Source organism: Paenibacillus favisporus, from assembly GCF_040545415.1.
GTDB lineage: Bacteria > Bacillota > Bacilli > Paenibacillales > Paenibacillaceae > Paenibacillus_AQ > Paenibacillus_AQ favisporus.
Window position 1 is genome coordinate 230686 of record NZ_JBEPLV010000001.1, and the last position, 115343, is coordinate 346028.

Sequence of the window (115343 nt, forward strand, 5' to 3'; positions counted from 1 at the left end):
GCGCTTCCTATTATCTGATCGGGGGGCTTCTCAGTAAGTACAAGCGGGTGACGCTCGGTTATCCGGGGGGTGATAATTTCGTGGAGCGGCCCATTGACCAGCATATGAAAATATTCAAGGCGTTCGGGGCGGACGTGACCCTGGAAGAGAAGCAGTACACGGTATCGGCGGAAAAGCTCACGGGCACCGACTTTTGCTTCGATCTGCTGACATCCGGCGCAACGATCAATGCGGTGCTGCTCGCTTCGTTGGCGGCCGGAATAACCCATCTGCACAACTGTGCGACGGATCCGGAAGTGGTGGACGTCTGCCAGCTGCTGAACCGGATGGGAGCTGACATCACCGGAGCCGGCACGGACACGATCCGTATACGCGGCGTGAAGTCTCTGACAGGATGCCGGTATCGGGTGATCCCCGACCGTCTCATTGCGGGGGCGTTTATGATGACGGTGGGCATTACGGGCGGCACGCTGACCCTGAAGCAGGTCATTCCCGAGCATGTGCGGTCCATCATGGCCAAGCTGAGCGAAATTGGCATTGAATTTGAAAGCGGGAACGATTACATCATCGCCAGCAGCCAGGGGAAAATCAAACCGACGCGGGTACGGACGGGCATGTATCCCGTGTTCAACTCCGACATGCAGCAGCCGATTACGAGCCTGCTCCTGAAGGCGCCGGGCTACAGTGCCGTCAGGGAAAAGGTGTACCCGTACCGTTTCAGCCATGTCGCCCAATTAAACCGGCTTGGCGCCGATATCCAGGCGAAGAACGGCTATGCCATCATTAAAGGCGGCAGACCGCTGCACGGCGGCTACGCCCATGCGACCGATGTCCGGGCGGGAACCTGCCTGATCATGGCCGGCCTGCAGTCGGAGCAGGCGACGCGAATCACGGGCATCGAGCATATTGAGCGCGGCTATGAGGACGCGGTGCATTTGTTCGGCCAGGCGGGGATCGGGCTGGTGATCCACGAAGGCGAACCCGCTCCGGACGGCACCGAATATACGACAACGGCGTGATCGCCGGCCGGCTGCTTAGGGCTGTTTTAGCTTACGTGTTCTTGACGGCAAACAGCCCCCAAACCGGAAGAACGGCAGCGGGGGCTATTTTCGTTTTGTTTTATGATTTGGATCAATCTTATACGAGACATAAAACGCTTCTACCCGTCAATCGCTTTAGTCGAGGCCTGCTGAGCGGACAGGCTCCCGAAACGCTGGGACCAGTAGGCGAGGCCCATCGTCAGCAGCAGGAATAGCCCTGTAATGAGGAACACGGTATGAATGCTGAACACGCCGCTGATCGCGCCGCCCGCAAGCGGTCCCAGCATGCCGCCGAGCTGGTTCGCGGTCTGGTTGAGGCTGAAGGCCCTTCCGCGGAATTCGCTTGGCGTAGACCGGACGACAAGACCGTTCAGCGCCGGGAACACGGCGCAGAAGAAGCAGCCGTACAGGAAGCGGACGACCGAGAACGCCCAAATGTTATGAAACGGGATCTGGAGCAGCGAACCTATGCCTCCGGCGAACAAGCCGATCATCAGTATTTTCTGGAACCCGACCTTGTCGGCCAGCTTGCCCCAGCGCGGGGCGAAGATGATGCTGGCGATCCCGACGAGCGAGAAGATGAAGCCCGCCAGGATGGACGCATCCGATGCCGAGTGGCCGATCTCCACAATATAGAGGGAGAGCACCGGCTCGATGGTCATGACCGAGAACTGCGTCACCATGGTGAGCACCAGGACGATCATCAGCATTTTGTTGACGGCGGCCTGCTTCAGCGTGTTAAACACCGAAAGCTTGCCTTTGCTCGGGACGAATTTTTCCTCTTTGACGTAAAAGATAACGAGCAGCGTGGCCAGAAAGCACAGCACGCCCGCGCTGCCGAAGGCCAGCCGGTTGTCGAACACCTTGGAGAGCACGCCGCCGAGCAGGGGCCCCATAATGCTGCCCGTCGCCGTGGCCGTGGACATGGTGGACAGCGCGTAGCCGACCCTTTTCTCCGGGGTGTTGGTACCGACGATCGCAATGGCTCCCGGAATAAACCCGGAGAGAAGCCCCTGTAAAATACGCAGGATGAGCAGCTGCACCGGATGTGTGACAAACGCCGTCAGCAAATAAATGATGCACAGCACAAAACCTGCGCGGATGATCATCGGCTTGCGGCCGTATTTGTCGCCGACGGATCCCCAGAACGGAGATGAAAGCGCTCCCGCAAAAAACGCTGCGCTGAACAGCAGACCGGACCACATCTCAATGTTTTTGGTGACACCGATTTCAATCAGAAACAAGGGAAGAAAGGGTACCACCATCGAGAAGCTTGAGGACACGATCAGCGAGCCGAACCATAAAACCCATAGATTTTTCTTCCAGCTTTCCATAGACGTCATCTCCTGTTAAACCTAGTATACAGCACATGGGGTGTCCACTTGCTTCATGAGGCTGCTTCGAACATGGCTGTCCGTGCTATATAAAAGAGCAAAAGGCGCGCCGCTATGGCGTTGTCAGCTCTGTACGCGTATCGAAAGAAAATTTAAAAGTCCTGATCAGCTTGGGAGCTGCTCAGGACTTTTCCATTTCATCGTATGGATAGCGCTCCCTTAGGCTTGTGCACTGAGAGCGTTAAGTTTTTTCGCCAGGCGGGACTTCTTGCGGCTGGCTGCGTTCTTGTGGATCAGGCCTTTAGTTACGGCTTTGTCCAGTTTTTGGGATGCAGCTTGAACAGCAGCTTTAGCAGCTTCGACTTCATTATTCGTCAGCGCAGAATCGGCAGCCTTCACAGCTGTACGAAGCGCGGATTTTTGGGAAGCATTAAGCGCACGGCGTTTGTCGCTTGTTTTCACGCGTTTAACGGCGGATTTAATGTTTGGCATTGCATTCACCTCCTGTAAGGCATTCGAATAGCTCGAAATGATTCACAACTTAAAATAGTTTAGCATGGGGTACTCTAAAAAGCAATACTATCATCGCGTTCCAAAGGTTTGGATTTTAAGAGGCACATGGATCGGCGGCGTATGAACGGTGTCCGGTGTAAAAAGGTTGTGCATAAACTGGACGCCGCTCCCGCAAACTATCCATAACAAGCCAAAGGAGGCAGATGTATATGGAGTTGGATTTGCAGCGCTATTCCGTGCGGACCGACCTGGCGGTCGACGCCAGGGAAATGGCGGGCCATGCCGGACCGATCCCGGGGGTCGATGAAGAGATTACGGAGAAGGACGGCATCAAGATTACCCGCCTTAACGTGCTGAATGAGGCCGGTTCCCAGGCCATCGGCCGCGTCAAAGGGCATTACGTTACCTTGGAGGTTCCTGGACTCCGCAACGGGGACACGAAGCTGCAGGAGCAAGTGGCTGAGGCCTTCGCCCGCGAGTTTGAGGATTTCCTGGCGCTGATCGGGATTCAGAAGAAACAGACGGTTCTGATCGTCGGGCTTGGCAACTGGAATGTGACGCCCGATTCGCTGGGGCCGCTTGTGGTGGAGAACGTCCTCGTCACCCGGCAGTATTTTCAGCTGATGCCGGACCAGGTGGCCCCGGGATACCGGGAAATCAGCGCCATCGCTCCGGGGGTGCTTGGGCTGACGGGGATCGAGTCCAGTGAGATCGTGCAGGGTATCGTGGAACGGACGAAGCCGGATCTGATCATCGCGATCGACGCGCTGGCATCCAAATCGCTGGAGCGCGTCAACACGACGATCCAGATTGCTGATATCGGCATCCATCCCGGCTCTGGCATCGGCAACAAGCGCCGCGGCCTCACCAAGGAAGTGCTTGGCGTTCCGGTTGTTGCCATCGGCGTGCCGACCGTATGCTACGCTTCGACGATTGTGAACAATGTCATGGAAATGATGAAGAATCATTTCGGCCAGGAGACGAACCAGACCCGGCAAATTATGGGGATGCTGGACGATATCAACGAGCAGGAGCGCCTCGCCCTGGTCAAGGAAGTGCTCGAACCGCTCGGCCATGATCTGATCGTCACGCCGAAAGAGATTGACGAATTTATCGAAGATATCGCCAATATTGTCGCGAGCGGTTTGAACGCCGCCCTGCATGACGCGGTAGACCCCGGAAACACGGGAGCCTACACCCACTAGGAGGTGCAGCTCCTCCTCTCTCTTCTATCATAAATGAGGAAGCCCGAATCTATCGGGCTTTCTTTTTTTGGTTCTATCGAATCTCTCCGACTCATAGAGTTGAAGTATAAGAGATTTCAGGAGGACAACAGAATGAAGAGGAATGGTTTTCAGCTTTGGAATATCGGCAAATGGAGAGCCAGACTGCTGTATTTTCTGTCTATGGGACGTACCTTTGTGCTGCTGGTGGTCGGATCGCTGCTGTTTTTCTTACTTCTGGGACTGGGAGGGATGGCCGAGCAGAAAATCAACGATTCTCCGGTTTCTTCTATGAAAGGATTCGCCGGCTCCGTATCAAGCAATTTCTTCATTGATATGTTAGGCATGGAACTGCCCCACCTGAATAAAGAAAAAGGGAGCTCGACTTTCTCCGGGGAAAACATGACGACATTCGTATTCCAGATGCTGACCAGCGTCAACCCTAAGGATCCGAAAAGTCTGCTGGCCCGGGAAATGCCGGGCATGGGGGCGAACGATCCGGTGCTGCTGAGGCATTCGGCAGGCAATGACAACGTCGTCCCTCCCGAAGATTATAATCCGCCTGCGGAAACGGCGGGACAAACGGATGCGGCCGGACAAAGCCATAACGCTTCAGCCGATCCCCAGAAGAACGGTGCAGGTCAGGCCGAAACCGATCCCGGAAAGGTCACCGACTCCGGCAAGGGCTCAGACAAGCAGCAGGATACGCCGTCCGGTCAGGAACCGGACGCCGGCGGCAAGAAAGGTGCCGGAGAAGGAACGCCTTCCAAGGACAATGGAGATACGGGAGAATCTTCGGCGGTGGACTCCAAGAACAAATCGATTCTGATCTATCACTCCCATCCGAGAGAAGCATACAACCCGCTGCTGGGTAAAACCAGCGACAACCCCAGCTCTACGTCTCCGTCGCAAAACGTTATGCTGGTCGGAAGCTATGTGGCGAAGAAGCTGGAGCAGCTCGGCATCGGCACCGCCCATTCGGAGCAGGATTACATGACGACGGTGGCCGACTATAACTATAACTTTTCCTATAAATATTCCCGCGAGACGGTGAAGGCTGCGATGAGCCAGAACAGCGGCATGAAATACCTGATCGACATTCACCGGGATTCTCAAGGGCACAGCCGGACGACGAAAGACATTAACGGCAAAAGCTACGCGCAGGTCTTCTTCATCATCGGGCACGGCAACAAAAACTGGCGCAAAAACGAAGCCTTCGCCAATTCCATCCATGAACGGCTGGAAAAAGCCTATCCCGGATTGTCCCGCGGCATTTGGGGGAAAGATTCCTCCATGGGCAACGGGGAATATAACCAGTCGCTGTCGGAGAACAGCATTTTGATCGAGGTCGGCGGGATCGACAGCACCGATGCGGAGCTGAAGCGGACGTCGGAAGTATTGGCACAGACGATCGCCGACGTCTATTACGCGGATCAAAAGGCGGAAAAGGCCAGCACCGATCAAACGGCTCCCGCCAAGAAAGATAATAAAAGCTGATAAAGCAATGAGCCGAGGGAGGTATGATCATGTCAAAATGGGCTAAAAAAGTGTGCGTGCTTGGAATTTGGGCAGGCATCGGCGTTCTCGTCGGCATGCAGCTGGCCAGTCCGGATGCTCCGGCGCCCGCGCCGCAGGCGCAGACGGCGGCTGCCGCCGTGCAGGCCGGGCCGCAGCAGGGAGCTTCTACGCAGCAGCAGCGACAGCCTTCCCAGCCGCGCCAAAGCTCGAACCGGTTCAAGGCGGCGGACGAGCAGCCGCAGCAGGAACAGGTCGAGGTCCAGGACTGGCATGAGAAGACCCCCGAGCAGCTGCTGGTGGACCAGGGCGGCACGCCGACAGTCGACGTGCTGGCGGATAAGACGGCAGGCCTGCTGCAGGAGCTGTCCCAAAAGGGAATCCGCCTCGTTGTCTCCCTCTTCAGCAACGTGACGGAATAATGCGGCAGGTGGGATTGCTGGCCTTTCCTCCAACTGTTATAATGAATTGATTACACATCAGGCTGTTTTTGGGGGTAAGGCATGACAGACGTACAAGCAAGGCAAAAGAACATTCGAAATTTCTCCATTATCGCCCATATAGACCATGGCAAGTCGACGCTTGCGGACCGTATTCTTGAATATACGGGCGCCCTCACTTCGCGCGAAATGCAGGATCAGGTGCTGGACCAGATGGATCTCGAACGCGAGCGCGGGATTACCATCAAGCTTCAGGCCGTTCACCTGACTTATCGCGCCGATGACGGCGAGGAATATTTGCTGAACCTGATCGATACTCCCGGACACGTCGACTTTACGTATGAAGTTTCCCGAAGCCTGGCCGCCTGCGAAGGCGCGCTGCTGGTGGTGGACGCCGCCCAGGGAATCGAAGCGCAGACGCTGGCCAACGTCTATTTGGCACTGGATAACAACCTGGAGATTCTTCCGGTCATTAACAAAATCGACCTGCCGAGCGCCGATCCGGACCGCGTGAAGCAGGAAATTGAAGACGTTATCGGTCTGGACGCAAGCGACGCCGTTCTCGCCTCGGCGAAGGCCGGCATCGGCATCAAGGAAATTTTGGAGCAGATCGTCCAGCAGGTACCGCCGCCAAACGGTGATCCGGACCAGCCGCTGAAGGCGCTCATTTTTGACTCGCATTATGATCCTTACAAAGGCGTTATCGTGTATGTGCGCGTCATTGACGGCAGCATCAAAGCGGGCTCGAAAATCAAGATGATGGCTACGGACAAGACGTTCGAGGTCATCGAAGTCGGCGCGTTTAAACCGCGGATGACGATCGTGGACGAGCTTAGGGTCGGCGATGTCGGCTTTATCGTAGCGGGCATTAAGCACGTGGGTGATACCCGGGTCGGCGATACGGTCACCGATGCCAAAAATCCGACACTCGAGGCGCTGCCCGGCTACCGTAAAATCAACCCGATGGTATACTGCGGTTTGTACCCGATCGAGACGTCCGATTACAACGACCTGCGAGAGGCGCTGGAGAAGCTGCAGCTGAACGACGCTTCGCTGAGCTTCGAGCCGGAGACGTCGAGCGCGCTCGGCTTCGGCTTCCGCTGCGGCTTCCTCGGGCTGCTTCATATGGAGATTATCCAGGAGCGGATCGAACGCGAATTCAACATCCCGCTCATTACGACGGCGCCGAGCGTTATTTACCGCATCACGCTGACGAACGGCGACACGATCGAAATCGACAACCCGTCCAACTATCCGGAAATCGGGAAAATCGAATACGTCGAGGAGCCGTACGTCAAGGCGGCCATCATCGTGCCGAACGATTATGTGGGCACCATCATGGAGCTGTGCCAGAGCAAACGCGGCGAATTCGTCAACATGGAGTACCTGGATACGACCCGGGTTACGATCACGTACGAAATTCCGCTGTCCGAAATCGTGTATGACTTCTTCGATCAGCTGAAGTCCGGCACGAAGGGCTATGCTTCCTTTGATTACGAGCTTTCCGGCTACCGCCGCTCCAACCTCGTGAAGATGGACATCCTGCTGAACGGGGAGCAGGTCGACGCACTCTCCTTCATCGTGCACCGCGACCGCGCATACCACCGCGGACGCGGCATCTGCGAGAAGCTGCGCGAGCTCATTCCGCGGCAAATGTTCGAGGTGCCGATCCAGGCTTCGGTCGGGACGAAGGTCGTCGCCCGCGAGACGGTCAAGGCGATGCGCAAGAACGTCCTCGCCAAGTGTTACGGCGGCGATATTTCGCGGAAGCGGAAGCTTCTCGAGAAGCAGAAGGAAGGCAAGAAGCGCATGAAGCAGGTTGGCAGCGTCGAAGTGCCGCAGGAAGCCTTTATGGCTGTCCTGAAAATCGACGACAACTAGTCAGTTTTTACCAAGCTTATAGAGTACATTGGACCATTCCACGGGAGAGCCGCTGCGGCTTTCCCTTTCTAAATATAAGGAGGGAATTTGCGATGGCGATGTTGAATCCGCAAGGGACGCCAAGAGTTAAGTATCAGGGGAACCGTAAACCCCAAGCGGTTTATCTGCACATTCCCTTTTGCACGAATAAATGCTTTTACTGCGATTTCAACTCCTATGTGCTGAAGAACCAGCCGGTGATGGATTATTTGCAGGGGCTGGAGCGGGAAATGGAACGAACCGTCAAAGAGGTTCCTCCCGGTAAAATAACGAGCATTTTCGTCGGCGGGGGAACCCCGACCGTGCTGAAGCCGGACGAAATGGAGTATTTCCTGAAGACGGTCAAGACGTATTTTCCAGACTGGTCGGAAGATATTGAATTTTCGATGGAGGCCAATCCAGGAACAACCGACCTCGAGAAGCTGGCCGTGATGAAAGCAGGCGGCGTTAACCGCGTAAGCTTCGGCGTACAGGCGTTTCAAAACGAGCTGCTGAGCGGCATCGGGCGTATCCATGATACGGATGATGTGTACCAGAGCCTGGAGAACGCGCGCAAAGCCGGCTTTGACAACATGTCGATCGACCTGATGTTCGGCCTGCCGAACCAGACGGTGGACATGCTGGCGGAGAGCGTGAGCAAGGCGCTTGCGCTGAATCTGCCGCACTATTCGATCTACAGCCTGAAGGTTGAGGAGAACACCCTTTTCCATACGATGTACCAGAAGAATCAACTGCCGCTGCCCAATGAGGACGACGAGCTGAAGATGTATTTGCTGCTGATGGAGAAAATGAAGGAAGCGGGTTACGAGCAGTACGAAATCAGCAACTTTGCGAAGCCCGGATTCCACAGCCGCCACAATATGGCCTACTGGCTGAACGAAGATTATTACGGCCTCGGCGCGGGTGCCCACGGGTATGTCGGCGGCATGCGGCATATGAATATCAAAGGGGTTAATCCGTATACGGAAGCGACCAAAGAGGGACTGCCGAGATTGGAAAGCTTCGAGGTGCCCCGGGAAGAGGCGATGGAGGATTTCCTCATGGTCGGCCTGCGTGTCTTGAAGGGAGTGTCCCGGACGCATTTCGAAGAGCAGTTCGGCGTATCGATGGAAGACATGTTTGCCAAACCGCTGCATAAAATGCTGAATGCGGGGCTGCTCGAGGAGACGGGCGACGGGTACCGCCTCAGCGAACGGGGAATCCTGTTCGGCAACGACGTTTTCGGAGAATTTATAGGCTCGCTCACCGCAAAATAACCGCTTGAACTTCTATGCGTGTTGTTGTATATTTATTCATATCGTTGACAGCACGTGTGAGGGGGAATGGCGATGCCGGCGGTAGTTATTTGCCGTAAAGCGGTGCCAGAAGACGTAGAACCGCTTTTCGAAATGATCGATGGTTATGCACAGAAGGGGATCATGCTGCCGCGCTCTCGCAAAGTGCTTGAGAAGCAGCTGGACCAGTTTGTCGTGGCCGAGGCGGACGGGAAAGTGATCGGCTGCGGCTCGCTCTGCCAGTTGGGCGCAGACCTGGTGGAGATCCGCTCCTTGGGAATTGCGGAAGGGCACAAGGGGATGGGAATCGGCTCCAAACTGGTGAGCAAGCTCACGGAAGAGGCGAGAAGACAAGGCATTCCTAAAATAATGGCCCTGACGTACGAAGTATCGTTTTTTCTGAAAAACGGATTTTCGGTTGTGGAAAAAGAGATTTTTCCCGAGAAGGTTTGGACCGATTGCGTGAACTGCGCCAAGCAGCATGCATGCGATGAAATAGCTGTTCTTAAGATGCTGAACTGACTTGACAATGCTCATGTCAGTTTGGTATTTTTGTATTAACGGTTAGCACTCATCTCTTTAGAGTGCTAACGATGCTCGAAATAAAGGTCACCAAGGGGGGAATGGTATGCTTACCGAACGTCAAAGAATGATACTGAATGCCATTGTGGACGACTATATTCGCTCCGCTGAACCCGTAGGCTCCCGCAGCATTTCGAAACGAGGCGATGTCGGCTACAGTCCGGCGACGATCCGCAACGAAATGGCTGATCTGGAAGAGCTGGGCTTTTTGGAACAGCCCCATACTTCGGCCGGCCGCATTCCATCTCATAAAGGTTACCGGTATTATGTCGATCATCTGGATCCGGCCTATTCGGCGCCTCCGGGGGAAATCCGGCTGCTCCGCAAGTTTTTTGCCGAGAAGCTCAGCGCGATGGAGCAGGTGATCCAGCATGCAGCCATGATACTATCCCATATGACGAATTACACTTCCATCCTGCTTGGACCGGAAGTTTTTCATACTTCACTGCGGCATTTTCAGCTGCTTCCGCTTAACGAGGAAACCGCCGTCGCGATTATCGTGACGAGCACGGGACAGGTGGAGAACAAGACGGTCCAGCTTCCGCCGGACGTACCGGTCTCCGAGATCGAGAAAGTCGTCAACCTGCTGAACAGCAAGCTGATGAATGTACCTATATATAAGCTGAAGACAAGATTATATACAGAACTCGGCCAGGAGATGGAGCGACATATTTCCAACTATGAAGAAATCATGAAAGTGCTGGACAGCATATTCCTGGACGGTGAGGCCGACCATCAGCGCCTGTATTTGAGTGGAACGACCAACATGCTGACCCAGCCGGAGTTCAAGGATGTCGATAAAGTGAAGACGATCCTGGACCTGCTCGAAGAGACGCCGACGCTTACGAAGATGATGGCACCCCAGGATGGGGGCGGCATTCAGGTGCGGATCGGCACGGAGAACGACCATGAGGCGTTTGCCAACTGCAGCCTGATCACGGCGACTTACTCGCTTGAAGGGGAAGCGCTCGGCACCATCGGCATTTTGGGGCCTACCCGGATGGAATACGCAAGGGTCATGAGCATTTTGAACATATTGTCCAAGGATCTGACGGCCATGCTGTCACACTGGTATAAATAAGGGGGAGAGGACGGATGAGTCAAGGCCAGCAGCCGGTTCGCGAGGGTGAAGAACGCTACGCAGCCCTGCTTAACAACAGCAATGCGGTCCGTGCCATCACCTCTGCGGTGGAAGGGACGCTCGGCCCCAAGGGGCTGGACGTCATGCTGGTCGGCTCCCGCGGGGAAGTCATTATTACCAATGACGGCGTGACGATCCTCGACAAAATGGACGTAACGCATCCCGCCGCCAGATTGCTGATCCAGGTGGCCCGCAGCCAGCAGAAGCAGGTCGGTGACGGAACGACGACGGCAACGGTGCTCGCGGGAGCGTTGGTGCAGGAAGGCGTTGCGCAAATCGTGAGAGGTGTCCCTGCTTCCAAAGTGGTTGCCGGTATGCAGCAGGGCATTCGCATGGCGGTGGAAGCGCTGCGGCGCCGAACCCGCGTTATTGAAGGGCTGGACGATCCGCTGCTTGCCAAGGCGGCTTATGTCGCCGGACGCGAGCGCGAGGATATCGTCCGCCTTGTCATGGAAGCCGCTTCGAAGGTGGGGACCCGGAAGCTGAGGGAACCCGGCTATTTGCTAGCCGATGCGGTTACCGCCCACGAGAAAGGCGATAATGAAGTATATGAAGGCATTCTTTTGAAGCAGAAGCCGCTTCATTCGCATGATAGACCCGTGCTGAAGAACACGAAGATCCTCGTCCTGCACGACGCGCTCGAGCCGGAGACGCTGGATGAAGAGGTTCTGACGACGGAAGCCGGCTTTGCCCGGTACATGGAGCTGCGCGACCGCTTTAGCAGCGAGCTTCACGTGCTGGCCGACCTCGGGGTGGGGCTTGTTCTGCTGGAACGGGGAATCCATCCCGATGCCGAGCAGTTCTGCATGGACCACGGCATCATGGTGGTGCCGCGCGTGAGCCGCAGCGACCTGCTGCGCGTCAGCGAGATGACAGGGGCGGTGCCCATGCGGCGTACCGCCTTACATAAGGAGCGCGATTCGCTTGCCAAGCTTCTGGGGAATTCCCCCTATGTGGCTTATGACGAAAGGCTGGAACGCGTGCGGGTCAGCAGCGGCGGGCAGGAGCGCGAGCCGTTTGTCACGCTGATCGTCGGGGCGAGCACCGCGGAAGTCGTCGGGGAGTCCGCCCGGATTGCCGCGGATGCGGCCTCGGCTGTACAAGCCGCCGTTTCCGGCGGAGTGCTTCCCGGTGGAGGTACTGCCGAGCTGGCCGTCTCCTACGAGCTGGAGCATCAGCGGGAGGCGGTGAAGGGCATGGAAGCCTTCGGCATTGCCGCCGTGGCGGCGGCGCTGCGCAAGCCCATGGCGCAAATTTTGCTGAACGCCGGCTACAACCCGCTGGAGAAGATGGAAGAGGCGCGTGCCGCCCAGCTTGCGGAAGACTCCGACTCCATGGGCATCGACTGCGATACCGGGCTCGTCATTCGCTATGAGGAGCGGGGGATCGTCGATCCGGCCCTGGTGAAGATTCATGGGCTGGAGGCCGCGGGTGAGGTGGCGGCTGCCGTGCTCCGCATTCACAATGTCATCAAAATGAGAGGCTATGGCGGTCAGGACGAAGATTGAGTTCTTCGGGACCGCATGAACCGATGAACAAAAGCATGATCAGTTTACCAAGGAGGTGAAGACATCTTGAAAGAAAACCAACCATTTCAAGACAGTGAAAACGAATTGAACCAACAAACCAATGAAGAAGTGAATGAACATACAGCCGAGGCGGAGGCTAGCCAAGCTGGCGAGACAGTTTCGGAGGATGCTTCTGAAGGGACGGCTGCGGAGAATGAAGCATTGGACCCTGCTGCTCTGAAGAGCGAAGTGGAGCGTCTGCAGGGGCTGGCTGACGATTATCAGCAGCGTGCCATCCGTACGCAGGCCGACTTCGACAATTTCCGCAAACGGACCCAGAAGGAAAAAGAGGACCTGGCTAAGTATGCATCCACTAAACTGGTGACCGAGCTGCTGCCTGTCGTGGATAATTTCGAACGGGCTCTCGCCGCTGCCGGCGAAGGCAGCGAAATGGAGTCCTTTACGAAAGGCGTAAGCATGATTTTCCGCCAATTGGAAGGCGTGCTTCAAGCGGAAGGGCTGCAGGCTATGGTTACCGTCGGCGAGCCGTTTAATCCGGAATATCATCAAGCCATCATGCAGGTGGAAAGCGATGAATACGAGGAAGGCATCGTCGTTGAGGAAGTGCAAAAAGGCTATATGCTGAAGGACAAAGTGCTTCGTCCAGCCATGGTTAAAGTCAGCATGTAAATCCCTGCTGTTTAACATATAAGTATTGATCCACCATTTCTTTTATCCCAGAGGAGGAAACCATACATGAGTAAAGTTATCGGTATTGACCTTGGTACGACTAACTCCTGCGTTGCCGTCATGGAAGGCGGCGAGGCTGTCGTTATCCCGAATCCGGAAGGCGCGCGTACGACCCCTTCGGTTGTCGGCTTCAAGAAAGACGGCGAGCGCATCGTCGGCGAAACGGCAAAGCGCCAGGCCATTACGAACCCTGACCGTACCATCATTTCGATCAAACGCCACATGGGTACAAACCATAAGGAAACGATTGACGGCAAAGAGTTTACGCCTCAGGAAATTTCCGCAATGATTCTGCAAAAGCTGAAATCCGATGCCGAGGCTTATTTGGGCCAACCGGTAACCCAAGCGGTTATTACGGTTCCGGCATACTTTAATGACAGCCAGCGCCAAGCGACCAAAGACGCCGGTAAAATCGCCGGTCTGGAAGTGCTGCGGATCGTCAACGAGCCGACGGCTGCGGCTCTCGCTTACGGTCTGGAAAAAGCGGAAGATCAAACGATCCTCGTATACGACCTTGGCGGCGGTACGTTCGACGTTTCGATCCTGGAGCTTGGCGACGGCTTCTTCGAAGTTAAAGCGACGAGCGGGGACAACCACCTCGGCGGCGACGACTTCGACCAAGTGATCATCGATTACCTCGTAAGCGAATTTAAGAAGGACCAAGGCATCGACCTGAGCAAGGACAAAGCGGCAGTTCAACGTCTGAAAGACGCTGCGGAAAAAGCGAAAAAGGAACTGTCCGGCGTTCTGACGACAACGATTTCCCTGCCGTTTATTACGGTTGTGGACGGCGTACCTCAGCACTTGGAGGTTAACCTGACCCGTGCCAAATTCGAAGAGCTGTCTGCCGACCTGGTGGAACGCACTCTTGGACCAACCCGTCAAGCGCTCAGCGATGCGGGCATGAGCTCTAGCGACATTGACAAGATCGTCCTTGTCGGCGGTTCCACGCGGATTCCGGCCGTACAGGAAGCGATCAAGCGTCTGACCGGCAAAGAGCCTCATAAAGGCGTTAACCCGGACGAAGTGGTTGCCCTCGGTGCAGCGGTGCAAGCCGGCGTGCTGACAGGCGACGTCAAAGACGTCGTGCTTCTCGACGTCACTCCTCTCTCCCTCGGTATCGAAACCGCAGGTGGCGTATTTACGAAAATGATCGAGCGCAACACGACGATCCCAACCAGCAAATCGCAAATTTTCTCGACGTATGCGGATAACCAGCCAAGCGTTGAAATCCACGTACTGCAGGGCGAACGCCAAATGGCGGCGGGCAACAAAACGCTCGGACGCTTTATCCTGGGCGACATTCCGCCAGCACCTCGCGGCGTACCGCAAATCGAAGTTACATTCGACATCGACGCCAACGGTATCGTGAACGTATCGGCTACCGATAAAGGAACGAACAAAACGCAGAAGATTACGATTACGTCTTCGAGCGGTCTCAGCGACGAAGAAGTGGAACGTATGATGAAGGACGCTGAGGCACATGCCGAGGAAGACCGTCAGCGTAAAGAACTGATCGAAGCGAAGAACAACGCCGACCAGCTCGTGTACTCCACCGAAAAAACGATTAAGGACCTTGGCGACAAAGTGGACGCTTCCGAAGTCGAAAAAGCCAATGCTGCGAAGGACAAAGTCAAAGCGGCCATCGACTCCGACGACCTGGAGCAGATCAAATCCGCTACCGAAGAGCTGACCGAAATCGTGCAGCAGCTGTCTGTGAAGCTGTATGAGCAGGCTGCTCAAGCGCAGCAGGCTCAAGGCGGCGAAGGCAATGCCGACGGCGCAGCAGGCTCCGCGAAGAAGGACAATGTCGTTGACGCGGACTATGAGGTTGTTGACGAGGACAAAAATCAAGGTTAACCTATAGAAAGTTATGTTCAGGAATAGGGAAGTCAAAGCCGGGGCATCCCGCTGCTTTGGCTTTCCTTTTGTCCATGAACCGGAGCATGACTGAAATATTGGGGGTGGAAGAGTGGCTGAAAAGCGTGACTATTATGAAGTCCTGGGCGTCGGCAAGGACGCTTCGGATGATGATATCAAAAAAGCTTACCGGAAGCTGGCCAGGCAGTATCACCCGGACGTGAACAAGGCGGATGACGCCGAGGCCAAGTTCAAAGAGGTCAAGGAAGCCTATGATGTGCTCAGCGACGGGCAGAAGCGTGCAACCTACGACCAGTACGGCCATATCGATCCGAACCAGGGCATGGGCGGAGGATTCTCCGGTGCGGACTTCGGCGGCATCGGCGATATCTTCGACATGTTCTTCGGGGGCGGAGGACGCCGTGACCCGAACGCGCCGCAGCGGGGGAACGACCTGCAGTATACGATGACGATTGAGTTCAAGGAAGCGGTATTCGGCAAGGAATCGGATATTACCATTCCTAGAACCGAAAACTGTGACACTTGCCACGGCTCGGGAGCCAAACCGGGAACGAAGCCGCAAACCTGTTCCGTCTGCCACGGCAGCGGGCAGCAGGAAGTCGTCCAGAACACGCCGTTCGGACGGATGGTCAACCGTCGTACCTGCTCCAACTGTAACGGTACGGGTCAAATCATCAAGGACAAATGTACGACCTGTCACGGCAGCGGCAAAGTGAAAAAGCAGCGCAAAATTCACGTGCGCATTCCTGCGGGCGTGGACGACGGCGCACAGCTGCGCATGACCGGCGAAGGGGAAGGCGGTCTGCGGGGCGGCCCGTCGGGCGACCTGTACATCGTCATCCGCGTGAAGCCTCACGACTTCTTCGAGCGGGAAGGCGACGATATTTACTGCGAGGTTCCGCTCACGTTTGCCCAGGCGGCGCTTGGCGACGAGATCGAGATCCCGACGCTGACCGAGAAGGTCAAGCTGAAAATTCCTGCCGGTACGCAAACGGGTACGTTCTTCCGGCTCAAAGGCAAAGGCGTTCCGCGTCTGCGCGGCATCGGACAGGGCGACCAGCACGTGAAGGTCGTCGTCGTTACGCCTAGCAAGCTCAGTGACGAGCAGAAGGACCTGCTGCGCCAGTTTGCCTCCATGGACGGCGAGCAGACGCATGAGCAGGAGCAGTCTTTTTTTGACCGCATGAAAAAAGCGTTCCGCGGGGAGTAACCGCGCAATTGCAGTATATAGGTAAGACGTCTTCCGATAACCTTCAGGAAGATGGATCGTATTTAGAAAGTCCGGCCGTGGCGGCCGGGCTTTTTTTGCATGCAAACCTATAGACGTTTCCAGTTCCCGGCCCGGTTGTTTCCTGCGCATAAAAGGGACCGTGCTTGCACAGCCTAAAACCGCACGTGATAAGCCGTAAACGCTTAATCCATATAAAAAGCAGGTGAAGCAAGTGTCTGAAAAGAGCATTCTGGCCTATTTTAAAAGTCCGGAAGAAGCCGAGGGCGTTGCCAAAAAGCTGCGCGCTTTGCGGGTGGTGGACCTGTCCATCGACCGCTTCAGCCGGTTTCCGGGGGCTTCGATGTACAGCACCGGCCCATTTACGGGGGGTATGCCCAGCCTGACGTCTGTGACCTATGGCACAACATACAGCGATAAGGATGTCTCCATTCTGGCCGCAGCCGATCCGTCCGCAAGCGGGATGAGCGACGGCGGACAGGGAGGACCGACCGGCCGGGATATCATTCTGAGCGTTGTGGTCGAGGAAGAATCGTTCGAGAAGGCAAGGAGAATCGTCGAGGAAGCCGGCGGCTTCGTCTAGGCGCGAAAGTGGGATCGTAACATTTTCTAAGGTGAATAGATCGTTCAAGGAAAGGATGGGAGCTTGATGGCTAGCCGCGATAAAAAAGGCAAAATCATGACCAAGACGGAAAAAATCAAGGAACTGATGTCGATGAAAAACGAGGACGTCGAGTTCTCAGGCGTACTGGCCGATGCGGACGATGTGGAAGCGCTCCGCCGCAGCGAGGAGGCTGACGAGCGTCAGCTCCGCAAAATGGATACCGGCTGGACGGATGAAGATTAAGAATGCATAAAACCGTGGGGAAGCGCGATGCGAACCTGCGGTTTTTTTGTTAGCGGGGGGCCCTAAATTTTGTACTCGGCCGCCGATGTATAGTACAATGGTACTTATGCATAGGTCGAGGAGGAATTTAACGAATTATGTTATGGCATGAATTTACAATACATACCACGGAAGAAGCCGTGGAAATGATTTCAAATTTTTTGCATGAGGCCGGCGCGGGCGGTGTATCCATCGAAGAGTCGGGAACCCTGAACAAGAAACGGGATACGTCGTTCGGGCAATGGTACGAGATGCCTCTCAACGATATTCCGGAGGGACAGGCCGAAATCAAAGGTTATTTTTCCGAGGAGTCCCCTGTGGAGCAGATCATTGCCGAGGTTAAGGAACGGATTGGGCAGCTGAATGAGTACGGAATCGACACGGGAGAGCTGCGCTATGAGCTCAAGACAGTGGATGAGGACGATTGGGCTACCGCCTGGAAAGCTTACTTTAAACCGCTGAAGGTATCGGAGCGGCTGACGATCAAGCCGACCTGGGAGGACTACACGCCGGCGAGCGAGGCGGAGAAAATCATCGAGCTCGATCCCGGAATGGCGTTCGGTACAGGAACCCATCCGACAACGGCGCTCTGCCTGCGCACGCTGGAGAAGGTCATCCAGGGCGAGGAGGAAGTCATCGACGTCGGAACGGGATCGGGTATTTTGGCCATTGGAGCCGTCCTGCTCGGCGCGAAGCATGTGCTTGCACTGGACCTGGATCCGGTGGCGGTGTCGAGCGCCAAGGAAAACAGCCAATTGAACGGCATGCTGGACCATCAGATTACGGTCAAGGAAAGCGATCTGCTGTCCCTGTTAAGCGGTGATCAGCGCGAAGATCTGGGCGTTACCTTGCCGGTCCAAGTGATCGTCGCCAACATTTTGGCCGAAATCATTCTGCTCTTTATCGACGACGTGTACCGTGCGCTCGAGCCGGGAGGAGTCTACATCGCCTCAGGCATCTACAAAAATAAGGAAGACGTCGTTCAGCAGGCGCTGAAGGACTCCGGGTTTGAGATCGAGGACGTTTGCCGTGACGAAGACTGGGTAGCCTTTGTCGCGAGAAAGAGGTCGTGATGGATTTTCTGAACAATATTCTCAGGTTTCCGCTGGAAGAGCTTCCGTTCGTCCTGATCGTGCTGGTGATCGCCTTTACGGTGCATGAATTTTCGCATGCGTATTTTGCCTATAAATTTGGAGATCCTACAGCCAAACTGCTGGGCAGGGTAACGCTGAATCCGGCGGTTCACTTCGATTTTCTCGGCGTCCTGCTGCTGGTGATTGCAGGGTTTGGCTGGGCCAGACCGGTCCCGGTCAACCGCGACAACTTCAAAAATCCCCGCCTTATGGGCGTGGTCGTGTCGGCGGCGGGGCCGCTGAGCAACTTCGTTCTGGGTATCATCGGGGCGTTTGTTTACGCCCTCCTGATCGCCACAGGGGTGCTGGACGGGATTACGAACGAAAGGCTGCTGTTCGCGATCACGACGTTTTTGCGCTATTTCTGCTTTATGAACTTTTTCCTGTTCTTATTCAACCTTATCCCGCTTCCGCCGCTGGACGGATACCGCATCGTCGAAGATATCGTTCCGCCTCGGTTACGGATGAAGCTGCAGCAGTTTGAGCAGTGGTCCATCTTTATTTTCCTGCTGATTCTGTTCATTCCGGTGCTGCAGATGTATACAATCAGTCCGCTATATATGTGGGCTAACAGCATCAACTACCAGTTCGTGTTCTCCTTCCTGAAATTGTTCGGCGTGTCGATATAATCGGAGCGGGAATGCGAACGTTCGAGGCCGTATTCGCTTGTTGAATAGGGTCTGGTCATGCGAACCTAAAAGTTGTATGATGAAGTTTGTGATTTTGGAAATAGGATGTTGATAAAGGTGCAGAGATATTTTGTGTCACAGGAGCAGTTTAAAGGCGATACCGTCGAGATTACCGGTGAGGATGCACGGCATATCGCCAAGGTTATGCGCAGCAAAGAAGGGGACACCTTTATCGTCAGCGACGGCCGCGAGCGGGAAGCGCTGGTGGAAATCCGGTCGATCGACCAGGGGGTTGTCACCACCGCTGTCGTCGAGATGCTGGCGATGACCCAGGAGCCGTCGGTTAAAGTCACCATTGCGCAGAGCCTCCCTAAAGGAGACAAGATGGAGACGGTGATCCAGAAATGCACCGAGATCGGTGCGGCTGCATTTGTTCCTTTTTTGTCGGAGCGAACCATCGTGCAGTACGATGCCAAGAAGGAAGAGAAGCGCATCGTCCGCTGGAGCAAAATCGCCAAAGAGGCGGCAGAACAGAGCCACCGCAACCGGGTACCCGAGGTCGGTTATCCGATCCATTGGAAAAACCTGCTGGCTTCGTTTTCGTCGTATGATGCGGTATATTTCTGTTATGAGAAAGAACACGGTCTTCAGCTGCGGGATGCAGTGAAGCCTTGGATAGAGAAGACCGGCGCTGCCGCAGACCAGCAGGTGCTTCTGATCGTGGGGCCGGAAGGCGGCTTCAGCGAAGAGGAGTGCCGGGCGGCGGAGGAAGCCGGCGCGGTCAGCATCGGCCTGGGACGGAGAATCCTGCGCTGCGAGACGGCGGGTATGGTTGCCCTGGCCTGCATACTTTATGAATCCGGAGAAATGGGGGGAGCTTGAACATGCCATCCGTTGCATTTTATACGTTGGGCTGTAAAGTGAATTTTTACGATACAGAGGCCATTTGGCAGCTGTTTAAAAATGAAGGCTACGAGCAGGTGGATTTCGAACAAAACGCAGACGTTTATTTAATTAATACCTGCACCGTAACCAATACAGGCGATAAGAAGAGCCGGCAGATCATCCGCCGGGCCGTGCGCCAAAATCCGGAAGCGATCGTTGCCGTGACAGGCTGCTATGCGCAGACCTCGCCGGCCGAAATTTTGGACATTCCCGGGGTTGATCTCGTCATCGGGAACCAGGACCGAGACAAAATCATTCCGTACGTGAATCAAATCCGCCAGTCCCGCGAGCCGATCAATGCGGTCCGCAACATTATGAAGACGCGCGTATTTGAAGAAATGGACGTTCCTGATTTTGCCGACAGAACCCGGGCGTTTCTGAAAATCCAGGACGGCTGCAACAACTTCTGCACGTTCTGCATCATCCCATGGTCGCGCGGGCTTTCACGCAGCCGGGATCCGAAGAGCATCGTGAACCAGGCGCATCAGCTGGTGGAAGCGGGATACAAGGAAATCGTCCTGACCGGCATCCATACCGGCGGCTACGGCGACGACCTGGACAGCTACCGCCTGTCGGACCTGCTGTGGGATCTCGACAAAGTGGACGGGCTGGAGCGCGTCCGCATCAGCTCCATCGAGGCAAGTCAAATCGACGAGCGGATGCTCGACGTGCTGAACCGTTCCTCGAAAATGTGCCGCCACCTGCACATTCCGCTGCAAGCGGGGGATGACACCGTGCTCAAGCGGATGCGCCGCAAGTATACGACAGAAGAGTTTTACAACAAAATGCAGCTGATCCGCCAAGCGATGCCGGATGTCGGTATTACGACGGACGTTATCGTCGGGTTCCCGGGCGAAACGGACGAAATGTTCCGGAACGGCTATGAGCTGATGAAGGCGATCGGGTTCTCGGAAATGCACGTCTTCCCGTATTCCCAGCGGAACGGCACGCCGGCCGCGCGGATGACCGACCAGGTGAGCGAGGAAGTGAAGCATGCGCGGGTGCGCGAATTAATTGCGCTGTCCGAGCAGATGCAGCTGGCGTATGCCCAAAAATTCGTCGGCCAGGTGCTGGACGTCATTCCGGAAGGCACTTCCAAAGGAACCCATGGTCCGGGCAAAATGCACGGCTTCAGCGATAACTATCTGCAGCTGATCTTTGACGGTCCGGAAGACCTGCAAGGCAAGCTGTGCCGCGTTAAGTTGACCAAAGCCGGCGTTCACGAGTGCGAAGGCCAGCTGGTGCGTGTGCTGGACGAAAGACCGGGACAAGCGGTTTAATTTGTATATAGCAAGGTCCCTGTGCATTGCGGGATCTTGGGCGAATGGCAAGGATTTCATTTCCGGCAGCATCGGAGGTGAAATCCTTGTTTGTACTATGGCATGAGGAGGAGGAGCGGGTGATGAGGAAGGAAATATCGGCAGGAGGCGTCGTGTTCCGCAGCATCGGCGGCCGGCTGGAGATTCAGCTGATTCTGGACCGCTACGGCAAAATTTCGATGGCCAAAGGCAAAATGGAGCCGGGCGAAACCGTTGAGCAGACCGCGCTGCGCGAAATCGAGGAAGAGACGGGCATTATCGGCAGCATCATTTCCCCCGTGGACATCATTAAGTATACGTACAACCATCCGATTCATGGCCAGGTTCAAAAAGAAGTCCATTATTACCTGGTGGAGGCGGTCGGCGGATCGCATCGGCCTCAGGTGGAGGAGATCAGCGGTGTGGCCTGGTATGAGCCGCGAGAGGCATGGCTCCGGCAGGATCAGAACGGGTATGATAATAACGACCGGATCGTGCGGAAAGGGCTGTCCCTGCTCGGCATCGAGGTTTAAGACTTATCTTAGGTCTGCCTAAGGAACTGTCCTCCTACCAAGCGCTTAAGGGTGAACTATATACTCAGGCGTGTGCGGCTTTTTTCCAGATCGGCAGGTAGCATAGAGGCAGAGCGGCCAGGGAGCTGATCACATTAAACAGCGTCTGCGCGTGGGCGATTTGCGCGCCTTCACTGCCGGTGATGGCCGCCACGGCCCAGTGCAGCTGCGGAATCAAGGGCATGAAGACGAGGGCTCCGCCGACGTTCAGAACCACATGGGTCCAGGCGACAAACCGGCCAGAGGCCGTGCTGCCGATGGAGGCGAGAACCGCGGTCACGCAGGTGCCGACGTTCGCGCCGAGCACGATGGCGATGCCGACGTCGACCGGCAGTGTTCCCGAGGAGGCCAGCGCGATCGCCAGGCCGATGACGGCGGCGCTGCTGTGCATCAGGGCGGTCAGTACCGCGCCGGCGGCAATGCCCCACCATACGCTGTCGGCTGCGCGGTCCAGGAACCAGCCGAACAGACCGGACTGCTCGAGGGCCGGACCTATCTTTTGCATGACGCGGATGCCCAGCATGACCAGGGCAAAGCCGGCGATGGCCAGCGACAGAAACTGGACGGGCATCATCAGGTGCTGAATACGGCGGATTCCCGGCGGGGAACTCTCGCTGAAAATGACGGCGGCCGCCCACACGATCAGGGAGACGGTCAAGAGCGGCAGGGCGATCCGTCCGATCTGCAGGCCGATCAGCTCGGTGGTCAGGCAGGTGCCGATGTTGCTGCCGAGTATAATGCCGAGGGTGCGTTCGTACGTCAGCAGCCCGGCATTGACCAGGCCCATCGTAATGACGGTGACGGCGGTGCTGCTCTGCAGGACGGCCGTGATGCCGGTGCTGAAAAGGAGCCCCTTCAGCGGCGAAGCGGTAGCCTTTTGCAGGAAGGCGGACAGGAGGGGGCCTGCCCATTTGCCGAGGGCAGCCTCCATTACCTTCATGCCGGCCATAAAAATAACAAACCCGTACACGACGGGAAACACGACAGTTTGAAACACGCGGTAAGTCCTCCTTGGGGTTGTTTATGGAGTCGACCATAGTTACGTATATGTCCAACCATGGACAACCATGACACCAAGAGGGCGGCTGCGGCCGGGGACTTGCCGGAATCCATATATCCATTTTTGAAACGTTGAAGGAGTGAATCGATTGGCATCGGTCGTATTAGAGCGCAGCCGGAAGAAGCGGCTGGAACAGGGGCATCCCTGGATTTACAACAATGAAATTGCCTCGGTGGAGGGCAGCCCGGAGCCGGGCGACCTCGTGAATGTGGTCAATCATCAAGGGCGGTACCTGGCCACGGGCTATTACAATCCGGCCTCGCAAATTACGGTCCGGGTCATCTCGTACCATCCCGTCGAGACGATGGACCGTGCCTTCTTTGCCGAACGCTTCCGCGGCTGCCTTGAGCACCGGGAGCGTTTCCTGAAAGGAGATAATGCTTACCGCCTTGTGTATGGGGAAGCGGATTTTCTTCCCGGGCTGATCGTAGACCGCTTCGGCGATGTGCTGGTCGTGCAGCTGCTGACGCTGGGCATGGACGTGCACCGTGCGGACATCGTCGACGCGCTGGTCGAGGTGCTGAGCCCGCAGGGAATCTATGAACGCAGCGACGTTCCCGTACGCGAGCTGGAAGGGCTTGAGCAGACCAAGGGACCGCTGTACGGGGAATGCCCGCGCCATGTGACCGTGACGGAGAACGGTCTGTTCGTGAAGGTCGACATTGAAGAAGGCCAGAAAACGGGCTATTTCTTCGACCAGCGGGAAAACCGGGCTTCGATCGCTCCGCTGATGACCGGCTGGGGAGGCCGCAGCGGGATTACGCTGCAGGAAGTAGAGCAGGACGGAGAGCGCGTCAGCCTTCCGGTGAACAAAAGCGGCAAAGTCGTCACCTTCCCTTATTGGGACGGGGCCACAGTGCTGGAATGCTTTTCGCATACGGGGAGCTTCACGCTGAACGCCTGCAAGTACGGAGCCAAGAAGGTCACCTGTCTCGATATTTCCCAACACGCAATTGAGAGCGCCAGGGAAAACGTCGTGCTGAACGGCTTTGAGGACCGCGTGGAATTTGTTGTCGCTGACGCCTTCCAATATTTGCGTGATCAGGTCAAAGGTGTGGAGGAACGGCGGCAGCGGGCCGCAGGGAACGAGGAGAAGGTCGATACCTCGAAGAAAATGACCGCAGGGGGCGGCCGGACGTGGGACGTCGTTATTTTGGACCCGCCGGCTTTTGCCAAGACGAAAAGCGCCGTGAAGGGCGCCTGCCGCGGCTATAAGGATATCAACCTGCACGGCATGAAGCTGGTGAACGAGGGAGGATACCTCGTCACGGCCAGCTGCTCGTACCATATGCGCCCGGACCTGTTCCTGGCCACGATCCAGGAAGCGGCAGCCGATGCCGGCAAAATTTTGCGCCTGATCGAATGGCGTGCGGCCGGCAAGGACCACCCGCAAATTCTCGGCGTCGATGAAGGCCACTACCTCAAGTTCGCCGTATTTGAAGTTCGCAGCAGGGCTTAACTTTGATCTTGAACCAAACCTTTCCGTGATGGACGGAAAGGTTTTTTTGTTTTCGCGGGCGGCAAGCTCATCTGAAAAAGAAGCAAGCGTAACCTTCGGGGGATTGTTAGCGTCTAGGAAGTAAGACGTTCCAAAAAAAGGGATTCAGCATACGACGGGGTGACGTAATGAAAAAAGCAATCATCGCATTAACCTTACTGATGATGTTACCAATCGCTGCCTCAGGCTGCACCTCACCCGCTGCCAACCATTCGGAAGGGTGCTGCGCAAACCCGGTTAGCCAAACGGCGCTGGGGCAATATCGGGACGCTGCAGGCTTTTCGAATTTAGAACAGAAAGCTATCGATCCGATCGGGGTGCGGGAGCCGTTCTATGGCGTGCGCCTTCTGAACCGGGACGGAACGACCGTTCAGGAGTGGCCGCTAGATTCCTTAGCATCGTATCAACCCGTTTGGGACGATGAGGAGGAGCATGGGCCCGGGATGCTGGTGTACAGCTTGAGTGGCAGGCTGCCTTTGATTCTGCAGCAGAACGGTTCGTTAAGCGTGCTATCCCACCCGAAATGGGCGCCGCCTAAGGTAGAGTTTACGAACGACTTTGGGCTGAATGTTCAATATGCGGACCGGCTTGCCAAGCACGAGATCTATGCCGTCAATGGCCATTTGAAGCTGTACCGGGTAAATACCCGATCCGGAGCGGCTCAGGAGCTGTACGAGTCCGCCCGCCCGGTCTACGGTATAGCCGCATCACCTGACAACGACCGAGTGGCGCTTCTGGTCGCTTCGGACGACACGTTTGGTCCGGATGCCGACTTGATTGTGCTGGACCGGGACGGGAACAAGCTGCTCCACCGCCCGAGAGCGAGCTATTTGTCACACAGCGACGGATTCCTGTTTATTTATCCTTTAGCCTGGAACGATAACGAGACCGTTACGGTCCCTGTTGACGGATATAAGGAGGGCCGAACCCGTGGCGTTCTTCATATCCGTCTGAACCGGGAGGGGGCGTCCTACGAAGCCGATCCAAAGCTGCCGGCCGCGGCCAGGCGAATATTAGCTCAGCACGCAAGGATCGCAAAGGAAACGGACATCACCAGCTTTACCGTCGCATCCGGGATTTCCTCCGGTTTGTATGCGGTCCAACTGGCCAATCGCGACGTATGGATTGTCGATATTTTGAAAGGGAAGGCGCTCAAGGCCGGCGTCGGCTATCCGCTGCGCTGGACGAAGGATAACCGGCTGTGGCTGGCGGCCAACCGCTCGGAGCTGCCGGTCTATTACAGCGGTATGTAATATGCCATGCGAGGCAAAATGATGATGCATTCGATGTCTCACGTATGATTTGGGCAACCGCCGAGACTAAAGCAAAAATCCCTTCTCGCTGAATGCGAAAAGGGATTTTTGAATTTTTTACCCAGGCTATATAAACAGTGTGCTTTTTTCAATTCCAAGGCTAAAGCTCTCGTTTTGTCCGGGTTACTATCATTCCTGCTTATAGCGATGGACCAGCTTGTCCCGGTGTGAAGCAAAAATGTCCTCCAGTCCGATGTCGTATTTGTTAGCGATCACAATCAGATTCCCCAGCACGTCGCCAAGTTCTTCCACAAGCTCCTGCTTATGCTCGTCATACGTACCCACGGCCTCATCCGGCCGGTCCCGGCCGATTTCAAGCGCCCGAATCGCCCGGGCCACTTCGCCGGTCTCCTCCGCCAAAAAGCCGATCCGGATAAAGATATCGAGCTCCGACCAGCCCCGTTGTTCATAATACTCCTTGACCCACTGCTGAAATGCGTTCACATCCACAGTTTCCGCCTCCTCTTGCAATTCATGTTCTAGTGATAGGCACTTCTATAAGTATAAGGGATGGAGGCAAGAGGGTGGCGCGTTATTCAAAGGCTGGATTGAGGGCAAAAACCATGATTTACATTTTGGTACACATTAAATAGACTGAAAAAATATGGACAGGAAGGGAAGCCGAACGTTATGCCGAGGAGAACTAATATACAAAGCCAATAGGCTGCCAGGAGATCACATGGAACGGCCGGTAATTTCAGGGTTGGACGCCATGATCGTTTCCGCCGCGCGCCACACCTCCGGCAAAAAGTCGATGACCGCAGCGGCACGCACGCTGAAGTCCTGGACGGTGTGAAAGCCGAGATCGGCCAGAAATGCTTCCAGACCGGGGGCAAGCTCCTTTTGCACATTCGGATCGCTGTCTGCGGCGAGAATTTTGTGGCAGCGCGCGAAGGTGGCGCCCATCCAAAACACCGCCTCTCGATGGAGTCCTTGTTCAATTAACGTTATGCTCCCGTCGATGGCGATCGGGCGGGAAACCGGAGAAATGTCGCTGCTGAAGAAAAAGGGCGTTTTGGCGGCGGCAGCCGCGGTATCGAAGGTCCGCTCGAGCGACCTGACATGCTGCATCGCCCGCTCCGGCTCCAAATCGGCACAGCCGAGATGGCGAAGCAGCTCGGGGTACAGCGAGCTCAGCCCGTAATCTTCCAATACGCCGCGGACGGCTGCGTAACGGAGCCGCACCGTCGGGTTTTTCAGGGCGGCGAGCAGCAGCACATGCGTGGTGATGCCCGTAGGGAAGAGCCAGGATGTGAACAAGTCATGCAGCGGCAGGGACAAGTCGAGGCCGAGCAGAGACCGCTTGATTTGCTGCAGGACGTTTTCGCACCGCTGTCGCACCCAGACCTCATCGGCAAAATGCCGGGATACTTCTGAATACAGGCGATGCAAATGGCCATGGGGATCGGAGATGATCGTATTCACCCGGAACGGGCCTGCCAGATGGTGCGAGACGAGCACCTTTTGCACCGAGGATAGCTCGGATAGGGAGATGTAAGAGCCTTCGATCAGGGTATCCCGATATATGAACTTACCCGGTTTTAACGGCGGCTCCGCCAGTTCGGACACGACCATCACGTCGATATCGGAGCTTGGAGACATCGGGGCATCTTCCGGCATTCCGATCGTGGAACCCGTGAAATAAGCGCCTATAAATCCTTTTTCCTTTGAGGCTTGGTGCAACACCCAGTCCGCTGCAGCGGCTCTTGCTGAACCGACCGTCCCGGGCTGATTTTCAGACGAACTTGAACAATCCTTGATATCCACCGTATTTCCTCCCTTTGCCTTAAAGTGGGAACGTCCTCATTATAGAATGTCAGGTGAAAAATGGTAGACTGTTTGTTTTTGGAAATATGAGCTATAATAGCAATATAAGGAGCCGAAAGGCTCCTTTTTTCGTTGGATTCCGGCTTACGGGCCGCAGAAGGACAAGGGGTTGACATGAAACCAAAAGGTTTCGTATAATCCATGTGAAACCAATTGGTTTCGCATTCGAATGTAAACCGGGTTTATTGACTGCAAATGGAGGTACTTATACATGGAAAACTCAACAAACAATGCTTTGCCTGATATTCGCCACACCGGCGTATTCCAGGCTCCGATTCGGAAAGTGTGGGAGGCGGTGGCGACTCCCGAAGGGCTGTCCGCCTGGTTCATGCCCAATGACATGCAGCCCGTCGTAGGCCACGAATTTCACATTAATGCCGGTCCGTACGGCATGTCGCCGTGCAAGGTGACCGAAGTGGATCCGCCGCACCGGCTTGCGTTCCGCTGGGGCAAGGACTGGACGCTTGCTTTCGAACTGAAGGAGCTGGACGGCAAAACGGAAGTAACGCTCATCCACTCCGGCTGGAGCGCGGACCAAGTGACCGAGTTCAACCAGCCGCACACGATCGTGCGCGAGACGATGGACCAAGGCTGGGCCGGACTCCACCAGAAGCTGGGCAGATACGTCGAGGCGTAAGCATGACGGCGACTGCGTCCAAGCACGACGTGTTCCAGGCCGTGGCCGACCCGACCCGGCGCCAGCTGCTGAAGCTGCTGTCCGATCAGGAGATGCCCGTAACGGTTCTCAGCAGCCATTTTCCGATGAGCCGGACGGCGGTTTCCAAGCATCTGCGGATTCTGTCGGAGGCAGGACTGGTGAAGGAAAGGAAGGTCGGCCGCGAGACGAGGTACCGGCTGGATCCGGGGCCCTTGCAGGAGCTCAAGGATTGGTACTCCTATTTTGAACGCTTTTGGGAGAACAAGATGGCGGCCCTGCAGCACTTCGTGGAGTCGGATGGTTCCGAACGCTTCCCTGCCCCGCTGACCCTTGTGGAAAAGGAGAAGGAACAAGATTAGCCGGTGATTCAATCGCTCTATACTGAACCATGATCCCTGCATGATGGAAACTAGCATTCGTAAAAATCAAGCGAAACAAGAGACAGCGGTACAAGAGGATCACATCCTCCTGTACCGCTGTTTGGCATGCCGGGACACGGCGTTCCTTAGGGTTGAGCGTATCGGATAAATGCAAAAAACGGCAAGTGCCTCCTTTTTACAGTTCCGCAAACATACGTTCTTTTCAAAAAAGGTTGTGTTATACTTATATTTAATAGTTTTCGAGGTTTACATACGAAGGAGGCAACACCATGTCGGTTCATTTTCTGATCGGACGATCCGGTAGCGGCAAGACGACGGCGATCTTAAGCGAGATTACGTCCCGGCTGCAAACAGAGCCTAAGGGCAGCCCGCTGATCCTGCTCGTTCCCGAGCAGGGCTCATTCCAGGCGGAGCACAACCTGGTATCATCGGGCGCTGTCAAAGGCAGCGTCCGTGCGCAGGTTCTCAGCTTCCGGCGCCTGGCGTACCGGGTGATGCAGGAGACCGGCGGGTCAGCGAGAGTCGGCATCAGCGAAGAAGGCAAAAAAATGCTGCTGTACAAAATCATTCAGCGCCGCAAAGAGGAGCTGAAGCTGTTCGGTGCCTCCGGCGACCAGCTGGGTTTCATAGGCAAGCTGAACGAGCTGTATACCGAGCTCAAACGGTACTGCGTAGATTCCGCCGTGCTGGAAGAGCATTTGACCCAGCTGACGGAGCAGAAGGCGGCCGCGCCGATCCTGCGAGATAAGCTGGAGGATTTATGGACGGTGTACCGCGACTTTGAACAGGAAATATCACCGCTTTATATAGATGATGAAGATACGCTTGTCACTTTGGCCGAAGGGATTCGCCGCTCGTCTTATGTCAAAGGCGCGGACGTATGGATCGACGGCTTCCACGGGATGACTCCGCAGGAATACGGGGTTGTTCGCGAGCTGATGGCCCATGCGTCATCGGTCACGATTGCGCTCACGCTGGACAAGCCGTACCACGGCAGCATGCAGCCGCATGAGCTGGACCTGTTCCACCCGACCGCCACGACTTACATCAAGCTGAGAGGAATGGCCGACGAGCTGGGCGTCGAAACGAACGATTCGATTCTGCCGGCATCGGACCTGCCCAAATTCCGCCTCAGCCCGCGGCTTGCTCATTTAGAGCGCGGGTATGACCGGCGGATTCCCTGGAGGGGGCAGGAGAGAGATCAGGTTCAGGAAACCGAAGGGATTTCCCTCTATGCGGCCGAGAACCGGCGCACCGAAGTGGAAGGGGCTTTGAGGGAGATGCTGCGCCTGGCCAGGGAGGAAGGGGCGAGATACCGCGACATGGCCGTGTTCGTCCGTAATTTGGGCGATTACGAGCATTTGGTGGAGCCCCTGTTCCGGGACTACGGCATTCCGTTCTTTCTCGACCAGAAGCGAAGCGAGCTGCACCATCCGCTGGTGGAGTTTATTCGTTCCGCACTGGATGTCGTACGCCGGAACTGGCGGCATGAGGACGTATTCCGCTGCATCAAGAGCGACCTGCTGCTTCCGCTGGACGGGTCGCTGGGGCGGGAGGATATGGACGTGCTCGAGAACTACGCTCTCGCCTGTGGAATTCAGGGATACCGCTGGACGGACGGCCGCCCGTGGAAAGCCGTTCCGAGCCTGTCCCTGGAGGAAAACGGCGGAGAGCGACGCAGATCCGGAGAGCAGCTTCTCAGCCTGATGGAGCACTGCCGGAGGGTGGTCAGCGAGCCGCTGCTGGCCTTCGGCAAGCGGGTGAAGAAGGCGGGCAGCGCCGAGGAGCTCAGCACAGCGGTCTTCCGTCTGCTTGAGGAAGCCGACATTCCCGAGAAGCTGGACCTGTGGAGCCGCGAAGCGCTGGAATCCGGGCGTCCGGAGGCGGCGAGGGAACACCGCCAGCTGTGGGATGCGGTCCTGGAGCTGCTGGATCAGATTGTGGAAATGATGGGTACGGAGAAGATGGCCTTCGAGCTGTTTGCCGGCATTCTCGAAACGGGACTGAGCGAACTGAAGCTGGGCCTCGTTCCGCCTGCGCTCGATCAGGTGCTGGTCGGCAATATGGACCGGACGCGGACGGGTGGTGTAAAGTACGCGTTTCTGCTCGGCGTCAACGACGGAGTCATCCCGGCCGTGTTTCAGGATGACGGGGTGCTGACCGAACAGGAGCGCTCCCTGTTGTCGCAAACCGGAATGGAACTGGCGCCTGGCATTTCGCGCAAGCTGCTCGACGAACGGTTCCTGATTTACAACGCCTTGACCTCGGCCAGCCGGCATGTATGGGTCAGCTATCCGGCCGCAGACGATGAGGGCAAGGAGCTGCTGCCGTCCGAAGTGGTGCGGCATGTCCGCAAAATGTTCCCCGGTCTGCCGGTTCGCCGTCTGTCGGCGCAGCCATCGGCGGAGCAGCGGGAAGAAGAGCTGCTTGAGTATTTGTCCCACCCCCGCCAGAGCCTCAGCCATTTGATCATTCAGCTGCGCAAATGGAAACAGGGCGCGGAAATTCCGCAGCTGTGGTGGGATGTGTACAACTGGTATATCCGGGAACGGGAATGGAAGGGGCCGCTGGATATGCTGCTGCGGTCGCTGTTTTACCGCAACGATACCCGCCAGTTGGAGCCGCAGACCAGCCGCAGGCTGTACGGTGCCAAAATCCGGACGAGCGTATCCCGCATGGAGCGGTTCGTGGCCTGCCCGTTTTCGCACTTCGCTTCACACGGGCTGAAGCTGCGCGAACGGCAGCTGTACCGCCTGCAGGCACCGGATATCGGCCAGCTGTTCCACGCGGCGCTGACCCAAATGGCGCTGCGGCTGCAGGAACAGAAGCGGAGCTGGGGAAGCCTAACCGCCGAAGAGTGCCGGCGCGAAGCGGAAACAACGGTAGAGCGCCTCGCTCCGATGCTGCAGGGAGAAATTTTGATGAGCAGCAAGCGCTACGGCTACATTTCGCGCAAGCTCAAAAACATCGTCAGCCGCGCCTCTGTCATTCTGGGCGAACAGGCACGGCGGGGAAGCTTTGAGCCGGTCGGCCTGGAGCTGGATTTTGGCCCGGGTAAACCGCTGCCTCCGCTGACCTTCTCCCTCGAGAACGGAACGGTGATGGAGGTCATCGGGCGAATCGATCGGGTGGATATGGCCCAAGGCGAAAACGGACTGCTGCTGCGCGTAATCGATTATAAATCCGGACAGAAGGACCTGCGGCTTCATGAGGTGTACTACGGCTTGTCCCTGCAGATGCTGACCTATCTGGACGTGCTGTTGACCTATGCGGAGCATTGGCTGGGCAGCAAGGCGCTGCCGGCGGGAACGCTGTATTTTCACGTGCATGATCCGATCTTGCAGTCGAGCAACGGGCTGACGATGGACCAGGCGGCGGAAGAGCTGCTCAAACGGTTTAAAATGAAGGGGCTGCTTCTGGCCGACCGCGACGTCATATCCAAAATGGACGCATCTCTGGACAAAGGCCATTCATCCATCCTTCCGGTTGCCGTCAAATCGGACGGAAGCTTCTACAGCTCCGCATCGGTCGCTACGCCGGAGCAGTGGGACACGCTGCTGTCTTCCGTCAGGGACAATATCACCCGGATCGGAACGAGAATTACCGAAGGGGACGTGGACATCGAGCCTTACCGCATCCAGCAGGAGACGGCATGCACGTTCTGTCCGTTTAAGCCGGTGTGCCAGTTTGACGAAAATGTCGAGGGCAACCATTACCATTTGCTCGGCAAGCCAAATAAATCGCAGGTATGGGAAATGATGTCCAGCCGCCAAGGAGGAGATGCGCATGATCGAAATTGAAAAGCCGGCAGGCAGCATGTGGAGCGACGATCAGTGGAAGGCGATTTCGCTTCACGGCGATCACATTCTGGTCGCGGCGGCGGCAGGCTCAGGGAAAACAGCCGTTCTGGTGGAACGGATCATCCGGAAAATTTTGAATGAGGAGCAGGGCTTCAGCGTGGACAGACTGCTTGTCGCCACGTTCACTAAGGCAGCTGCGGCCGAGATGCGTGAGCGCATCCGCGACGCGCTGGACCGGCAGCTGGAGAAGGATCCGGAGAATACCCACCTCCGGCGGCAGCTGTCCCTGCTCGGGCGTGCTTCCATTACAACGCTTCACTCTTTCTGTCTTGAAGTGATCCGCAGGTATTATCAGATGATCCCGATCGATCCGGGGTTCAGGATTCTGAACGAGAATGAAGCCGAGCTGATGCGCCAGGAGATCCTGGAGGAACTGTTCGAGGAGAAATACGGGGAGCAGCCGGAGGACAGCGATTTTATCGCGCTGGTGGATTGGTTCAGCGGTGAGCGTACGGACGATGCCGTCCACCATTTGGTGCAGAGGCTCTATGATTTCTCACGCAGCCACTCCTGGCCCGATCAGTGGCTGCGGGATATGGCCGAGTCCTTTTTGCTGCCGGATACGGCAAGTCTGGGCGAAAGCCAGTGGGTCAAGAGCATCCTTCAGGATGCGCGGCTGGCGCTTGCCGGGGCCGAAGGACTGCTGGATCAGGCCCGGCGCCTGACACTGCTGCCCGGAGGACCGGGGCCCTATCTGGATAATCTGAACGCGGATCTGGAAGTAGTTCAGTCGCTCAGGGAGGCGCTGGACAACCGTCCGTGGGACGAACTGTTCGAGCGCTTTCAGACGGTGTCGTTCAGCAAGCTGAAGAGCTGCCGCAAGGAGGAGACCGACCCGGCACTGCAGGAAAGGGTCAAGGAGCTGCGGGAAGCGGTCAAGAAAACGGTGCAGGATCTGAAGGGGGCGCTGTTTGGCCGGCCCGCCGATGCCTTTCTGGCCGAACTGCACCGGGCGGCGCCGCTCATGAAGGAGCTGGCGGAGCTCGTCATTGAGTTCGGCGACCGCTATCTTCATGAAAAGCAGAGAAGAAATGCGGTGGATTTCAGCGATCTGGAGCACTACTGCCTGCAAATTCTACGCCACCCGGATTCGGTGCCGGGTCAGCCGCTCCCTTCGGACGCGGCCATGGAATATCAGGAACAGTTCGACGAAGTGCTGCTGGACGAGTATCAGGACACCAACAGCGTGCAGGAAGATATCGTCAAGCTGATTTCGCGCGAGCTGCCGGGGAACCGGTTCATGGTCGGCGACGTCAAGCAGAGCATCTACCGCTTCCGCCTGGCGGAGCCGAGCCTGTTCTTGGACAAGTACCGCAGGTATGCTTCCGCCGAGGGCGGCGGCATCCGTATCGACCTTGCCCGTAACTTCCGCAGCCGGCTGGAAGTGGTGCATGCCGTGAACATGGTGTTCCGCCAGCTGATGAATGAGACGGTGGCGGAGATCAGCTACGATGAGCGGGCGGAGCTCGTTTACGGAGCTTCTTATCCGGAAGCCCAACCTGAAGGGGCGTCAGGGCCGTCTCCGTACGTGCCGGAGCTGGTGCTGATCGACAAGGCCAGAAGCGGGGAGGCGTCCGAGGAAGAGCCTCAGGACAGCGACAACGGAGGTCTGATCCAGGAGAGCGAGGCCGCCGAAATGGAGACGGCCCAGCTTGAGGCCAGAGCGATTGCCAAAAAAATACGCGCGCTCATGGGTGACACATCGCCTAGGCCGATGCAGGTGTTCGACAAGGAGACCAAAGCGATGCGGCCTGTCCGTTACGGCGACATGGTCATCCTGCTTCGGTCCGCCTATCTTTGGGGGCCGCTAATCATGGAGGAGCTGCGCCAGCTCGGCATCCCTGCCGACGGTGAGCAGAATCAGGGGTATTTCCAGGCGACCGAAGTGGAAATTATGCTGTCCCTGCTCCAGATTATCGATAACCCCCGGCAGGACATTCCGCTTGCAGGCGTGCTGCGCTCGCCGATCGTCGGCCTGACCGAGGAAGAACTGGCACAGGTCCGCTTATGCGGGAAGGGGACGTTCTATGAGGCCGTCATGGCGGCTGCAGGAGGGACGGTTCCTGCGTCTGCGGAGCCCGGAGATTCAATTTCGATTCCGGACGAGGAAGGGACGCTCCCTGCCTACGCTGAAAGTGCCGCCGCCCTGGAGTGGGCGGAACAAACGGAAGCAGTGGATGAGGAATTCAGCCTTTCTCCGGAACTGCAGCGGAAGCTGGCAGGGTTCCTGGCTTCGCTGGAACGCTGGCGAAATATTGCCCGTCAAGGCGGCCTGGGGGATCTGATCTGGCTGCTGTACCGGGAAACGGGATATTTGGATTGGGTAGGCGGCCTTCCCGGAGGAATGCAGCGGCAGGACAATCTGAAGGCGCTGCACGACCGGGCGGTCCAGTTTGAACAGACGACGTCTTCCCGCGGACTGTTCCGCTTTTTGACGTTTATTTCCAGGCTGCGTGACAACGGATCGGATCTGGGCGGACCAGGCACGGCTGAAAGCCGGGACAACGCAGTGCGGATTATGACAATCCATAAGAGTAAGGGTCTCGAATTTCCGGTCGTGTTTTTGGCAGGCATGTCCAAAATGTTCAACCAGCAGGATTTGAACGCATCGTTCCTGATGCATAAGGAGCTTGGCTTCGGACCGAAATTTGTGGATACCGAGAAGAGGGTCAGCTATCCGACGCTCCCGAACCTGGCCATCCGCCGCCGATCCCAGCTTGAGCTGCTGGCTGAGGAAATGCGGGTGCTCTACGTCGGCTTGACCCGGCCGAAAGAAAAGATGATCTTGATCGGAACGGTGAAGGATCTGGAGAAAAAGGTGTCCTCCTGGGCCCAGGTGCAGAGCCGGCCGGAGCTGATGCTCCCCGATTATCTCTTGGCAAGGGGCAGAAGCTACCTCGACTGGGTCGGGCCTGCGCTGATTCGCCACCCGGCGGCCGCCAAGCTGCGCGATCTCGGCGGTTTGGAAGGCGAGACGGCCTCCGCGCTGGAGAACGATCCGGCGGATTGGCAAATTTCGATCCTCTCCACAGAGGATCTCACGCTGGCGGCGCTTGGGGGCTGGGAGGAAGCGGAAGAATCGACGCCGGAGCGCCGGCGCAAGCTGCAATCGTTACTTCGCAGAGAGACGGTACTCCCGGGCAGCGATGAGCCGGATGGTGGTTCTTTCCTGTCACCAGACCAAATAACCGCCCGGCTGAACTGGCAGTATCCGCATGCTTCCGCCAGCCGGCTCTCGGCCAAAACGTCCGTGACCGAAATGAAAAAGCTGCTTGCCCTGCAGGACGGGCCCACCCTGGACTGGGTCGAGGAGACCCGGGTCCGGCGGGAGCACAGTTTGCCTGCCTCCCAGCAGACGGGTACGCTTGCCCTGCGCCGGCCCAAATTTATGGAGCAGAGCCGGATGAGTCCTACGGAACGGGGAACGGTGTACCATACCGTCATGCAGCACATCCCTCTGGATGCGGGATTGGTAGATTTGCGGGTCGTGGAAGCGACGCTGCAGCGATTGGTCGACCTGGCGATCCTTACAAGCTCGCAGGCGGAGATCGTGGAGCCGGAGCAAATCGCCTCCTTTTTTGACAGCGATATCGGCAAGAGACTGCAGTCGGCGGAGTGGGTGTCGAGGGAAATGCCTTTCAGCTACGGTCTTCCGGCTCATGAGGCGCATCAAGCGCTGCTTGCGACCGAGCGTTTTAACGAAGGGAACATCATACCGATGAAGGCATCGGATGCAGGAACCCGGGCTTCGGACGAAGTGGTGCTCATTCAAGGGATCGTCGACTGCCTGTTCCGTCAGGACGGTAAATATGTCATCGTCGACTATAAAACCGACCGGGTGCTGGAACACCGCGGCGGAATAGCCGCTCTGGCGGAGAGCTATCGGTTCCAGCTGGAACTATACGCCCGGGCGCTGGAAGATATATTAGGTGAGGCGGTCCAGGAGAAATGGCTGTACTTTGTGGATGCCAAGCAGTCCGTGTTGCTGTAGTGGGGTGTTCAAAGCTCATATATTTAATTAATATGACATGTGTTTTTGATTTGGTAGTATTTTCGATTGGATAGGTTTCTTCGGTTGATAAATTTCTTGATTTGATTGTTTTTTTTAAATGGCAGTTTGATCGTTTTTTAGAATCGATATTTAATAGAGTCGATAGTAGTCGATAGTTTAATGGAATCAATAGTTTAATAGAATTCGATTGTATTCTTAGACGCGATCGGGTTTAGGAATGGATCGTTGGTTAGGTGTTTTCATTTTTAGGTGTGACCCATACACGGCATGAATCCGTCTGGGTTCACGGCTTGCGCGAAAGCAAGTTCAGGAGGGAGAAGCAGGATGCGCATACTTCATACGGGTGACTGGCATTTTGGACGGACGCTCGAGGGCCGGAGCCGGATGAAAGAGCAGGAAGATTTCGTTGAGGAACTGGTCCGGATTGTACACGATCAGAAGATTGATCTGGTCATGATGGCCGGGGATGTCTATGATTCGGTCAATCCGCCGGCGGCAGCGGAACAGCTGTTTTATGAGGCGGCAGCCCGGCTGACGGAAGGAGGGACGCCGCTCGTGGTCATTGCGGGCAACCATGATCAGCCTGAGCGGGTTTCATCGGTAACGCCGCTGGTCGCCCGGCAGGGAATCACGCTGGTCGGGCTTCCCGTGGCCGAAGCCGTCACGGTTCAAGCGTTCCGGACCGGGGAGATCGCCAAGATTGCGGCGCTCCCTTATCCGTCGGAAGCCCGCTTAAATGAGCTGCTCGCCGCCGAAGGCGACGAAGAGGAGCTCCGCCGCGCATACAGCGCCCGCGTAGGCATGCTGATGCGGAAATTGGCGTCAAGCTTTACGCCCGAGACCGTCAATTTGGCCATGAGCCACATTTACGTGCTTGGCGGCGTGGAAAGCGACTCGGAACGGCCGATACAGGTCGGAGGCGCGTATACGGTGGATCCATCGGCGCTTGCGGTTGGGGCGCAGTATACGGCGCTTGGCCACCTGCACCGGCCTCAGGCGGTCAAGGGTGAGGGAATGATCCGCTACAGCGGGTCCCCGCTCGCCTACAGCTTTTCCGAGGCCGGTCAAGCGAAGTCCGTTTCCATCATCGATGTGGCCCCGGGGCAGCAGCCCGTAATGAAGGAGGTTTATTTGTCCTGCGGCCGGCCGTTAATCCGGTGGAAAGCAAAGGGTGGACTGGAGGAAGTTCATCGCTGGCTGGATGAAGGCAGGGATGCGAACGGTTTTATCGATCTGGAGATTTCGCTGACCGAAGCGATGTCTCTTGGGGATATTCACAGGCTGCGCAAAAGTCACGAAGGGTTCGTACATATCCGTCCCGTGTATCCCGAGATGGAACAGGTCGAGGTGGAGTACAGCCGTTCGAGCCTGCCGGTGCCGGAGCTGTTCCGGAAGTTCTACCAGCGCCAGACCGGCGGAGCCGAGCCGGATGATGCGCTCGTTGAATTGTTCCTTGCGCTCACTTCGGAAGACGCAGAGGTAAAGGAGGAAGCGTAACATGAAGCCGATCACACTGAAGTTGTCGGGTCTGCAGAGCTATCGCGAAATGCAGCAGATCGATTTTGAAGAGCTGTGCCAGATGGGGCTGTTCGGTATTTTTGGACCGACGGGCAGCGGCAAATCGACGCTTCTGGATGCGATGACCCTGGCTCTGTACGGTAAAGTCGAACGTGCGGTGAACGGTACGCAGGGCATCATGAACCATTCGGAAGATGCACTGTACGTCTCCTTTACCTTTGAACTCAGTTCCGCGGACGGACCGAAGCGGTACAGAGTGGAGCGCCGTTTTAAAAGAACCAACGAGCTGTCAGTCAGCAATACGGTTAGCCGGTTTATCGAAGTCACCGCGGATGGTGAAACGGTTATGGCAGACAAGCTGGCTGAAGTCACCCGCTGCGTGGAAGACAAAATCGGTCTGAAAATGGAAGACTTTACGCGGGCCGTCGTCCTTCCCCAGGGGAAGTTTGCCGAGTTTCTGTCGCTGAAGGGCAGTGAACGCAGGCAGATGCTGCAGCGCCTGTTCCATTTGGAGAAATACGGTGACCTGCTCGCGCAGAAGCTCAGCCGGCGGGTGAAGGACAACGATGCTGCTCTGAAGGAAGTGGAGGCGGAGCAGCAAGGCCTCGGCAGCGCAGGCGCGGAAGCGGTGGACGAAGCGAGGAACAGACTCAAGGAAGCCGCCTTGGAGGCGGAGGCCTCGCGGCTGAAGCTGCGGCAAATGACCGAGGAGGCCGAGAAGGCCGGCAAATTCAGGGAGATGCAGGTGGAGAAGGAGCGGCGCGAACAGGAGCTCCACCGGCTTTCCGCCGAAGAAGAAGCGATTGTCCGGCTTGAGCGCCGGCTGGGACAGTCCGCCGCGGCCCGGGCGATCATGCCTTTGTATACGCAGTGGACGGACAGCAGGCAGGAATGGGACAAACGCATCCGGGAGGCGGAGCAGCTTCAGACGAAGGCTGAGGCCGCGGATACGGCGGCCCGGGAGGCCGCTGCCGCCGACGATGCGTCGCACCGGGAGCTTGCCGCTGAGGAACCGAAGCTGCTGCAGCGCCTGGAGCAGCTGGAGCAGGCGGTACTGCTGCAGCGGGAGCGGGACGAGCTGAAGACTGTGCTGCAGCAGCTGGCTGAGCAGCGGTCAAAGACGGCCCGTGAAAGCAAGGATCGGACTGAAGCTCTGGCCAAGGAGCAGGAGCTGCTCGCCAAAGGGCTCAAGCGGCAGTCCGAGCTGCAGGAAAGCCTGAAGGGGCTGGAAGTGAAAGCGAAAGACCGTGAACGGCTGCATAAGGCGATGCGGCACGTTCAGCAGCTGGGAGCCAGCGAGCAGCGGCTGCGGAGCGCTGAGGCTGAATTTACAGAGCATGGCGAGAAGCAAAGCAGAGCCGAAGCGCTGTTGAAGCAGGCCGGGCAGGAGAGGGAGCAGCATCTGCAGGAGCAGAAGCGGTTCGCGCTTGCGGTTTCGGCCCATATGGAGCAGGTTCTGGGCCATGACAGCCGGATGGAGGCGGCGTTGTCCCGCCTCGACCAAGAAGAGGCGCTGGTCCGTTCTGCTTCCAAAGAACGGGAGCTCCACGCGCTTTCGCTGGCGCTGGCCGCCGAGCTGCGCCCGGGAGAACCGTGTCCGGTATGCGGCTCATCCCATCATCCGGCACCGGTATCGCCGGATCAGGATGCGCCCGGTGCGGATGACGGTTTGCTGGAACTGCTGCGGCTTCTTCACCAGCAGCTGCAGGAGCTGCGGCTGAGCGGGCGCCAGCTTGTACATGAGACCCGGAGCTTGCTGGAATCGTACGAGCCCGGGGTCCAGGTGCGGGCAGAGGTCCCCTTCAAGGCCGGTTCTGGCCTGCTGGAAGGCGCAGGCGAAGCGGCCGCTGCCCTCGAGCAGGTCTCGGATCCGGAGCAAGTGGAGGCATTTTCCAGGTCCGCGTGGGAATCCCGGATCCGGAAAATGGAGGAGGACGCCGAAGCATTGGCATCCTCCACGAGACAGCTTCAGCGCGAGCATGCCGCGCTGAAGGAGCGGGGGGAAGCGCTGAGCGCGCTGCAGGTGAAGCGGACGGCTGAAATCGAGTCGCTTCGGGAAACGTTCACCAAGCTGGACGACCGATTTGAAACGGAGAAGCGGGAATACCTAAGGCTTCAGGAGGAGTGGCGCCAAGAGCTACCGGACCTTCAGCCGGAGCAGGCGGACCGCTTGTCCGCGGAAATCCAGCAGAAGGATGCGCAGGCCGAAGAGATCCGCGAACGGCTGCAGATCAGCATCCCTTTTATCGAGGAGAAAACGGCCTCGGTCCAATCGCTGGAGCGGCAGATCAACGATCTCGACAAGTCGCTCATTCAATGGGATGCCCAGCTGCAGGGCAAGCAGGATTTGCTGGCCGAGAAGGAGCGGCGCCTTCAGGCCTGGGTCGGAAGCGAGTCCGCCGACCGGCTGCTGGAAGGCTGCAAGAAGCGCCTGCTCTCCCTTCGGGAAGCTGCGGCGCGCTCCAAAGAGAAGCGTCAGGCAGCCGAGCAGCTTAAGCACGAAGCAGCCAAAGCGGCGGCGATGGCAGCCCAGGCGGCGGAATCCGCGGAGGAGCACTGCCGCAAGGCGCAGGCCCGCTGGGATGAGCAGCTGGCGGCTTCTCCGTTCGCCACATCAGAGGAAGTGGCTGACGCCTGCATGCCGCCTGACGAAGAAGTGCACAGCGCGGAGCGGGTCCGGCTGCACCGCGAACGGGAGCAGGAGATCAAGGTGCAGCTCCGCCATTTGGCCGAGCAGCTGGACGGCCGCGGCGTGACCGAAGAAGAGTGGCAGCGAATCTCCGCGGAGCTGGCTGCCTGCCGGGAGCGCGATGAGACGGCGCTCCAGCAGCGGGCAAGGGCGGAGCGGGACCTGGACGACGTGGAGAAGCGTCATGTCCGCTGGTCGCAGCTGGAGCGGATCCGCAAACAGCGGCAGCAGGAAGCCGAGAAGCTCTCCAAGCTGCAGTCCTGTCTCCGGGGCAATGCCTTCGTCGAATACATTGCCGAGGAACAGCTGATGCAGGTCAGCCAGGCAGCTTCGCAGCGTCTGCGCTTCTTGACCAAGCAGCGCTATGCGCTGGAGGTCGATTCCGGGGGAGGCTTCCTGATTCGGGACGATGCCAACGGCGGGGTGCGCCGTCCGGTGTCCACCCTGTCCGGAGGCGAGACCTTCTTGACCTCCCTGTCCCTTGCGCTGGCCCTGTCTGCGCAAATTCAGCTCCGGGGTCAATATCCATTGCAGTTTTTCTTCCTTGACGAAGGATTCGGGACGCTCGATCCCGAGCTGCTCGATACGGTAATCACTTCTTTGGAGAAGCTGCATAACGATCATTTGTCGGTCGGAATCATCAGCCATGTGCCCGAGCTGCGGGCCCGCCTTCCGCGCAAGCTGATCGTTGTGCCTGCCGAGCAGGCCGGTGGCGGCTCGCGGATCGTTCCTGAAACGCTTTAGGCGATCATCCATATTTTTTTGAAAAAGACAGTAGCCATTCGCCCAGCCTTGAATACGATGTTCATGTAAATCTTCTGAAATTGGGAGGCTGTGAAGGGCAATGGAAAAGTTTGAGGCCATAGAGTTATGCAAAAAACATATGTACCGCTATGTCCGCGCGACAATGGCAGACGGAAGCGTGCACGACGGATTTGTGGAAAGTGTTGATGAGGAGAAGCTGTATTTAGCGGTACCGGTAGGCCATGAAAACGTGTCGCCTGCAAGCATGGCACCGAACGCGAACGCAGCACCGACGTATGTATCACCTGCGAGCGTGGCACCGAACGCGAACGCAGCACCGGCGTATGTGTCGCCTGCAAGCGTGTCACCGAACGCGAACATAGCTCCGATGTACGTGTCTCCTGCTAACGTGTCTCCGAATGTAGCTCCGGCCAACGTGGCGCCAGCGGTCATGCCGGTCCATCATGGCTGCTACCACCCTTGCGGAGGTTTCCCGGGATATGACTACCGAGCATTTTTCCCAGGGTTCTATCCACCGTTTGGATACGGCTACGGCTTTGGGTACCCGTTCTACGGACGCCGCTTTAACCGCTTGATTCTGCCTCTGGCCGGATTGACGGCACTGTCGCTGCTGCCATTTTTTTAATATCTGATATAACGTACGAACCTGAAGAGGGATACCGGGAGAACCGGTGTCCCTTTTCTTTTGGATTCGGCGCGCCAGCCGAACTATTTCTTAGCCGGATACAGCGGGGACATTGGACGGGTCATTTTATATCCGGTATGATAAGAACAGAAAATCTCTTACATATTAAAGGAGGCAACAATCCGATGGATTGCCTGTTTTGCAAAATCGTTGAAGGGAGCATCCCTTCCCAGAAAATCTTTGAAAACGAACGGATCCTGGTATTTCGTGACATTCAGCCGGCCGCGCCGGTTCACGTGCTGATCATCCCGAAAAAGCATATCGCCTCAATGAACGAGGTTCAGGAGGAGGATCTCCCGCTGATTGCCGAAATGCATCAGGTGGCCCAACAGGTCGCCAAGGATCTGGGCGTCAATGAGTCGGGATACCGGCTCATCAACAATTGCGGACCGGATAGCGGACAAGCGGTCCATCATATCCACTATCACCTGCTCGGAGGGGCCAAACTGGGCGCCCTGACCGGAATTTCCGACTCTCACGCATAAGCTTGTACCCCGGCAGTTCCGGCCTTTGATGAAAAAATAGGCCCTGAGGTTGACACCCTATTTCTCTTTCACCTATAATTAAGTTTGATGAACCGTGTTATTGCTCTTGGACGGTCTGGTCGGAGGGAGGGAAAACTGGTGTCTGAAACTAAAGTTCGCAAAAACGAGACTATTGATGCTGCACTTCGCCGCTTTAAGCGCTCCATCGCTAAGGATGGCGTATTGGCTGAGGTGAAGAAACGTAAGCATTATGAAAAGCCAAGCGTAAAGCGCAAGAAAAAGTCCGAGGCTGCTCGTAAGAGAAAGTTTTAGGAGGATTTGAACTAGCATGAATCTTAGCGAACGATTGAACGAAGATATGAAGCAGGCGATGAAGAGTAAAGACAAGTTCAAACTCTCCACGATTCGAATGGTTCGTTCGACGATCAAGAATCTTGAAATAGATTTGAAAAGAACTTTGGATGACAACGAAGTGCTTGATATCCTCAGTCGTGAAATCAAACAGCGCAAAGATGCCCTCCAAGAATTTCAAAAAGCAGACCGCGAGGACCTTGCGGAACATGCCAAAGCAGAAATCGAGATTATCGGTCAGTATCTTCCCGCACAGCTTTCCGAAGAAGAAATTAAAGTTATTGTACAGCAGACCATCCAGGAAACCGGTGCTTCTTCGAAAGCCGACATGGGGAAAGTGATGAGCGCGCTCATGCCGAAGGTAAAGGGACGCTCAGACGGCAAACTTGTGAACCAAGTGGTTCAACAATTTCTGCAATAAACATAAGTGAAACACCCCTGATTTCAGGGGTGTTTTTTCATTTTCTGAAACGATTCCCTTCTATGATGCGTAATAACTACCATATGATGGACATTATAACGGGAATGTGGAAAGGAGGGGTAAGGTGAGTTTGGCCAAAAAGGGGCTTAAGTCTCTCGTAATGAGTCTGATGCTCATATTCTTGGTTGCCGGCAGTTGGCTTCCCGGGCGGGTATCCGCCGAAACCGGTGAGAAGAGCGGCCCGGTCTATATCATACCGGTGGACCAGGAAATTGAGACGGGGCTTGAGAAGTTCATGCGCCGCGGTTTTAACGAAGCGGCCAAGATGAATGCCGGGCTCGTTGTGCTCGAGATCAACACGCCGGGCGGGCTTGTCGATACCGCCGACAAAATCGGGCAGATGATCCGCGACAGCAAGATCCCTACGCTTGCTTACATTCAAGGCAATGCCGCTTCGGCTGGCAGCTATATCGCGCTGAATGCCGATAAAATCGCCATGAAGCCAGGCAGCATGATCGGCGCCGCTGCCATGGTGGACCGTACGGGAAAACGCGTGGATGATGCCAAGCTGGTCGCGTACTGGAAGTCGAAAATGAGCGCAGCGGCTGAGTCCAGCGGACGGGACAGCAAAATCGCCGAGGGTATGGCGGATATCAACATGGTCGTCGACATGCCGGCGATCGGAGAGAAGAAAGAGAAAGGCGATATTATCGCCTTGTCGAGCGAACAGGCTTTGAAGGTCGGATATGCCGATCATATCGCATCAACGCCTGAGGAAGCGATTCAATGGATGGGGTACTCGACGGATGACGTTTTCCGGGTCGAGCATACTGGTGCGGAGAAGGTGGCAGCCTTTCTGACACATCCAACCGTGATGATCATTTTGCTGTTCCTGGGGATAGCCGGTGTCGTCATCGAGCTGATGATACCTGGCTTTGGCGTTCCGGGGATCGTAGGCGTAGTGGCCTTTGTACTGTATTTCTTCGGTAACTATGTGGCGGGCTTCGCAGGATCCGAGACGTGGCTGCTCTTTATTATCGGGCTCATTCTTATGATTCTAGAAATGTTTGTCCCAAGCTTCGGTATCCTCGGTATTCTGGGTGCTGTCAGCCTGATTGCGGGCGTTGTCCGGGCTGCTTACGATACGACGCACGCCTTGTTCTCGCTCGGGATCGCATTTGCGGCGGCCGTCGTGGTCGTGGTGATCGTCGCGATCATATTTAAGGAGAAGGGCATCTGGAACCGCTTCATCCTGAAAGAATCGCTGACCAAGGAGCAGGGCTTCGTTCCGACCGATGCGAAGGAGGATTTGCTTGGAAAATCAGGCGTTAGCGTGACGCCGCTCCGTCCGGCCGGTACCGTGGACGTGGAAGGCGAGCGGATCGACGTCGTAACGGACGGAGAGTTTGTTGCGGCGGGCACACCGGTCAAGGTCGTTCGCGTCGAGGGTGCGAGAATTGTCGTAAAGCCGGAATAATGCTGGCTTTTTAGCGAGATTCGTGTAACATGTTGTAAAGAACCTGGAAAGAATGTCACATGAAACCAATTGATTACCTGGAGGTTGATAGGCAGTATGGATGGAACTTCTCTTATCACGGTATTACTGATTGCGGTTGTCATCATTATTGTGCTCAGCGTATTTTTCAGCTTTTTCCCGGTCATGCTCTGGATCTCGGCCTTGGCGTCCGGCGTCCGGATCGGAATTATTACGCTGGTGGCGATGAGACTGCGGCGCGTCACGCCGAGCCGGATCGTTAATCCGCTCATCAAGGCGACGAAGGCGGGGCTGGGTCTTAACATCAATCAGCTGGAAAGTCACTATTTGGCCGGTGGTAACGTGGACCGGGTAGTTAACGCCCTCATTGCGGCCCAGCGCGCCAACATTCCGCTCGAATTTACGCGTGCCGCCGCCATCGACCTGGCTGGCCGCGACGTGCTGCAGGCTGTTCAGATGAGCGTCAACCCGAGAGTCATTGAGACTCCGGTCGTAGCCGCCGTTGCGAAGAACGGGATTGAAGTGAAGGTTAAGGCCCGGGTTACGGTCCGTGCCAATATCGACCGTCTCGTCGGCGGTGCGGGTGAAGAAACGATTATTGCCCGCGTAGGTGAAGGCATCGTAACGACCGTCGGCTCCAGTGACATGCACAAGGACGTGCTGGAGAACCCGGACTCCATTTCCCGGACCGTATTGGCCAAGGGGCTGGATGCGGGTACCGCTTTTGAAATTCTGTCGATCGATATCGCCGACGTGGATGTAGGCAAGAACATCGGGGCTTACCTGCAGACCGAGCAGGCCGAAGCCGATAAGCGGATCGCCCAGGCGAAAGCCGAGGAACGCCGTGCGATGGCGGTTGCTCAAGAACAGGAAATGAAGGCTCGCGTCGTCGAGATGAGAGCGCGGGTTGTGGAATCCGAATCCGAAGTGCCGCTCGCCATGGCGGAAGCCCTTCGCTCAGGCAAGCTTGGCGTCATGGATTACATGAACCTGAAGAACATTGAAGCCGATACCCAAATGCGCGGCTCGCTGGGCAAAATGGGGGATAGCGGAGATGGCGGCGGCAGTCCGAAAAATAACAAGTAGGGAATGAGCATCCATGTGGATCATTGAACACTTTTACTGGATCCTGATCATTGGATTTGCGGTCATCTCTGCGCTGAGCAAAAGAGGAAATAAATCGAAGCAGAGGCAGCAGCCCCGGGGCATGCCCACGTTCGGGGGAGAAGGCCGTCCGTATCAACGACGGGTCGAAGCGGACGATTACGACGAGGACGAGGATGAGGAATACGATGAGGGCCGTCCAGATCCGGCATACGGCTCCCGGCCACAGCCGCAGGAACCTGTCGGCAGAAGGAGCTCCCCGTTCGGATCGTATGATTCATCAGCCCCTGAACCGCCTGTATATTCCCAGGACTACCGTCCGGCCCCAGACTATGATACCGGCGAAGGAGTATCCTCGATGTGGGCGGAGGAGAAGCCATCCCCGGTACAGGCTACGCTGGCGGATCGAACCCGTACCATGCAGCAGGAGATCAACAGGGTGAACGCTTCTCTGGACAAAATATCGACGCAAATGGATATGGCGGCTGACAGGACGGCTGACCGTGAGGCAGCTGTCCCGGTATCCCCTTTGGCCGAGCAGGCCAGACAAGGGATCATCTGGGCTGAAATTCTGGGCCCGCCCCGCTCCAAGCGCCCGTTGAATCCGCGAAAATAACGATAATCTAGAAGTGAAGCCTCTTTCGGCCCGGGAAGATCATGATATCTTTTCGGGCAGCGGAAGAGGCTTTTTATTTTGGAACGCACAGCCTGTCCGCTGTGATCTTACGCCGAGAGGCGTTTTTTTTCGTGCTGCGCAAGGCCTGTGATCTTATGGCTTGAACTTCCCTAAAAGCTTCATAAACCGGGCTTTACGCGCATAAGGTGTAGAGTACAGGAAGGGGGAAGACCTTCGTATGGCCGGGATCAGCCGCAGGCTGCGGAAGTGGACGAACGAAATGCTGGATGTTCCGCAGGACGTTTTGTTCGATCTGCCGCGCATCACTATGGTGGGAAACAAAGAACTCTATATCGAAAATCATCGGGGCGTCCGGCATTTTTCACCCGATAAAATGGTCCTTTCCCTGTCCCAGGGACTGCTCGAGATCGAAGGCTCCGGGCTTATGATCCGGTCGATTCTGCCGGAAGAAGTGATGATCGAAGGATCGGTAACGAACATTAAATATACAGGAACGGAGGAGAGTCCATGAAAATCCCGACGTTAACCCGGGTTCGCGGATGCGTGCTGATTGCTGTCCGGGGGGAGCATGTGGAGTATTTCATCAATGCATTGGCGGAGAACGGTGTACCGGTATGGGACATCGAGCCCAAAAACGGAAATTTGGCAGAGATGAAGGTGCTGCTGCGGGATTTTCATGCTCTTCGTCCCTTGTTGAAACGGACAGGCTGCCGGGTGCATGTACAGGGCCGGATCGGTTTGCCCTTTACGCTGGTCAAGCTGTATAAGCGCAAGTTTTTTATGGTGGGCATCGTGCTGTTTTTCGTTCTGCTCTTTCTGCTGTCGTCGATGGTGTGGAACGTCAGGGTAACCGGCAACGAAAAGATCGCGACCGAAGACGTGCTCGAAGCAGCGAAGAAGGAGGGGGTCCGCCCGTTCCAGTGGATTTTTCGCTTAGATTCGCCGGACAAGCTGTCGCGCGAGCTGAGCATCCGGCTTCCGGGCACGTCCTGGATCGGGGTCGAGCGCAAAGGCACCACCATTACGATCCAGATCGTGGAGGCGGCCGAACCGCCGAAGCAGCCGCTGACCGACCCGCGCCATCTGGTCAGCCGGACGGACGCGGTGGTCACAAGCATCTATGCGGAGCAAGGGCGGCCGCTCGTCGAGAAGAACTCTCGCGTGAAAAAAGGACAGGTGCTTATATCGGGCATTCTAGGCGTTGACGGCGGAAATACCCAGGTAGTCGTGGCCAAAGGGGAGGTCAAAGGGCTGGTTTGGCATGAATACAGGCTTGCGGTTCCACTGGTCCAGAAGCATAAAGTGTATACCGGGGAAAGAAAGACCAAGTCTTATTTTGTGATCGGTGACCGTGCGGTGCAGCTGTGGGGCTACGGAAAGGATCCGTACCAGGCTTCCGAAACGCTGACGGAGCATGATCCTCTGACCTGGCGCTCTTTAAAGCTACCCGTCGGATGGATGACGGAAAAAGTCATGGAAGTACAGGAAAGCAAAGAAACGCTGACCGTCGAAGAGGCCAAAAAACAGGGATTGGATGGAGCCGTGCGGGATATTTTGGCGAAATATGGGACGGATTCGCAGATCATCAGCCAAAAAATTTTGCATGAGAAGAAAGAGAATGGTAAAGTTTATATGAAAGTGCTTTTCGAGGTGGAAGAGAAGATTGCCGAAGAGCTTCCCATAGTTCACAACCAAGGAGAATGAGGCTATTTGTCAGAAAAAAATCACAGCGCACAAATCTTACTTCAAAGTGCAAGCGAAGGGATGTCCATTTTCGGACCGCAAGACACCTTTCTGAAGATGATCGAAGCGGAGATTCCCGCCCAGATCGTGTCGAGGGAAGCGGAAATTACCGTCCGCGGCAGCGACCGCGACGTGCAGGTGCTGACCGAGCTGTTTGAGGTGCTTCTCCAGCTTGTCCGCAACGGTTACATTCTGACCGAACGCGACGTATCCTATGCGATCGACTTGGCGAAGGACTTCCGGGCGGATCAGCTGCTCGACCTGTTCAAGGGTGAAATCACGACCACGTTCCGGGGCAAACCGATCCGGGTCAAGACGATCGGCCAGAAGCACTACGTCACCACCATCCGCAAGCGTGACATTGTATTCGGCATCGGGCCTGCGGGAACAGGCAAGACCTATCTAGCGGTTGTTTTGGCGGTTGCGGCCTTGAAGGAAGGCTCCGTCAAGCGGATCGTGCTGACGCGTCCGGCTGTCGAAGCGGGGGAAAGCCTTGGCTTTCTGCCGGGTGACCTTCAGGAGAAGGTAGACCCGTATTTGCGTCCGCTGTACGATGCGCTCTATGACGTTATGGGACCTGAACAGACTGCAAAGTCGCTGGAACGGGGATTGATTGAGATCGCTCCGCTCGCCTATATGCGGGGACGGACGCTGGACGATTCTTTTATCATATTGGACGAGGCCCAGAACACGACACCTGAACAAATGAAAATGTTTCTTACCCGTCTTGGGTTCGGCTCGAAGATGGTCATCACGGGCGACGTAACCCAGATTGACCTGCCGAGAGGCAAGAAGTCTGGGCTGGTTGAAGCCAAGTCGATCTTGAGCGGCATTGATGAGATCGGGTTTGTGCAGTTCGCCGAGCAGGATGTCGTGCGTCACTCCCTAGTGCAGAAAATCATTGTTGCTTACGACAAAGCTGCAGAAAACCAAGATTAGAGGGGATTATCTTTATGACTTCGAAAGAAGCGTCATCAGGCAAATCTTTCTCAACTAAAAATATCGGATGGAAACATAGCGCGGCAACCCGCTATGTTCTCTTTTTATGTCTGGCCATTCTGTTCTACGTGAGCCTGGCACCGGATCTGCTTCCGGAAAAATACAACATTCAGGTCGGCACGCACAGCGAGAAGGAAATCACGGCGCCGATGCAGATTCCGAACAACAAAGCGACCCTGAAGGCGCAGGAGGAAGCTGCCGAACGCGTGCAGCCGATTTATACCATCGTTCCGATCCGGAACGACAGCCTGATCGCCTCGCTGCTTGACCGGATTGACAAGCTCAATCAGGACGACCAGGTTTCCCGCGAGGACAAGGTGGCGATCTACCGTCAGGAGATTCCGCAGCGCGCCCAGGACTTTGTGCAGAACTACGTCAATAATACGCGGAGTTCGGGCACCTATTCCGAAGCGCTGCTGAACGAAATGCTGAGGGTGACCAGCCAGCAGGTCTATAAAATTCCGGAAGAGACCTTCATCAAAATTCCGCGTCTGACCTCTGCCGATATTACCGAGATGAAGCCGGTGGCGCGTGAAATCGTATCGCGGTTGACCAACGACCAGATCGTGGACGCCCAGACCGCAAGGGCCAAGGTGGCCGAGCTGGTCAGCACGAGCTCTCTGAGCCAGCGCACCGCGCGCGAGGTAGTGCAGGAGCTGTCGAAGATCGCGATTACGGCCAACAAGTTCTATGACGAAGAGGCGACGAAGGAAGCCAAAGTTCAGGCCCGGGAAAATACCCCTACGGTATACATCAAGCAGGGCGGCGTGCTTGTCGCCAAAGGCGAGCTGATTACGGAAGAGCTGTACAACCTTCTGGACGATAACGGCCTGCTCAAAAATGACGTCAACTATTGGCCGCAGTTTGGGCTGCTGCTTTTGTCTCTTCTGCTGGCTTTAGGACTCATGATGTTTATCCGCCAGCTTAACGGGGGCAAGTTTGGGTATAACAATTCCCAGCTGCTGATGCTTGTTCTTATTTTTATTATTACGATCGTTTCCATGCATGTCGCCGGCATTTTGCAGAGCAGCGAGCGCCCCTATCTGGGCTATTTGGCGCCGGTTGCCATCGGCTCGATGCTGGTCACGCTGCTGCTGGACATGTCGCTCGCGTTTTTCTGCGCCATGATCTTCAGCATTCTGTCCAGCGTCATCCTGAATGTGCATCAGGGGCAAATGTTTGATTTTAAGTTCGGCTTGTTCTCGCTGATCGTATCCTACGTGGCGATTTTTACGATCCATAAGGCAAGCCAGCGGTCGACCCTGCTGAAGGGCGGGATCATGGTTTGCTTGTTCGGCTCGTTGACCGTATTTTTGATTAATCTGATCGACAACGATGACTGGCAGCAAATGTCGACGCTGTACGCGCTGGGGTTTGCCTTTGCGGGCGGACTGCTGACTGCGATTCTGGTCATCGGCCTCATGCCGTTTTTTGAGGTCACGTTCGGCATTTTGTCAGCCCTGAAGCTGGTGGAGCTGTCGAATCCGAACCACCCGCTCCTGCGCAAGCTGCTTACCGAAACGCCGGGAACGTACCACCACAGCGTCATGGTTGGCAATTTATCGGAGGCAGCGGCCGAAGCGATCGGCGCCAACGGGCTGCTGTGCCGGGTCGGATCGTATTACCATGATATTGGGAAGACAAAACGGCCAAGCTATTTTATAGAAAACCAGAACAATATGGAGAACCCCCATGACTCGATCGATCCGAAGCTGAGCAAGTCGATCATTATTGCGCATGCGAGGGACGGGGTCGAAATGCTCAAGGATTACAAACTGCCGAAGCCGATTCGCGATATCGCCGAACAGCACCATGGCACCACCTTCCTGCATTTCTTCTACCACAAGGCGCTTCGTCTGGCGGAGGAGCAGGGCAAAGAGCCGGATTTCACGGAAGAGGATTTCCGTTACCCCGGTCCGAAGGCTCAGTCCAAAGAGTCGGCCGTCATCGGCATCGCGGACAGCGTCGAAGCTGCCGTGCGGTCCCTCCGTAATCCGACCGTCACTCAGGTGGAATCGGTGATCGAGAAAATCATCAAGAGCCGGCTGGACGATCACCAGTTTAACGAGTGCGATCTGACGATGAAGGAATTGGATATTATCGCAAAGACGCTGAAAGAAAGCGTCATGGGGATTTTCCACTCCCGGATCGAGTATCCGGAAGAAATCAAGAAAACGAAGATGGATGAAGAGAATAGAAGGAGCGGTTGAAAGATGGGTCTGCATCTGGCTTGGAACAATGAACAAAATGAGCATCCGGTCAGCGATGAGCTGATTGCCACGCTGGAGGTCATCCTGCAGAAGGCGGGGGAAGCGGAAGGCGTGGAGGACGGTGAAGTGGCGCTCACCTTCGTCGACGATAAGCAGATTCATGAGCTGAACCTCGAGTATCGCGGCATCGACCGCCCGACGGACGTCTTGTCCTTCGCAATGAACGAGAGCCTGGACGAAGAGCTGGACATCGTGTATGAGCTGGAAGAGGACGAGGAGCTGCACGATATGCCGGAGGTGCTCGGCGACATCATTATCTCCCTCGACCGGGCCAAGGCGCAGAGCGAAGAATACGGGCACTCCATGGAGCGTGAAATCGGCTTCCTGTTCGTTCACGGATTTCTGCATCTGCTCGGGTACGACCATCAGGATGCGGAAAGCGAAGCGGAGATGATGGGCAAACAGGAGGCTGTCCTGGCCCAGGTGGGGTTGACCCGGTAATGGCCAAGCGCTCCTTCCTTGCTTCATTCAGTTATGCCGCGGAAGGAATCGGATATGCATTGAAAACTCAGCGGAACATGCGGTTTCATGCCGTGGCGGCGGTTGTGGTCATTACCGCTGCCGCTCTGCTGCAGCTGACGTGGCAGAGGTGGCTGTTCCTGCTCGTCGCGATCACGATGGTGATGGCCGCCGAGCTGCTGAACACCGCCGTTGAGGTCGTTGTGGATATGGTTTCACCGGAGCCGCATCCTATGGCCAAGGCGGCGAAAGATACCGCAGCCGGCGCAGTGCTGCTGACGGCCATCTTTGCCTTCGTCGTCGCCATTATTGTGTTCTATCAGCCTGTCGCAGCATGGCTGGGAAGTCAACATTAGAAGTTACAGGAGGAATCATACTATGGACACAGCTCAATTAATGCAAGAAGCGATCAAGGCACGGACCAAGGCCTACACCCCTTATTCCCACTTCGGCGTGGGAGCGGCCCTGCTGGACGCCGAGGGCCATATCCATCACGGCTGTAACGTGGAGAACGCGGCATACGGGCCGACCAACTGCGCGGAACGGACCGCGCTGTTCCGTGCGGTAGCAGACGGTCATCAGCCGGGCAGCTTCCAGGCGATTGCCGTTGTTGGAGATACCGAAGGTCCGATCTCACCGTGCGGCGTGTGCCGTCAGGTCCTGGTGGAGCTGTGTGCTCCCGACATGAAAGTCATCATGGGCAATCTGAAGGGGGACATCCAGGAAACCACGGTGCGGGATCTGCTGCCGGGTGCGTTTGGACCTTCCGACTTGAAACACAGTGACAGTGAATAAGCTGCACGATCTATTGGGATACACACATATAAAACCTGGGGCCCCATCTTCGGCGGCGGTGAGCATCATGTTTTGCCGCGGTACGAAGAATGCGGGCCCTGATGGTCTTCCTGCTTAAGGAAGCATTATAGGAGGGTAATGACTTACATGGCGAAACCGTCATTCAAATCAGGCTTTGTAGCCATTATTGGCAGACCGAACGTGGGGAAATCGACGCTGATGAATCAAGTCATCGGCCAGAAAATCGCCATCATGTCGGATAAGCCGCAAACGACGCGCAACAAAATTCACGGCGTATATACAACGGATCACTCCCAAATCGTATTTCTGGATACGCCGGGTATTCACAAGCGCCAATCCAAGCTTGGCGATTTCATGAACAATACCGCGCTGAATACACTGCAGGAGGTGGAGGCCGTACTGTTCCTGGCCGATACGTCCGAAGGATTCGGGGGCGGGGACCGCTATATCATCGAACAGCTGAAGAAGGTGAAGACGCCGGTCATTCTCGTGCTCAACAAGATTGACAAAATCGAGCCTCCGGCGCTGCTTCCGATCATCGAGGAATACCGCAAGCTGCACGAATTCGCCGAGATCGTGCCGATTTCGGCCATGCATGGCAATAACGTGAACACCTTGCTCGAGCAGGTGGAGAAGTATTTGCCTGAGGGGCCGCAGTACTATCCGGAAGATCAGGTCACGGACCATCCCGAGCAGTTCGTCTGCGCGGAGCTGATCCGCGAGAAAATTTTGCATATGACCCGCGAAGAGGTTCCGCATTCCATCGCGGTCACGATCGAAGATATGCGCGTGCAGGACAACGGCGTCGTGTATATTTCGGCGGTGATATTCGTGGAGCGGGATTCGCAGAAGGGCATCATCATCGGCAAGCAGGGCTCGCTGCTGAAGGAAGTCGGCAAGCAGGCGCGGCAGGATATCCAAAACCTGCTTGGCTCGAAAATTTTCCTCGAGCTGTGGGTAAAAGTGAAAAAAGACTGGCGCAACCAAGAGCGGATTCTTCGCGATCTGGGCTTTAACCGCGACTAGTGAGCATCCGATGCCAGGCCGGGGTAATCCCGGCTTGGCAGGAATTGCAACACATAGTTTCACGGCTTTCGTAACATCCTATTTTTTGAAGATGCAGACGCCATTTCCGAAGAAAGGATGAATACGAATGCGAGATTTTTCGTGGAAGTATTTTGCGATGACTGGAGATGTGGATGCTTACTTGCTCTATAAACAGGCCGCCGGCATGACGGCGGATGAAGCGGAGACGGCGGCTGCGACGCAGCTGCTGGATGAGACGGATACCTATGAAGAGAACGAATGATCTTTGGCTGCTCCGGGAATGGCTGGGGGAAGAAGCATGCTATACAGGGTGGAAGGGATCGTCATCCGCAGCATGGACTACGGCGAAGGGAACAAAATCATTACGATTTGCACCGAAAACGCGGGTAAAGTAGGCGTACTTGTCCGTGGCGCCAAAAAGGTGAAAAGCCGCCATGCTGCACTGACACAGCTGTTTACGACAGCGGAATACGTATTTTTCAGAAACGGCACGGGACTCGGCACGCTGAATGCGGGGGAAATTATGCAATCCCATCACGTGCTGCGCGAGGACATCGTTCTTGCCGCCTATGCCTCCTACGCCTGCGAGCTGCTTGACCGCGTGCTTCAGGACGAGGAGACGGGGAGCTTCTGGTTCCAGCAGCTTAAGGCGTGCCTAGACGCGCTGGAAGATGGCAAAGACCCCGCCGTCATTATTAACTTGTATGAGATGAAAATATTGCAGACTGCAGGATACGGTCCCGAACTGTCATCCTGCATTTCTTGTGGAAGGGATATTTCACCACAGGAGGAACGGTATTGGGTGAGTCCGCGGCTCGGAGGCGTACTATGCCGGGCGTGCAAGCACCTGGATTCCCAGGCTATGGGGATTTCACCCCGGACGATGAAGCTGCTGCGTCTGTTTGCCCAGCTCGATTTGCGGCGGCTCGGCCACGTCGATGTGAAGGAAGAGACCAAGGCGGAGCTGAAAGCCGTCATGCGGGCATTTATGGATATGCAGCTGGGGCTGAATTTGAAGTCACGGGGTTTCCTCGATCAGATGGAGAAGTACGGGCTGTAGGATCTGTTGCAGTAGATCTTGACTATCGGAATCATTTCCTGTAGTATATATTAAGTTTCTAATTAAATTGTCTGACACGCAATGATCGAAGAAGTAGTGGGTCTTCCATTCCTGTTAGCGAGCCGGGGAGGGTGCAAGCCTGGCGGAAGGAATCCATGAACCGGCACTTCGGGAGTGTGAAATGAAATCGGAAAAGTGGGTTGTTCCTGGCTAAAGCGGGGGGCAGCCAAGTAGGGTGGAACCGCGGGATCAGCTCTCGTCCCTATGTCTGTACAACAGGCATAGGGCGGGAGCTTTTTGTTGTACAGAAATGTGATCATTTTTGACGGGTATCCGTCCATTCCCCCCAATTTTCATATGAAGGAGAGTCGTATATGAACTTTCAGCAGATGATTCTGACGCTGCAGCAGTTCTGGGCCAATCAGAATTGCATTATCGTGAATCCCTATGACACGGAAAAAGGGGCCGGCACGATGAACCCGATGACGTTTTTGCGTTCACTCGGACCGGAACCCTGGAAGGTAGCCTATGTAGAACCTTCCCGCCGGCCATCGGACGGCCGTTACGGGGAGAACCCGAACCGGCTCTATCAGCATCACCAGTTCCAGGTGATCATCAAACCGAGCCCGGACAACATTCAGGAGCTGTATCTCGACAGCCTGAAGGCGCTCGGAGTGGATGCGCTCGACCACGATATCCGCTTTGTCGAGGACAACTGGGAGAACCCTTCGCTTGGATGCGCGGGTCTCGGCTGGGAAGTATGGCTGGACGGTATGGAAATCACCCAGTTCACATACTTCCAGCAGGTGGGCGGTATCGAAACGAACCCGGTCGCCGTGGAAATTACCTACGGTATGGAACGCCTGGCTTCCTACATTCAGGAGAAGGAAAATGTGTTTGACCTGGAGTGGGTTGACGGCATTTCTTACGGTGATGTGTTCCATCAAGCGGAAGTGGAGCATTCCACGTATACCTTTGAAGTGTCCGACGTGAAAATGCTGTTTACGCTGTTCAACATGTACGAGCAGGAAGCAGGCAAGGCGATGGAGCGGAATCTCGTATTTCCGGCATATGACTACGTCCTGAAATGCTCGCACACGTTCAACCTTCTCGATGCAAGGGGAGCCATCAGCGTTACGGAGCGTACCGGCTATATTACGCGGGTGCGCAATCTGGCCCGCCAGGTGGCGGCAACCTACATGGAGGAGCGCGAGAAACTCGGCTTCCCGCTGCTGAAGAAAGGAGGCGGCCTGAATGTCTAAGGACCTGTTGTTTGAAATCGGCCTGGAGGAAGTGCCGGCACGGTTTTTACGCGCGGCGATGGAGCAATTGGAAGAACGCATGGTGAAATGGCTGGAGCAGTCCCGGATCGCCTACGGCGAGGTTCACTCCTACGCAACCCCCCGCCGCTTGGCCGTGCTTGTTAAATCGGTTGCGGAGAAGCAGGAGGACGTGCAGGAGGAAGTGAAGGGCCCGTCCCGCAAAATCGCCCTCGACGAGAACGGCAACTGGAGCAAAGCCGCGCTTGGCTTCGCCCGCGGACAAGGCGTAGATCCCGAGCAGTTTACGTTCAAAGAGCTGAACGGCGTGGAATACATTTACGTCACGAAGAGCAGCAACGGTGTTGAGACTTCTGCGCTGCTGTCTGAGGCACTGCTCGGCATCCTCTCTTCGATGACATTCCCTAAGCATATGCGCTGGGGCAGCTACGAATATAAATTTATCCGTCCGATCCGCTGGATTACAGCCCTGTTCGGCACGGACGTCATTGATCTGGAAGTGACCGGCGTGAAGTCGGGCAACGTGACCCGCGGCCACCGTTTCCTCGGAACGGAAGCCGTCGTGCCGGAAGCCGGCGCTTACCAGGAAGTACTGCGTGGCCAGCACGTCATCGTAGACGTGAAGGAACGCGAAGGCATGATTCTGGAGCAGATCGAGTCGCTCGCTGCGGAGAAAAACTGGACCATTGCGGTCAAGGAAGATCTGCTGGAGGAAGTGCTGTTCCTGGTGGAAACCCCGACGGTGCTCTTCGGAACATTCGATCCGTCCTTCCTGAACATTCCACAGGAAGTGCTGATCACGTCGATGCGGGAGCATCAGCGGTACTTCCCTGTTCTGGATGGCCAGGGACAGCTGCTGCCGTTCTTCGTAACGGTGCGCAACGGCGACAAGCGGTCGCTTGACGTGATCGCCAAAGGGAACGAAAAGGTGCTTCGCGCCCGCCTGTCAGACGCCAAGTTCTTCTATGAGGAAGACCAGAAGCTGGAGATCAAGGATGCGCTCTCCAAGCTGGAAAGCATCGTCTTCCACGAGGAAATCGGCACGGTTGGCGACAAGGTCCGCCGGATCCGCCGTATCGCCGACCAGGTCGGAGAAGCGCTGCAAATTTCCGGCACGGACAGCGAATCGGTAAGCCGCGCTGCGGACATCTGCAAGTTCGACCTCGTAACGCAAATGGTGTATGAATTCCCTGAACTGCAAGGGGTCATGGGCGAAGACTATGCCCGCAAAGCCGGCGAACGGGAAGACGTGGCCAAGGCGGTATTCGAGCATTACCAGCCGCGTTCGGCATCGGACGACGTTCCGTCCAGCCTGGTGGGTTCCATCGTCAGCATTGCAGACAAAATCGACACGATCGTCGGCTGCTTCTCGATCGGCATCATCCCGACCGGCTCCCAGGACCCTTATGCGCTGAGACGACAGTCCCAGGGCATCGTGCAGATTTTGCTGGCTAAGCAAATGCCGCTCACGCTGTCCCAGCTGTTCGACATCGCGCTCGGTGTGCATGCAGAGCTTCGCAGCTTGGACCGCCAGCCGGATGACATCCGCAAGGATCTGGCCGAATTCTTCGGCCTCCGCGTGAAGAAACTGCTCTCCGAGACGCTCCGCTACGACGTGGTGGACGCGGTCATTTCCGCCGGCTTCGACGATGTCATCTCCGTCGTATCCCGCGGGGAAGCGCTGATGCAGGCAGTTAACAGCGGAGACGACTTTAAGACGACCGTGGAATCCTTCAACCGGGTCAGCAATCTGGCGGCGAAAGCGGAAAAGGCAGAGGTTCAGGAGCCGCTCTTCGTAGAAGAGGCCGAGTCTAATCTGTTCCGCGCATGGCAGTCTATCACCGCCGATTACCATGCAGCGCTGTCGGAGCGGGATGGCGCCAAAGCCCTTGCCCTTCTTGCCGACATTAAGGAAGCCGTTACGAAGTTCTTCGATTCCGTCATGGTTATGGCCGAGGATGAGCGGGTCCGGGCTAACCGTCTGGGTCTATTGGCATCGATCGACCGCGATTTGAAGCAGTTTGCCGATTTCAACAAGCTGGTATGGTAAACCTGTAAAGGTTTCGGGTAAAAGAATACGGAAGCGGGACGAAACAAATCGGTCCCGTTTTCGTATCTTTTTCATGTATATAGATTGAACTGAAGTTTTTCATTCAGCTTCCTGATTTATTTTTCTTTAGTTCATTCTATGTACGCAAAAGTTTCCTGCAGCACTGTCAGAAGTTGTAATGTCCGTCCCGGAAGGATTTTTATAGGACAGGCTCGTATATAATAGTACGGAATACCAAGAATGACAGGTGGGCTCGAATCGGCTATGGATGACAGACAAATCGTTGTGGACGGCGATGCCTGTCCGGTGAAACAGGAGATTGCCGCAGTGGCTAAGGCATTGGGCGTTCCCGTGCTGATGGTCTCTTCGTTCGATCACTTGATCCAGGCCGGGGAGGGTGTGCGGACCGTTCAGGTGGACCGGAGCGATCAGAGCGCCGACTTATACATTGCCAATCATATCCGCCGGGGGGACGTTGTGATTACCCAGGACTACGGACTGGCCGCCTTGGCCTTGTCGAAACATTGCTATGTGCTCTCCTTTCGGGGCATGCAGTTTCATAACGAGGACATCGAGTTTATGCTCGACCGCAGGCACCATCAGGCCAAAGCGCGTAGGAACGGCAAGCATTCCAAAGGTCCGAAACCGATCACGGCGGAGGATAAAAGAATTTTTCAACAGAAACTGACAAAACTTTTGCAGGATTTGCAGGAGAACGTATAACGATAGCGAATTATATTTTACGTGCAAAAAGAGATGAAGGTGGTTATGATGAGTGCCGGACATGGAAGCATTCCGGAGAAGGTCATCGACGCGGTGCTGGAGCAGCATGATATCGTCGATACGGTAAGCAGGTACGTTCATCTGACCAAGCAGGGGAAATACATGAAAGGCCTCTGCCCGTTTCATTCGGAGAAAACACCGTCTTTCACGGTCACGCCTGAGCGGCAAATCTTTTACTGCTACGGCTGCGGCAAGGGTGGAAATGCCATCAAATTCAGGATGGAAATCGAAGGATTATCTTTTCCCGAAGCCGTTAAAGTCATGGCGGAAGAGAGCCACATCACGGTACCGGAAGGGCTGGGGGGACCGGCGCATCAGCCGAATCCCGAGAGAGACCGCCTGCTTCAGGCCTACGAATGGACAGCGAAGCTTTATCACTATTTACTGAAAAATACGGAGCATGGCAAGGCAGCCATGGATTATTTGCGGCAGCGGGGCTTCACCGACAAGATGATCGATTTGTTCCAGATCGGGTACGCTCCGGATACGTGGAATACGCTGGTCCAGTTTCTGTCCAGGCGCTCCTTCGATCTCGAAGAGGCGGAGAAGGGCGGATTGCTGACCAAGCGCAGTGACAGCGGGGATTACTTGGACCGTTTCCGGGACCGGATCATGTTTCCGATCCATGACCGCAGCGGCAAGGTGATCGCTTTCGCCGGCAGGATTCTTGGCGAAGGGCAGCCGAAGTATTTGAATTCGCCTGAGAGCAAGCTCTTTAACAAAAGCCGGACGCTGTACAACCTGCATCAGGCCAGACCTTCCATTCGCAAATCGCGGCAGATCGTTCTTTTTGAAGGATACGGGGACGTGATCTCGGCATGGGAAGCAGGGGTTCAGAACGGCGTAGCCACGATGGGCACGTCCTTAACGGAGAATCACGCCTCTCTGATGAAGACGATGGCGGACGAAGTGCTGGTGTGCTACGACGGAGACCGGGCCGGACAAGCTGCGGCAATGAAGGTGATTCCGCTGCTTGAAAACGTGGGGCTGAACATCAGGATCGCGGTGCTCAGCGATGGGCTGGATCCTGACGAATTCATCCGTAAGTACGGGGCGGAACGGTTCATGCGGCAGATTATCGAGGGCGCCGTTTCAACCACAAAATTTAAGCTTATATATCTGAAAAAAAACCATATACTCCTAGAAGAAGATGGAAAAATCGCCTACATGAAGGAAGTCCTGCCCATCATCGCGGTGCTGCCTTCTTCCACCGAACGGGAGGTATATTTAAGGGAATTATCTTCAGAATTGCAGCTTTCCTTTGACAGCTTGAAGCAGGATTGCAACGAGATCCGCCAGTCGATGCAAAAAAACATGCCGGATGGGGATAATAACGACAAAAGGTGGAATAATGGTAGGCATAAAAAAGGGCATGTTCCCGCCCCGACATTACTGCCGGCTTATCATACCGGAGAACGTCGCCTTTTAGCCATGATGCTGCAGGATGCCGAGGCCGCCCGCTACGTGGAAGAACGGCTTGGGGACGCGTTTAACATTGATGATCATGCAGCGATTGCTGCTTATCTATATGCCTATTATGCACAGGGCAAATCACCGGATATCAGCCGGTTTATGTCGTCGCTCCATGACGATCGCCTCGAGAAAACCGTCAGCTCCATCTCCATGATGGATATGCCGCGGGAGTGGAGCGTGCAAGAGCTGGATGATTGCATTCGGGAGGTACAAAAAGTCCCGCAACAACGGAAAATAGAGCAGAAGAAAGAAGAAATGATATCTGCCGAACGGTCCGGAGACTTTTTGCGTGCTGCACAAATTGCAAGTGAGATTATAGCCCTAGAGAGACAGTAATCGTTGCTTCGATGGTTTCTAGGGAGGAGGGAGTCGAAATATGGCGAATGATCAGCATACTGAACTAGAGACAGAATTTACGCTCGATCAGGTCAAGGATCAGCTGATTGAGCAGGGTAAAAAGAGATCGTCACTGAATTACAAAGATATTATGGAAAAACTATCGCCGTTCGACCAAGACCCTGAACAGATGGATGAGTTCTATGAGCATCTGGGCGATTTGGGTATTGAAGTGGTCAATGAGAATGACGAGGAAGTCAGCAATTTGCGTCAAGGCGAAGACCATGACGGAAACGACAACGACGACTTTAATTTTGACGATGATCTGTCTTTGCCGCCGGGCATTAAGATCAACGATCCCGTACGGATGTATCTCAAGGAAATCGGCCGGGTGCCTCTCTTGTCCGCTGACGATGAGGTGGAACTGGCTAAGCGGATTATGAACGGGGACGAGGAAGCGAAGCGCCGGCTGGCCGAAGCGAACCTGCGTCTCGTTGTCAGTATCGCCAAACGCTACGTCGGCCGCGGCATGCTCTTCCTTGATTTGATTCAGGAAGGCAACATGGGCCTGATCAAGGCCGTTGAGAAATTTGACCATAATAAAGGGTTCAAATTCAGTACGTATGCCACTTGGTGGATTCGTCAGGCCATTACGCGCGCGATCGCTGACCAAGCGAGAACGATCCGGATTCCGGTTCATATGGTGGAAACGATCAACAAGCTGATCCGGGTATCCCGTCAGCTGCTGCAGGAATTAGGGCGTGAACCAACGCCGGAGGAAATCGCGGCCGAGATGGAACTCAGTGTGGAGAAGGTCCGGGAAATCATGAAGATTGCCCAAGAGCCGGTGTCGCTTGAGACGCCGATCGGAGAAGAGGATGATTCCCACCTGGGAGATTTTATCGAGGATCAGGAGGCGCTTGCTCCTGCGGATGCAGCGGCCTACGAGCTGCTGAAGGAACAGCTGGAAGACGTGCTTGATACGCTGACTGAACGTGAGGAGAATGTGCTCCGGCTTCGTTTCGGTCTGGATGACGGCCGTACCCGGACGCTTGAGGAAGTGGGCAAAGTGTTTGGCGTTACCCGTGAACGGATTCGCCAAATCGAAGCCAAAGCGCTCCGGAAGCTTCGCCATCCAAGCCGCAGCAAACGGCTTAAGGATTTTCTCGAATAGCGAAACCAACTTGGACCTTCTGGGCTTGCCGCCAGCAAGGTCCTTTTTTTAGATATAACAATTTTATATACGTTTTGGAGGTTGGGCTTCCTTTATATTGCAGCGCGCAGGCTATGTATTTCTGAATGTATTTCTGAGGCTTTGGCGGACGGCCTGCTTGTAAGTTCTGTTTTCTTTTAGAATTATTTCCTTAATTTGTTTTTATTTTAGCGCTTTTAACGAGCCAATGCAAATGATCTGGACATTTATCCAAAGATTGGAAGTGTGTATTTCAGGGGGCCGCTTTCGCTTCTGCTGCTGCGGATTTGCAGAAAGGACCTGCCGTTTGGTAGGGTAAAGGAAGGGATAAAAATAACTGATGGTGACGGTGGACATATGAAATTATCAAGAAGATTACAGCTTATTATGGAGCAGATTCCCGATGGAAGCCAACTCGCGGATATTGGCTCGGACCACGCGCTTCTTCCGGTAGCAGCTGTTGAGGCGGGCAGAGCTATAAAGGCCGTGGCGGGAGAAGTCAATCAAGGCCCGCTTCAAGCGGCGGCCAAGCAGGTAGCCGAAGCTGGACGGGGCGAGGACATTTCGGTCCGGCTCGGAGACGGTCTGGCGGTCATTTCGCCGGGGGAAGTGGATGTGATTACGATCGCCGGCATGGGCGGAAGCCTGATCGCGAGCATTTTGGACGAGGGGCAGGACAAACTGTCCGGGGTAAAGCGGCTCATCCTGCAGCCGAACGTCGGCGAAGATTTGCTGCGCCGGTGGCTGCTCGATCATGCCTGGGTGCTGGTGTCCGAGATGATTATCGAGGAAGACGGCAAAATATATGAGATTTTGACAGCTGTACCGGAGCATTCATCACCTGTACGGTCGAATGAGGAGTTGTACCGGGAGCGCTCATGGAAGGCCGGGGAAGCCGGCGGCGGCGTAATCCTTTCGAGTGAGCTGTTGATCCGCATGGGTCCTTGGCTGCTGGAGCAGCCAAATGAAGTGTTTGTGGCCAAATGGCAGGGCGAACTGGTGAAGATGGAAGGCATTCTGAAGTCTGTATCGTCCTCCAAGCTGCCTTCTGCTGTAGCCAAGGCCAGAGAGCTGACTGAAGAAATGAAACAAATCAGGGAGGTGCTTGCATGTTTGCAAAAGGACAAACGGTAATTCAATATATGGAGCAGCTCGCCCCCAAGCACTTGGCGGTGCCGGACGACCGGATCGGGCTGCAGCTGGGCAGCCTGCAGAAGGAGATCCGGAACGTGCTGGTGGCGCTGGATGTCAATGACGAGGTGGTCGAGGAAGCCATTGCGATAGGCGCGGATTTGATCGTAGCGCATCACGCCATCATTTTCCGTCCGCTCAAACAGCTTCAGACCGACACCCCGATGGGGAAACTGTATGAGAAGCTGATCAAGCATGACATCGCCGTCTATATCAGCCACACCAATCTCGATATTGCCGAGGGAGGCATGAACGACTGGATGGCTGAAGCGCTTGGCATTGCGGACGGCGTGCCGCTGGATGAGGTGCATGACGAGAAGCTGTACAAGCTGGTCGTGTTTGTTCCGGCCGCCCATGCAGAGAAGGTCCGGACCGCCATGTTGGACGCAGGAGCGGGTGCTATCGGTAATTACAGCCACTGCAGTTTTAACGTACAGGGCACGGGCACCTTTTTGCCACAGGAAGGAACGGAACCTTATATCGGCAAGCCAGGGAAGCTGGAGCAGGTGGAAGAGGTTCGGATCGAGACCATCGTCCCCCAAGGGATCCGAAACAAGATCGTTCAGGCGATGATCAAGGCGCATCCTTATGAAGAGGTGGCTTACGATCTGTATCCGGTTGACTTGAAAGGGCGCAGTTACGGGCTTGGCCGGGTAGGAAAGCTTCGGGAGCCGGTAACGCTGGCCGAATTCGTCGACGTGGTCAAGGAAAAGCTGGATGTGCCGCATGTCCGGGTCGTTGGCGACCTGAACCGCAAGATCGGCAAGGCCGCCGTTCTCGGCGGATCTGGCAGCCGCTACGTGAATTCCGCGATATTCCGCGGGGCTGACGTGCTCGTGACCGGAGACATCGATTATCACACCGCGCAGGATGCGCTGATGGCCGGGATTGCCCTGATCGATCCGGGGCACAATGCCGAGAAAATCATGAAGGTCAAAACGGCCGAATGGCTGCAGGCCAAGCTGTCGGACGGCCGCTATGATACGAAAGTCGCCGCGTCCCAAATCAACACCGAGCCGTTCCGCTTTATGTAAAAACGGTAATTTTCGTTAAATTAATAGGCATTTGCCATTGTGTCCGACAGCAATTCCTAGTATAATATTTTTTGTTGTCCGGAAAGTTTGACAGACAATCGCTGGCGGCGCGTAAGGCGCCGCGAGAGGAAAGTCCGGGCTCCGTAGGGCAGGGTGCTGGATAACGTCCAGTCAGCGCGAGTTGAAGGATAGTGCCACAGAAATGGACCGCCGATGGCTGCTGCTTGCAGCGGCACAGGCAAGGATGGAACCGAGGTGTAAGAGACCCCGAGGAGCGTTGGTGACTTCGTTCCTGGTAAACCCCACCTGGAGCAAGACCTAATGGAACGCAGCTTCCTCGAGAAGCAGCCTTTGCCCGAGGCGCGTTCGGGTTGGTCGCTGGAGCCAATCAGTAATGGTTGGCCTAGATAGATGATTGTCGCTTATCCGTGGGAGGGTAGTTCCCGAATGCACCACGACGAGCACAGAACCCGGCTTACGTAAAACTTTCCTAACTGCCAACAGTTCTTATTAGGATGACGTAATCAAGGCGGTATCCCGTAATTTTACGGGATACCGCCTTTTTGCCGTCCGATCACCGGGCCAAGCCTGTTTTAGACGGATACCTTTCAGCTAAGGACAAACGTACAATCCCGATTGGGATCTCCATAATAGACTATATTAAATTTATGAAGGGAGATGCTTATCGAATGAGCCACTGCTTTAATTGTCCTCCTGCAGATCCGGTTTATACCGATCCGACCGTGGTTTATCAAGATTATTACTATCCGCAGGTCGTTCCGATTGTCCACACGGTTGAAATTGTAAAAAGACATCACTGTGTCCCCGTTCCTAAACACTGCTATAACTATGTCGTTCGCGACGAAAACATTGTAGGTACCGTTTCCGCTTACAGAGGTTCGAAACGCGCAGCCCGCAAGTCGAGAGCCAAACGTACACGGTAACTCGTGCTCTAAAAAAGGCAACCCGCTCCTGATAGGGGCGGATAGCCTTATTTTTGGTGGAATTTATTTGGTTTTCACGCTCTCACTGCCCATGATCGAATTCATCTGGTTTTGTACATGCTGCGGCCACAGCTGAAGCGGGGTATTTCCGCCGCCTGCTGCCTGCAGCGCTTTATAGATATCAATTTGACCGTTGCCGTAATATTTGTCATGTCCTTTCGGCCCCAGGTCAATGGTGCTTTGGCACATAATGTCCATCACTTGTTTATTGGTCAAGTCCGGATTCCGCGAGCGGATCAGCGCGGCCATGGCGGCGACATGCGGACTGGCCATCGACGTTCCGGACAGGGCGGCGTACTGGTTGCCCGGATAGGTGCTGGCAATGCTCGTCCCAGGCGCGGCCACGTCGATATAATCCCCGTAATTGGAATAGGAGGCTTTCTTCATGTTCGCATCGGTCGCAGCAACGGCGAGTACTTCGGGATAGGCCGCAGGGAAGCCCGGCCGCTCGGTGTTGTCGTTCCCTGCCGCGGAAACGAGCACGACGTCCTTGTCGTAGGCGTATCTTACCGCATCGTGCAGGAACTGGGAATCGGCGTAGTTGCCCAAGCTCAAATTAATGACTTTGGCTCCATGATCCGCCGCCCAGATGATCCCTTCAGACACCGAATAGGTCGTGCCCGATCCGGATTTATCGAGCGCCTTCACCGGCAATATTTTGTTATACCAGCTGATGCCGGCCACGCCTTCATTGTTGTTGACGACGGCCCCGATGATGCCGGCCACATGCGTGCCGTGACCTACATCGTCCAGCGGGTCGCTGCCGGGATCCACGACGTTGTAGCCGGACAGCAGCTGGCCTTGAAGATCCGGATGGTTAATGTCTGCACCGGTGTCCACGATACCGACAATGACATCGTTGCTTCCCTTGGATAAATCCCAGCCCTGATTCGTTTCGATCGCCGGGAGGTTCCACTGATACTTCGCAAACAGCAGGTCATTCGGCACGTTCGGAAGGCTGCCTGTTTCCGGAACAGTATCGTTGGTTAAATATAAATAATGCGGTTCTACATAATGCGGATTCCAGTGGTTTAGGAAATATACCTTCAACTGGCTGTAATCCATCGTACTGGAACGGAAGACGTAAGCATATCCGAGTTTTCGGGCGGATTCCGCTTTGACGTCACCTTTGATCCGGTTCATCTCGTCCGGAGACGGATCCTGGCGGAAGCGGACGACGATTTCGTTCTCGTAGAAGTGGCTTGCGTTTTCGTTATCATGTCCCGTCTTGACCGTCAAATCGCGCAACGTGTCGGCGTGAACCGATTCGACTTTAAATTTGCCCTCTCTCGGGTAAGGGATCAGCCGCAGGTTTTTCTTCTGATGATTTTCCACGTCGAGCAGTATTTTTTGATTCATTAAGGCGATGACGCTCTGATTGCTTTTGGCCGACGGTTCCGCGATGATGAAGTACTGCTTGCCCGCCATCTTGAAGGAGGGGGACTGGTACGTCTGGTGATTCTTCACCTGCTGCTTGGCTATACTTAAATAATGATCCAGCCTTTTCCGGTCCTGGGAGGTCCAGGAGTCTTCCTTTTTGGCAAATTTAAGCGGTTGATTCAGCTTAGGATCCTGCCACACCAGCATGGAAAAATGGTCATGGGTTTTCTGCAAATTCCGTACATAATCGGTAATCTGCTTTGGCTTTGCGCTGCCCAGATTGTTCAGCATCGCCGTCAGATGCTGTCTCGCATCCAGCCGGGTCAAATGGTCGGTTGAAGCGATATCCTGCGCCATCATGCTGTTCTTTAAACGATGCTCCTGATGCGGAGCCGGGACCGGAGGGGATTCGGCGGCCTGCTGCCGGCTGTCCGAGCGCGGGAGCAGCAAAAATAACGCGAGCGCGCCGCAAACGGTTGCCGTTCCGATGCCCACCCATTTTCCTTTCGACATAAAAAGTACCTCCTTGAGAATGATAAGTACCTTTAGCGTGAGAAATGGGAAGCTATTTTATACCCCGGCGGCCGACTCAGGCAAAAACCTGCTCAATTCGTCCAAATCGTGACCAGAAAGGGATACCGTTCCAGTTTGTTTTATGTTAGGATAGTACATGAAAATTGATCCTTGCTTCAAACGATGGTGATGAAAATTTCGGATCCTCTCCAGGACCGAAAGGAACAAATTAAGGGGGAGCTAATTAGCTATGTCAGCAGGTAATGTTCAAAAATTGTGTGAGACCACGAAAGAGAAGCTGAAATCCGCGATCGAGAAACTGGAACAATTCCTCAATGAGAATTCGATTCCGCAGCTTGCGCCAGACAATAATGAGGAAACGCTGCAATTTTACAAAGGATTTTTGTCTGACCTGCGGCATCTTCTGGTTTTCTCCGAAGTATCAGCCGAGAAACTGGGAATTGCGTTGCGCCGTGCCAATTTTGACAATGATTTTGCTGAAAAAGCTCTCTATAATGTGTATCATCATTGCGTTAACAACTTCTTTTATCCGAAAAGCGAAAGCTATTCCGAAGATGGGCGTTATGCGTACACGGGACAGGATGCTATCCGTTTCCGGGTAAAACCGGTTCGGCCGGTAAGAGACATCATTCTCGATATCACCAAAGTATATGAAGAGCTTCGGGACGATCTGACTTATTACGAAAGCGATTATTTAACGGAGCGCCGGATGCACAATCAGCGTTCGCACGCTTAAACCTTATACGATTACACCAAAGATGCCTGATGATGGCATCTTTTTTTATTTTCCTCATGACGACCATCAACTGACAAGATGCAGCAGGGATACGCCGATATGGAGCAGGGGACAATGAAGCTTGAGGTGATAAATAATGAAGGATCCAAGAACCTACGTAAAATGCAGCGTCAGCAACTGCAGCTACTGGGGTGAAGAGAACGTCTGCAAAGCCGAGCAAATCCTGATCGAAATCGACAAGCACGCCTCCGCCAAGTACAGCGAGGAGTACGGCAGCGAGCTTGGAGAGCACAAAGACCGGGCTGTAAATTCTTCGGCTACCTGCTGTCTGACCTTCAAGCCCAAAACTTCTTAATTCAAGCGCCCGACTCCATTTATGCACTTATCCATCAGTCGTGAGGAGGCTTCTAATCATGGATGAATTCAACAAACGAGAGCAGGAACACAAGACGGACAGCCCATTCGCAGGAAAAGGAATCACTCCCGTTTCAACGAATAACGTTTCCCGCACGAATCACCGAGAAGAATATGCAGCTGAAGCGGGTACTACTCCTTCTGCAACCCGGGATAACGAGTTCCGGCAGGCGATCGCGACACGGATCCGTACCGATTACCCGCGCAGGGACGCCCATAAAGAGGAGTATGCATCAGAGGTGACATCCCCTGAAGTCACAAGCCGTGCGGCCGGTTATTCGGTCCTGGACGACCGGAAGGCGGATACCGCGGTGAAGAGAACGGATTTATACAAAAAAGACCGCGAGGAGTATGCGGCAGAGGTAGCTCCGGCACCATCGGTCCGCAGGGATGAGGTCCGCACCTCGGATGATGCCGAAAACCGGAACGCCGTTCAAAACTATGGACGTACGGCCGGTTATGTCGGTGTAGGCTTCGGCGTCCTGTCCTTGTTTATGTGGTCCATTATCCTGGGCCCACTGGCTGCGGTCCTCGGCTTTTATGCGTACAGCCAAGGCAGCAAGGTGTGGGGCGGATGGGCGATGGGACTCGGCATTCTGGCAACGATCAGCTACTTCGTGCTGGTTCCGTTCGCCCGGTAAATCAAACGGGCAATATAGCGTCTTTGGCCGCTCATGAAGCGGCTGAGGGCGCTTTTTTCAATGTCAGCGTTTTTTCGAAGAGGTCTGGCGCAAGACGGCGGAATCATGGTAAAATAAATCCAATCCGCATGGACGAGATTATGAGGGAAAATGAGGTTTGAGATGATGCAAATCGATCCGGCTGCAGCGCAGCAGTTGTTGGCAATGCAGGACAACAGCCGTATTCAAAATAGAGACGAGCTTCTTCAGGACATTATCGAAAATGGCAGCACCTCTGATTTTGGTGTTATTCTGAACCAGCTGCTGGATGACTCCAGCGCGGCAGCTGCAGAAACCGATGCTTCCGTACAACCGACGGTGCCCGGCGTATCGTGGAGTGACGGTCTGCTGTGGCAGCAGCTGGGAGAGGCGAACACCTCGCCGGTGAAACATGTTGACGAAGTGTCCAAGCCGGTGCATTCCGATTCCGGCTCCGGCAAATCGACCGCTTACAACGACTTGATTGAACAGGCAAGCCGCAAGTACGGAGTGTCCGAATCGCTAATCAAGGCCGTCATCGAGACGGAGTCCACCTTTAATCCGAATGTCGTATCTTCTGCGGGGGCCAAAGGCCTGATGCAGCTGATGGACGGCACGGCGCAGGGACTTGGGGTCAGCGATCCGTTCGACCCGGCGCAGAACATCGATGCCGGCACGAAATACCTTTCGTATCAGCTGAGCCGCTTCGGTGGGCAGGAGAATATGGCGCTGGCTGCATACAATGCAGGGCCTAACCGGGTGCTCAAACTCGGAGTATCGACCGATGCCGAATTGATGCAGCAATTGGACCGGCTTCCTGCAGAAACAAGGAACTATATCCGTAAAATTGCGGATGCCAGGGCAAAATATGAAGGTTAATACCAATCGCATAGCGTTTTAAGTTACGGGATCAAACTCGGGAGAACGGGAAGCGGCTCGATATGAAGCGCTTCTTCCGATGTTTGATCTCTTTATATTGCTTCGGGTGATCCGTGTAAAGGAGGAAACGTGATGATCTATTGGGACCATGCGGCAAGTACGCCACCCTACGAAGAAGTGATCCAGACGATGGCGGAAGTGATGAGACAGCATTACGGCAATCCTTCATCCATTCACCGGATGGGCGAGGACGCTGCCAAGCTAATCAAGCGTTCCCGGGAAGTATGCGCCGCCGCCCTTGGTGTTAAACCGGCCGAGATCATCTTGACCTCAGGCGCAACGGAAGGCAACAATATGGCCATTAAAGGAACAGCCTTTCAATATGCCGGCAGGGGCAAGCACATCATAACGACTGCTACGGAGCATCCGTCCGTCTACGACAGCTGTTTATATCTTCGGGAACACGGATTCGAGGTAACCTTTCTTGATGTGGACCGGAAAGGCCGGATCCATCCGGACCAGCTGCGCAGCCTCATTAGAAAGGACACCATTCTGGTCAGCATCATGCATGTAAACAATGAGACCGGAGCCGTGCAGCCGCTGGAGGCGGCGGGACGAATCATTAAACAGTGCAACCCGCTGACCCTGTTCCATGTGGACGGTGTTCAGGGCTTCGGCAAGCTGCATGTCGACCTGCAGGCTTGGCAGGCGGACTTATATACGTTATCGGCACACAAAATCCGCGGCCCCAAAGGAGCCGGCGTATTATTTCGAAGGGAAGGCGTTCAGCTTCATCCGCTGTTGTCGGGAGGCAAGCAGGAGTCCGGCATGCGCTCAGGAACGGAAAATTATCCGGGGATTGTCGCCATGGCCAAAGCCATGCGGATGGCTAAAGAGCAGTTAGGGACTTTCGGTGAGCAGGTTGGGGCGCTGCGGGACGAATTGCTCGCATTTATCCGAACGATGCCGGCCCTTGCGCTGAATAGCGACGAAGACGGGGCGCCGCATATCGTTAACGTGTCCTTTTCCGGAATGAAAGCCGAGGTCCTTCTGCATTCGCTTGAGGAGCACGGCATGCTCGTGTCCACCAAATCGGCCTGCTCTTCCAAGACGGCGGAGCCAAGCCGTGTCCTGCTTGCCATGGGACGGAGCGAGGAAGAGGCCTCCAGCGCAATCCGGATCAGCATGGGGCTTACCAACACCGAGAATGATGTAGAGCGGTTGAAGGACGCGCTTCAGGATGCGGTCGAACGGCTGACGCCTTTAATGACAGGAAGGAATGAAATCCATTGAAATATGATATGCTTCTGCTCCGTTATGGAGAAATTACACTCAAGGGAAAAAACCGGGGGCGCTTCGAAAATGCGGTGATCTCGCATATCCGGTCCGTTCTTAAGGATTTTCCCAAAGCGAAAATTCGCAAGGAGTACGGAAGACTGTACGTTGAACTGAACGGGGAAGAGCCGGAACCGCTGATTACCTCGCTCCAAAAAATATTCGGGCTGACGTCGATCAGCCCGGTTGTCGTCAGCTCTACGGAGCTGGAATCTATTTTGGAAGCTTCATCAGCATTTATCGGGCAGATGAGCATAGAGGAAGAGGTCACCTTTAAGGTTCATGCCCGGAGAGTGTGGAAGGCTTTCCCGCACTCGTCCCATGAGATGAACCATCTGGTGGGTGCGCCGCTGCTGAAGAAGTATCCTCTGTTAAAAGTGAGCATGAAGGATCCCGAGCTCACTCTGCATGTGGAGATCCGCGAGCAGGGAACCTATATATTCTGTCAGACGATTCCCGCCGTCGGCGGATTTCCGCGGGGAAGCAACGGCAAGGCCATGCTGCTCCTCTCCGGCGGAATCGACAGCCCGGTCGCAGGGTGGTCCTCCATGCGCAGAGGGCTGGAAGTGGAGTGCGTTCACTTCTACAGCTACCCGTTTACAAGCCGGCTTGCCAAAGAGAAGGTCATCGAGCTGGCGAAGGTGCTCTCAGGTTATGCAGGGGAGATCAAGATTCATCTGGTGCCCTTTACCGAAGTGCAGACGTCCTTTACCGGCATTGGACAGGACAATTTGATCATTACCCTGATGCGGCGTTCGATGCTCAGAATTGCCGAACTGCTGGCCAAGCGTGAAGGAGCGCTTGCGATCGTTACCGGAGACAGCCTCGGGCAGGTCGCCAGCCAAACCCTGCCAAGCATGAACGTGATCGGCCGGGCGACCGAGCTGCCGCTTCTGCGGCCGCTGATCATGATGGACAAAAACGAGATCATCCGGATTTCCAAAGAGATCGGCACATACGAAACCTCGATTCTTCCTTATGAAGACTGCTGCACCCTGTTCGTGCCCAAGTCGCCGACGACGAATCCGAATTTGCGGGTCGTCGAGAACGTGGAGGCGTCGATCGAGAAGCTCCCCGAGCTGATCCAAGACGCCTTTGAGCGGACCGAAACTTTGGTGCTCACCAAGGATTATGTGATTGGTGAGGAAGAAGAAGCAGGGGGCGTTAACGAGGATTGGTTCTAAAGCTCAGAGGATTAGGAAACAAAAAAAGGAGGCTCTTCATTGAAGAGCCTCCTTTTCTATGACAACAGGCCGGACATGTGTGTTCTAACTATACGAATGTTCGTCCTTCCGTTTCTTCATCGACGCGCGTTTCAGGTATCCGAGGGCGAGAATGACTATGACGACGATCACGATAAACAGCACCCGCAGGAACGGATATTGTTCAAAAAACGGAGCAAAACGCTTTTCTTCCGTAATCATGTTGGATGCGGTGTAACCGAGTACCGCTGAACCAAGGTAAATAATCCATGGAAACTTGTTAATCAGCTTAATAAACAGGGTGCTTCCCCAAACGACAATCGGAACGCTGATAAGCAGTCCGAGAACGACGAGGATGATATTCTGCTCGGCTGCGCCAGCCACGGCGATCACATTGTCCAGCCCCATCGCGGCATCCGCCACGATGATGGTCCGTACAGCTCCCCATAAGGTTTGGCCTGCCTTGATGTCCGTGTGATCGTCGTTATCGGCCAGCAGCTTGTAGGCGATCCATACGAGCATGACACCGCCCAGGGCAAGCAGCCACGGCACTTTCAGCAGCCAGACGACGACGATCGTCGCAATGATCCGGAGCAGGACTGCGCCTCCGGTTCCATAAAAAATAGCCTTTTTCTGAGTCGAGGGAGCAAGATTCCTCGCAGCAAGGCCAATTACGATGGCGTTATCGCCAGCCAATATTAAATCCAAAAAGACGATTTTGATCAAACTAACTAAAAATTCTATTACACTGTCCAAATCAGGTCACTCCTTATTATGACTGTATACGGAGTTCAATAGCAAATCGATTCATTATAGGCTAATTTTTCATATGAAGTCAAGCATAGCCTGGCCAACTCCCACATAGATGTAGAGTGGGGGTGTTGACCTTTGGAATCGATTTGGCTGCTCATTCAGATCCTGATGATCAATTTGGTCCTAAGCGGTGACAATGCCGTCGTGATTGCTCTGGCGAGCAAGGACCTGCCGGAGAAGCAGCGTAAACAGGCGGTATGGTGGGGAGCGCTCGGCGCTGTTATCCTAAGGTGCTTGTTGACTTTTATTGCGGTCATTCTGCTGAAAATCCCTTATGTTCAGGCGGTCGGCGGGTTCATGCTCATCTGGATCGCCATAAATCTGCTGATCGAAAACAAGGATGAGCTCCGGCTGCAGGAATCCTCCACCATCTGGAAAGCGGTCAGGACTATTCTTGCGGCGGATTTCATTATGAGCCTCGACAACGTACTGGCCATTGCCGGACTCGCCAACGGCGATCTCGCACTGATCGTGATCGGCATTGCGATCAGCATACCGATCGTCGTCTGGGGCAGCAATTTGATCGTCACTTGGCTTCACCGTTTCCCGGTGCTCGTGTACATCGGGGCGGGCATTCTAGCCTATACAGCTGGTGAGATGCTCCTCCAGGATCACAGGCTTGGGGCTCTCCTCTCTGCATCTCTGCCGGAATTCCACCATCTCATTCCCGGCGTATTGGCCGGCTTGGTGATCGTCTCCGGCGGTATCAAGCAGCTGCTGCTGCGGCCGCGCTCATAAGCAGGACAATCTCGTTAAAAGCCGGGTCTAACCCGGTTTTTTTCTTGTTTTGAACATAAAAAATCGCAAAGTATTGGAATAATTCGGGCTTGCGGCAGGACCTTTCCTTTCCCGGGTTATTTTGGGCTGCAGTGCCTAAAAAATTACAGGCGCAATCTGGTTTTTTTCACAGGTTTCAGATAAACTAAAGATGAAAATATGTCGTTTTTTGCGTATGGCGTAAAGGACGGCTATAGAGAAGAGGGTGGGAGAATGTCCTCAAGGAACGACTTGAAGCTGGGCCTGTTCATTGTCATTGCTGGAATCGTCATTTTGCTTGGCAAGCTTGGAGTTTTCGGTTTTTTGGGCCGCACGCTGTGGCCGCTGGTCCTTTTGATTCCTGGACTGGTTCTGCATATGCTGTTTTTCGGCAACCGGGCGCGCGCAACGGTGCTTGTACCCGGCGGTATTTTGACGGTGTACGGGCTGCTCTTTTTACTATGCAGCACGATCAGCTGGGGGCTGATGTCCTACTTGTGGCCCGCCCTTCTGCTCGGGATCGCGATCGGGATGTACGAGTATTACCTGTTTGAAAAGCCGCGTCCGTCCTCCTTGCTTCCTGTCTCTGTCATTTTGGGACTGGCTTCGCTGGTGCTGTTCTTCTTCAGCCTTCTTCATACCGCGGTGATCTACATCCTCGCCGTGCTTCTGATTGCCTTGGGTATTTGGCTCATTGCCGGAAGGGGGAAATCCAGAAACCGGAAGTGGAAGAGCGGCTGGTAAATCAGGCCTTCTATTTTCTGTAAAACACTTGTTTTTTTCTGAAACTTCATTATAATATAAGGGATGTAGAAGCGTCGGCGCTACCGCCTGACGCTTCATTTGTTGAAAGACTTCGTTACGATTTGAAAGGGAAAGGATCTGGATAAAAGCCATGCATTCAAGAGATAAAATTCGCAACATTGCGATTATTGCGCACGTCGACCACGGCAAGACGACCCTAGTTGACCAGTTGCTGCAGCAATCGGGGATATTCGCCAAGCACGAACACCTGCAGGAACGCGCCATGGACTCCAACGATTTGGAGCGCGAACGCGGCATTACCATCCTGGCCAAGAACACGGCCATTACGTATAAAGATTTTCTGATTAACATTGTGGACACCCCGGGACACGCCGACTTCGGCGGCGAGGTGGAACGGATTATGAAGATGGTCGACGGCGTACTGCTCGTCGTTGACGCATATGAAGGCTGCATGCCTCAGACCAAATTCGTGCTCCGCAAAGCGCTTGAGGCGAATCTGACGCCGATCGTCGTCGTCAACAAGATCGACCGTCCGGCAGCCCGTCCGGCCGAAGTTATTGACGAAGTGCTCGACCTCTTCATCGAGCTTGAAGCAAACGACGACCAGCTGAACTTCCCGGTCGTTTACGCTTCGGCGCTGAACGGAACCTCGAGCCTGGATCCGGACAAGCAGGATGACAACATGCTTGCCCTGTATGAAACGATTACCGAGCACATTCCTTCTCCGACAGAGAAGGTCGATGAGCCGCTCCAGTTCCTTGTTACACTGATGGACTACAATGAGTACCTTGGACGGATCGCGATCGGCCGGGTCAACCGCGGCGTGATCAAGCAAGGTCAATCGGTTACGGTCATCATGCGCGACGGCAAGAGCAAAACCGCCCGGATCGAGAAGCTGTTCGGCTTCCAGGGACTGAAGCGCGTGGAGCAGGAAGAAGCCGGTGCGGGCGACATCATCGCGATCGCCGGAATCAAGGACATCAATATCGGGGAGACGATCGCCGATCCGAACCATCCTGAAGCACTGCCGGTTCTTAAGATTGACGAGCCAACCTTGCAGATGACGTTCCTGGTCAACAACAGCCCATTCGCCGGACGCGAAGGCAAGTGGGTTACGTCCCGCAAGCTGCGTGAGCGTTTGATGAAGGAACTGGAGACAGACGTCAGCCTGCGCGTTGAGGAGACGGACAGCCCGGATGCGTTTATCGTGTCGGGACGTGGCGAGCTTCACCTCGGCATCCTGATCGAGAACATGCGCCGCGAAGGGTACGAAATGCAGGTTTCCAAGCCTGAAGTTATCGTCAAGGAAATCGACGGAGCCAAGATGGAGCCGATCGAGCGCCTTCTGATCGACGTGCCTGAAGAGAGCATGGGCGCGGTCATGGAAAGCCTCGGGTCCCGTAAGGCCGAAATGGTGAACATGGTCAACACCGGCAGCGGACAGGTGCGCCTGGAGTTCCTGATTCCCGCACGCGGCCTGATCGGTTATCGTACGCACTTCCTGACGCTGACCCGCGGTTATGGCGTCATGAACCATGCGTTTGACAGCTACGGCCCGCTGCACAGCGGTCAAGTCGGCGGACGCCATCAGGGCGTGCTGGTTTCCAGCGAAACCGGAACGAGCACTTTCTACGGCATGATGGGCGTCGAAGACCGGGGCATCCTGTTCCTGGAGCCGGGAACCGAAATTTATGAGGGCATGATCGTCGGCGAGCATACGCGCGATAACGACATCATCGTTAACATCTGCAAAGAGAAGCAGCTGACAAACGTGCGTTCCGCGACAAAAGATGATACAGTAAAAATGAAGACGCCTCGTCTATTCTCACTTGAACAGGCGCTTGAATATTTGAATGACGACGAGTATTGTGAAATCACGCCGAAATCGGTCCGTCTGCGCAAGAAGATTTTGAACAAGAGTGAGCGTGAACGTGCCGAGAAGCACCGCAAGATGGCCGAAGCCAACATGTAATCCGGGTAAGGTCCTCACCTCATTTCTGGAAGGAGTGAACTGTCCGTGCAAGCTTGGTTAGCAGCGCATCCGATTATCTCCTATATCATCATCTTTGTGCTGATCACCTATGTATACAACAAGGTGTTTCGGGTCAAGCAGAAGCTTCCGCTTCTCAAAGAGATTCTGCTGTATATTCTGATGGCCATCGGCTCCGGGATGCTGCTGATTTTTCAGCACGACAAGCTTCCGATCATCCAATGTCTGCTTGTCGCGGTAGCTCTGATGTTCACGGTGCGCATCCGCTATTTCGTGGAAGCGCGGCAGAAGAAGAAAGCCGAAGCGGCTGCCAAGCGGGTGTAACGCGCCCGCTGTGGCCCGGCTCTTTGCAACATTGCGAAGGTTGTCATCGTTTATAGAGAGATTACCTCAAAATAAATGAAAAAGGTGTTTGAGATGAGTCCCAGCAATACGAGTCTACCTCCAAGATCTCATGGCGGCACCCCGAAAGGGAAAGTGCCTCCAAAGAAGAAAAAGAAGAAAAGCGGGTTCAAAACGTTTTTGAAATTCGTATTGATTCTGATTATTTTAGCTGTACTCGCCGTAGCGGGATACGCGGGATATTTGTACTATAAAGCGGATCATGGCGTTCTGGACACTGGTGTGGATGCACCGGTCGCTCCTTCCCAATCCGCCAAGGTCAAACCGATTACCATGCTGCTGCTTGGAACGGACTATCGTCCGGAGACGAAGACACACCTGTCTGACGTCATCATGATCGCCGCCTTTAATCCCGATACGAAATCGGCAACGTTAGTGTCGGTTCCGCGCGATACCAAGATCGAGCTGAAGGGCTACCGGGAGAACAAGGCCAATGCCTATTATCCGAATTTCCTGGCCGATGAGAAGCAATCCGGGATCAAGGCGACCGATGAGATGAAGACAATGTTCTCCAAGTATTTGGACATCGATATCGATTACGTGACGGTGCTGAATTTCCAGGCCTTCCGTGATGCGGTAGATGCACTGGGCGGCGTTGACGTGACAGTCGACAAGAACATGTGCTACCGGGATAAAGCCGACGGAACGGACATCAACCTGAAGAAGGGTGAGCAGGAACTGAACGGGAAGCAGGCGCTCGATTTTGTGCGCTACCGGAAGTCCAACTGCCGTCCGAGAACGGATGCTTCCGACGATTTTGACCGCAACCGCAGACAGAACGAAGTTCTTCACTCCCTGATCGACAAGATGCAGACGTTCAAGGGCGTCACGAGCTTGGGCGGAGTGCTGGATGCCATGAATAACAACATGGAAACCGACATCGAGAAGGATCAATTGAAGAACATGATTGCAACTTATTGGAAAATTAAAAAAGAAGACGTCAAATTCATGCCGATTACCGGGAACTGGAAAAGTCCTTATGTGTATGTAGACGATGACGAGCTGGATAAAGCAAAGCAGGCATTGAAGGACGAGCTTGCCGGCAAGGCTGCCGTGGAAGCAGATACTTCAGCGGATGAAAGCTCGAATCCGTAAAGTTGGGTGCAAGTTTTGGGACGACATATAATATACTAGAGTACAATGGAACCTGTACAGGAGGTCAGTGCGATGTCCGAGACGGTTACGAAGTGGACTCCAATATATGAAATGCAACGTCAACCAGCCGTTCATCTCTCTGTGCCGACTTCTGCTGAATCCGGTGTATGTTTTGACGCGCCATGCAAAAAAGCCTAGTGATCTGATCACTGGGCTTTTTTCTTTTTTTGCAAAATTTGTTGATTCGGCTGGTATTTCGCCTGTCCTATGCTTTAGCGGGTTGGGCTTGGTGAAGAAGGGCTGTTCTGACGCGATTTGACATCGCGTGGGAGCTGCGGCACAATCCGGCCGACAATATCCGCCAGTTCGGAAGCGAATCCCGATACGGGTTCCCCTTTTTGAATATGCTGACCGATTTCGGCAATCCGGCTGGACAAATCCATATCGGCCGTCACGAGGGCGTTTTTGCCCCGAGGATCCTTTTTGAGTGCTTCGGCAACGGTATATTTGATGGTTCCGACGCGGGAACGCGTCAAATTGCCGTCTACGTCGATGCCTACAACGGCAGTATTGCCTAACACGACTGCATGCGCTTTTTTCACACCGTTCACCTTTTCGGCGATGTTTTCCAAATGGTCTTTTAAAGCCAGGTCCGTTGTATCTTCTGCAGAACGCACGGCTGTGTTTCCTGCAGACCGGAGTGAAAGGCGATGATGGTCGCCGGTTGATGCGGCTGTCGGCCCCTGTTGACTTTGAGGAGAGGGTGATGCAGTGTTCTGATGATTACAACCGCTCAGTAGAGCCATAGTTAACACAACGAGCAAAAACATTCTCATATGTGATCGTCCTTTCCAGGTCATAAATTGGCATGACGGGTTGTAACTTAGGATGTCCATGACGAAATAATTTATGTGTTTATTATGAGTTCAGTGGAGGGAGAAAGTATGAGAAAGATATTTGTACTGGATACCAATGTGCTGCTGCATGATCCCCGGGCGATATTTGCGTTTGATGAACATGAAGTCGTGATTCCGGCCGTCGTTCTGGAAGAAATAGACTCCAAGAAACGGAATGCCGACGAAATCGGGAGAAATGCGCGGACGGTGTCCCGCCTGCTGGACGGATTGAGGGAAAACGGCGGTCATTTGCACAGCGGGGTGCTTTTGGAAAACAAAGGCAGCCTGAAAGTGGAGCTGAATCACCGCAGTTTTGTGAAAGTACAAGAAATGTTCGGCGAAATGTCCAATGATAACCGCATTTTGGCAGTCGCCTTAAATTATCATCTGGAGGAACAAGGCAAGGAGGACCCGACGTCGGTAGTGCTGGTAAGCAAGGACGTGCTCGTTCGCATCAAGGCGGACGTGCTTGGTCTGGTGACCCAGGATTACTTATCCGACCGCACCGTAGGTCCCGGAGATCTGTATACCGGATATTCTACGCTTAAGGTGCATCCTTCCATCATCGATGAGTTTTATTCGTACCGTTTTTTGTCCATCAAGCCGTTGCAGCTGCCTTACCCGCTGTATCCACATGAATTCGTCATCCTAAAGGACGAGATGGGGAGCACGAAATCGGCCTTGCTGAAGGTGAATGCGGATGCGCTTCGGCTGGAGCCGCTCTTTTTGAGCAATGAGTCCGTATGGGGAATCAGCGCACGCAACGCACAACAGCGCATGGCGCTGGAGCTGCTGCTGAACGACGATATTCCGATCGTAACGATTACCGGAAAAGCCGGTACGGGCAAAACACTGCTTGCCTTGGCAGCCGGGCTGATGAAGGTCGAAGATGAACATAAATACAAAAAGCTGCTGATCGCAAGGCCGGTCGTTCCGATGGGCAAGGATATCGGTTATCTGCCCGGAGAGAAAGAAGAGAAGCTCCGTCCGTGGATGCAGCCGATTTACGACAACCTGGAGTTTTTGTTTGATACGAAAAAGTCGGGCGATATCGATAAAATTTTAATGGGTCTGGGCAGCATTCAGGTCGAGGCGCTCACGTATATCCGCGGACGGTCCATCCCCGGCCAGTTTATTATCGTGGACGAAGCCCAGAACCTGTCCCGCCACGAAGTGAAAACGATCGTCTCCAGGGTCGGGGAGGGAAGCAAGATTATCCTGATGGGGGACCCCGAGCAGATCGATCATCCGTATCTGGATGCATCGAGCAACGGTCTGTCATATATCGTGGAGAAATTCAAGCAGGAAGGGATCAGCGGGCACATTACCTTGGAAAAAGGCGAGCGCTCCAAGCTGGCCCAGCTCGCAGCCGATCTGCTGTGATTTCATAAGCTGGTACTATTTCCCGAGAAATGATGCCACCACCTGCCAGCTCATAAAAAAGAAGTCCCCCTTGTCCGGTTCAATGGAACCGGCTGGGGGCTTTTTTTGGAGAGATCTGAAAGTATAAGATTCGGAGCCTCCGCTTCCTGATCTCGCAAGAAAAACTTCCGTTAAAAGCGGTCTTCTTCTTAGCAAGGTACGTCGATAGGCGTCTTTCTTTAGTTTTAACAATTTCAGGCACCGGATCAAATATACTCGAATTACAATAAGGACATTCACAGGCGTAGATTCGTAGTTAACCTCATGGTATGGGGCATCGGTTTATTTCTTGCCAGTCCGTTAAACATTTCCAGAAAAAAATAGGACAAGCGCCCTATGAATTTGCTAAAATATTGTATAAGTATTGTGAGGGGAGGCCTAGAGACTTGAGGCGGAAAAATTACTGGCTTCTGTTTGCCATTTTGCTGCTCTCTTTAACCGCTTTATCCCAGGGGCAGGATTTGTCGCAGACCCCATCGGGTCATGAAGAGGAAGATGACGCGTCTCTGTTTCCGCAGCCTTCCACACAAGAGCGAACGTCCCAATCCCCCATCCGGGTCACCGTGCACCTGAGCGATGAGGATTTTAAACAGCTCGAGGAGCTGAATCATACATATGTCACCGACACCGGAGCCACGGTGGAATTGAACAACATCCCGGATGCCGATGCTTACCTTCAGCTGACGTCCGCTTTGGCCGTAGGGGAAGGCCCCGATGTCATGCTCATCAACAGCTCGTGGGTCCGCCCGATGGCCTCCCGAGGCTACCTGCTGCCAGTTGAATTCTATACAAGCAATCGTGCGGATAGTGATACCATCAACCCGCTGCTGCAAGAGGTGGAATGGAACGGCTACCAGTGGGGAACGCCCGCCGACATGGATCCTTATGTGCTGGCATGGAATATGAAAGCACTGAATGCGCTTGGAGTGACGGATATTCCAGGCGGTATCAGCAGTTGGAAAGAGCTGCTGAACAAAACGAAGAACCGAGGACATCAGCAGCTGCTGGAGATTTCGTCCGGGGACGGCTATGATGCTGCTGCTTTGATGGGAGCACTGGGTACCGATCCGTTAAGCCCGAGCCAGGCATCCCTGGAATGGATCGACAAGACTCGCGCATTCATGCAAATCGATCAGGCCGAGCAAGGCGCTGACGGAGCCCAGCTTCCGCTAACCATTTCCGCCGTCTCGGAAGCGGCGAAGTCTCAGACAGCAAATACGGAACTGCGGATGCCCGAGCAGCTGTATGCCATCTATCCGTCGCTCCTGCGCAGCCGAAGCTACGCCGTATCAGCGGGATCGCAGCGTGCCAAAGAAGCGGCCGAATGGATCGCGTATATGAGCTCAGCAGTCGTTCAGCAGGAATGGTACCAGGCTACGGGTAAACTTCCGGCGCTGAAGAGCCTGTACGACGATACGGTATTCAATCCGGCCGGGCTGCCGTTCCATCTCAACTCCCTGCTTCAGACGGCGGGTACCGATAAGGACACAGGCAGGCTGCAGGCGAAATGGGATGTGTTTGTCAAAGCATCAGGCGATTATATTACAGGCAAATCTACGGCCGCAGATTACGTTGGGGCTGTAAAAGGGGAAGCCGGAGGAAGCTGATCCGATACTTGCGGGCAGTTCGTCTCCGGCTTTTTTTGTGTTACATGGACAGCTTAAGCGTGACATGGAGGTTTTTATCCGTACTTTTCACCTCGGTCGCCTTCACGAAGGAGACGATTTGCTGCGGATAAAATCCCAAATCGAACTCTTCCTCCATTTGGCGGCATGTCGTATCGGGCAGTTCATAGCCGTTAAATACGAGCTTATCCACATGGAACATGATGGAGTTCTGCGGCTGCTCCTCGACGCTGTAGTGGCCCTGAACTTCAAGGGACAGCGTGCCGCTTTGGCCGGAGGCCGTAATCTCGTCTTCGCCAAAGTGGAAAGCAAACTGCTTGAACAGATCGTTTTTGGAGCGGAGGAAAGCGTTCAGATCGTCCTCCTTGATGTCGATATTATAGGTCGTTCCGTTGGTGCGGATCGCTCCGTCCTGATTCTGGATAAACTCCGGGAGGTCGTTCATGGCTGAGGCGAGCGCGTTAAAATAGGTTTTTACCTCGTTAAGCCCGACATTTTCCCAATACAGCGTAAATTCCTCGATCATTTTCTTGAGCGCTTCCGGATCGCTGCTGGAGGCGATTCCCTGATCGACCTTTTGCTGCAGGGCCGATACCCGTGCCCGCTGCTCAATGAGATTGGACTTCATTTCTTCCAGATCGGCCGTCTTTTTCTCCATGGCCAGCTTCGTGTTTTTAATCTCCATGTACTCCGATTGATACGCGTCAAGAACCGAGCGGTCATGCTCCATGATCATATCGTAGACATCATACATATGAATGAGGCTGCCCAAATCTTTGGCGGACAGCACCGCAACGAGCAGGCCTTCCCTTTCCCCCATGTAATAAGAACGAATGACGGCTCCCGCGCGGCTCTGCTGTTCCTGGATCTGAAGCAGCTTGTCTTCCAGCTGCCCGGACAGCCTCTTCAGCTCCTGCTGGATGGTCTCCTGCTGCGCGGTGATCCGCTCAATCTCCCGGTCGATTTCCACAACAGACAGGCTGTTCTGCAATATTTCTCGGTCGTCTGTGCTGGCGCCGGCGGACGGGTCGGCCCGAAGCTCAGGTACGGGGCGGAGCAGCGACAGGCAGAGCATCGGCAGAAGCAGGCAGAGGATTCGCAGGCGTCGATTGTAAGGCTTCAATGGATTTGATCCCTCCCCCATGGTTGTCCATTGTAAATATATGATTCAACGGTAAAAAATATCATCTCTCTTGGAGCCTGTCAGATTTGGCAAACCCAATAACCCCAGCATGCAGATTCAGATTTATGCAGGTGCCCCCGATAAAAGTCGGCATAAGCGAAAAAAGCGACCCGGCATTGGATGTCGGATCGCTTTCCTTTGGGTTCTCTAATGATCGGATTAAAGCGGTAAGCCCATTTTGAATACTGTCCAATAGCTGAAACCGGTAAACGTCACGATCATATAGCCCCAGAAGAGAAGAATGTAAGTTCTCTCCGTAAATTTCAGATACCCCAAGATGACGAAAAATGCGGTCTGTACGAAGAACAACAGAGCCATCTCGACCATGTTGCCGGCATATGCCATAAGCCCGATTGCGAGCGTAAAGAACCCGAGTACTCGAAACATGCGTGCCACGTTATATCCCCCTCTCCTTATGTACGGTCATAGCTAAGCTACGTATCATTATATCGTTAACCCAAAATTGTGTAAACGAAAAAGTTGTTTTTATTATTGTGGTCCCATGATGACAAAGTATACATCGCCATGCATCGGCAAATTTCCAATATGAGGGTATGAGCGCTTTGCAAATTGGCAATACAATTTAGTATCAAATAGATTCTATGAACTCTATGAGAAGCATAGAAATGAAAATAAGCAGCTGTTATACCTTATTCAGTACCCGGTGAACAATCCGGTTATGGAGACGGGTTATTTTAGGATGTTGTTAGGAGGGTTTTGTTGCATGACAGCAGTTAGACAAGATGCATGGAGCAGCGAGGATGACCTTATTTTGGCGGAAGTAACCTTAAGGCATATCCGGGAAGGAAGCACTCAGCTGGCCGCTTTTGAGGAAGTAGGCGAAAAAATCGGAAGGACGGCGGCAGCCTGCGGATTCCGATGGAACAGCTGCGTCCGTAAAAAGTATGAGGAAGCAATCAGCCTGGCCAAGACGCAGCGCCAGAAACGGAGCTACTATAAGAAGCAGCCGGCAAATTCGGGAATTCAGGTGGCCGGTTTAGGCCTGTCCGAAGCTGAGGCGGGTTATTACAAAATGGAGGGAGCCAGTGAAGAGACACTCTCCATCGATGCGGTCATCCGCTTTTTGAAGCAGTGGAAAGGGAGCCTCCAGGAAAACGGACGCCAGCTGAAAATGCTGGAGAAGGAGCTCCGTGAAAAGGAAGAAGAGCTGAACAATTTGAGAAGGGTCAACGAGCGGCTCTCCCGGGAAGTCAGTGAAGTCCAAACCGATTACAGGGTCGTTAATGACGACTACAAAGCGCTTATTCAAATTATGGACCGGGCACGGAGGCTTGCCTTTTTGAACGAAGAGGACGAGGAGCTGAAGTCGCGGTTCAAGATGGATGCCAACGGCAATTTGGAGCGGATTGAGTAAAAGTCATACACGATGCAATACAGATCCCGTGCGGATGCGTGAAGTTTGCGCAGACCGAACGGGTTTTTTCGTACGTGTAAGCCTTATGTGATCCCGGATGCGCTATAATAGGGACACGGAAAGTAACCATTGGACACGGAGGGCAGGCTAATGCTGATCGATATTGTGGGCGCGGGATCGCTCGGACTGCTGTTTGGGGGAAAATTGGCCTGGTCCGGCAGCCTGGTGCGGATCTGGAGCCGCAGCGCTGGACAGGCGGAGGAGCTCCGTCATTCCGGCATCCATATTGCCAAAGACGGTGAGAGTGGATTAAAGGTGGAACCCGCGCATTTTCAATCCGGTACGGTCGAACAGCTCGGACAAGCTTGGGAGACGAAGCCGGGAGATTATGTGCTTGTGATGACCAAACAAAAGGATACGGAGGCGGTATGCCGCTATTTATCACAAGTCAGGCTTCCGCAAGGATCCAGCCGGCCGGTCGTCGTTTGTTTTCAAAACGGCTACGGGCATATGGACAGGCTGAAGGCGATATTGCCCGGATGGACTATACTGGCTGCGGTGACGACTGAAGGTGCAAAGAGAACATCGTTTACAGAAGTGTTTCATGCGGGATCAGGGGATACGGTCATCGGCGAGAGCGGTGTAGGGCATGTCTCCAAGAAGATTGGCGGCCGGTGGTTAAATCTTGTTCAGGCCCTAAAACAAGCAGGATTTTACCCGGTATTGTCGAATGACATCGATAACATGATGTTTCGTAAATTGCTGATCAATGCGGTGATCAATCCGCTGACCGCACTTTGGAGGATTCCGAACGGAGAGCTGTTGAAAAGTCCGGCGAGGATGAAGCTGATGAAGGAATTGTATGAAGAAACGCTAGCCGTTTACGACGCATGCGGAATCCGGTATGAAGAAGACATGTGGGATCAAATATTGAATGTGTGCAGAGCGACTTCCGGGAACACCTCGTCCATGCTGAAGGATGTGCTTGCCGGTTCGCCGACGGAAATCGGCTGGATTAATGGAAGCATCGCGGACATGGCGCTGAAGGCGGGGGTTCAGGCTCCTGTCAACGAGCTGGTGACCCGGCTCATCGAAGGAATAATCGCAGAGGAGGAGTGAGGAATCTTGGATTTCTTGAGAAATTCATTTATTTTTTTGAGCATCCTTCCGTTTTTCCCGTTTTTGCTCGTGTATTTAGGAGGATATTACTGGCGGAAAAACAGCAGAAACCGCGCGCTGCTGCTGGCCATGGACGTCACTACATTGTTTTTGATTTTTTCGGTTGCGGCGTTGTTCAACAATACGTTCCATACAAGATTCGGCTTTTATTTAATCCTCTTGTTCATGCTCATCGCGGTGGGGTTGATCGGCGGGGCCCAGAACCGGCTCAAAGGCAGAATTGATGCCAGGAAAATCGCCAAAGTCGTATGGAGAATGTCCTTTATGCTCATGAGTGCAAGCTACATCATCTTTACATTAATCGGTATTTTTAAATACATAATACAGACCGGGGCCTAATATTTTACAATTTAAATCAACAAAAAGGCAGGGAAAATCCTTGTTTTTGGCCGCTTGTCACAAGAAAGTAAAATTTTCATGTTTTTCTGTGTAGATTTTTTTGACCACTGGTTGTATAATTTCTTACCATACACATAATTAATTTACCTTTAGGGGGAACAGTTAATGAAAAGGAAAAGCCTGCTCATGCTTCTGACGCTGATCCTCGTTGTTGGCACTGTACTTGCTGGGTGCGGTTCCAAGAATGACAATGGCGGCAGCACGGCTAGCGGCGGCGACAAGGGAAGTTCGTCGGCTGCTAAAGAACAAGTACTTCACATTAACCTGAGCGCAGAGCCGCCAACGTTTGACCCGGCGCAAGCCCAGGACACTCAAGCTAACACCGTACTGAAAATGATGTACGAAGGCCTTGTGCGTATTGACAAGGATAACAACCCGATTCCGGGTGTGGCCGAGAAGTGGGATGTTTCCTCCGACGGTCTGAAGTACGTGTTCCATCTGCGTAAAGACGCGAAGTGGAGCAACGGCGACCCTGTAACGGCAAAAGACTTCGTCTTCGCTTGGGAGCGGGTTTTGAATCCGGCTACAAGCCCAGCACCGCCTTATGCATATCAACTTTATTACATTAAAGGCGCAGAAGACTACAACAGCAAAAAAATTACCGACTTTAACCAAGTTGGCGTAAAAGCGACAGATGACAACACACTGGAAGTCACACTGAACAATCCGACTCCTTATTTCCTGGGTCTGACTTCGTTCTACACGTTCTATCCGGTGCATCAATCGGTGAAAGACAACGCCAAATGGGCAACCGATCCGAAGCTGATGGTAACGAACGGACCGTTCACGCTCACAACTTGGACAACCGGTCAGAAGATCGAAGTGACCAAAAACGCAAACTACTGGGATAACCAAAACATCAAGCTGACCAAGGTTACGATGTCGCTGTCCAACAGCAGCGCAACGGAACTGTCCAGCTACAAGGCTGGCCAGCTTGACTACGCAGGTAACCCGAACGGAACGATTCCTACGGACCAAATGCCTGCAGTGAAGAACGAGCTGAAGGACGAGCTCGATTTGAAACCGATCGGCAGCATTTACTACTATGTGTTCAACACAACAGCGAAACCGTTTGACAACGTAAAAATCCGTAAGGCGTTCTCGATGGCGATCAGCCGTCAGGATATCGTCGATAAAGTAACGATGAGTGAAGAAACCCCTGCGTTCGGATTCGTGCCGCCAGGCATTTCCGGTGACAAGGGCGAATACCGTACCGAGTTCAAGGACGATTTCTTCACCGAAAATATGGAAGAAGCCAAGAAGCTGCTTGCAGAAGGTATGCAGGAAGAAGGATACACGACGCTTCCTCCGATCACTTTGATCTACAACTCCGATGACAAGCATAAGAAAATTGCGCTTGCCATTGCAGATATGTGGAAGAAAAATCTTGGCGTTGAAGTGAAAACCGAAAACCAAGAGTGGGGCGTGTTCCTCAAGAACCGTCAAAACCTGAACTACCAAATCGCACGTGCCGGCTGGAGCCCGGACTACAACGATCCGATGACTTTCTTCGATCTGTGGACTTCGACCAGCGGCAACAACGATTCCGGCTTCAAAAACAAAGAGTATGATGCTTTGATCAAAGACGCATTCTCTACACCTGACACAGCAAAACGTATGGAAGACTTTAAAAAGGCTGAAACGATGCTCATTAAAGATCAGCAGGTCGTGCTGCCGATTTACTACTATACAAACGTTGCGTTGATCAAACCGAATCTTAAAGGTGTTGTCATTGACTATGCCGGTCAAGTAGACTTTACAAGAGCTTATTTCGAATAAATTTCGAATGGTCTAACAAAAGCAGCTTAGCTTGATAAATACTGTTCGGGATATATATGTGGAGCTTCCATATATATCCCGTTTTTTTTGCTTAGTATATATCTTTACCAAGGATTTCTTCAATTTGAAATATATAGCATGGACAAATAGATTCGGCATTCTTTAAAATTGAAATATGGCCCGCGATGGTTGGTGCCATGTTATATGAAGTTTAGCGGGGAGGGTAAATCGGACATGGTACGTTACGTACTGAGCAAGTTTTTCTATATGCTGGTATCGCTCTTTATTTTGATATCGGCTACATTTTTTCTGATGAAGGCCATTCCTGGTAACCCTTTTATGTCCGAGAAAAATGTACCGCCTGAAATCCAAGCCCGGCTGATGGAGCAGTATGGATTGGACAAGCCGGTATATCAGCAATACTTCAAATACTTGGGGGATATTGCAACAGGTGACCTGGGGATTTCCATGAAGCATCAAAACCAGGAGGTAGGGGGCATTATTCTGCAGACCTTCTCTGCATCCCTGAAACTGGGTATCTTCGCCATCGTTATTTCCGTAATTGTCGGTGTGCTCCTCGGCATGCTCGCCGCGCTGTACCACCGAAAGCTTATAGATAATATCGCCATGGTGCTGGCGGTGCTGGGCATCGCCGTTCCGAGCTTCGTGCTGGCATCGCTGATCCAGTATCTGTTTGCGCAGAAGCTGGGCTGGTTCAACGTCATGGGCTTTGACGGCCCGCTTGACTACGTTCTTCCGGTCGCCGCGTTGTCGGCGCAGCCGATTGCCTTTATCGCCCGCTTGACGCGCTCGAGCATGCTCGAAGTGCTGCATGCGGATTACATCAAGACAGCCAAGGCCAAAGGCCTCAACTGGATGACCATTATGTTCAAGCACGTGATCCGTAACGGCATTTTGCCGGTGGTCACTTATATCGGACCGATGACCGCCAACGTCATTACGGGTTCCGTCGTTATCGAGCAGATCTTCGGCATCGGCGGGATTGGTAAAGTGTTCGTCGAATGTATTACCAACCGGGATTACACGATGATTATGGGTGTGACGATTTTCTACGGCGTTCTGCTGATGCTGGCCCGTTTCATCACCGATATCGTATACGTGCTGGTTGATCCGCGCATTAAATTAACCGGCGGGAAGGAGGGCTAACGATGGCTGTACAGGATCCAACCTTGATGAATAACAACGTAGAGCTGACGCCCGAAGACTTCCGGAAAATCGGTACCGATGAGAAAGAGGCTGAAATTATTCAGCGGGAAAGTATTTCGGCGTGGAGAGATGCGTGGCAGCGTCTTCGTAAAAATAAACTCGCCATGGCAAGCTTGGTCGTTCTCATCTTGATCATTCTGGCTGCGATTATCGGGCCGATCATTTCGAAATTCGATTCGGCGACCAACGATTTGCTGGCAACGAATCAGCCTCCTTCCAAGGAGCACTGGTTCGGCACCGACGACTTGGGCCGCGATATGTTCGTCCGGACGTGGATGGGCGCCCGTATTTCCTTGGTCGTCGGCCTGGCTGCGGCACTCATTGACCTCTTGATCGGTGTCATTTACGGCGGTATCATGGGGTATTTTGGTGGTCGCGTCGACGCCATCATGAACAAGTTTTCCGAAATTTTGTATTCCATTCCTTATATGCTGGTTACGATTCTGCTGCTCGTCGTCTTTGAGCCGAGTATCGGAACGATTATCCTGGCGCTGACCATTACCGGCTGGATTAACATGTCGTGGATCGTCCGCGGTGAAATTATGCAGCTGAAGAACAGGGAATACGTTCTGGCATCCCGTTCCATGGGAGCAGGCTCCGGCCGGCTGCTGTTCCGCCACCTGCTGCCGAATGCGGTTGGTCCGATCATCGTCACCTTGACGCTGTCGGTACCGAACGCGATCTTCTCGGAAGCCTTCCTTAGCTTCCTCGGTCTGGGTGTCCGGGCACCGATCGCTTCGCTCGGTTCGATGGTCAACGACGCATTGACCGGCTGGATGTACTATCCTTGGCGGATGCTGTTCCCGGCCATTCTGATCAGTTTGACAATGCTCGCATTTAACATTTTCGGTGATGGCCTCCGCGATGCGCTCGATCCGAAATTGAAATAACAGGAGGTGAGATCATGGAGCCGATTTTACAAGTAAAAGACCTGCATGTATCCTTTCAAGTCAAAGGCGGCGAAGTCAAAGCCGTCCGCGGCATGAATTTTGAAATAGGCAGAGGAGAAACGGTGGCGATCGTCGGTGAGTCCGGCAGTGGTAAGAGTGTGACGGCGCAGACGATCATGCGCTTGATCCCGTCTCCTCCTTCTGACATCAAGAGCGGTCAGATTATTTTCCAGGGCGAAGATATTCTGAAGAAAACCAATAAAGAAATGGAAGCGATCCGCGGGAAAGACATCGGCATGATTTTCCAGGATCCGATGACTTCCCTGAATCCGACGATTAAGGTCGGCAAGCAAATTACCGAGGTTCTGATCAAGCACCAAAAGCTGTCCTCCGCGGAAGCGAAAGAGCGCGGTCTGGAAATGCTGAGACTTGTCGGCATCAAGAACCCGGAAGAACGCTTCAATCAGTACCCGCACGAATTCTCCGGCGGGATGCGCCAGCGCGTCATGATTGCAATCGCCTTGGCGTGCCGCCCGGCGCTCCTGATCGCCGACGAACCGACGACAGCGCTGGACGTGACGATCCAGGCGCAAATCATGGACGTCATGAAGGAAATGCAGCAGAAGCTTGGAACTTCCATTATCCTGATTACGCATGACCTCGGCGTCGTTGCCGGCATGTGTGACCGCGTTATCGTCATGTACGCCGGTGAAGTGGTAGAGACGGGGACGAAGTGGGAGATTTTCAAAAACCCGCAGCACCCGTACACGAAAGGCCTGCTGCGTTCGATGCCGCGTCTTGACCAGAAGAAGGGCGAGCCGCTGATTCCGATTATCGGTACGCCGCCGGACCTGATCAAACCGCCGGTCGGCTGCGCGTTCTGCGCCCGCTGCGATGAAGCGATGAAAGTATGCGAACGGATCAATCCGGGAGCGACGGTATTCAGCGACACCCAAATGGCGCGCTGCTGGAATCTTCATCCGATGGCCAAGGAGGTTCAATCGTCATGAAAGAGAACCATTTGATCGAAGTCGAAGGCCTCAAGAAATACTTTAACGTCGGCGGCGGCAAGATCGTCAAAGCCGTGGACAACATTAACTTTTTCATCCGCGAAGGCGAAACGCTCGGCATGGTGGGCGAATCGGGCTGCGGCAAGTCGACCGCGGGCCGTACGATTCTCCGCCTGTACGAGCCGACTGCCGGCAGCGTCAAGTTTAACGGCACGGATATTTACAAGCTGTCGCCTTCCAAGATGAAAGCGATGCGCCGCGACATGCAGATGATTTTCCAGGATCCATATGCTTCCTTGAACCCGCGGTTTACCGTATCGGACATTATCGGCGAAGCGCTGGATATCCACAACCTGGCCGGCAGCCGCAAAGAGCGGAAGAAGCGCGTGGAGGAATTGCTGGATATGGTCGGTCTGAATCCGGACCATGCCACCCGTTATCCGCATGAGTTCTCCGGTGGTCAGCGGCAGCGGATCGGGATTGCCCGTGCGCTTGCCGTCAATCCGAAGTTCATTATTTGCGACGAGCCGATCTCGGCGCTGGACGTGTCCATTCAGGCACAGGTCGTCAACCTGCTGAAGGATTTGCAGGACCGGCTTGGGCTGACCTATCTGTTCATTGCCCATGACCTGTCGATGGTCAAGCATATCAGTGACCGCGTAGCGGTGATGTACCTGGGCAAAATGGTAGAGCTGGCCGACAGTGAGGAACTGTACGCCAATCCGATTCACCCGTATACGAAAACGCTCCTCTCGGCGATTCCGATCCCGGATCCCGAAGTGGAGGAGAACAAGAAGCGGATCTTGATGAATGACGAAAATTCGGGTCCGATTCACTCCGCCAAAGGCGGAGATGCAGCGGATCAGGAAGACACGAGACTTGTGGAAGTTTCCAAAGGCCATTGGGTCGCTGCTCCATATGCCTAAGCTATGACAGCTTTACCGCCGGGTGATCCCGGCGGTTTTTTGTTTGCTTTGACGGATACAACAACATTGGTTACAATCAAGAAAGATTGCGGTAGTATAAAGTAAGCACGGAAGTGATTGGGCACAGAATAGGAGGCATACCCATGAATGTGGTTTCCGACTCACTCAAGAGCGGTTCGGCTCTTGCAGATGATTATATAAACCGTTTTAGTGAAGTACAGCCTTTATACGGCGAAGATTTTCGTGATGAAGCAAGCTGGCTGAAACGTGTGGAATGGCTTGACCAATCGGAGTCCGGCCGGGTTAACCGGGGCGAATTGGCAGAAGTTTTACGGCGGTATAACAGCCGGCACAATGACCATCAGGCGGTACATAATGCACTGGATTTGCTGGCGAAGGGAGGAACGCTGGCCGTGGTGGGGGGACAGCAGAGCGGATTGTTTACCGGTTCGCTGCTGGTGATCTATAAAGCCATGACCATTATCCAGTCGGCGCAAGAAGCGGCCAAGAAATTCAACCGGCCGGTGGTGCCCGTCTTCTGGATCGCGGGTGAGGACCATGACTTCGATGAAGTGAACCATACGTACGTCATGACACCGGAGCTGAAGGTCGCCAAAATCAAGATGGAAGCGAAGCCGGGACCCCGCTCGTCGGTGAGTGCGATTCCGATTGGTCCAAACGAATGGAAGCAGTCATTCGACCAGCTGGGCAGATGGCTTCCGGACAGTGAAAACAAGCCGGAGATTTTGAAATGGATCCATGAGGCGTCGGAGCAGTCGGATAATCTCAGCGACGCTTTCGCCAAGCTGCTGGGCCGGTTGTTTGGCGAGTACGGCTTGATTTTGCTCGATTCGGCGGATCCTGAGCTGCGCAAGCTGGAAGTTCCGGTGTTTGAAAAAATGATCGAGCGCAACGACGGGCTGGAACAGGCTTATCAGCAGGCTGCGGCGTGTATTACCGGCAAAGGCTACTCGCTTCAGGCGGAAGTTGCGGCCGGCGGGGCCAATTTGTTCTATATATATGAAGGAAACCGTCTGCTGCTGTATAAACAGGATGGCAAGTTCACCGACCGCAAAGGGATCGTCAGCTTAAGCCAGAGTGAGCTGCTGGAGCAGCTTCGGACTCATCCGGAGCGGTTCAGCAACAATGTGCTGACGCGCCCGATGATGCAGGAATCGCTGTTCCCGGTACTTTGTACCGTGCTTGGGCAAGGGGAAATTTCCTATTGGGCCATTACGAAGCAGGCTTTCGAAATCCTTGGGCTCCGGATGCCGATCCTGCTGCCGCGGATGTCCTTTACCTTGATCGAAGGCGCCTTGCAGAAATACATGGATAAGTTCGGCGTGACCTTCCAGGATGTTCAGCACCGGTTTGCAGAAGCCCGCCAGCAATGGCTTTCGAGCCAGGAGGAATTCCATATCGAGCCGAAATTCGCCGAGACGCGCCGGGCCTTTGAGCAGCTGTACGAACCGCTGATCCGCGAGCTGGGCACGATTCAGTCCGGTTTGATCCCGCTCAGCGAGAAAAACAAGGGCAAAATTTTGGAGCAAATATCTTATCTGGAACGCAAAACACGCGAAGCGGTGGAGAAGAAGCATGAAGCCGAGCTGCGGCAGTGGGACCGGATCGGCGTTTCCCTGTTTCCGCTGGGCAAACCGCAGGAACGGGTGTTTAATATTTTCTACTATTTAAACCGCTACGGCCTCGAATGGATTCATGATTTGATCCGCACCTCGGATCATTTTACGGCGGAGCACCGCATTATCGAGTGTTAATCAAAAAGAGGATAGGGAGGCAATGAGATGAGTTCATCTTCACTGCAAAACAGCGTCGTCAAGGATATGGCGCTGGCACCGGAAGGCCATTTGAAAATCGATTGGGTGGAGGCCCATATGCCGGTGTTAAACGAAATCCGCAAGCAGTTTGAAGCGGAGCAGCCGTTTAAGGGGCTGAAGGTCACCATTTCGCTGCATTTGGAGGCCAAGACGGCATACCTGGCTAAAGTGGTAAAGGCCGGCGGTGCGGAAGTAACGATCACAGGCAGCAACCCGTTGTCCACACAGGATGACGTCTGTGCGGCGCTTGTGGAAGACGGTGTGACCGTGCTGGCCAAATACAATCCGGATCCGGTGGAGTACAAGGAATTTCTGATCCGGGCGCTGGAGACCAAACCCGACCTCATTATCGATGACGGTGGAGACCTGGTGACGATCCTTCACTCGGAACGGCCGGACCTGCTGGAGACGATCCGCGGGGGCGCGGAAGAGACAACGACCGGTATTATTCGCTTGAAGGCTTTGGAAAAAGACGGGCTGCTGAAGTTCCCGATGGTGGCCGTTAATGACGCTTACTGCAAGTATTTATTCGATAACCGCTACGGTACGGGACAATCGGTGTTCGATGCAATCAACCGTACGACAAACCTGGTCGTAGCGGGCAAAACCGTTGTCGTTGTAGGCTACGGATGGTGCGGCAAAGGCGTAGCGATGCGGGCCAAGGGACTTGGCGCCAAAGTCATCGTGACGGAAGTCAATGCGATCCGTGCGGTGGAAGCTCATATGGACGGCTTTGAAGTCATGCCGATGCTGGAAGCCGCGAAGCACGGTGATTTCTTCGTGACCGTGACGGGCAACCGGGACGTCATCACCGGTGAGCATTACGACGTGATGAAGGACGGGGCGATCCTGTCGAACGCCGGCCACTTCGATGTCGAAGTCAACAAACCGGAACTGGCGGCACGAGCCGAGTCGGTACGCACCGTGCGCCGTAACATCGAAGAATACAAGCTGACGGACGGCCGCAAAATCTACCTTCTGGCCGAAGGACGCCTTGTCAATCTTGGAGCGGGAGACGGGCATCCGGCGGAAATTATGGATATGACGTTCGCCCTCCAGGCGATGTCGCTGAAATACGTGAATGACAACTATCAAAACCTGGGTGCTCAGGTGCTGAACGTGCCGCTCGAAATCGACGAGCAGGTCGCACGCCATAAATTGGCAAGCCTGGGGATTCAGATCGACCGGCTGAGCCAGGAGCAGATCCGGTATTTGGACAGCTGGTCCACCCACGAATAATCGGTAAATTGTGGTTATCCACATGTGGAAAACCCCCTTGATTCTTCGCGAATCAGGGGGTTTTTGCTGTTTTTCCGCGCAGGACTGGGTTGGATTTATCCACAAAAAAACATGTGGATAAGGCAGGATTTTGATTTTATCCGGCGAATCTAGTATCCTTAAGTGGTGGAAAGTGGTGCAAAGTGGGGATTTGGGGTTAAAGGGGTGAGTGAACGGTGTTTATGGGGGAATATCAACACAGCTTAGACGATAAAGGCCGCGTCACCATCCCTGCCAAATTCCGCGAGCTGCTTGGCTCCTCCTTTGTGGTCACCCGGGGCTTGGACCAATGCCTATTTGTATATCCTATGAATGAATGGCAAATTTTGGAACAAAAGCTGAAGTCACTGTCCCTGATGAAATCCGACGCGCGTGCGTTTACCCGGTTTTTTTTCTCGGGTGCAACGGAATGCGAATGGGATAAACAGGGAAGGGTAAATTTACCGGGGAATCTCCGCCAATACGCAAAGCTGGAGAAAGAATGCGTGGTGCTCGGCGTATCGAACCGGGTGGAGATTTGGAGCAAGGATACTTGGGAGGAATACTTCCAGCAATCTGAAGAGACGTTTAACGATATTGCTGAGAAGCTGGTTGATTTGAATTTTGATTTGTAGAGAGTTTGGAGGGCTGCAGCTTGTTTCATCACATCACGGTGCTTAAAGAAGAAGCGACAGAAGGGCTGCGCGTGAAGAGAGACGGCATTTATGTCGATTGCACGCTTGGGGGTGCGGGGCACAGTTCCCTGATCGCGTCCAAGCTGGGGGAATACGGCAGGCTGATCGCGTTGGACCAGGATGACTGGGCGCTCGATAACGCAAAGGAAAGGCTGGCCCCGTACGCAGACCGCGTATCCCTGGTCAAGACGAATTTCCGGCATCTGGAGGAAACCCTCCGGGAGTTGGCTGTTCCGAGCAAGGACGGCATCCCGCAGGTGGACGGCATTTTGTTCGATCTGGGCGTGTCATCTCCCCAGTTTGACGAAGGGGACCGGGGATTCAGCTACAATTACGATGCGCCGCTCGATATGCGGATGGATCAGTCGGCGTCCTTGACGGCTGCCGAAATTGTAAACGAATGGCCTGAGCAGGAAATTGCCCGGATTTTGTTCCAATACGGGGAAGAAAAGTTCTCAAGACGGATTGCCAGAGTGATCAGCGAGCGCAGAGCGCAGAAAGCCATTCAAACAACGGGCGAGTTGGTCGATATTATTAAGGAAGGCATTCCGGCGGCAGCGCGGAGAACAGGCGGCCATCCGGCCAAACGAAGCTTCCAGGCCCTTCGGATCGCAGTGAACGACGAGCTTGGCGCTTTTGAAGAAGCGCTGCATCAAGCGGTGCGCTGTCTTGCTCCCGGCGGAAGGGTATCGGTGATTACGTTCCATTCGCTGGAGGACCGGATATGCAAGCAAATTTTGAACAGCTACGTAGGCAAATGCACCTGCCCGCCGGACTTTCCGATGTGCGTGTGCGGTGGGAAGGGTGAAATGAAACTGGTCAACCGCAAGCCGATCGTGCCGGGTGAAGAAGAACTTGCACAGAACCCGCGAGCGCGTTCAGCCAAGCTGAGAGTTGCTGAGAAAATATAACCTAACGCATCTGACACACGATTCATATTTTTGAAGGCAAGGATTCATGTTCAGGGCGTAGAGACTAAGACAAAGGGGAATCAGACATGGCCTATACGCGTGGTAACCTGGCAGTTAAGGAGAAGGTCGCTGAACGAACGTCTCCCGGGTACCGGGAGAAGACGAAAGTCGTTACTCACCGTACATATCTGCCGATCAAGGAAAAGCTGCTCTATTTGCTGACGGTTGGAATATGCGTCATGGTGGCGAGCCTGATCATCTGGCAGAACGCCAACATTTACGACCTGAACAAGCAAGGGCAGAAGGTCGACAAGAACATTAAGAACATGAACGTGACCATTAAAGAGCTTAAGGCGGAGAAGCAGCGCCTTGAGGTCGGAATCCGTGAGAAGGCGATCCAGCTTGGTTACCAAGAACCGGGCAAGGAGGCGCTTACCGTTCCGCGTTCCAATACGACAAGTACGGATAACGCCGGAACAGGGTCGGAAACGGCAAAAAAATAGAGCTTGTGAGGGTTGAGCATGGTAAAAAGAATAAAACTTCGCACACTGCTCCTAGGAGGATTCATCACCCTCCTTTTTGTTGTTCTGTTAATTCGTGTATTTGCACTGCAGGTGGTTAATGGGGATGACTGGCATGATCGGGCGGTCGCCCAGTGGACGAAAAAAGTCCCGATTCCGGCATCCCGCGGCACGATTACGGACCGTAACGGCGATATTCTCGCATCCGACGTCCCGGCCTATACCGTTATCGTCAATCCGGCCGTTATCCACGAGAATGGGCTGGAGAACGAAATCATCGAAGGGCTGCACAAGATTTTAGGCAAGGATGAAAGCGAGCTTAAAGAACTTGTAAATGCCAAAGACAAGGACGGGGAATACCTTACCAACCGGGAGGTCCGGAACGAAGGGTGGAAAATTGACGAAACGAAGAAGGCCCAGATCGTAGATCTCAACAAAGAGTTGAAGGCACAGCTTAAAAAAGAAAAAAAGGTGCTTGAAACCGGGTTGGATATGATCAAGGAGCAGAAACGCTATTATCCGAAGGGGACGCTTGCGGCTCATATTTTGGGTTACACGAACCGGGATGGTGAGGCTGTCGCCGGACTTGAGGCAAGTCTGGATGATTACCTCAAAGGCACCTCAGGACTCATGAAATACGAAAGCGACCGGCAAGGAGACCAGCTTCCCGAAGCGAATATGGTGTACAAGCCGGCTGTCAATGGTAAAAATTTAAAGCTGACGATCGACGACACGATCCAGTATTATATCGAAGACGCGATGAAAGAGACGTACGAAAAGTACCAACCGATCAGCATGACGGTCATTGCTGCCGATCCGAAGACGATGGATATACTCGGGATGGCCAACCTGCCGACATTCAACCCGAATACGTACTGGAACACGAAGGACCAGAAAGACTTCTTCAACTATGCCGTCAAAGCTACGTATGAGCCGGGTTCCACGTTCAAAATCGTAACGCTGGCAGGTGCGGTGCAGGAAAAGCTTTTTAATCCAAATGCGATCTACCAGTCCGGACAAATCCAGGTCAAAGGGACTCATACGTACCTTCATGATATCAATCGTTATGGTTGGGGACCAATCACGTTCCTTGAGGGCGTGAAGCGCTCCAGTAACGTCGCTTTCGTTAAGCTGGGATCGGAAATGCTCGGGAAAGACCGCCTGCTGAAATATATCAAGGATTTTGGCTTCGGTCAGAAGACGGGCATTGAACTGCCAGGCGAAGTCTCCACCACGATCAATCTTCCGGGTCCGGTCGAGGTGGCGACCGCGTCCTACGGACACGGCGTATCCGTGACGCCGATCCAGCAGCTGGCGGCGATCAGTGCGGTGGCGAACGGCGGAAAGCTGCTAACACCTCATATCATTAAAGAAATCACGGATCCGGATACCGGTAAGGTTATCAAATCCACCAAGACCGACGTCGTACGGCAGGTCATTTCCCCGGAAGCCGCTAAAGAAACGAGCAGCTACCTGGAACAGGTCGTCGCGGACCAGGTAAAAGGTACCGGGCGCAACGCCTACATCGACGGATACCGGGTGGCCGGTAAAACCGGAACCGCGGTCAAATACGGCTCCGACGGCAAACCGGATTACTCAAAGTCCGTCGTCTCCTTTGTCGGTTTTGCTCCGGTGAACGATCCGAAGATCGCCCTTATTGTCATTGTGGACCAGCCGAATGACCCTGATGTCGGCGGCGGCACGGTGGCGGCGCCGATCTTTAAGAAAATCGTGTCCCAAGCCTTGCCGTATATGGGCGTGCCGAAGGCGAACACCAAAAAAACGTCCGACGGCAAAACGACGTCAGAACGCTCACCGGCTCCGACGCTCACGAAGCTGGCCGTAAAGGACGCGAAGCAGAAGCTGCTGAACGCAGGCATCGACTTCGAAACGATCGGCAAGGGCACCTCGGTCATCCGGCAGTTCCCGGCAGCGGGAACGCCGATGAGCCCGGGGCAGCGCATCTATCTGCTCACGGAGGAGACCGACAAGATGACCGTGCCGGATCTAAAAGGCGAATCGCTGCGTGATGCGCTGGATATTTTGACCTTGCTGAAATGCTCGGTTACCGTCGAAGGCCAAGGATACGTCAGCGAGCAGCTGGTTACGGACAAGAACGGCAAGCGTTCCGTCCAGCTGACGCTGAAGCCGGTCAAGGACGAAGAGACATCGCAGGATACTTCATCATCCTCCACGAAGGACGATTCCGGTTCGAAGGATACGTCGGCCGGCGATTCGGCCGACGGTAAGTCCGGGGAAGAAGCCAGCGATAACTGATAAGCGGCAACAGCTTGTTCTATCCCCTGGTTGTCCCGAATATTCATGATATGAACAGTCATGAAGCTGTAGGGAAGCGGGGAGGGATAACAAATGAAGGTTTCAAACGTCACCATGAGGCGGAGGCTGCTGTGGAGCTTGCTGATCCTCTGCCTGTTGTTTGCCGCTCTGATCGTGAGGCTAGCCTATGTGCAGCTTGGAAAGAGCAGCGAATTATCCGCCAAGGCCGAGGAGAACTGGCGCCGGGAAATTCCGTCAACGGCCAAGCGGGGCGAGATTCAGGACCGCAATGGGACGCCCTTGGCTTATAATATAAGCACGCCGACGATCATGGCGATCCCTGTCCAGATCAAGGAGCCCGAGAAGACGGCGAAGACGCTGGCTCCTCTGCTGGGTATGAGCGAAGACAAGATTATGAAGTCTATTACGAAGAAATCAAGGATTGAACGACTGCAACCCGGTGGACGCAAAATTACGATGGAGCTTGCTCAGAAAATTCGTGATTTAGAGCTGCCGGGTATCGTCGTTGCTGAGGACAATAAGCGGTTTTACCCCTACGGCGACCTTGCCGGGCACATTCTGGGCTTTACGGGCATCGACAACCAGGGCTTGACCGGGATCGAGCAGAGATATGATACCAAGCTGCAGGGGATTAACGGCAGCGTCTCCTATTTATCCGATGCGGGGGGCAGGCTCATGCCGGGATCTTCCGAGAAATACGAGGAGCCCAGAGACGGCCTTAACCTCCAGCTGACGATCGACAAATCGATTCAGTCGATTATGGAGAGGGAGCTGGACCAGGCGATGGTTCAGTACCAGGCCCGCGGCGCCTGGTCGATCGCCATGAACCCGAAAACCGGAGAGATTCTGGGGATGGCCAGCCGTCCGGGATTTGAGCCGGCGAATTATCAGGAATATCCATCCGAAGTGTATAACCGGAACCTGCCGATCTGGATGACGTACGAGCCCGGTTCGACCTTCAAGATCATTACGCTGGCGGCCGCCCTTCAGGAGAAGAAGGTGGACCTCAAGAATGAGCAGTTTTTCGATCCGGGATATATCAAGGTCGGGGGAGCCAGCCTGAGATGCTGGAAGCGGGGCGGCCACGGCAGCGAAACGTTCCTGCAGGTCGTGGAAAACTCTTGTAACCCGGGTTTTGTCGTTCTGGGCCAGCGGCTGGGCAAAGATTCGCTGTTTAACTATATCCGCAATTTCGGATTCGGCTCCAAAACGGGCATCGATCTGAATGGAGAAGAGAACGGCATCCTGTTCAAGCCGTCTCAGGTGGGCCCGGTCGAGCTGGCCACGACGGCTTTCGGACAAGGGGTGTCCGTGACGCCGATCCAGCAGGTGGCCGCCGTGTCGGCCGCCGTCAACGGGGGCAAGCTGTATAAGCCTTACGTTGCCAAAGCCTGGATTAATCCGGAGACCGGTGAAACGGTGAGCGAAACGAAGCCGACGCTGGTCAGACAAGTTATATCGGAGGATACGTCCAAGCAGGTGCGCGAAGCGCTGGAGAGCGTAGTTGCCAAAGGGACGGGCAGACCCGCTTTCATCGACGGATACCGTGTCGGCGGCAAGACGGGTACCGCCCAGATCGTCGTCAACGGCCGCTACTCCTCTACGGAGCATATCGTTTCATTCATCGGCTTTGCACCGGCGGACGACCCGCAAATCGTTGTTTACACCGCGGTGGATAATCCGGCCGGCATTCAATTCGGCGGCGTCGTGGCGGCGCCGATCGTCCAGCACATTCTCGAGGATTCGCTGCATGTGCTGAAGGTGCCGGAGCGCAAGGATCAGCTGCCGAAAACTTATAAATACGGAGATACGCCGATCGACACCGTTCCTGACCTGGTGGGGGCGACGGTTGAAGATTTATATGAGGATCTGAACATGAATTTTACGCTGGCTAAGTCCGGTACCGGGAACACGGTCATCAGCCAGGCGCCCAAACCGGGCAGCCGAGTGGAGCGGGGCTCGACGATCCGGATTTATATGGGAACGGACGCGGACGTGAAGGATCATAGCGATGCTGACGAAGCGCAGGATGATCCGGAAGCGCCTCAGGATGGTACCGGCACACAGCAGAATGATGCCTCAACCCATAATTGATTGCGGCGATATTCGAGACTAATAGAACTAGAGTGAGGGATCAAGAGATGAAACTAAATGAACTGGCATCAGCATTAACGACGGCACAAATTATCGGAGACGGCGACATTACGATTACGAACATCCAGGTGGATTCGCGTAAAGTGGCGCCGGGAGACCTGTTTATCTGCCTCCCGGGCCACACGGTCGACGGTCATGACTATGCCGGCCAGGCTGCGGAACAAGGGGCGGTGGCGCTCGTTGTCGAGCGGAAGTTGGACATCGACCTCCCGCAGATCGTGGTCAAGGACTGCCGGTTTGCCATGGCCGTTCTGGCCGATGCGTTTTTCGGGTCGCCGAGCTCCCACATGAAGATGATTGGCGTAACAGGAACAAACGGCAAGACGACCACAACCTATCTCATCGAAAAAATGATGAGCGACCAAGGGGTCAACACCGGCCTGATCGGCACGATCCAGATGCGCTACGGCGGACGGACCTTCCCGATGTCCGGCACAACGCCGGAAGCGCTGGAGCTTCAGCGTTCCCTGGATGACATGACGGCGAACGGCGTGGAGTGCTGCGTGATGGAAGTATCCTCCCATGCGCTGGAGCAGGGACGGGTGAAGGGCACCGACTTCCGTACCGCCATTTTCACCAACCTGACGCAGGATCACCTCGATTATCATAAAACGATGGAGGAATACCGCGCGGCCAAAGGCTTGTTTTTCGCCCGCCTGGGCAACAAATTCGCCCATCAGCCGGAGCAGCGCAAGTTTGCCGTGCTGAATGCGGATGATGAAGCATCCTCCTACTTTGCGAAAATTACGGCAGCCGAAGTCATTACATACGGTGTTGAGAACAGCGCGGACGTCCGGGCAACCGGCGTCAAGGTGACGGCGCAGGGAACTTCCTTCCATGTGGACACCTTCCGGGGCAGCGCCGATATCCAGCTGAGAATGGTCGGCAAGTTCAACGTCTACAATGCGCTGGCCGCCATTACCGCCGGCTTGCTCGAAGGCATTGAACTGGACAATATCAAGCGCAGCCTTGAATCGGTACCGGGCGTGGACGGACGGGTCGAATCGGTGGATGCCGGACAGCCTTTTGCCGTTATCGTCGATTACGCGCATACGCCTGACGGTCTGGAGAACGTGCTGAAGACGGTCAACGAATTCGCCGAAGGCCGGGTCATCACCGTGTTTGGCTGCGGCGGAGACCGGGACCGGACCAAACGTCCAATCATGGGCAAAATCGCGGCCAAGTACAGCGACTTCATTTTTGTCACATCCGACAACCCGAGAACGGAAGATCCGGAGCTGATTCTGAAGGACATCGAGCAGGGTCTGAAGGATGACAGCGTTCCGCAGGAGCGCTACGAGATGATCGTGGACCGGCGGACGGCTATACAAAAGGCTATTGAAATGGCAAGCCCTCAGGATGTAGTATTGATTGCGGGGAAAGGTCATGAGACCTATCAAACCATTGGTACGACGAATTATGACTTCGACGACCGTGAAGTTGCCAAGGAAGCGATAAGGGGATTGGATAAGTGATTACGACGACTTTAGGCCAAATGGCCGCCATGTGCGGAGGAACACTCTCGCAGGAACAACACCGGGAGCTGCCGATTCAAGGCGTGTTTACGGACTCCCGACAAATAAAGCAAGGAAGCCTGTTCGTCCCGCTCGTCGGGGAACGTTTTGACGGACACGCTTATGCCGAATCCGTACTGAAGGACGGAGCGGGCGCGACGCTGTGGCAGCGCGACCGAGGCGAGGCGCCGGCGGGAGCTGTCATTCTTGTCGATGACACGCTTGCGGCGCTGCAGACCCTGGCTGAGGCCTATTTGGCGGAAGTAGGCTGCCGCGTAGTCGGCATTACGGGCAGCAACGGCAAAACGACGACGAAGGATATGGTGTATACCCTTCTGTCTACGACCTATAAAGTTCATAAAACCGGGGGCAATTTCAATAATCATATTGGACTGCCCTTAACCATTTTAGAGATGCCGGCGGATACGGAAATCGCCGTATTGGAGATGGGAATGAGCGGCCGGCATGAGATCGAGCGTCTCTCCCAAATCGCCCGTCCTGATGTGGCGGTCATTACGAATATCGGGGAAGCACATCTGCTTCAGCTCGGTTCAAGACATGAAATCGCCCGGGCGAAGGTTGAAATTATTAGCGGCATGAAGCCCGGCGGCCTGCTGATCTATCATGGCGACGAGCCGCTGATTCCTACGGTGCTCGGCGAGGCCGAAACGGTGAAACCCGAAGGGCTCCGGACCTTTACGTTCGGGTTGGATCAGAGCAACGACGATTACCCCACAGGGATGATGTTCCACAGCAAGGGGATTATTTTTACGTCACTGCTGCATCCGGAGGAAGGGCTGGATCTGCCGCTGCTTGGCCAGCATAACGTCATTAACTGCCTTGCAGCTCTCGCGGTGGCCCGCCATTTCGGCATTACCGAGGAGAACATCCGCACGGGACTGACCGGACTGCATTTGACCGGGATGCGGATCGAGCAAATCGTGGCGCCGAGCGGGCTGACCATTCTGAACGACGCCTACAATGCGAGTCCGACCTCCATGAAGGCCGCGATCGACGCGCTTCATAGTCTCAAAGGCTATCATCACAAGGTGGCCGTGCTGGGGGACATGCTGGAGCTTGGGCCGCAGGAGAAGGAGTTCCATGCCGAGATCGGGCAGTACGCCGCGGCGGACCGGGTGGATGTGCTGTACACGTACGGACCGTTGTCGGAGGAGACCGCTGAAGCGGCCCGGAAGATTCGTCCGGACCTGAGCGTATTTTCTTTTACGGATAAAGCTGAGCTGATCCCCCATCTCATCAAGCGCGTTCATGCCAAAGATGTGGTGCTCGTCAAGGCGTCGCGGGGTATGAAGCTCGAAGAAATTGTGGATGCTCTAGTTAAGGAAAACTTGCAGAAATAGCGCACAGAGGGGGTGAATCCATGGACTATCAACTATTGCTGTTAACGATCGGTGTATCTTTTATTCTCGCGGTGATTGCCGCTCCGCTGCTTATTCCGCTGCTGAGGCGTATGAAGTTCGGCCAGCAGGTCCGCGATGACGGGCCGCAGACCCATTTGAAGAAGGCGGGAACGCCGACAATGGGCGGAATCGTCATTATTTTGGCTTTTACGCTTGCTTTTCTGAAATTTTCCGTCATTAATACGGATTTTTACGTACTGCTCGTAGCCACGCTTGGCTTCGGCCTGATCGGATTTCTTGATGATTATATTAAAATCGTGTTCAAGCGTTCTCTCGGACTGACGGCGAAGCAGAAGCTTATCCTGCAGCTGCTCTTCGCCGCGATCATGTGTTACCTGCTCATCAAGAACGGCCACAGCACGGCGATCAGCGTACCGGGAACGTCGTGGTCGTTTGACTGGGGCGGATGGTTCTATTATCCGTTCATCGTCATTATGATGATGGCTGTGACCAACGCGGTCAATTTCACGGACGGGGTCGACGGACTGCTGTCCGGCGTGAGCGCCATCGCTTTTGCCGCATTCGCCATCGTCGCCATGCAGGCGACCTCGCTGTCGGCCGCTGTTTGTGCCGCTGCCATGATCGGGGCGGTGCTCGGGTTTCTTGTATTTAACGCCCACCCGGCTAAAGTATTCATGGGGGATACGGGTTCGCTCGGCATTGGCGGAGCCATCGGCGGCATCGCCATCGTCACCAAAACCGAGCTGCTGTTTATCGTGATCGGCGGCGTGTTCGTCATCGAAATGCTGTCCGTCGTTCTTCAGGTCGCATCATTCAAGACCCGGGGCAAACGCATCTTTAAAATGAGTCCGATTCACCATCACTTCGAGCTGACCGGATGGTCCGAATGGCGGGTCGTCATGACCTTCTGGGCGGTAGGCATCGTGCTCGCGGGACTTGGACTTTACTTGAACAAGGGGTTGTAGAAGATGAAGCATCCAGATTCGTACAGGGGTAAAGAGATCGTAGTGCTCGGGCTTGCCCGAAGCGGCGTGCAGGTCGCTAAAGTACTGCACCAGGCCGGAGCGATTGTTACTGTGAATGATCGAAAGGAAAAGGATCAATGTCCCGAAGCCGGGGAACTGGAGCCCTTGGGAATCACCGTCATTTGCGGTGGTCATCCCGAGGGGCTGGTTCATCCCGGTATTTCTCTGCTCGTCAAAAATCCGGGGATTCCGTACACAGCTCCGCCGGTTCAGGAAGCGCTGAAGCTCGGGATCGAAGTGGTGACCGAGGTGGAGGTCGCCTATCATATCTGCGAGGCGCCGATTATCGGGATCACCGGCTCCAATGGCAAAACGACCACCACGACGTGGGTGGGCAACATGCTGGAAGCGGCTGGTATGCGTCCGATCGTCGCCGGCAACATCGGCACGCCGCTGTGCGAAGCGGCGCAGCATGCCGATGCGGGCAACTGGATGGTGACCGAGCTCAGCAGCTTCCAGCTGAAAGGAACGACGGATTTCCGTCCGCGTATCGGCTGCCTGCTGAACCTGACGGAAACCCATCTTGATTATCATGGCAGCATGGAAGACTATGCTTCTTCCAAAGCGAAAATGTTCGCCAACCAGACAGAGGATGATACCGCGGTCCTCAATTGGGATGATTCTTACTGCCGCAGCCTGGTGCCTTATATAAAGGCCAAGCTGCTTCCGTTCTCGGTGACGGAAGAACTGCAAGTCGGCGTGTATGTGAGCCCGCCTTATATTCCGGACACGGAAGACGACCTAGAGCGCAGCATCGTATACCGCGATTCGGACGGGCGGTCCCAGGTAATCATCCCCGTGAAGGAAATCGGTATTCCCGGCCGGTTTAACGTCGCAAACGCCGCAGCGGCCTGCGCGATCGCGATCGCAGCCGGCGCCGCACCAGAACGGTTGGCCGAACCTCTGGCTTCGTTCCACGGGGTGGAGCACCGGTTGGAGTATGTCAGAGACGTCGGCGGCGCTGCCTATTACAACAATTCCAAAGCGACGAACGCCAAAGCGACAGGCATGGCGCTCGCCTCGTTCCATCAGCCGGTCGTGCTGATTGCCGGCGGTCTGGACCGCGGCTCGGATTACATGGAGCTGATGCCGCTGCTGAGCGAGCACGTCAAGGCGGTCGTGGTGCTCGGCGAAACGGCGGATAAAATCGCGAAAGTTGCCGAAATGGCCGGATTAAAGCATATCCGCAAGGCCGATACTGGTGAGGACGCCGCCGCTGTGCTGCGTTCCGCGGTACAAGAGGCCGCAGCTCTCGCCGAAGCCGGGGATGTCGTTTTGCTCTCGCCGGCCTGCGCGAGCTGGGACATGTTTACCTCATATGAGGAGCGCGGACGCATTTTTAAAGAGGCGGTGCATAATCTTTAAGTAGGGGGGTGGATAAGCCCCTACTTCCTGGCAAAAGGTGGCCTCCTCATGAACAAGACACGACCGGCGCCGGATCTGTGGCTCCTTCTTTGTATTTTGGGCCTGCTGACGATCGGCATGATCATGGTATACAGTGCAGGCTCCGTACTGGGCTTTCACGATTACGGCGACTCATTCTATTTCGTCAAGCGACAGATGCTGTTTGCCGGACTCGGACTGGTCGCGATGTTTTTTACCGCAAATTTGGACTACCATGTATGGAAAAAATACGCCAAGGCGGGACTGATCATCTGCTTCGGGCTGCTCATCATCGTCCTGATTCCAGGCATCGGCGTTGTGCGCGGGGGTGCACGGAGCTGGCTCGGGATCAGCTCCTTCGGCATTCAGCCCTCCGAATTTATGAAGCTCGGGATGATTCTGTTCCTGTCCAAGTGGCTGAGCAGCGAGAACTTCAACATTACGGCGTTTGGCAAAGGCCTGCTCCCGCCTCTCGGTCTGATTGGACTGGCCTTCGGGCTGATCATGATGCAGCCGGATTTGGGAACCGGTACGGTGATGCTGGGCGCGTCGATGATGATCGTTTTTACGGCAGGGGCCAAGCTGAGCCATCTGGGCTTTCTCGGGCTTGGCGGGGTAGCTGGCTTTGCTGGCCTGATCATTGCCGCGCCCTATCGGCTGAAGCGTATTACCGCTTTTCTTGACCCATGGTCGGATCCGCTCGGAGCTGGTTACCAGATCATCCAGTCGCTGTATGCGATCGGCCCCGGCGGACTCGGGGGGCTCGGACTCGGAATGAGCCGGCAGAAATACAGCTACGTGCCGGAGCCCCAGACCGACTTTATTTTCTCCATTCTGGCGGAGGAGCTCGGATTTATCGGCGGTCTGATCGTGCTGCTGCTGTTCCTCGTGCTCGTATGGCGGGGGATGCGTGTGGCCATGACGATCCCCGACCGGTTCGGAAGCCTGCTGGCCGTCGGCATTATCGGCATGGTTGCCGTTCAGGTCGTCATTAACATCGGCGTGGTCATCGGCATGATGCCGGTCACCGGAATTACGCTCCCGCTAATCAGTTACGGAGGCTCATCGTTAACTCTGATGCTGACCGCGCTCGGCATTTTACTTAATCTATCACGTTATGCGAGGTGAATACATTGCGCGTCGTATTATCCGGCGGCGGCACGGGAGGACATATCTACCCGGCCGTTGCTGTCGCGAGACAATGTGAGGCGGAAGATCCTGATTCCGAATTTTTATATATTGGCGGTACCCGGGGGCTGGAGAGCAAGCTCGTCCCCCAAGAAAATCTCCCTTTCGAAGCCATCGACATTACGGGGTTTCGCCGTAAACTATCGATGGACAATGTGAAAACGGTTATGCGTTTTCTAAAGGGAGTCCAAACATCCAAGAAGCTGCTGAAGGAATTTAAGCCGGACGTTGTCATCGGCACCGGCGGCTATGTCTGCGGTCCCGTGGTGTACGCGGCTGCGAAGCTCGGCATTCCGAGCATCATTCATGAACAGAACGCCATCCCCGGGCTGACGAATCAGTTTCTGAGCCGGTACGTCAGCACGGTGGCCGTAAGCTTTGAAGGTTCCGAAGGCGCCTTTCCCAAAGCCAAACGGGTGATTTACACCGGGAATCCGCGGGCGACGACGGTTCAGACGGCGAACCGGGAAAGAGGTTTTGCCACACTGGGCATCCCGATGAACAGCTCCGTCGTTCTGATTGTGGGCGGCAGCAGAGGAGCCAAGGCAATTAACGACGCCATGATCGAAATGGCGCCGCGGCTTGAGAAGCTGAAGCATATCCATTTCGTTTATGTGACCGGAGAAACTTATTTTGACCAAACGCGTGAGGATATCAGGAGCCGGCTTGGAAGCCTTCCTAATCATCTTCACGTTTTGCCGTATATTCATAACATGCCGGAAGTGCTTGCGGCGACATCTCTGATCGTCAACCGTGCGGGGGCTTCGTTCCTGGCGGAGATCACATCGCTCGGGATTCCATCCGTTCTCATTCCTTCCCCGAATGTGACCAACAACCATCAGGTGGCCAACGCAAGACAGCTGGAGAAGGCCGGCGCGGCCAAAGTCATCCTGGAGAAAGAACTGACGGGCAAGCGGCTCTATGAGTCCATTGAAGATATCATGATGAATTACAATCTGCAGCAGGAAATGTCCGCAAGCTCCCGGAGCTTGGGCAAACCGGATTCGGCCAAGGTGATCGTTGAAGAAATGCGCCGCCTGTCGCGGGGCCGCTGAAAGCCGTGGGCGATTGTCACACACGCGGTATGTACTACATAAGATACTCTATAATCGTGACAATCACCCATGGAATACCGGCACGGTTCTACGATCGGCCGCAGTATACCGGTCCATACCGCTTCTTTCCCGCTTAACGATAAAGGAGGATGCTTTGCGATGCAGCAGTGGAAGTCCCTACTGTCCGAAGCCCATGTCGGAACGATTCGCTGGAATGAACCTCTGGAGAGCTATACCACCTGGAAAATCGGCGGTCCTGCCGACGCGCTTGTCATCCCGGGCAGCGTGGAGCAGCTGGTAAGCCTGATTTCCCTGCTGCATGCGAATCAAATCCCCTGGCTGCAGATCGGCCGCGGCTCCAACCTGCTCGTTGCCGACAAAGGCTTTCGCGGCGTCGTGATTAAACTGGGCGGGGAGCTCGATCATGCCCATTTTCAGGGAAACCGGGTTACCGCCGGAGGAGGCTTCTCCCTCGTAAAGCTTAGTGTCCTGGCCGGAAAAGAAGGTTTAACAGGCCTCGAGTTTGCGGGAGGGATACCCGGAAGCGCAGGCGGTGCCGTGTATATGAACGCCGGAGCCCACGGGTCTGATGTGTCACGCATATTCAAGTCCGCTGAGATTGTACTGGATACAGGAGAATTGGTGACTTACACTGCAGAAGAGATGGCCTTTGCCTATCGTCACTCCATCCTTCATGAGCGCAAAGGGATCGTGGCAAGAGCCGTGTTTGAGCTGCGGCCTGGAGACCGAAAGCAAATTGCGGAAGCGATGGCCCGCTTCAAAGAATACCGGCGCTGCACCCAACCGCTGCAGATGGCCTGCGCGGGGAGCGTGTTCCGCAATCCTCCAGGCGATCATGCCGCCAGGCTGGTGGAGCATGCCGGTTTGAAGGGCAAACGGATCGGAGGGGCAGAAGTGTCCATGCAGCACGCCAATTTCATTGTAAACACCGGTCAAGCGACAGCAGAGGACGTGCTCACATTAATGCATCACATTCAGGAGACGATTCAAACTGAATACGGCATTGAACTGATGCCGGAAGTGTATGCGGTTGGTGAGCGGTAAACTCGGAGGTGATACATTGGACAAATTGGTGATTGAGGGTGGCAAAGCCCTATCAGGAACCATACGTATCCATGGAGCAAAAAATGCCGCATTGCCGATTTTGGCAGCAAGCTTGCTGGCCGCAGGCGAAGTTCGGCTGAATAATGTCCCCCGGCTGCTGGACATTGATGTGATGCTGGGCATTCTCGAAAGGATCGGCTGCAAGACGCTGCATGAGCAGGAGACGGTCACCGTGGATACATCGTCTGCCAATTCGTTTCATGTGCCGGAAGACTTAATGGGGCAAATGCGTTCCTCCATATTTCTGATGGGTCCCCTTCTGGCCAGGTTCGGCGAGGTTGCCGTTTATCAGCCGGGCGGATGTGCGATTGGCGAACGGAAAATCGACCTTCATCTGCGGGGGCTTCAGGAGCTTGGTGCGGAAATTGAAGAGAGAGATCAGCAAATTATTTGCAGGGCGCGCAAATTAACCGGTGCCGACATCCATTTGGATTTTCCCAGCGTAGGGGCTACCGAAAACATTATGATGGCTGCGGCCACCGCCAGCGGAACGACGACGATTTCGAACGCCGCGCGCGAACCGGAAATCCAGGACTTGGCCAATTTCTTGAACAGGATGGGAGCCAGCATTATCGGCGCGGGTACCGATACGATCACGATCCAAGGGGTTCAGGAGCTGACCCCGTGCACTTATGAAATTATTCCTGACCGGATCGTAGCCGGCACCGTCATGATTGCCGCGGCGGCGACGCGGGGGAACGTCACTTTGACGAACTGCAATCCCGCTCACTTGTCTTCGCTTATCCACGTGCTGAAGCGCGCTGGTGTTCAAATCAGTATTCTCAATGATATAATGAGCGTAAGCTGCATGAGCCGCCCCAAAGCGGTGGAACGGATCGTAACATCACCGTATCCGTCGTTTCCCACCGACCTGCAGTCCCAGGTCATGGTGCTGCTGTCATTAGCCGACGGTTTCAGCGTCATGAAGGAGACGGTATTTGAAGGCCGGTTCAAGCATGTCGACGAGCTGACCCGTATGGGCGCGGATATTACAATCGACCTGAACAGCGCTTTTATCCGCGGGGTGCAGCGCCTTTACGGGGCCACGGTTGAAGCCACGGACTTGCGGGCCGGCGCGGCGCTGGTCATTGCCGGTCTGGCTGCACAGGGCAAAACGGTTGTGGAGCAGGTTCATCATATCGACCGCGGTTATGATCATATCGAAGTGCTGTTCCAAAAACTGGGAGCGGATATACATCGGTTTACGCCGGTACCCAAACCGCTTGATTTAGCTAATTAACGCCACGCTTATCCCCTTCGCCAGTTGAAGGGGATAAGAGGCATTTTATGGAGAGTATCCTATGCCTAACGCCCAAATTCCTGTTTTAAAAGAAGACAAGCCTAAAAGAAAAGCCAGCAAACGTATTATTTGGATCCTGCTGCTGCTATTTATCGTCATCCTATCTGTTCTGTTCTTTCGTTCGACGATGAGCCAGGTCACGGAAGTTCATTTCAAAGGCAATACATTTACGACAAGGGACGAGCTGCTGAAGGCCAGCGGTCTGCAGGTTGGCAGCCAGTTCTTCGGCGTATCTCCGTCCAAGGTGGAGAGCAGCCTGCTCAAGGTGAAATCGATCCAAAAGGCGACGGTGGACAAGCAGTTTCCAGGCGTCATTAACGTTACGATCGAGGAGTATCCTACCGTTGCGTACGAGCTTGCCGCGGAGGGGGATCTGCAGGCGATCCTTTCCAGCGGTGCGACGGTGTCGGTGAACAATACCGGAATCGCGGTGGAGAAGCCGATCCTGACGAAGTGGAATGCCTCCGATCCGAACAAAGCCGCGCTCTGCAAAGTCCTGGGGCAAATTCCGAATGAACTGACCTCCGACATCTCGGAGATCATCCCGTCGCCGACGGAGTCCTTCCCGGACCGGATCAAGCTGTACACCCGCTCGCGGTTTGAGGTCATTACGGCCATCTCGCTATTAAAAGACAAGGTCGAGTATCTTAACCAAGTCATAGAGACGGAAGAGCCGGGTATCATCACAATGCTGGAGGCTGATTCCTACGTTCCTTTCGAGCCTTCCGGCGAGGAAAACGGCGACCAAAATGCCACTACTCATGAATAGTAAAAAATGCTACAATTAAAATTACGGACAAGTATGAAATCTCCCTCTTTTTTCTTCTGATTTTGAAGAGATTCGTAACAAAGATTGGCAATTGAAAAATTTGTAGAAAAAAGAGGGAAAGAATCATGTATGTTGAATATGTAAAGTTGAGTGTCTTTTTACGCAGTTATTTTATAAAAACAGGAGGTGCCACGGTTGAGCAACAATGACATCATTGTTAGTTTGGACATCGGTACATCCAAAGTTCGTGCTATTATTGGGGAAGTTAATAATGGAACCTTTAATATTATTGGAGTTGGATCTGCCGACTCGGAAGGAATTCGCAAGGGTGCAATCGTAGATATTGACCAGACTGTACAATCCATCCGCAGTGCCGTTGACCACGCGGAGCGTATGGTCGGTATTCAAATATCGGAGGTCTATGTCGGCATTTCGGGGAATACTATCGGACTTCAATCAAGCCACGGTGTTGTGGCGGTATCGAATGAGGATCGGGAAATCGGTGAGGAAGACATCGAACGCGTGCTTAAGGCCGCTGAAGTTGTCGCTCTGCCGCCGGACCGGGAAATTATTGATGTAGTTGCCAAACAATATGTTGTAGACGGGCTGGAGGGAATTCATGACCCGCGCGGCATGATCGGTGTCCGCTTGGAAGTGGAGGCCATCATTATTACCGGCGCTAAGACAGCCATACATAATCTTTTGCGCTGTGTGGAGAAGGCAGGACTCAAGATCAAGGATTTGGTACTGATGTCTTTGGGAGCGGGCCAGCTGGCTTTGTCCAAGGATGAGAAGACGATGGGATCCGTTCTGGTTGACATCGGTGCGGGCTCAACGACGATTGCCGTGTTTGAAGCGGGAACGATCGCAGCGACATCCTCTTTGCCGATCGGCGGGGAATTCGTAACCAACGATATCGCTTACGGGTTGCGGACGCTGACCGACCAGGCCGAGAAAGTGAAACTGAAATACGGCTGTGCGTTAATGGCCGATGCCGCTCCGGACGTCACCTTCAAGGTGGTCCGCATCGGAAGCAACGTGGAGAAGGAGTTTACCCAGGAGGACTTGGCGGCTATCGTCGAGCCCCGGGTACAGGAAATTTTCCACCTGATCCGCGAAGAAGTGAAGCGGCTTGGTTACAGCGAGCTGCCTGGAGGTTATATTCTTACAGGCGGAACTGTTTCCATGCCTGGTGTGCTTCAGGTGGCACAGGGCGAGCTGGCGGCTTCGGTCCGAATCGCCGTGCCTGATTATATCGGGGTCAGAGATCCCGGCTATACGAGCGGTGTGGGGGTACTGCACAACGTGATCCGCAACATTCGCGTGCGCAGCACCAACAACACGGCGAGTGCCAATACCAGCAATGTGAAGAAAACAGTGAACCGACCGAAAGCGAATCCTGCTACCAACTCGGAGTCAGCCCAGAATCCGGGTATTATCGAACGGTTGAAGAAAATGTTCAGCGAATTCATCTAAGCAGGTTTTCCATATAACGTGGACGGGCCATCCATGCACAATGAGGGGGAGATGGGGAAATATGTTGGAATTTGATTTTGAAATGGAGAGCTTGGCTCAAATTAAAGTGATCGGTGTGGGCGGCGGCGGCAGCAACGCTGTCAACCGGATGATCGAGAATGGCGTGCAAGGCGTAGAATTTATTACGGTGAACACAGACGCCCAAGCATTGCATATGGCCAAATCGGAACACAAACTGCAAATCGGGGACAAACTGACCCGCGGATTGGGCGCAGGCGCAAATCCGGAGGTCGGCAAGAAAGCAGCCGAAGAATCCCGCGATTTGATTATGAATACGCTGAAGGGTGCAGACATGGTCTTCGTTACTGCGGGGATGGGCGGAGGCACCGGAACGGGAGCCGCTCCTGTCATCGCGGAAATCGCCAAGGAATGCGGCGCACTGACGGTCGGTGTGGTAACACGGCCGTTTACATTTGAAGGACGCAAGCGTTCCACCCAGGCTGTGCTCGGTATCGAAGCCTTAAAGGAAAAAGTCGATACACTTATCGTTATTCCGAATGATCGGCTATTAGAAATCGTTGATAAAAAAACACCGATGATGGAGGCATTCCGCGAGGCGGACAACGTGCTGCGTCAAGCGGTACAGGGCATTTCGGACTTGATCAAGGTGCCCGGCCTGATCAACCTTGACTTCGCCGACGTCAAAACGATCATGACCGAACGCGGTTCGGCTTTGATGGGGATCGGCATAGCGACAGGCGAAAACCGTGCAGCCGAAGCTGCGCGTAAAGCGATTATGAGCCCGCTGCTCGAAACTTCGATCGAAGGCGCACTCGGTGTCATCATGAACATTACGGGAGGCGCGAATTTGTCGCTGTATGAAGTCAATGAAGCGGCGGAAATCGTTACCTCAGCATCGGATCCGGAGGTCAATATGATCTTCGGCGCTATTATTGAAGAGAGCATGAAGGATGAAATCAAAGTAACGGTCATCGCGACCGGGTTTGAGAACCGTCCTGTGCAGCAGCCTCAGGTGCGCAAGCAGGGAACACCGGCGCCGTCGGAACCTGCGGAATCGCGCAGCAACAACACGAACAATCTGCGTCCGTTCGGGAACCAGACAAGCAGCGATCAATTGGACATTCCAACGTTCCTGCGGAATCGTTCCCGTCAGAACAATAACGACTAAGGATGTCATACCATCCGTCAAACACCCGCATTTCTTCGGAGATGCGGGTGTTTTTTTGTGGAATCGGGAATCCGTTGGAAACGAAACA

100 protein-coding genes and 1 other RNA gene (1 of these 101 running past the window's edge) are annotated in these 115343 nt (G+C 54.6%); 91 read left to right on the plus strand and 10 right to left on the minus strand.

The window, feature by feature from the left end:
• On the plus strand, nucleotides 1–1019 hold the 3' portion of the coding sequence (murA, locus tag ABID47_RS01075) for a UDP-N-acetylglucosamine 1-carboxyvinyltransferase (protein WP_145131641.1). Its footprint begins 277 nt before the window's first position; only the last 1019 of its 1296 coding nucleotides appear in the window; its start codon lies beyond the left edge, outside the window; its stop codon occupies nucleotides 1017–1019.
• A 140-nt stretch (nucleotides 1020–1159) separates the two neighbouring features.
• On the opposite strand, the gene ABID47_RS01080 is transcribed toward murA (ABID47_RS01075), so the two are convergent.
• Together ABID47_RS01080 and rpsT are read right to left on the minus strand one after the other, a co-directional pair.
• Nucleotides 1160–2374 (minus strand): MFS transporter, encoded by a 1215-nt coding sequence (locus tag ABID47_RS01080; RefSeq protein ID WP_354494632.1) that lies wholly within the window; start codon nucleotides 2372–2374, stop codon nucleotides 1160–1162.
• 219 nt (nucleotides 2375–2593) lie between these two features.
• Nucleotides 2594–2866, minus strand: a complete 273-nt coding sequence (gene rpsT, locus ABID47_RS01085) for a 30S ribosomal protein S20 (RefSeq protein WP_076169770.1) — start codon at nucleotides 2864–2866, stop codon at nucleotides 2594–2596.
• Nucleotides 2867–3096: 230 nt separating this feature from the next.
• Between rpsT and gpr the strand changes: the two genes are divergently transcribed.
• The 18 genes from gpr to ABID47_RS01175 all read left to right on the plus strand — a co-directional run bounded on the left by gpr (nucleotide 3097) and on the right by ABID47_RS01175 (nucleotide 21773).
• Nucleotides 3097–4092 carry a GPR endopeptidase gene (gene gpr / locus ABID47_RS01090; RefSeq protein ID WP_354494634.1) on the plus strand — a complete coding sequence of 332 codons (996 nt, stop codon included), beginning with the start codon at nucleotides 3097–3099 and terminating at the stop codon, nucleotides 4090–4092.
• A gap of 132 nt (nucleotides 4093–4224) precedes the next feature.
• Nucleotides 4225–5607, plus strand: coding sequence for a stage II sporulation protein P (locus tag ABID47_RS01095; protein ID WP_354494636.1), 1383 nt, complete (start codon nucleotides 4225–4227; stop codon nucleotides 5605–5607).
• 29 nt (nucleotides 5608–5636) lie between these two features.
• Complete coding sequence (locus ABID47_RS01100) at nucleotides 5637–6047, plus strand: hypothetical protein (protein ID WP_354494638.1); 411 nt, start codon at nucleotides 5637–5639, stop codon at nucleotides 6045–6047.
• A gap of 81 nt (nucleotides 6048–6128) precedes the next feature.
• A complete protein-coding gene (gene lepA / locus ABID47_RS01105; RefSeq protein ID WP_116229478.1) occupies nucleotides 6129–7946 on the plus strand; it encodes a translation elongation factor 4 in 1818 nt (605 codons plus the stop codon).
• Between the two features lie 98 nt (nucleotides 7947–8044).
• Nucleotides 8045–9241, plus strand: coding sequence for a radical SAM family heme chaperone HemW (gene hemW / locus ABID47_RS01110; RefSeq protein WP_354495660.1), 1197 nt, complete (start codon nucleotides 8045–8047; stop codon nucleotides 9239–9241).
• Nucleotides 9242–9313: 72 nt separating this feature from the next.
• Nucleotides 9314–9781: an N-acetyltransferase gene (locus tag ABID47_RS01115; RefSeq protein WP_089548229.1), complete on the plus strand. Its 468-nt coding sequence runs from the start codon at nucleotides 9314–9316 to the stop codon at nucleotides 9779–9781.
• A 106-nt stretch (nucleotides 9782–9887) separates the two neighbouring features.
• Nucleotides 9888–10922, plus strand: coding sequence for a heat-inducible transcriptional repressor HrcA (gene hrcA, locus ABID47_RS01120; RefSeq protein WP_354494641.1), 1035 nt, complete (start codon nucleotides 9888–9890; stop codon nucleotides 10920–10922).
• A 14-nt stretch (nucleotides 10923–10936) separates the two neighbouring features.
• Nucleotides 10937–12490, plus strand: a complete 1554-nt coding sequence (locus ABID47_RS01125) for a TCP-1/cpn60 chaperonin family protein (RefSeq protein ID WP_163879595.1) — start codon at nucleotides 10937–10939, stop codon at nucleotides 12488–12490.
• A gap of 66 nt (nucleotides 12491–12556) precedes the next feature.
• Nucleotides 12557–13180: a nucleotide exchange factor GrpE gene (gene grpE / locus ABID47_RS01130; protein ID WP_145023529.1), complete on the plus strand. Its 624-nt coding sequence runs from the start codon at nucleotides 12557–12559 to the stop codon at nucleotides 13178–13180.
• A 66-nt stretch (nucleotides 13181–13246) separates the two neighbouring features.
• The gene (gene dnaK, locus ABID47_RS01135) at nucleotides 13247–15100 is read left to right on the plus strand and encodes a molecular chaperone DnaK (protein ID WP_116229482.1); all 1854 of its coding nucleotides are present in this window, start codon (nucleotides 13247–13249) and stop codon (nucleotides 15098–15100) included.
• A gap of 112 nt (nucleotides 15101–15212) precedes the next feature.
• Complete coding sequence (gene dnaJ / locus ABID47_RS01140; protein ID WP_105444488.1) at nucleotides 15213–16331, plus strand: molecular chaperone DnaJ; 1119 nt, start codon at nucleotides 15213–15215, stop codon at nucleotides 16329–16331.
• Nucleotides 16332–16563: 232 nt separating this feature from the next.
• Nucleotides 16564–16932, plus strand: coding sequence for a hypothetical protein (locus tag ABID47_RS01145; protein ID WP_089548226.1), 369 nt, complete (start codon nucleotides 16564–16566; stop codon nucleotides 16930–16932).
• A 66-nt stretch (nucleotides 16933–16998) separates the two neighbouring features.
• On the plus strand, nucleotides 16999–17196 hold the full coding sequence (locus tag ABID47_RS01150; RefSeq protein ID WP_076169781.1) for a YfhD family protein: 198 nt from the start codon (nucleotides 16999–17001) through the stop codon (nucleotides 17194–17196).
• A gap of 137 nt (nucleotides 17197–17333) precedes the next feature.
• A complete protein-coding gene (gene prmA, locus ABID47_RS01155; RefSeq protein WP_354494644.1) occupies nucleotides 17334–18308 on the plus strand; it encodes a 50S ribosomal protein L11 methyltransferase in 975 nt (324 codons plus the stop codon).
• Nucleotides 18308–18997, plus strand: coding sequence for a site-2 protease family protein (locus ABID47_RS01160; protein WP_354494646.1), 690 nt, complete (start codon nucleotides 18308–18310; stop codon nucleotides 18995–18997). Before prmA ends, ABID47_RS01160 begins: the two co-directional genes overlap by 1 nt.
• A 117-nt stretch (nucleotides 18998–19114) precedes the next feature.
• Complete coding sequence (locus ABID47_RS01165; RefSeq protein ID WP_354494648.1) at nucleotides 19115–19879, plus strand: 16S rRNA (uracil(1498)-N(3))-methyltransferase; 765 nt, start codon at nucleotides 19115–19117, stop codon at nucleotides 19877–19879.
• 2 nt (nucleotides 19880–19881) lie between these two features.
• On the plus strand, nucleotides 19882–21222 hold the full coding sequence (mtaB, locus tag ABID47_RS01170) for a tRNA (N(6)-L-threonylcarbamoyladenosine(37)-C(2))-methylthiotransferase MtaB (RefSeq protein ID WP_145023540.1): 1341 nt from the start codon (nucleotides 19882–19884) through the stop codon (nucleotides 21220–21222).
• A 122-nt stretch (nucleotides 21223–21344) separates the two neighbouring features.
• Nucleotides 21345–21773 (plus strand): NUDIX hydrolase, encoded by a 429-nt coding sequence (locus tag ABID47_RS01175; RefSeq protein ID WP_145024553.1) that lies wholly within the window; start codon nucleotides 21345–21347, stop codon nucleotides 21771–21773.
• A gap of 64 nt (nucleotides 21774–21837) precedes the next feature.
• Here the strand turns inward: ABID47_RS01175 and ABID47_RS01180 are convergent, their stop codons facing one another.
• Entirely contained in the window at nucleotides 21838–22809 is a 972-nt protein-coding gene (locus ABID47_RS01180) for a Na/Pi cotransporter family protein (protein WP_145158062.1), read from the minus strand.
• A gap of 151 nt (nucleotides 22810–22960) precedes the next feature.
• Here ABID47_RS01180 and ABID47_RS01185 point away from each other — a divergent pair, with 151 nt between their 5' ends.
• Both ABID47_RS01185 and ABID47_RS01190 read left to right on the plus strand, forming a co-directional pair.
• On the plus strand, nucleotides 22961–24331 hold the full coding sequence (locus ABID47_RS01185) for a class I SAM-dependent rRNA methyltransferase (RefSeq protein ID WP_354494651.1): 1371 nt from the start codon (nucleotides 22961–22963) through the stop codon (nucleotides 24329–24331).
• Between the two features lie 167 nt (nucleotides 24332–24498).
• A complete protein-coding gene (locus ABID47_RS01190) occupies nucleotides 24499–25623 on the plus strand; it encodes a hypothetical protein (RefSeq protein ID WP_354494653.1) in 1125 nt (374 codons plus the stop codon).
• 189 nt (nucleotides 25624–25812) lie between these two features.
• On the opposite strand, the gene ABID47_RS01195 is transcribed toward ABID47_RS01190, so the two are convergent.
• Nucleotides 25813–26133 carry a MazG nucleotide pyrophosphohydrolase domain-containing protein gene (locus tag ABID47_RS01195; protein ID WP_116229490.1) on the minus strand — a complete coding sequence of 107 codons (321 nt, stop codon included), beginning with the start codon at nucleotides 26131–26133 and terminating at the stop codon, nucleotides 25813–25815.
• 225 nt (nucleotides 26134–26358) lie between these two features.
• Entirely contained in the window at nucleotides 26359–27450 is a 1092-nt protein-coding gene (locus ABID47_RS01200) for a hypothetical protein (RefSeq protein WP_354494655.1), read from the minus strand.
• A 271-nt stretch (nucleotides 27451–27721) separates the two neighbouring features.
• Between ABID47_RS01200 and ABID47_RS01205 the strand changes: the two genes are divergently transcribed.
• The 31 genes from ABID47_RS01205 (at nucleotide 27722) to rnpB (ending at nucleotide 64796) form a co-directional block, all read left to right on the plus strand.
• Nucleotides 27722–28147, plus strand: a complete 426-nt coding sequence (locus ABID47_RS01205) for an SRPBCC family protein (protein ID WP_354494657.1) — start codon at nucleotides 27722–27724, stop codon at nucleotides 28145–28147.
• Between the two features lie 2 nt (nucleotides 28148–28149).
• On the plus strand, nucleotides 28150–28527 hold the full coding sequence (locus ABID47_RS01210; RefSeq protein ID WP_145131670.1) for an ArsR/SmtB family transcription factor: 378 nt from the start codon (nucleotides 28150–28152) through the stop codon (nucleotides 28525–28527).
• Nucleotides 28528–28817: 290 nt separating this feature from the next.
• The gene (gene addB, locus ABID47_RS01215; protein WP_354494659.1) at nucleotides 28818–32348 is read left to right on the plus strand and encodes a helicase-exonuclease AddAB subunit AddB; all 3531 of its coding nucleotides are present in this window, start codon (nucleotides 28818–28820) and stop codon (nucleotides 32346–32348) included.
• A complete protein-coding gene (gene addA, locus ABID47_RS01220) occupies nucleotides 32329–36399 on the plus strand; it encodes a helicase-exonuclease AddAB subunit AddA (RefSeq protein ID WP_354494661.1) in 4071 nt (1356 codons plus the stop codon). Before addB ends, addA begins: the two co-directional genes overlap by 20 nt.
• A gap of 345 nt (nucleotides 36400–36744) precedes the next feature.
• Complete coding sequence (locus tag ABID47_RS01225) at nucleotides 36745–37917, plus strand: exonuclease SbcCD subunit D (RefSeq protein WP_354494663.1); 1173 nt, start codon at nucleotides 36745–36747, stop codon at nucleotides 37915–37917.
• A gap of 1 nt (nucleotide 37918) precedes the next feature.
• On the plus strand, nucleotides 37919–41371 hold the full coding sequence (locus tag ABID47_RS01230) for an AAA family ATPase (protein WP_354494665.1): 3453 nt from the start codon (nucleotides 37919–37921) through the stop codon (nucleotides 41369–41371).
• 100 nt (nucleotides 41372–41471) lie between these two features.
• On the plus strand, nucleotides 41472–42017 hold the full coding sequence (locus tag ABID47_RS01235) for a hypothetical protein (protein WP_354494667.1): 546 nt from the start codon (nucleotides 41472–41474) through the stop codon (nucleotides 42015–42017).
• Nucleotides 42018–42202: 185 nt separating this feature from the next.
• Nucleotides 42203–42562 carry a histidine triad nucleotide-binding protein gene (locus tag ABID47_RS01240; protein WP_354494669.1) on the plus strand — a complete coding sequence of 120 codons (360 nt, stop codon included), beginning with the start codon at nucleotides 42203–42205 and terminating at the stop codon, nucleotides 42560–42562.
• Nucleotides 42563–42700: 138 nt separating this feature from the next.
• The gene (rpsU, locus tag ABID47_RS01245; RefSeq protein WP_005547957.1) at nucleotides 42701–42874 is read left to right on the plus strand and encodes a 30S ribosomal protein S21; all 174 of its coding nucleotides are present in this window, start codon (nucleotides 42701–42703) and stop codon (nucleotides 42872–42874) included.
• Between the two features lie 16 nt (nucleotides 42875–42890).
• On the plus strand, nucleotides 42891–43334 hold the full coding sequence (locus ABID47_RS01250) for a GatB/YqeY domain-containing protein (protein WP_076169799.1): 444 nt from the start codon (nucleotides 42891–42893) through the stop codon (nucleotides 43332–43334).
• A gap of 160 nt (nucleotides 43335–43494) precedes the next feature.
• The gene (locus tag ABID47_RS01255) at nucleotides 43495–44811 is read left to right on the plus strand and encodes an NfeD family protein (RefSeq protein WP_354495662.1); all 1317 of its coding nucleotides are present in this window, start codon (nucleotides 43495–43497) and stop codon (nucleotides 44809–44811) included.
• Nucleotides 44812–44907: 96 nt separating this feature from the next.
• A complete protein-coding gene (gene floA, locus ABID47_RS01260) occupies nucleotides 44908–45915 on the plus strand; it encodes a flotillin-like protein FloA (protein ID WP_116229499.1) in 1008 nt (335 codons plus the stop codon).
• A 13-nt stretch (nucleotides 45916–45928) separates the two neighbouring features.
• Nucleotides 45929–46549, plus strand: a complete 621-nt coding sequence (locus tag ABID47_RS01265; protein WP_354494670.1) for a hypothetical protein — start codon at nucleotides 45929–45931, stop codon at nucleotides 46547–46549.
• A 238-nt stretch (nucleotides 46550–46787) separates the two neighbouring features.
• Nucleotides 46788–47081 carry a sporulation protein YqfC gene (yqfC, locus tag ABID47_RS01270; protein ID WP_076169802.1) on the plus strand — a complete coding sequence of 98 codons (294 nt, stop codon included), beginning with the start codon at nucleotides 46788–46790 and terminating at the stop codon, nucleotides 47079–47081.
• Nucleotides 47078–48274, plus strand: coding sequence for a sporulation protein YqfD (gene yqfD / locus ABID47_RS01275; protein WP_354494671.1), 1197 nt, complete (start codon nucleotides 47078–47080; stop codon nucleotides 48272–48274). Before yqfC ends, yqfD begins: the two co-directional genes overlap by 4 nt.
• Nucleotides 48275–48334: 60 nt before the next feature.
• On the plus strand, nucleotides 48335–49252 hold the full coding sequence (locus tag ABID47_RS01280; protein WP_420819893.1) for a PhoH family protein: 918 nt from the start codon (nucleotides 48335–48337) through the stop codon (nucleotides 49250–49252).
• Between the two features lie 14 nt (nucleotides 49253–49266).
• Entirely contained in the window at nucleotides 49267–51522 is a 2256-nt protein-coding gene (locus ABID47_RS01285; protein WP_354494672.1) for an HD family phosphohydrolase, read from the plus strand.
• Between the two features lie 3 nt (nucleotides 51523–51525).
• Complete coding sequence (gene ybeY, locus ABID47_RS01290; RefSeq protein ID WP_152398444.1) at nucleotides 51526–52023, plus strand: rRNA maturation RNase YbeY; 498 nt, start codon at nucleotides 51526–51528, stop codon at nucleotides 52021–52023.
• Entirely contained in the window at nucleotides 52023–52397 is a 375-nt protein-coding gene (locus ABID47_RS01295; RefSeq protein ID WP_354494673.1) for a diacylglycerol kinase family protein, read from the plus strand. Before ybeY ends, ABID47_RS01295 begins: the two co-directional genes overlap by 1 nt.
• Nucleotides 52393–52836, plus strand: coding sequence for a cytidine deaminase (locus ABID47_RS01300; RefSeq protein WP_373309597.1), 444 nt, complete (start codon nucleotides 52393–52395; stop codon nucleotides 52834–52836). Before ABID47_RS01295 ends, ABID47_RS01300 begins: the two co-directional genes overlap by 5 nt.
• Before the next feature lie 147 nt (nucleotides 52837–52983).
• A complete protein-coding gene (gene era, locus ABID47_RS01305) occupies nucleotides 52984–53883 on the plus strand; it encodes a GTPase Era (RefSeq protein WP_116229507.1) in 900 nt (299 codons plus the stop codon).
• Nucleotides 53884–54010: 127 nt separating this feature from the next.
• Entirely contained in the window at nucleotides 54011–54166 is a 156-nt protein-coding gene (locus ABID47_RS01310; RefSeq protein ID WP_076169810.1) for a YqzL family protein, read from the plus strand.
• Between the two features lie 36 nt (nucleotides 54167–54202).
• Nucleotides 54203–54964, plus strand: coding sequence for a DNA repair protein RecO (gene recO / locus ABID47_RS01315; RefSeq protein ID WP_116229508.1), 762 nt, complete (start codon nucleotides 54203–54205; stop codon nucleotides 54962–54964).
• Between the two features lie 374 nt (nucleotides 54965–55338).
• Nucleotides 55339–56226 carry a glycine--tRNA ligase subunit alpha gene (gene glyQ / locus ABID47_RS01320; protein ID WP_116229509.1) on the plus strand — a complete coding sequence of 296 codons (888 nt, stop codon included), beginning with the start codon at nucleotides 55339–55341 and terminating at the stop codon, nucleotides 56224–56226.
• Nucleotides 56219–58294: a glycine--tRNA ligase subunit beta gene (gene glyS / locus ABID47_RS01325; RefSeq protein ID WP_354494674.1), complete on the plus strand. Its 2076-nt coding sequence runs from the start codon at nucleotides 56219–56221 to the stop codon at nucleotides 58292–58294. The genes glyQ and glyS overlap by 8 nt, the downstream gene beginning before the upstream one ends.
• 264 nt (nucleotides 58295–58558) lie before the next feature.
• On the plus strand, nucleotides 58559–59017 hold the full coding sequence (locus ABID47_RS01330; protein WP_105444507.1) for a YaiI/YqxD family protein: 459 nt from the start codon (nucleotides 58559–58561) through the stop codon (nucleotides 59015–59017).
• A gap of 48 nt (nucleotides 59018–59065) precedes the next feature.
• Nucleotides 59066–60886 carry a DNA primase gene (gene dnaG, locus ABID47_RS01335; RefSeq protein WP_354495664.1) on the plus strand — a complete coding sequence of 607 codons (1821 nt, stop codon included), beginning with the start codon at nucleotides 59066–59068 and terminating at the stop codon, nucleotides 60884–60886.
• Between the two features lie 40 nt (nucleotides 60887–60926).
• The gene (gene rpoD, locus ABID47_RS01340) at nucleotides 60927–62060 is read left to right on the plus strand and encodes an RNA polymerase sigma factor RpoD (RefSeq protein ID WP_116229511.1); all 1134 of its coding nucleotides are present in this window, start codon (nucleotides 60927–60929) and stop codon (nucleotides 62058–62060) included.
• A gap of 375 nt (nucleotides 62061–62435) precedes the next feature.
• Complete coding sequence (locus ABID47_RS01345; RefSeq protein WP_354494675.1) at nucleotides 62436–63212, plus strand: tRNA (adenine(22)-N(1))-methyltransferase; 777 nt, start codon at nucleotides 62436–62438, stop codon at nucleotides 63210–63212.
• Nucleotides 63188–64303, plus strand: a complete 1116-nt coding sequence (locus tag ABID47_RS01350) for a Nif3-like dinuclear metal center hexameric protein (protein WP_354494677.1) — start codon at nucleotides 63188–63190, stop codon at nucleotides 64301–64303. Before ABID47_RS01345 ends, ABID47_RS01350 begins: the two co-directional genes overlap by 25 nt.
• 82 nt (nucleotides 64304–64385) lie before the next feature.
• Nucleotides 64386–64796: RNase P RNA component class A (rnpB, locus tag ABID47_RS01355), an RNA gene on the plus strand.
• Between the two features lie 514 nt (nucleotides 64797–65310).
• Here the strand turns inward: rnpB and ABID47_RS01360 are convergent.
• Complete coding sequence (locus ABID47_RS01360) at nucleotides 65311–67200, minus strand: S8 family peptidase (RefSeq protein ID WP_354494678.1); 1890 nt, start codon at nucleotides 67198–67200, stop codon at nucleotides 65311–65313.
• Between the two features lie 250 nt (nucleotides 67201–67450).
• On the opposite strand from ABID47_RS01360, the gene ABID47_RS01365 reads away from it, so the two are divergent.
• The 6 genes from ABID47_RS01365 (at nucleotide 67451) to thiI (ending at nucleotide 72428) form a co-directional block, all read left to right on the plus strand.
• A complete protein-coding gene (locus ABID47_RS01365; RefSeq protein WP_116229516.1) occupies nucleotides 67451–67957 on the plus strand; it encodes a YpuI family protein in 507 nt (168 codons plus the stop codon).
• A 136-nt stretch (nucleotides 67958–68093) separates the two neighbouring features.
• Complete coding sequence (locus tag ABID47_RS01370; RefSeq protein ID WP_076169821.1) at nucleotides 68094–68312, plus strand: DUF1540 domain-containing protein; 219 nt, start codon at nucleotides 68094–68096, stop codon at nucleotides 68310–68312.
• A 58-nt stretch (nucleotides 68313–68370) separates the two neighbouring features.
• Entirely contained in the window at nucleotides 68371–69012 is a 642-nt protein-coding gene (locus ABID47_RS01375) for a hypothetical protein (protein WP_354494679.1), read from the plus strand.
• A gap of 165 nt (nucleotides 69013–69177) precedes the next feature.
• Nucleotides 69178–69909, plus strand: a complete 732-nt coding sequence (locus ABID47_RS01380; protein WP_354495666.1) for a lytic transglycosylase domain-containing protein — start codon at nucleotides 69178–69180, stop codon at nucleotides 69907–69909.
• Nucleotides 69910–70041: 132 nt separating this feature from the next.
• Nucleotides 70042–71202 (plus strand): cysteine desulfurase family protein, encoded by a 1161-nt coding sequence (locus ABID47_RS01385; RefSeq protein ID WP_354494680.1) that lies wholly within the window; start codon nucleotides 70042–70044, stop codon nucleotides 71200–71202.
• Nucleotides 71199–72428, plus strand: a complete 1230-nt coding sequence (thiI, locus tag ABID47_RS01390; RefSeq protein WP_354494681.1) for a tRNA uracil 4-sulfurtransferase ThiI — start codon at nucleotides 71199–71201, stop codon at nucleotides 72426–72428. Before ABID47_RS01385 ends, thiI begins: the two co-directional genes overlap by 4 nt.
• Nucleotides 72429–72512: 84 nt before the next feature.
• Here the strand turns inward: thiI and ABID47_RS01395 are convergent, their stop codons facing one another.
• A complete protein-coding gene (locus tag ABID47_RS01395) occupies nucleotides 72513–73202 on the minus strand; it encodes a TerC family protein (protein ID WP_354494682.1) in 690 nt (229 codons plus the stop codon).
• Nucleotides 73203–73334: 132 nt separating this feature from the next.
• On the opposite strand from ABID47_RS01395, the gene ABID47_RS01400 reads away from it, so the two are divergent.
• The 5 genes from ABID47_RS01400 to ABID47_RS01420 all read left to right on the plus strand — a co-directional run bounded on the left by ABID47_RS01400 (nucleotide 73335) and on the right by ABID47_RS01420 (nucleotide 78267).
• Nucleotides 73335–73997, plus strand: coding sequence for a TerC family protein (locus tag ABID47_RS01400; RefSeq protein WP_116229520.1), 663 nt, complete (start codon nucleotides 73335–73337; stop codon nucleotides 73995–73997).
• 252 nt (nucleotides 73998–74249) lie between these two features.
• Nucleotides 74250–74759, plus strand: coding sequence for a hypothetical protein (locus ABID47_RS01405; protein WP_354494683.1), 510 nt, complete (start codon nucleotides 74250–74252; stop codon nucleotides 74757–74759).
• A gap of 151 nt (nucleotides 74760–74910) precedes the next feature.
• Nucleotides 74911–76752 (plus strand): translational GTPase TypA, encoded by a 1842-nt coding sequence (gene typA / locus ABID47_RS01410; RefSeq protein WP_116229522.1) that lies wholly within the window; start codon nucleotides 74911–74913, stop codon nucleotides 76750–76752.
• 45 nt (nucleotides 76753–76797) lie between these two features.
• Entirely contained in the window at nucleotides 76798–77094 is a 297-nt protein-coding gene (locus ABID47_RS01415; RefSeq protein ID WP_076169828.1) for a YlaH-like family protein, read from the plus strand.
• A 93-nt stretch (nucleotides 77095–77187) separates the two neighbouring features.
• Nucleotides 77188–78267, plus strand: coding sequence for an LCP family protein (locus ABID47_RS01420; RefSeq protein WP_354494685.1), 1080 nt, complete (start codon nucleotides 77188–77190; stop codon nucleotides 78265–78267).
• Nucleotides 78268–78539: 272 nt separating this feature from the next.
• Here the strand turns inward: ABID47_RS01420 and ABID47_RS01425 are convergent, their stop codons facing one another.
• Nucleotides 78540–79163, minus strand: a complete 624-nt coding sequence (locus ABID47_RS01425; RefSeq protein ID WP_306434088.1) for a YhcN/YlaJ family sporulation lipoprotein — start codon at nucleotides 79161–79163, stop codon at nucleotides 78540–78542.
• Nucleotides 79164–79211: 48 nt separating this feature from the next.
• Between ABID47_RS01425 and ABID47_RS01430 the strand changes: the two genes are divergently transcribed.
• A complete protein-coding gene (locus ABID47_RS01430; RefSeq protein ID WP_192715700.1) occupies nucleotides 79212–80546 on the plus strand; it encodes a PhoH family protein in 1335 nt (444 codons plus the stop codon).
• A gap of 425 nt (nucleotides 80547–80971) precedes the next feature.
• On the plus strand, nucleotides 80972–82192 hold the full coding sequence (locus tag ABID47_RS01435; protein WP_354494686.1) for an extracellular solute-binding protein: 1221 nt from the start codon (nucleotides 80972–80974) through the stop codon (nucleotides 82190–82192).
• A 40-nt stretch (nucleotides 82193–82232) separates the two neighbouring features.
• Here the strand turns inward: ABID47_RS01435 and ABID47_RS01440 are convergent, their stop codons facing one another.
• Nucleotides 82233–83333 (minus strand): coiled-coil domain-containing protein, encoded by a 1101-nt coding sequence (locus ABID47_RS01440; RefSeq protein ID WP_354494688.1) that lies wholly within the window; start codon nucleotides 83331–83333, stop codon nucleotides 82233–82235.
• 219 nt (nucleotides 83334–83552) lie between these two features.
• The gene (locus tag ABID47_RS01445) at nucleotides 83553–83789 is read right to left on the minus strand and encodes a DUF2626 domain-containing protein (protein WP_076169833.1); all 237 of its coding nucleotides are present in this window, start codon (nucleotides 83787–83789) and stop codon (nucleotides 83553–83555) included.
• 328 nt (nucleotides 83790–84117) lie between these two features.
• Here ABID47_RS01445 and ABID47_RS01450 point away from each other — a divergent pair, with 328 nt between their 5' ends.
• The 26 genes from ABID47_RS01450 to ftsZ all read left to right on the plus strand — a co-directional run bounded on the left by ABID47_RS01450 (nucleotide 84118) and on the right by ftsZ (nucleotide 115255).
• Entirely contained in the window at nucleotides 84118–84768 is a 651-nt protein-coding gene (locus tag ABID47_RS01450; protein WP_076169834.1) for an RsfA family transcriptional regulator, read from the plus strand.
• A gap of 150 nt (nucleotides 84769–84918) precedes the next feature.
• Nucleotides 84919–85887 carry a ketopantoate reductase family protein gene (locus ABID47_RS01455; RefSeq protein ID WP_354494689.1) on the plus strand — a complete coding sequence of 323 codons (969 nt, stop codon included), beginning with the start codon at nucleotides 84919–84921 and terminating at the stop codon, nucleotides 85885–85887.
• Between the two features lie 6 nt (nucleotides 85888–85893).
• Nucleotides 85894–86286 carry a DUF3397 domain-containing protein gene (locus ABID47_RS01460; RefSeq protein ID WP_076169836.1) on the plus strand — a complete coding sequence of 131 codons (393 nt, stop codon included), beginning with the start codon at nucleotides 85894–85896 and terminating at the stop codon, nucleotides 86284–86286.
• Nucleotides 86287–86451: 165 nt separating this feature from the next.
• A complete protein-coding gene (locus ABID47_RS01465; protein WP_354494690.1) occupies nucleotides 86452–88125 on the plus strand; it encodes a peptide ABC transporter substrate-binding protein in 1674 nt (557 codons plus the stop codon).
• Between the two features lie 234 nt (nucleotides 88126–88359).
• The gene (locus ABID47_RS01470) at nucleotides 88360–89292 is read left to right on the plus strand and encodes an ABC transporter permease (protein ID WP_076169838.1); all 933 of its coding nucleotides are present in this window, start codon (nucleotides 88360–88362) and stop codon (nucleotides 89290–89292) included.
• Between the two features lie 2 nt (nucleotides 89293–89294).
• Entirely contained in the window at nucleotides 89295–90242 is a 948-nt protein-coding gene (locus ABID47_RS01475; protein ID WP_089548194.1) for an ABC transporter permease, read from the plus strand.
• Between the two features lie 14 nt (nucleotides 90243–90256).
• Nucleotides 90257–91252 carry an ABC transporter ATP-binding protein gene (locus ABID47_RS01480; RefSeq protein ID WP_354494691.1) on the plus strand — a complete coding sequence of 332 codons (996 nt, stop codon included), beginning with the start codon at nucleotides 90257–90259 and terminating at the stop codon, nucleotides 91250–91252.
• Nucleotides 91249–92178, plus strand: a complete 930-nt coding sequence (locus ABID47_RS01485; RefSeq protein WP_116229531.1) for an ABC transporter ATP-binding protein — start codon at nucleotides 91249–91251, stop codon at nucleotides 92176–92178. Before ABID47_RS01480 ends, ABID47_RS01485 begins: the two co-directional genes overlap by 4 nt.
• Nucleotides 92179–92321: 143 nt before the next feature.
• A complete protein-coding gene (gene bshC, locus ABID47_RS01490; protein ID WP_354494692.1) occupies nucleotides 92322–93953 on the plus strand; it encodes a bacillithiol biosynthesis cysteine-adding enzyme BshC in 1632 nt (543 codons plus the stop codon).
• Nucleotides 93954–93980: 27 nt separating this feature from the next.
• Nucleotides 93981–95252 carry an adenosylhomocysteinase gene (locus ABID47_RS01495; protein ID WP_116229533.1) on the plus strand — a complete coding sequence of 424 codons (1272 nt, stop codon included), beginning with the start codon at nucleotides 93981–93983 and terminating at the stop codon, nucleotides 95250–95252.
• A 215-nt stretch (nucleotides 95253–95467) separates the two neighbouring features.
• Nucleotides 95468–95905 (plus strand): division/cell wall cluster transcriptional repressor MraZ, encoded by a 438-nt coding sequence (mraZ, locus tag ABID47_RS01500; protein ID WP_076169844.1) that lies wholly within the window; start codon nucleotides 95468–95470, stop codon nucleotides 95903–95905.
• 20 nt (nucleotides 95906–95925) lie between these two features.
• A complete protein-coding gene (rsmH, locus tag ABID47_RS01505) occupies nucleotides 95926–96876 on the plus strand; it encodes a 16S rRNA (cytosine(1402)-N(4))-methyltransferase RsmH (protein ID WP_105444520.1) in 951 nt (316 codons plus the stop codon).
• A gap of 86 nt (nucleotides 96877–96962) precedes the next feature.
• Nucleotides 96963–97379: a hypothetical protein gene (locus ABID47_RS01510; RefSeq protein WP_076169846.1), complete on the plus strand. Its 417-nt coding sequence runs from the start codon at nucleotides 96963–96965 to the stop codon at nucleotides 97377–97379.
• 18 nt (nucleotides 97380–97397) lie between these two features.
• Entirely contained in the window at nucleotides 97398–99674 is a 2277-nt protein-coding gene (locus ABID47_RS01515) for a penicillin-binding transpeptidase domain-containing protein (protein ID WP_354494693.1), read from the plus strand.
• Nucleotides 99675–99767: 93 nt separating this feature from the next.
• Entirely contained in the window at nucleotides 99768–101789 is a 2022-nt protein-coding gene (locus ABID47_RS01520) for a stage V sporulation protein D (protein ID WP_354494694.1), read from the plus strand.
• Nucleotides 101790–101836: 47 nt separating this feature from the next.
• Nucleotides 101837–103324 carry a UDP-N-acetylmuramoyl-L-alanyl-D-glutamate--2,6-diaminopimelate ligase gene (locus ABID47_RS01525; RefSeq protein ID WP_163879522.1) on the plus strand — a complete coding sequence of 496 codons (1488 nt, stop codon included), beginning with the start codon at nucleotides 101837–101839 and terminating at the stop codon, nucleotides 103322–103324.
• Nucleotides 103324–104724: a UDP-N-acetylmuramoyl-tripeptide--D-alanyl-D-alanine ligase gene (locus ABID47_RS01530; protein WP_318672623.1), complete on the plus strand. Its 1401-nt coding sequence runs from the start codon at nucleotides 103324–103326 to the stop codon at nucleotides 104722–104724. Before ABID47_RS01525 ends, ABID47_RS01530 begins: the two co-directional genes overlap by 1 nt.
• Nucleotides 104725–104744: 20 nt before the next feature.
• On the plus strand, nucleotides 104745–105710 hold the full coding sequence (gene mraY, locus ABID47_RS01535; protein WP_076169850.1) for a phospho-N-acetylmuramoyl-pentapeptide-transferase: 966 nt from the start codon (nucleotides 104745–104747) through the stop codon (nucleotides 105708–105710).
• A gap of 3 nt (nucleotides 105711–105713) precedes the next feature.
• Nucleotides 105714–107135, plus strand: a complete 1422-nt coding sequence (murD, locus tag ABID47_RS01540) for a UDP-N-acetylmuramoyl-L-alanine--D-glutamate ligase (protein ID WP_354494695.1) — start codon at nucleotides 105714–105716, stop codon at nucleotides 107133–107135.
• A gap of 48 nt (nucleotides 107136–107183) precedes the next feature.
• Nucleotides 107184–108281 carry a stage V sporulation protein E gene (spoVE, locus tag ABID47_RS01545; RefSeq protein WP_116229540.1) on the plus strand — a complete coding sequence of 366 codons (1098 nt, stop codon included), beginning with the start codon at nucleotides 107184–107186 and terminating at the stop codon, nucleotides 108279–108281.
• Between the two features lie 5 nt (nucleotides 108282–108286).
• A complete protein-coding gene (murG, locus tag ABID47_RS01550) occupies nucleotides 108287–109396 on the plus strand; it encodes an undecaprenyldiphospho-muramoylpentapeptide beta-N-acetylglucosaminyltransferase (protein ID WP_105444531.1) in 1110 nt (369 codons plus the stop codon).
• A 159-nt stretch (nucleotides 109397–109555) separates the two neighbouring features.
• Nucleotides 109556–110461 carry a UDP-N-acetylmuramate dehydrogenase gene (murB, locus tag ABID47_RS01555; protein WP_076169854.1) on the plus strand — a complete coding sequence of 302 codons (906 nt, stop codon included), beginning with the start codon at nucleotides 109556–109558 and terminating at the stop codon, nucleotides 110459–110461.
• A 16-nt stretch (nucleotides 110462–110477) separates the two neighbouring features.
• Complete coding sequence (gene murA, locus ABID47_RS01560; protein WP_354494696.1) at nucleotides 110478–111761, plus strand: UDP-N-acetylglucosamine 1-carboxyvinyltransferase; 1284 nt, start codon at nucleotides 110478–110480, stop codon at nucleotides 111759–111761.
• 61 nt (nucleotides 111762–111822) lie between these two features.
• Entirely contained in the window at nucleotides 111823–112590 is a 768-nt protein-coding gene (locus ABID47_RS01565) for a cell division protein FtsQ/DivIB (protein ID WP_089548184.1), read from the plus strand.
• Nucleotides 112591–112785: 195 nt separating this feature from the next.
• The gene (gene ftsA / locus ABID47_RS01570; RefSeq protein ID WP_076169857.1) at nucleotides 112786–114066 is read left to right on the plus strand and encodes a cell division protein FtsA; all 1281 of its coding nucleotides are present in this window, start codon (nucleotides 112786–112788) and stop codon (nucleotides 114064–114066) included.
• Between the two features lie 61 nt (nucleotides 114067–114127).
• Nucleotides 114128–115255 carry a cell division protein FtsZ gene (ftsZ, locus tag ABID47_RS01575; protein ID WP_076169858.1) on the plus strand — a complete coding sequence of 376 codons (1128 nt, stop codon included), beginning with the start codon at nucleotides 114128–114130 and terminating at the stop codon, nucleotides 115253–115255.
• Nucleotides 115256–115343 lie beyond the last annotated feature (88 nt).

Coding starts and splice junctions, on each gene's coding strand:
- ABID47_RS01080 (WP_354494632.1), bottom strand. CDS start 2,374: ATGGAAAGCTGGAAGAAAAATCTATGGGTTTTATGGTTCGGCTCGCTG.
- rpsT (WP_076169770.1), bottom strand. CDS start 2,866: ATGCCAAACATTAAATCCGCCGTTAAACGCGTGAAAACAAGCGACAAA.
- gpr (WP_354494634.1), top strand. CDS start 3,097: ATGGAGTTGGATTTGCAGCGCTATTCCGTGCGGACCGACCTGGCGGTC.
- ABID47_RS01095 (WP_354494636.1), top strand. CDS start 4,225: ATGAAGAGGAATGGTTTTCAGCTTTGGAATATCGGCAAATGGAGAGCC.
- ABID47_RS01100 (WP_354494638.1), top strand. CDS start 5,637: ATGTCAAAATGGGCTAAAAAAGTGTGCGTGCTTGGAATTTGGGCAGGC.
- lepA (WP_116229478.1), top strand. CDS start 6,129: ATGACAGACGTACAAGCAAGGCAAAAGAACATTCGAAATTTCTCCATT.
- hemW (WP_354495660.1), top strand. CDS start 8,045: ATGTTGAATCCGCAAGGGACGCCAAGAGTTAAGTATCAGGGGAACCGT.
- ABID47_RS01115 (WP_089548229.1), top strand. CDS start 9,314: ATGCCGGCGGTAGTTATTTGCCGTAAAGCGGTGCCAGAAGACGTAGAA.
- hrcA (WP_354494641.1), top strand. CDS start 9,888: ATGCTTACCGAACGTCAAAGAATGATACTGAATGCCATTGTGGACGAC.
- ABID47_RS01125 (WP_163879595.1), top strand. CDS start 10,937: ATGAGTCAAGGCCAGCAGCCGGTTCGCGAGGGTGAAGAACGCTACGCA.
- dnaK (WP_116229482.1), top strand. CDS start 13,247: ATGAGTAAAGTTATCGGTATTGACCTTGGTACGACTAACTCCTGCGTT.
- ABID47_RS01150 (WP_076169781.1), top strand. CDS start 16,999: ATGGCTAGCCGCGATAAAAAAGGCAAAATCATGACCAAGACGGAAAAA.
- prmA (WP_354494644.1), top strand. CDS start 17,334: ATGTTATGGCATGAATTTACAATACATACCACGGAAGAAGCCGTGGAA.
- ABID47_RS01160 (WP_354494646.1), top strand. CDS start 18,308: ATGGATTTTCTGAACAATATTCTCAGGTTTCCGCTGGAAGAGCTTCCG.
- mtaB (WP_145023540.1), top strand. CDS start 19,882: ATGCCATCCGTTGCATTTTATACGTTGGGCTGTAAAGTGAATTTTTAC.
- ABID47_RS01175 (WP_145024553.1), top strand. CDS start 21,345: ATGAGGAAGGAAATATCGGCAGGAGGCGTCGTGTTCCGCAGCATCGGC.
- ABID47_RS01190 (WP_354494653.1), top strand. CDS start 24,499: ATGAAAAAAGCAATCATCGCATTAACCTTACTGATGATGTTACCAATC.
- ABID47_RS01205 (WP_354494657.1), top strand. CDS start 27,722: ATGGAAAACTCAACAAACAATGCTTTGCCTGATATTCGCCACACCGGC.
- ABID47_RS01210 (WP_145131670.1), top strand. CDS start 28,150: ATGACGGCGACTGCGTCCAAGCACGACGTGTTCCAGGCCGTGGCCGAC.
- addB (WP_354494659.1), top strand. CDS start 28,818: ATGTCGGTTCATTTTCTGATCGGACGATCCGGTAGCGGCAAGACGACG.
- addA (WP_354494661.1), top strand. CDS start 32,329: ATGCGCATGATCGAAATTGAAAAGCCGGCAGGCAGCATGTGGAGCGAC.
- ABID47_RS01225 (WP_354494663.1), top strand. CDS start 36,745: ATGCGCATACTTCATACGGGTGACTGGCATTTTGGACGGACGCTCGAG.
- ABID47_RS01230 (WP_354494665.1), top strand. CDS start 37,919: ATGAAGCCGATCACACTGAAGTTGTCGGGTCTGCAGAGCTATCGCGAA.
- ABID47_RS01235 (WP_354494667.1), top strand. CDS start 41,472: ATGGAAAAGTTTGAGGCCATAGAGTTATGCAAAAAACATATGTACCGC.
- ABID47_RS01240 (WP_354494669.1), top strand. CDS start 42,203: ATGGATTGCCTGTTTTGCAAAATCGTTGAAGGGAGCATCCCTTCCCAG.
- ABID47_RS01250 (WP_076169799.1), top strand. CDS start 42,891: ATGAATCTTAGCGAACGATTGAACGAAGATATGAAGCAGGCGATGAAG.
- ABID47_RS01255 (WP_354495662.1), top strand. CDS start 43,495: ATGAGTCTGATGCTCATATTCTTGGTTGCCGGCAGTTGGCTTCCCGGG.
- floA (WP_116229499.1), top strand. CDS start 44,908: ATGGATGGAACTTCTCTTATCACGGTATTACTGATTGCGGTTGTCATC.
- ABID47_RS01265 (WP_354494670.1), top strand. CDS start 45,929: ATGTGGATCATTGAACACTTTTACTGGATCCTGATCATTGGATTTGCG.
- yqfC (WP_076169802.1), top strand. CDS start 46,788: ATGGCCGGGATCAGCCGCAGGCTGCGGAAGTGGACGAACGAAATGCTG.
- yqfD (WP_354494671.1), top strand. CDS start 47,078: ATGAAAATCCCGACGTTAACCCGGGTTCGCGGATGCGTGCTGATTGCT.
- ABID47_RS01280 (WP_420819893.1), top strand. CDS start 48,335: ATGTCCATTTTCGGACCGCAAGACACCTTTCTGAAGATGATCGAAGCG.
- ABID47_RS01285 (WP_354494672.1), top strand. CDS start 49,267: ATGACTTCGAAAGAAGCGTCATCAGGCAAATCTTTCTCAACTAAAAAT.
- ybeY (WP_152398444.1), top strand. CDS start 51,526: ATGGGTCTGCATCTGGCTTGGAACAATGAACAAAATGAGCATCCGGTC.
- ABID47_RS01295 (WP_354494673.1), top strand. CDS start 52,023: ATGGCCAAGCGCTCCTTCCTTGCTTCATTCAGTTATGCCGCGGAAGGA.
- era (WP_116229507.1), top strand. CDS start 52,984: ATGGCGAAACCGTCATTCAAATCAGGCTTTGTAGCCATTATTGGCAGA.
- ABID47_RS01310 (WP_076169810.1), top strand. CDS start 54,011: ATGCGAGATTTTTCGTGGAAGTATTTTGCGATGACTGGAGATGTGGAT.
- recO (WP_116229508.1), top strand. CDS start 54,203: ATGCTATACAGGGTGGAAGGGATCGTCATCCGCAGCATGGACTACGGC.
- glyQ (WP_116229509.1), top strand. CDS start 55,339: ATGAACTTTCAGCAGATGATTCTGACGCTGCAGCAGTTCTGGGCCAAT.
- glyS (WP_354494674.1), top strand. CDS start 56,219: ATGTCTAAGGACCTGTTGTTTGAAATCGGCCTGGAGGAAGTGCCGGCA.
- ABID47_RS01330 (WP_105444507.1), top strand. CDS start 58,559: ATGGATGACAGACAAATCGTTGTGGACGGCGATGCCTGTCCGGTGAAA.
- dnaG (WP_354495664.1), top strand. CDS start 59,066: ATGAGTGCCGGACATGGAAGCATTCCGGAGAAGGTCATCGACGCGGTG.
- rpoD (WP_116229511.1), top strand. CDS start 60,927: ATGGCGAATGATCAGCATACTGAACTAGAGACAGAATTTACGCTCGAT.
- ABID47_RS01345 (WP_354494675.1), top strand. CDS start 62,436: ATGAAATTATCAAGAAGATTACAGCTTATTATGGAGCAGATTCCCGAT.
- ABID47_RS01350 (WP_354494677.1), top strand. CDS start 63,188: ATGTTTGCAAAAGGACAAACGGTAATTCAATATATGGAGCAGCTCGCC.
- ABID47_RS01360 (WP_354494678.1), bottom strand. CDS start 67,200: ATGTCGAAAGGAAAATGGGTGGGCATCGGAACGGCAACCGTTTGCGGC.
- ABID47_RS01365 (WP_116229516.1), top strand. CDS start 67,451: ATGTCAGCAGGTAATGTTCAAAAATTGTGTGAGACCACGAAAGAGAAG.
- ABID47_RS01370 (WP_076169821.1), top strand. CDS start 68,094: ATGAAGGATCCAAGAACCTACGTAAAATGCAGCGTCAGCAACTGCAGC.
- ABID47_RS01375 (WP_354494679.1), top strand. CDS start 68,371: ATGGATGAATTCAACAAACGAGAGCAGGAACACAAGACGGACAGCCCA.
- ABID47_RS01380 (WP_354495666.1), top strand. CDS start 69,178: ATGCAAATCGATCCGGCTGCAGCGCAGCAGTTGTTGGCAATGCAGGAC.
- ABID47_RS01385 (WP_354494680.1), top strand. CDS start 70,042: ATGATCTATTGGGACCATGCGGCAAGTACGCCACCCTACGAAGAAGTG.
- ABID47_RS01405 (WP_354494683.1), top strand. CDS start 74,250: ATGTCCTCAAGGAACGACTTGAAGCTGGGCCTGTTCATTGTCATTGCT.
- typA (WP_116229522.1), top strand. CDS start 74,911: ATGCATTCAAGAGATAAAATTCGCAACATTGCGATTATTGCGCACGTC.
- ABID47_RS01420 (WP_354494685.1), top strand. CDS start 77,188: ATGAGTCCCAGCAATACGAGTCTACCTCCAAGATCTCATGGCGGCACC.
- ABID47_RS01425 (WP_306434088.1), bottom strand. CDS start 79,163: ATGGACATCCTAAGTTACAACCCGTCATGCCAATTTATGACCTGGAAA.
- ABID47_RS01430 (WP_192715700.1), top strand. CDS start 79,212: ATGAGAAAGATATTTGTACTGGATACCAATGTGCTGCTGCATGATCCC.
- ABID47_RS01450 (WP_076169834.1), top strand. CDS start 84,118: ATGACAGCAGTTAGACAAGATGCATGGAGCAGCGAGGATGACCTTATT.
- ABID47_RS01455 (WP_354494689.1), top strand. CDS start 84,919: ATGCTGATCGATATTGTGGGCGCGGGATCGCTCGGACTGCTGTTTGGG.
- ABID47_RS01465 (WP_354494690.1), top strand. CDS start 86,452: ATGAAAAGGAAAAGCCTGCTCATGCTTCTGACGCTGATCCTCGTTGTT.
- ABID47_RS01470 (WP_076169838.1), top strand. CDS start 88,360: ATGGTACGTTACGTACTGAGCAAGTTTTTCTATATGCTGGTATCGCTC.
- ABID47_RS01475 (WP_089548194.1), top strand. CDS start 89,295: ATGGCTGTACAGGATCCAACCTTGATGAATAACAACGTAGAGCTGACG.
- ABID47_RS01480 (WP_354494691.1), top strand. CDS start 90,257: ATGGAGCCGATTTTACAAGTAAAAGACCTGCATGTATCCTTTCAAGTC.
- ABID47_RS01485 (WP_116229531.1), top strand. CDS start 91,249: ATGAAAGAGAACCATTTGATCGAAGTCGAAGGCCTCAAGAAATACTTT.
- bshC (WP_354494692.1), top strand. CDS start 92,322: ATGAATGTGGTTTCCGACTCACTCAAGAGCGGTTCGGCTCTTGCAGAT.
- ABID47_RS01495 (WP_116229533.1), top strand. CDS start 93,981: ATGAGTTCATCTTCACTGCAAAACAGCGTCGTCAAGGATATGGCGCTG.
- ABID47_RS01510 (WP_076169846.1), top strand. CDS start 96,963: ATGGCCTATACGCGTGGTAACCTGGCAGTTAAGGAGAAGGTCGCTGAA.
- ABID47_RS01515 (WP_354494693.1), top strand. CDS start 97,398: ATGGTAAAAAGAATAAAACTTCGCACACTGCTCCTAGGAGGATTCATC.
- ABID47_RS01520 (WP_354494694.1), top strand. CDS start 99,768: ATGAAGGTTTCAAACGTCACCATGAGGCGGAGGCTGCTGTGGAGCTTG.
- ABID47_RS01525 (WP_163879522.1), top strand. CDS start 101,837: ATGAAACTAAATGAACTGGCATCAGCATTAACGACGGCACAAATTATC.
- mraY (WP_076169850.1), top strand. CDS start 104,745: ATGGACTATCAACTATTGCTGTTAACGATCGGTGTATCTTTTATTCTC.
- murD (WP_354494695.1), top strand. CDS start 105,714: ATGAAGCATCCAGATTCGTACAGGGGTAAAGAGATCGTAGTGCTCGGG.
- spoVE (WP_116229540.1), top strand. CDS start 107,184: ATGAACAAGACACGACCGGCGCCGGATCTGTGGCTCCTTCTTTGTATT.
- murB (WP_076169854.1), top strand. CDS start 109,556: ATGCAGCAGTGGAAGTCCCTACTGTCCGAAGCCCATGTCGGAACGATT.
- ABID47_RS01565 (WP_089548184.1), top strand. CDS start 111,823: ATGCCTAACGCCCAAATTCCTGTTTTAAAAGAAGACAAGCCTAAAAGA.
- ftsZ (WP_076169858.1), top strand. CDS start 114,128: ATGTTGGAATTTGATTTTGAAATGGAGAGCTTGGCTCAAATTAAAGTG.